Source organism: Planococcus dechangensis, assembly GCF_042654465.1.
In the GTDB taxonomy this organism is placed as follows: Bacteria; Bacillota; Bacilli; order Bacillales_A; family Planococcaceae; genus Planococcus; species Planococcus dechangensis.
Genome location: NZ_JBHSGL010000014.1, coordinates 39,969 through 155,311 on the forward strand (window position 1 = coordinate 39,969; position 115,343 = coordinate 155,311).

The following is a 115,343-nucleotide window of genomic DNA, read 5'->3' on the forward strand; positions in this document are numbered from 1 at the left end:
GACAAACCGTCAAACTGCAAATTATTCATTTGCTGAAATTGCTTGGCATCGCCCGCTGCGTGGCCACCGGAATTATTATTGAAGATGACATATACATCTTCTGCTTGTTTTTTGAGCGACTCGACGGCTTTGCTGATGTCAGTGAGTTCCTGGTGATTGTAATCATACAAATAACGCACTTCCCGCCATTTTTCAGCATTACCTGGATTGAGCCAGCCGTAGACATTGCGGCCATGCAGCCGCACCAACACTTTATCTTTGCGGCTTGACTCCGGAACAAGGGGAATCGAGCCGTCACCTGCTTGCGGTTCATCGCATACCGAATGGATCAAACCATGCTCGCGGAGAAATGCCAAAGTCTTGTCTTTCATGTCTGTGGCATACCAAGATTGATGGCGGAATTCAATGGCCAAGTCAAACTCCTTTAACTCGTCGATTATACTGCGAATTTCATCCACATGCTCTTTTTGGCAATCAAACCAGGGCGGAAACTGCAACAGTACCATCGCAAGCTTTCCTGCCTCTTTTAACGGCCTGACGGACAACCGGTATGCTTCAAACAACTCCTCACGGCTTTCGAACGGGTTTTCACCACGCTGATGGCCTGTCATGCCTTGGTATGCTTTGACGACAAACTGAAAGTTGTCCGGTGTCTCATGAATCCATTTGCTGATGTTGCGCTCAGGCTGAACTGCATAAAAGGAGGAATCCAGCTCTACAATCGGAAAATGAGCACTGTAATCGGCCAATTTATCTTTTTGTTTTGAACCTGGGCTATAGACATCCGGATGATCGCCCCAGCCCGTCAATCCCACATAAATCATCGCGCTGCCTCCCCTTTTGTTATTATTTTATGATAGCATAGAAAAAATCGAACGTCCTTTTTTTGGATTCCACAGATCAAGCCTTAAAAACAGCTTATGATTCAGTTCCCTGCTTTTTTCTTTACTACACTTATTAATGAATATTCAAGGGGTGGGCTGATATGAAACAACAATGGGATACACAAGGATTCATCAAACTATTCGAAGCAAACCGCAACCAAGAACAGGCTATACCTATGGCGGCTTATATGAAAAATCAATTCCCGTTTTTGGGAATTAAAACTCCCCTTCGGAAACAGCTGTTGACGCAATACTTGGCGGAGTATCATCTTCCACAGCGACAACACTTTTCAACAGTAGTAATGGAACTCTACCACTTGCCGGAACGCGAGTACCAATATGCCGCCATTGCCGTATTGGAACGGCTGAAAGCACAATTGTCCATTGAAGACCTACCCTTTTTGCGCCGATTAATCGAGTCCAAATCCTGGTGGGATAGCGTCGATGCAATCGCCTCGAGGATCGTTGGACCCATCGTGATGAACAACCGCAGGGTCGGCACACAAATTATGCTCGACTGGTCCCAAGCCGGCAATATGTGGACTAACAGGGCAGCCATCCTACATCAGCTGAAGTTCAAAGGCCAGACCGACACGGCCGCACTCAGCTCCATCATTTCGAAACATGCCCAGTCTTCCGATTTTTTTATACAGAAATCTATCGGCTGGGCGTTGCGCGAGTATGCTAAAACCGATGGTGAATGGGTACGGCAATTTGTTGCTGCTGAGCCCTTGCAAGCACTCAGCAAACGCGAAGCCTTAAAAAACATCAAATAATAAAAGCCCAACGCAATGATGCGTTGGGCTTTTCCGAATATTAATTAACCGATTGAACCTTCCATCTCGAACTTGATGAGACGGTTCATTTCTACTGCGTATTCCATCGGCAACTCTTTTGTAAATGGCTCGATGAAGCCCATAACGATCATTTCCGTCGCTTCCTGTTCGGAAACGCCGCGGCTCATCAAGTAGAACAATTGCTCTTCGGATACTTTTGAAACTTTCGCTTCATGCTCCAAAGAAACATTATCATTCAAGATTTCGTTGTATGGGATCGTATCTGAAGTGGACTGGTTGTCCATGATCAGCGTATCGCACTCAATGTTTGAACGCGCCCCATCGGCTTTGCGGCCGAAGCGGACGATACCGCGGTAAGAAACTTTACCGCCTTGTTTCGAAATGGATTTCGAAACAATGGAAGACGATGTATTCGGCGCCAAGTGAATCATTTTCGCGCCTGCATCCTGATGCTGGCCTTTGCCGGCAATCGCGATCGACAAAGTCATGCCGCGAGCGCCTTCTCCGCGAAGGTAAACCGCCGGATATTTCATTGTCACTTTCGAACCGATATTGCCGTCAATCCATTCCATTGTCCCGTTAGCATCAACGAATGCACGCTTAGTAACAAGGTTGAAGACGTTGTTTGCCCAGTTTTGGATCGTCGTGTAACGGCAATACGCATTTTCTTTGACGATAATTTCAACTACCGCTGAGTGAAGTGAGTTGGTCGTATATACCGGCGCTGTACAGCCTTCTACGTAATGAACGCTTGCGCCTTCATCCACGATGATCAATGTACGCTCGAACTGCCCCATGTTTTCCGAGTTGATGCGGAAATAGGCTTGCAGCGGCGATTCAACTTTAATGCCTGGCGGTACATAGATGAACGATCCGCCGGACCATACAGCTGTGTTGAGTGCTGCAAATTTATTGTCAGCCGCTGGGATAACAGACTGCCAATGCTCTTTGAACAAATCTTCGTTTTCACGAAGCGCAGCGCCTGTATCTTTAAAGACGATGCCCATGTCTTCAAGTTCTTGCTTCATGTTATGGTAAACAACTTCGGACTCATATTGAGCCGAAACGCCGGCCAAGTATTTTTGTTCAGCTTCAGGAATTCCGAGTTTATCAAACGTGCGCTTGATTTCTTCCGGCACTTCATCCCATGAAGTTTGGCTTGCCTCTGATGGTTTTACGTAATACGTAATTTCATCAAAATTAAGTGAACTTAAATCTCCGCCCCATTGTGGCATTGGCATGGAGTAAAACAATTTAAGAGCTTTCAGGCGGGAATCGAGCATCCACTCCGGCTCTTCTTTGATTTTCGAGATTTCTCTGACAATGTCTTCTGTCAGACCGCGTTTGGATCTGAAGATGGAAACGTCCTTGTCGTGGAACCCATATTTATAATCACCGATTTCTGGCATTTGTTTTGCCATCGTCGTTCCTCCGTTCTGTGTTACGATTTTTCTTCGTTGTGCACACCTTTTTCCATGGCTTTCCATGCAAGCGTCGCACATTTGATGCGCGCTGGGAATTTAGATACGCCTTGCAGCGCTTCTATATCCCCAAGGTCGATGGAATCGTCGTATTCTTTACCGAGCATCATGTCTGAAAAGATTCCAGACATTTTCAGTGCCGTATCTACATCTTTGCCTTTGACGGCTTGGGTCATCATGGAAGCAGATGCCATGGAAATCGAGCAGCCTTCCCCGTCGAATTTGGCATCTTTGACGATGCCGTCTTCCACTTGCAGCGTCAATTGGATGCGGTCGCCGCAAGTCGGGTTGTTCATTTCGATATTGACGCTATCTTCTTCAAGCGTCCCTTTATTGCGTGGCGTTTTGTAATGGTCCATAATCACTTGCCGATACAATTGATCTAAATTATTAAAAGACATCGCTAAAATACTCCTTTGCAGAACGCAAGCCTTCCACCAGACGATCGATATCTGATTCATCATTGTATAAATAGAAGCTTGCGCGTGCTGTCGCTGTCACGTCGAGCCATTTCATCAATGGCTGTGCGCAATGATGGCCTGCACGGACAGCGATGCCGCTCATATCGAGCACGGTCGCCACATCATGGGGATGGACTTCCTTCATATTGAAGGTAACGATGCCTGCTCGTTTGCCAGGATCTGTCGGGCCGTAAATATCCAGCCCTTCAATCGCGCCCATCTTGTCCATGGCAATGGCAGCCATATGGTGTTCATGTTTCTCGATTTCGTCCAAACCGATTTCCTGCAGGAAGTCGATCGCTGCTGCGAGTCCGACTGCACCGGCGATAATCGGCGTGCCGCCTTCAAATTTCCAGGGAAGCTCTTTCCACGTCGAATCATACAAGCCGACAAAGTCGATCATCTCTCCGCCAAACTCGACCGGTTCCATCGCTTCAAGCAAATGCTTTTTGCCATATAGGACACCGATTCCGGTTGGGCCGACCATTTTATGGCCGGAAAATGCGAAGAAATCACAATCCAAATCTTGGACATCGATCTTCAAATGAGGCGCAGCTTGTGCTCCGTCTACCATCATGACCGCTCCGTGTTCGTGTGCGATTTTTGCAACTTCCTTTACCGGGTTCATCGTGCCAAGTACATTTGACACGTAGACCATCGACACGATTTTCGTCCGGTCAGTAATTGCCGCACGGACATTTTCAAGTGAGATGGTGCCGTCTTCTTCAAGCTCAATGTATTTCAGTACAGCGCCGCGCTCTTTGGCCAATTGCTGCCACGGAATGATGTTGGAGTGATGCTCCATGTAAGTGATGACGATTTCATCGCCTTCTTCAACATTCGCACGGCCATAGCTCTGGGCAACGAGGTTGATCGCTGTCGTTGTACCGCGAAGGAAGATAATTTCTTCCGTCGCCTTCGCATTGATGAATTTCTGCACTTTCTCGCGAGCGCCTTCGTATTTTTCCGTCGCACGGTTGCCGAGCGTATGAACGCCGCGGTGGACATTGGAATTATCGAACTCGTAATACGACTTGAGTGCTTCGAGAACCTGCACAGGCTTTTGGGAAGTAGCCGCACTGTCCAGATAGACGAGTGGATGGCCGTTGACTTCTTGGTTGAGTATCGGGAAATAGCTCTTAATCTCTGGATTCATTAGCGGACTTTCCTTTCGATAACCTCCGTCAATTGCTTTTTAACGCCTTCGATTGGCAACACGTTTACTACCGGTGCCAGGAAGCCGTGAATAACAAGACGTTCAGCTTCTTGTTTTGTAATGCCTCGGCTCATCAAATAATATAATTGAAGCGGATCGACACGTCCAACAGACGCTGCATGTCCTGCCGTTACATCGTCTTCATCGATCAACAGGATAGGGTTTGCGTCGCCGCGTGCGTTCGGGCTCAACATAAGAACACGTGATTCTTGTTCTGCGTTGGATTTCGTCGCGCCGTGTTCGATTTTCCCGATGCCGTTAAAGATCGATGACGCCGAATCTTTCATGACGCCGTGCTTCAAGATCTGGCCATCGGTATTTTTGCCCCAATGGATGACTTGTGTCGTGAAGTTCTGTTTTTGGGACCCTCGTCCAACCACAACTGTTTTCGTATCACCGACAGAATTGTCGCCGATCAGGAATGTCGTATTGTCGGAAATGGTGTCGCTGTCGCTCATCAGGCCTAATGCCCATTCGATGCGTGCATCGCGCTGGGCGACGCCGCGGCGGTTCACGTAAGCCGTGAAGCCTTCAGCAAGAACATCGACTGCACCGTAAGTTACTTTTGCATTATCTTCTGCAAACACTTCTGAAACAATGTTCGCTTGGCCTTTTGCTTTCGCCACTGTGGAAACGTAGTTTTCGACATAAGTGACTTCAGCGCCTTTATCGGCCACGATCAAGGCATGGTTAAACAGTGAAGCTTCTTCGTTATCGTGGATGAATACGGCTTGAACTGGGTTTTTGATGACTACATTTTTCGGTACGTAAAGGAAAATACCACCGTTTAACAGCGCAGCATGCAAAGCTGTTAGTTTATGCTCTTCCGCTTTTACTGCTTGTGTCATAAAGTATTTAGCTACCAAATCACCGTGTTCGCGAATCGCCGTTTGGATATCCGTCAAGATGACACCTTGCAACTCTAAGTTTTTATCCAAAGCAATGTAAGCCGGTGTATTATTGTGCTGAACGTACAGATTCTTTTGGTCAGCATCAACAATGGATTTCACTTGTTCCGGAAGCTCTTCTAGCGTTGCGTAAGTTGAGCTTTCGACTGTATGAGCCGGGAAATCAGTGAAGTTCCAGTTGGTGATCTTTGTTTTATCCGGTTTCGGTAAAGGCAGTGCTTCAGCAGCAGCCAATGCCTGTACGCGCAAATTCGTAAACTCTGCTGGTTCTGAGTGGGAAGCCGAGAAGGAGCGTACATCCTGCTCGGTCATTGATAGTTTTGTTTCAACCGTCACGTTAGTCTCTCCTTCCAATTATGCTTCTTGTCCGACAGTCTCGTCTTCGATGCCGAGTTCTGCCTTGATCCAGTCGTAGCCTTCCGCTTCGAGTTTGTGCGCAAGTTCCGGACCTCCGGATTTCACGACGCGTCCTTGCATCATGACATGCACGTGATCAGGCGTGATGTAGTTCAGCAGGCGCTGATAGTGAGTGATGATTAAGCAGCCGAAGTTCTCGCCTTTCATCTGGTTGATTCCGTCTGAAACAACTTTCAACGCATCGATGTCGAGTCCGGAGTCGATTTCATCCAATACAGCGATCGTCGGTTTAATCATCATCATCTGAAGAATTTCGTTGCGTTTCTTTTCACCGCCGGAGAATCCTTCGTTCAAATAACGCTGTGCCATATCCTGGTCCATTGCAAGAGTTTCCATTTTGCTGTCAAGTTCACGGATGAATTTCATCAATGACACTTCGTTGCCTTCTTCGCGGCGTGCATTCATTGCAGAGCGCATGAAGTCAGCATTGGTAACGCCTGAAATTTCGCTCGGGTATTGCATAGCCAAGAACAGTCCAGCGCGTGCGCGCTCGTCCACTTCCATGGAAAGAACGTCCTCCCCGTCCAATTCAATGCTGCCTTGTGTTACTTCATATTTAGGATGCCCCATGATAGCGGACGCCAAGGTAGATTTCCCTGTACCGTTCGGCCCCATAATGGCATGGATTTCGCTCGTGTTAATTGTTAAGTTTACACCTTTTAAAATCTCTTTACCTTCGATTTCAACGTGTAGATCTTTAATGACCAAAGTTGACATGTAAATACCTCCATAATGTTATTCAAGAATGTCTAGCACTCTTAATTAGTATCATTCTAATCTTAACTTATATTCACTTCAGTAGCAAATGTTAAAATCGGCCGCAGACTTAGAGCAAAAACCATTTTGAAATCCGGATTTTCTGCTATTGACGGGGGATTTTTTTTAGCTTATTGCTTTTAGTGCATTTTCAATGAAGTTGAGCTAAATGAGAATCCCTTTCAATGCCATTGGCCCCTTCTGCACTGAAAACTTAAATAAACCATCAAAAAACCGGATAGAGAATGAATTCTCCAACCGGCCGCTTCCAAAAACATATTTTTCTGGACTATCTCCGACTACTCGCGGTGCGCTTGGCGCTCGATTTGTGCCGCTACCGTTTGGCCTTGGCGATAATCTTGCTCCCGACGCTTTTCAACTTCAAGGATTTTTTGCGGGTCATTTTGGTATTCGTTCAGTCCGTACCCATGTACGTCCCTGAATGCCTGTTCCATTTTTTCCGTCTTTTCCATACCTTGAGAATCGATAATAAACCATTCCTTTCGAGTTTTCGTATTTACTTTTATCAGTATACCCGAACTCGATCATTTTAAACAACAAAAATAATCTAATTTATCAGAAAATGGACCTATCGTCATAGTTAATGGGTAAATGTGGATAAAAAGAAAAGACTGTCCACTTCAGACAGCCTTAAAATTGCTTGTTGTTTATATTTTATGCTTTTTCGGTTGGTGTAAAACGGTCGACGATATTCGTTAACGCACCATCACCCGTGACGTTGGCTGCTGTTCCGAAGCTGTCTTGCGCCATATACAAAGCGATCATCAATGCAACCATCGTTGCATCAAAGCCAAGCATGACTTCTAACAAACCGATTGCGGCCATGACCGCACCGCCCGGAACGCCTGGGGCAGCAATCATTGTGACGCCGAGCATCAAAATGAATGGGAAGAAACTGCCGAATTCAGGCGATTGGCCTGTCAGCAACATGACACCGATGGCACAAGTGACAAGTGTGATCGTGCTCCCTGACAAATGAATCGTTGCAAAAAGCGGAACAGTAAAGTCTGCCACCCGTTCTTTGACGCCCGTTTTTTTCGCTTGGCGCAATGTGACCGGAATCGTTGCAGCAGAAGACTGTGTGCCGAGTGCAGTGAAATATGCAGGCAACATGATGCGGATCAAGCTTAATGGATTTTTCTTTCTCAAAATTCCAGCTGCTGAATATTGCCCGGTCAACATCGTCCAGTGCAATGCAATGATAAGGATGAAGACGACGGCAAAGAGCGACAATATCTCCATGACGGCACCGCCATAGGCCATATTCGCAAAAATACCGAAGATATGAAATGGCAATAGCGGAATAATGATTACGGAAATCACTTTTTCGATAATGGCTTGAAATTCTTCAAAGAATGAAGCCATTGTCCGGCTTCCTGTGGCTGCCATGCCGATGCCGAGCAAGAACGCCAAGATCAATGCGCTCATGACGCCAAATAATTGCGGAATTTCCAACTCGATGAAACTTGTTGCTAAAGCATTGGCCGGGTCGTCCAAATTATTCAAAGAACCCCCGGTCATTAAATTCGGCAAGATGGTAGACGCAACAGCAAAAGCTAGAACCCCTGCTGTAATAGTGGAAATATACGCTACAGCTGTCGCCAGCCCCAATAATTTACCCGAACCTTTACCAAGCTTAGCAATCCCTGGTGCGATAAAGCCGAGAATGATCAATGGCACGATGAAATTCAAGAACCCGCCAAATATTCCTGTAAACGTGGCAAATACCCGAACGAGCGCTTCTGGTGCTACGGAACCGATTAATACGCCGAGCACGATGGCCAGCACAATTCTTGGTAGCAAGCCGAATTTAAACTTCATGATGTTGTCCTCCCTGTAGAAACAGTTGTTTGTTGGTTATTATGTGAAATTACCATAGTTTTCGAAAAGCTAATAGCTATTTTCAAATACACGTAATATTTTTATTATTCCGAAACAATAATCACCTTGAAAAGTTGTCGAAAAAATATGGTTCTCTATACACAAACTTCGCAATCTCGCCTTTTGTTACATAAAAAAAGGACACCCTATAAAAGGATGTCCTTTTTTCGTAATGATATTTATTGCTCAACTGGAACGACAGCGCCGTCCCATTCTTCTAGGATAAAGTCTTGGATCTCTTGTGAAGTTAATACTTCGACAAGCGCCTGGATATTGGCGTTGTTTTCATTTCCAGCTTGTACAGCGATGATGTTGGCGTAAGGGGAATCCGAGTTCTCAAGAGCGATGGAATCGTCCATCGGGCTCAACCCTGCATCGATAGCATAGTTGGAGTTGATCAATACTGCATCGCCTTCGCCTGCTTCATACATTTGGACAAGCAATGCCGCTTCATATTGTGTATCAAACTGGAGGTTTTTCTCGTTTTCAACAATATCGCTCGTTTCTGCAGCTGTTTTTTCAATGCCTTCTTCAAGAGTGATCAAGCCTTCCGCTTCTAGCATAGACAAGATACGGCCATGGTCAGCGATCGAATTGCTCATGAGGATTGTCGCATCGTTCGGCAATTCTTCTAGAGATGCATAGTCTTGAGAATAAACACCGATCGGCTCGATGTGGATGCTTCCTGCGTTGACAAAGTCGTAACCATGATCAGCAATCTGAGAGTCCAAGTATGGCACGTGCTGGAAATAGTTCGCGTCCAAATCCCCTGACTCGAGATCTTGGTTCGGCAAAATGTAATCTTGGTAAGTTTCCACTACCAGTTCAATGCCTTGTTCTTCAAGAATCGGCTTGGCTTGCTCCAAGATAATCGCGTGAGGAACATTCGATGCCCCAACCGTCAATGTGCTCGGCTCGCCTTCTGTTGCGCTGTTTTCACTCGTTTCTTCTTCTGCGCCACACGCGGATAAAGCCAATACTGCTGCAAATGAACCAAATACTAATTTTTTCATTACAAAATTCCCCTTTTCTTCTATATAATGTAGTTTTTATAAAAACACCGGGCGGTTGAGCGCCCTATTTTTAACAGAGAATCAGATGATCTTGAACCGTTTAGCGTTTGTCGGATCTTCCAGTGAGGAAATCTCCAAGAAACTGAATGGCAAACACGATGACCAAAATGAGAATCGTCGCCATCAAGGTGACATCTTCACGGCTTCGTTGGAAACCGTCCAAGAATGCGAGTGTCCCGAGGCCGCCTGCCCCGATGATGCCCGCCATTGCGGTATAGCCTACTAAAGCGATAGCGGTCACAGTAATGCCGGAAATCAATGCCGGTTTGGACTCAGGCAGCAGCACCTTGCGGATGATGGTCCATGTAGTTGCCCCCATCGAGCGTGCAGCTTCGATGACGCCTTTATCAATTTCTTTTAATGCAATGAGCACCATGCGCGCATAAAATGGCGCTGCCCCGATGATCAAAGCCGGAAGCGCGGCATTCGGCCCGCGGATTGTTCCGATTAGGAACTTAGTGAACGGAATGAGCAGAATGATCAGAATGATAAACGGAATGGAACGGAAAATATTGACGAATGCACCTGTCAGCCAGTTGACGATTTTATTGGCCCATAATTGATTGGGCGCTGTCAGGAACAGGACAATTCCGAGTACGAGGCCGATGATGAACGTGAAGAGTGTCGACATCCCGGTCATATAGATCGTCTCTAATGTCGCGTCCCACATATTCGTCCAGTCAACGTTTGGGAACAAAGTATCAATCATGGCTCATCACCTCCGTCTGCACGTCATGTGCACTGAGGTAGGCCAGTGCTTTTTCGATTTCCGCTGGATCCCCTTTTAACTGGAGGATGAGCATGCCGTATGCACCGCGTTGGGTGTGGGAGATATTGCCGTGGACGATATTGACTTCCACTGCGTGTCCACGGATCAACTGCGTCAATATCGGCTGTTCCGTCTGGTCGCCGACAAAAACCAATTTGACCAATCGGCCTTCCGGATATTGTTCACGCAAATTGCGAACGGTTTCTGCTGAATCTTCTGTTTCGGTCACTTGCGCCACAAAGCGTTTGGTGATGTCTTCTTTCGGATGCTGGAACACATGCAACACTTCGCCAAGTTCGACGACACGCCCTCCTTCCATTACGGCAACGCGGTGGCAAATCTTGCGGATGACATGCATCTCATGCGTAATCAGCACAATCGTCAAACCGAGCCGTTTGTTGATGTCCACCAATAGATCCAGTATGGCATCGGTCGTCTGCGGATCGAGTGCTGAAGTCGCTTCATCGCACAACAGCACTTCCGGATCATTGGCTAATGCGCGCGCAATGCCGACACGCTGCTTTTGACCACCTGAAAGCTGTGATGGATAAGCATTTTCGCGCCCTTCCAATCCAACCAGCTCGATCAGCTCTTTCGAACGCTTGCGTCTTTGTTCTTTCCCCACTCCCGCAATCTCGAGCGGAAACTCGATATTTTCACGGACAGTGCGAGACCATAGCAAGTTGAAATGCTGGAAGATCATGCTGACTTTTTGGCGCGCCGAGCGCAATTTAGCGCCTGAAATGGCTGTGATGTTTTGGCCGTTGATCTCAACGGAACCGCTGCTCGGCTGCTCCAGGCCGTTCAACAGCCGGATCAAGGTACTTTTTCCTGCTCCACTGTATCCGATAATACCGAAAATCTCTCCTGACGGCACTGACAAATCGACTTTGTCAACCGCCGTCAAACGCGCTTTTCCGGTATCGAATATTTTGGTCAAACCTTTTAACTCAATCATGGTTGGGCACTCTCCTAAATCATTGAAGTAACAAAAAAACCTTCCTGCATAGATAAGCAGAAAGGCACATGTGGAAACACAGTAAACCGTTCTCTCATCTGTCAAAGTTTACACTTTGAGTGACTTGGCACCATTTCATTTTCATGACGGTTGCCGGGCTTCATCGGGCACTTCCCTCCACCTCTCTTAATAAGAGTTACGCTATTAAATTAATTTCAGAAATTAAATTTATCACGGTCGGCTGTATTCGTCAACCGTTTTCAATTTGCCATATAAATATGGCACTGAATGAAAAGCATAGATCTTGTCTGTGACCTTTCCACCTTGTGAAATGAGCAGGCACGGCACGCTTTCGACTTGATACAACTCTGCCACTTCCTGGACATAGTTCAAGTTGGCTTTGCCGATCGGAAGGTCCGGCAAAAGCTCTGTTACGACATCGAGCATTTTGCTGGCCACTTGGCATGTGCCGCACATCGGCGCGAACAGATAATAAGCGGTCACTTGTTGCGTATTTTTGGCTTTAAGCCATTCTTTATGTGTCCATTCGTTCATAAAAGTCATTCCTTATCGCGTGATTAAAGACTCGCACGTCCGCAGCATTGAGCACGTCGATCAGCTTGCCGATCGGTGTGGCCGCGACTTCCTTATAGCTTTTGTCGATGTAAAAATGGCGCGCTTCCGGAAATTCACGCTTGATGAGCTTTCGCAGTTTATCGCCGGAAGAATCCGCATCGACTAGGATGATGATGTCCTGCCCTTCAAATGGCAACAACATTTCTTCGAGTCTTGTAGCACTTACTGTACCATTTGTGCAGAGAATCGTCACGGGTTCTGCAATCAATGGCGCAATCCGGGTTTTGTCGCTGATCCCTTCAACCACTATCACTTTCTCCATACGCCTCTCCCCCAAACTTCGCTGGATGAAAAAAAGCGCCGAAAAACAGGCGCTTCCACACTTACTCGTTTGTCATTTCTTTGTATTCATCGGCAGACATCAAAGCACTCATGTCTTCTTCTGAAGGGGCTTCCACTACGACCATCCACGCTTTTTCATAAGGGGACTCGTTGACGAATTCCGGGCTGTCTTCAAGCTCAGAATTGACTTCGACAACTTTTCCGCTTACTGGCGCATATAATTCCGATACCGTTTTAACGGATTCGACACTGCCGAACGGCTGGTCTTTTTTCAGTTCATCTCCAACTTGCGGAAGCTCGACAAAAACGATGTCACCGAGTTCGTCTTGCGCGAAATGGGTGATGCCGATACGTGCCTTGCCATCTTCAATTTTAACCCATTCGTGTTCTTTTGAATAACGAAGATCTTGTGGTGTGCTCATCCAAACCCCTCCAAATATGTAATAGTCTCAATTTCAGTTTGCCATACTCAAGGATGAAAAACAAGATGACAAACTTGTCAGCTCCATGTCGTTTCGTAGGTTTCTTCTTTAAAGCCCAGCGTCGCTCTCTTGCCGTCCCAGGCGAGCGGTCGTTTGATCAACATGCCGTCCGATGCGAGCAATTTATATTGCTCTTCATCAGTCATGTTCGGCAGCTTTTCTTTCAATTCGAGCTCCCGGTATTTTTTGCCGCTCGTATTAAAGAATTTCTTCAGCTCAATGCCGGAAGTTTCATGGATGGTTTTCAATTGCTCCGCAGTAGGCGGGTTTATTGATATATCGATATAGTCGAACTCAGCCTCGTTTGCCTCAAGCCATTTTTTGCCATTGCGGCAAGTCGAGCATTTCGGGTAAGCGTAATAATGAATCATCAAGTCTCCTCCTATCGTTGTTTTCAGCATATCAAAAACAGCTGGACCCGTCGACTGGCGAAACTGCAGACAGCAAGAAAAGCGGAAAGGAGTTTCCCTTCCCGCTTGATGATTCTCTATTACACGACATATTTCTCTGAAGCGATGAGTTTTTCCGATGCTTCACGCTTTTTAACAATCAAGTTGTAAGGAGTCGAGCGCGTCAATTTACGCAATGCCGATAGCATCATGCGCTGGTTGTCGCCTTCGATCGCCGCGATCAATGTTTCTTTCGCATCTTTTTCGATTGCTTCGAAAGCTTCCTGGCAGAAGATCTGTGTATAAAGAAGCTTCTGCTTAGCTTTGTCTTCTCCGCTCGCTGCGATTGCTTTTTCCGTACGCAAGACCACAGACTCCATGGCGAAGACATTGCTGACGATGTCTGCAATATTGACAAGGATTTCCTGCTCCGCTTCCAGTTTTTTGCCGTAAGTTTGTGCGGCAAGCCCTGCAGCTAGAATCGCAATTTTCTTAGCATTTTTCACCAATGCTTTTTCCTGCGCCAATGCTTCCGTACCGACTTCTTCCGGCATCATCATCAACAGCTCTTCTTGCAAAGCTTGTGCATGCTGCAAAAGCGGCAACTCTCCTTTCATTGCTTTACGCAGCAATGTACCAGGTACGAGCAGGCGGTTGATTTCATTGGTTCCTTCAAAAATCCGGTTGATGCGGGAATCGCGGTAGATGCGCTCAATTTCGTATTCCTGCATAAAACCGTAGCCGCCGTGCAGCTGAACGCCTTCATCAACGATATAATCCAATGTTTCCGTTCCGAAGAATTTGTTCAGCGAGCATTCTACTGCAAATTCCGCGATCGAATCGGCCACCAATTTGCCGTCTGCTTGCTGCTCATCGGTAAATCCGCTCATGCGGTCTTCGAACAAGCCGACCGTGCGGTAAACCGAACTTTCAACTGCATACAATTTAGATGCCATTGTCGACAGCTTTTCTTTCGTCAAATTGAACGAAGAAATCGGTGTCTTGAATTGCTGGCGCTGGTTTGTGTAAGGAATCGTCAATTCCATCGCACGCTTGGATGCGCCGATTGTGCCCACTCCGAGTTTGTAACGCCCGATGTTCAAGATATTGAATGCGATGATGTGTCCGCGCCCTGCTTCACCGAGCAAGTTCTCAACCGGCACTTCTGCATCTTCTAGCACGAGTGTACGTGTGGATGACGATTTGATGCCCATTTTCTTTTCTTCCGGACCGACCGATACGCCGCTATAGTCGCGCTCGACGATAAAGGCGGAGAAATGCTCGCCATCGATTTTTGCGTAGACGATAAAGACGTCTGCGAACCCGGCATTGGTGATCCATTGTTTCTCGCCGTTTAACACGTAATGCGTGCCTGCTGCGTTCAGTTTCGCTACCGTCTTGGCACCGAGTGCATCCGAACCGGAGCTTGGCTCTGTCAAAGCGTAAGCAGCAATTTTTTCACCTGCCGCGAGAACCGGTAAATACTGTTTCTTTTGAGCTTCGTTGCCGAACAAGACGATTGGAAGCGATCCGATGCCGACATGTGCGCCGTGAGTAATCGAGAAGCCGCCCGCTTTGGACATTTTCTCTGCAATCAAAGCTGATGCGATTTTATCGAGCCCAAGCCCATCGTATTGTTCTGGAACGTCTGCGCCTAGCAGCCCGAGTTCGCCCGCTTTTTTCAACAGCTTAACGGAATGCTCGAATTCGTGGTTCTCCAAGTTTTCAACCAATGGCATGACTTCGGTATTGACGTAGTCTTCCGTCGTCTTGGCGATCATTTTATGCTCTTCCGTGAAATCTTCCGGCGTGAATACGCGCGATAAGTCTGCATCTTCGATCAAAAAGCTTCCGCCTTTGATCAATGTTTTTTGTTGTTCCATTTTCCATTCCTCCTAATTTATCTTTTTGTTCGTTTGCTCTTTTTTATAGAATCTCGAAGACGCCTGCAGCTCCCATGCCGCCGCCGATGCACATCGTCACGACGCCGAACTGTTTGTTTTGGCGCTTGAGTTCACTCAGCATGCGCAATGTCAAAATGGATCCTGTTGCACCAAGCGGGTGGCCAAGTGCTATGGCACCGCCGTTCAAATTGATTTTATCAATATCGAGACCGAGTTCGCGGATAACGCCAAGCGACTGGGAAGCGAACGCTTCATTCAGTTCCCATACGTCGATATCGTCTTTCGTTAGGCCTGCAAGTTTCAACGCTTTTGGAATCGCCACGACAGGTCCGATGCCCATCACTTCCGGCGGTACGCCGCCAGTCGCGAATGAACGGAATTTTGCGATTGGCTTCAGCCCAAGCGCTTCCGCTTTTTCTCTGTCCATGACGAGCAATGCGCCTGCACCGTCGGATGTTTGGGAAGAGTTTCCGGCAGTAACCGTGCCGCGCGCAGAGAACGCCGAGCGCAATTTATTGAGTCCTTCGATGGATGTTCCGTGGCGCACACCTTCATCCATTTCGAACATGAATGATTTTTCCTGGTATTTATTGTTGCTGTCGACAAAGCGCTGCGTCACTTCGACCGGCACGATTTCTTCGACAAAATGGCCTTTTTCGATCGCCATTGCTGCGCGTTCGTGTGAACGAACCGCAAAAGCGTCCTGGTCCGCACGGCTTACGCCGTATTGTGTCGCGACTTGTTCCGCTGTATGGCCCATGCTCATATAATATTGCGGAGCGGTTTCGGCGATTTTAGCATTCGGCCGCAAGACATTGCCCATCATCGGCACCATGCTCATCGACTCGACGCCGCCTGCGATGATCGCTTCAGCGTGTCCGACCATAATTCGTTCCGCCGCATAGGCGATTGATTGCAAGCCCGATGAACAAAAGCGGTTCACTGTAACGGCCGGCGTCGTGTCCGGAAGGCCTGCGAGTGCACCGATGTTGCGGGCAATGTTCATGCCTTGTTCTGCTTCCGGCATCGCACAGCCCATAATCAAATCATCAATCGGTCCATCATAGCCCGCACGCTGCAATGTTTCCCGGACAACGAGTGCCCCGAAATCATCGGGCCGCACCGAGGCGAGAGAACCTTTTTTCGCTTTACCGACCGGAGTTCTCGCTCCGGCCACAATTACTGCTTCACGCATATCTTTTCCTCCTCTATCTAATCGGCGATCAATTGCGTAATGGTTTACCTTTGACGAGCATATGTTGCATGCGCTGTTGGGATTTCGGTTCCGCAACGAGGCTCAAGAATGCTTCGCGCTCTAAGTCGAGCAAATACTGCTCATCGACTTTTGTGCCATATGGCAATTTTCCTCCGGACAATACATAAGCCAATTTTTTGGCAATTTTCATATCATGTTCGCTAATATAGCCGGATAACAGCATGCCTTCTGCACCGAGCAGCATTGCTGCGTAGCCTGGTTCACCTGCAACAGGCACTTTTTCTCTTCTAGGCGCTTGATAGCCTGACTCATAAAGCGACAATGCCAGTTGCTTCGCATCATGGATCAAGTGGTCGCTGTTGACGCTGATACCGTCGACAAAGTTCAGGAAATTGTTTTCGCGCGCTTCATCTGCGGATGTCGAGACTTTCGCAGTCGCGATCGATTCGAAGACGCCTGCAGCCAAGTTGACGTAGTCAGCCGTTACGTGATTCGGCAAGCCTTTTAATTGCTTCATATACAATTCCTTGTTTCCGCCGCCGCCTGGGATTAACCCGACTCCTGCTTCAACTAGGCCCATATAGGTTTCCATGGAAGCCTGTACGCGTGCAGCAGGGAGAATCACTTCCGCCCCGCCGCCGAGCGTCATGCCAAATGGTGCCGCAACGACCGGTTTAGAGCTGTATTTCAGCTTCAGCATGGCATTCTGGAAAGTTTTGATCGTAAAGTCCAACTCAAAAATATTATCATCCTGCGCTTCCATTAAAATCATGCCGAGGTTGGCGCCGACACAGAAGTTTTTCCCTTGGTTGCCGATGACGAGCCCTTTATAGTTTTTCTCGACTTCGTCGACCGAGAAATTGATCATTTGCATGATATCCAAGCCGATCGCATTTGACCGGGAATGGAATTCGAGTAATGCGATGCCATCGCCTAGATCGATCAGGCTTGCACCGGAATTCGATTTGATGACGCCGTGCTTTTTCTTATAGCGCTTCAAGTCGATCACTTTTTCATTGACCGGTACAAGCTGGTAATCCGAGCCGTCAAAATAATACAGATCGCCGTTTTCTTCTTTATAGAAAGATTCAAAGCCTTTGTCGAGCAAGCTTTGCGCAAACGGCGGGATGGCGAGTCCTTGTTCGGTCATTTTTTCGATAGATTGTTTGACGCCGATTGCATCCCATACTTCAAACGGCCCTTGTTCCCAGCCGAAGCCCCACTTCATGGCGTTGTCTATGGCGACGATGTCGTCGGCGATCTCGCCGTGAAGCTGCGCCGAGTAGACGAGTGTCGGGGACAGGATGCTCCATAACAATTCCCCTGTGCGGTCGTCAGCATAGACAAGCGTCTTCATTTTTGCGTACAGGCCTTTTTGCTGCTTCGCCATTTCCTGTGAAGGCGTTTTCAATTTCTGGGACGGGCGATATTCCATCGTTTCCGGGTCAAGCTCCAGAATTTCTTTGTCTTTTTTCTGGAAAAAACCTTGTTTCGCTTTCGCGCCGATCCAGCCATTTTCGACCATGGTCTTCATAAAGTCAGGCGTCGCGAACACTTGCTGTTCTTCGCCTTCGGTCTGATCATAGACGTTCTTCGCCACATGCATGAAGGTGTCGAGTCCGACAACATCGAGCGTACGGAAAGTTGCGGATTTCGGGCGGCCGATCAGCGGTCCGGTAACGGAGTCCACTTCACCTACTGAATAGCCGCGATTTTGCATCTCGCGTACTGTGACGAGCAAACCATATGTGCCGATGCGATTGGCGATGAAGTTCGGCGTATCTTTAGCCAAGACCACGCCTTTTCCAAGCCGGTCTTCGCCGAATTGCTGCATAAACTCGATCACTTCAGGAGCTGTCGTTTCAGCTGGAATGATTTCAAGCAGTTTGAGATAGCGCGGCGGGTTGAAAAAATGGGTTCCAAGGAAATGTTTTTGGAAATCTTCTGAGCGCCCTTCTGCCATAGCGTTGATGCTGATGCCGGATGTATTGGATGAAATGATGGTGCCAGGTTTTCTGACCGCATCGATTTTTTCATAAAGTGATTTTTTAATGTCCAAATTTTCAACGATGACTTCGATAATCCAATCCACTTCAGCTAGTTTTTCCAGGTCATCTTCCAAATTGCCCGGTGTGATGAGCTGCAAATTCTTCTTCGCTGTCAGCGGGGCCGGTTTTTGCTTTAATAGTTTCTGAGTGGCTGTAGCAGCGATGCGGTTGCGCACTGCTTTGTCTTCTAGTGTCAGCCCTTTTGCCTGTTCCTCTTTCGAAACTTCTCTCGGGACAATGTCGAGCAGCATGACTGGGATTCCGATATTGGCTAGATGAGCTGCGATTCCTGAACCCATGACGCCTGATCCGAGTACGGCCGCTTTTTGAATTTTGTATGACACGAGCAAACCCTCCTATTTTTGAATGAACACTCATTCATTTTCTGGGTAAAAAAAAGAAATGCTGTCCTTCTCTTCCTTAGTGTAAATTATTTTGCCTATTTTCGCAATATTTAATCTGAAGATTTTCCAGCTCTTCTATTCAAGCACTTGGAGATAAAGGAAATAAAGGGTAAACTAGTGAAGACTATTAAAGGAGGCAATTTCATGAAATCCCTAACAACTACTGAACAATTCAATCATACAATCCAAGACGACAAACCCGTCATTGTAAAATTCCAAGCTGGCTGGTGCCCTGATTGCACACGCATGGATATGTTCATCGACCCAATCATCGAGCAATACAATGATTACGAATGGTTTGATGTCAACCGCGACGTACTGCCGGATATCGCCGAGCAATATGAAGTAATGGGCATTCCGAGCTTGCTGATTTTTAAAAATGGCGAAAAGCTGGCCCATTTGCATAGCGCAAATGCAAAAACACCTGCTTCCGTTATCGAGTTTTTGGAAGAGCAAAAAGCGTAATTGCCCATTTGCAAAAATCGGCAGCGAATTAAATAAAGTAGAGGTGCACAAATGGAACCACAACAAGAAATCAAGGAATTGCAAGAACTCGTGGCCTATTATCAAGACGTCATTTACAATATGTCAGTACCGATTATCCCTTCTATTGTTCCGAATACCATTCTTGTCCCGATTGCCGGATACATCTTCCGCGATCGGTTCGAGACCATCCGCTCAAAAGTGCTCGACTATGCGGATGCCAATCGCGATACTGAGCAAGTTGTCTTCGACTTCACCGGAGTGACAATGCAAGACGTCCAATCATTTGATTTCAACGAACTTGCTCTTGAGCTTACCCAGTTGAACAGTGCACTGAAGTTGATGGGCTTGCGCGGCATTTACGTTGGGTTTAATCCACGTTTTGTCCGTGAAATCGTTCATGCCGGCATACAAGTCGATTTGGAAGTGTATACGACGTTCCGCAGCGCCTTGCAGACCTTGCTCGACGAGCGGGAAGCTAAATTGCGCTGACAGGTTTAAAAGGAGGATGCAACATGAAAGTGCTGCTGCCTTTTCAAGCGATGAGCCAATACGCAAAAGAAATTCCTGAAGCTATGCGCCCTTCTGCTTGCGGTCCAGTCACTGCCGCTTCGATTCTCCGCTACCACGAAGGCATTGCCCCGGGAATCGGCGAGCTCTACAAACAACTTGGCGCGACAAAGATCGGCTTGAGCGCATTTTGCCTGACACGCCGTTTGCAAAAGCTGGCAGGCCCGAGATACACCATCAAACGCGTGCAGTCGATCGAGCGAGTAAAGCAAGAACTGATGGCGGGACATCCGCTCGCCCTAAAGTTCGACCGCTATTTTTCTTTTCGCTGGCGCCATAAAACAAGTTTCGCTTACCATTGGGTTGTCCTAGCCGGCTTTGAAGAAACCGAAGACGATATCTTATTGTGGATCCACGACAACGGACAAAAAAACCGCCCGAGCAAATTGCGGGCGGTGTCGTACCGTGATAACCGGGACGTCCTTAGTTTTATCCAAATTACTCCCGTGCCAAAGATTACGTAAATGATTTTTCCAAAAGTCGTGCGAGCAGGCGGAATTCGCGCTCGTCGAACAATTGAACCAACTCAGCAGAATAGTTCGGCACCGCAATTTCCGTGAGTGCCACATCCAACTGGAGGTCATCTTTGATGACTGCCAGTTTTTTTGATAAAGCGAGCATATCGCCATTTTCTTCAATCTTCTTTTTTTGCGCCGGTTTCAACTCATCGATATTATCAAGCACCCCTTCCACGGATCCATAGCGCTGGATCAATTGCAGCGCCGTTTTCGGACCAATGCCTTTCACTCCAGGATAGCCATCGCTTGCATCTCCCATAAATGCTTTAACATCGGCAAATTGTTCAGGCAAAATGCCATACTCTTCCCCGAAGCGCACATCCGTGTAGACGTCATAAATATGGAATCCTTTTTTCATAAATGCAATCTTCACCGCTGGATTCAATAATTGCAGCATGTCCTTATCCCCTGTAATAATCGTGAAATCTGCCTCACCGGGCCATTGTTTTGTAAACGATCCGATAAAGTCATCCGCTTCAATGCCTCTTTCACCGTAGTTTTTCCATCCAAGCAAAGCCGACACTTCGCGTGCTTGGTCAAACTGATGCAACATATCCGCTGGTGGCTCCGGACGGTTCGCTTTATAGCCATCGAACATATCGGTCCGGAACGTATGCGCCCCCATGTCCCAGCACACCGCGATATGAGTCGGCTTCATCATGGACTTCGCAGTCAATACGTGGCGCGCAAATCCTTGGACGCCGTTTGTCGCAAGTCCGTCTTGCGTGCGGAAAAATTGGCCGACCGCAGCTGTAGCAAAGTACGAGCGAAACAATAACGCCATGCCGTCAACGAGCATAATATGTGGTTTTTCCATCAAAACTCCTCCATTCAATAACTCTTTCATTATACGCGATTTTACATAACAAAAGGGCGCCGGAAATCCGGCGCCCTTTTCATTACAATCGGCTTCTATTTTTCAAAAGGTAAGCCCTAACCGATCGGAATTGCTTTTTAACGCTTGCGTTTAATGGACTTGTACTCCAGATTCACCGCTTTATAGAACGATGCCATCATCAAGATCATGATGAACGAGAACGGGAATGCCGCAATGATCAATGCGGTTTGCAACGATCCGAGCCCACCTGCAAAGAGCAAGATGACCGCGATGGTCGATTGTGCAATCCCCCATGTGAACTTCACGGCATTCGCTGGATTCAACGAACCGTTAGAAGTTTGCATGCCGAGTACGAATGTCGCCGAATCGGCCGATGTGATGAAGAATGTTGAGATCAACAGCACGGCGATAATAGACAAGATCATACCGAGCGGCAGTTCATTAAACACCGCGAACAAAGTCTCTTCAGTCAACAAGCCTGTCAAATCAACACCGCTGTTTTGAACATCTATCGCTGTCGAACCGAACGCTGAAAACCAGACGAAGCTGATAAACGTCGGAATGAGCAAGACGCCGAACAGGAATTCGCGGATGGTCCGGCCTTTGGAAACGCGTGCAATGAAAATCCCGACAAATGGTGACCATGAAATCCACCATGCCCAATAAAAGATGGTCCAACCGTCAATCCATGCACGATTATCCCCATCAACCGGCGCAGCACGGAAACTCATGTTCACTAAGTTTTGGAAATAGCTGCCGAGTGAATCTGTAAACATATTAAAAATCAGCAAGGTCGGCCCTAAAATAACGACCATCACCAACAATGTGATGGCAAGCACCATATTGGTATTCGATAAATACTTGATCCCTTTGCTGATTCCTGACCAAGATGAAACCATGAACAATACAGTCACCACTGCAATAATCATGATTTGCGTAAACAAGCTGTCTGCTGGGACTCCATCAAACAGATAAGCCAGACCGCCGTTAATTTGAATCGCACCAAAACCGAGTGTTGTGGCTACGCCGACTGCCGTGGCAAACACGGCGATGACATCAACTAAAACGCCCCATGGCCCTTTCATCCGGTCGCCGAACAATGGGCGAAGTGTAGATGAAATGAGCCCAGGCTCGCCTTTGCGGAATTGGAAATACGCGAGCGACAAAGCGACTACCGCGTAAATTGCCCATGCGTGGATGCCCCAGTGGAAAAATGTAAAACGCATAGATTCCCGGAACGCTTCCTGAGATCCCGGCTCTGCTGTCGCCGGATCAATCGCGAAATGCGATAGCGGTTCTGCCGCCCCCCAGAATACGAGCCCGATCCCCATGCCCGCTGAAAACAACATGGCAATCCATGTAGCGAACGAATACTCCGGCTTGTCTGTATCTTTCCCTAAACGGATCTGCCCCATCGGACTGACGAGGAAGTACAGGCAAAACAGAACCATGACCGAGACGATCAATAAATAATACCATCCAAACGAAGTAGTTAAGAATGATTCCATATTGCCGGTAACTTGCGCGAAATGTTCCGGTGCAAGTGCGCCATAAGCGACAGCTAACGCAATCAATGTGATTGCAATCCAAAACACGTTTGTTACTTTCTTCATATAGTCTCCTCCTTTTATTTTCTTCACAAGATACTACGCTACGGAACATTTGCGGCCTTGTCAACTGTCTGAATAATGTATCAACTAAAGCGCTTAGGTTCAATATCAAGTACCCATCACCCTGCGGAATGAAACAATGGAAAATAAGACCAATTGCCCACGAAAATCGTTTGACTCAACTTGGATGTCTTTAGGCTCCATTTCATCATTTCTTTCCTTTTAAAACAATTCGAACCTATCCAATCAACTGGAACGCTTCTTGGTATAGGATTCAATAGTATGCAAACATCGATTGTTTCGAAACGCCGTTGTTGCGGGTAAGGAAATAAGATGTCTTTATTTCAGGACATTTTCGCCATCACTTACAAACAGAACTGGAGCTGAATAGATATGACACAGAAAAATACCGCAATCATTACAGGGGCAAGCAGTGGTATCGGTCAAGCTACTGCAAAGGAACTGGCAGCAAGAGGCTACCACGTCATGCTCGCTGCACGGCGCGAAGAGCGACTAGTGGACCTGAAAAAGGAAATTGAAGCTGAAGGAGGAAGCGCGGATTATCAAGTAACCGACGTCACCTCAGCCGACGAAATGAAATCACTGGCACAAGCGGCATTAGAAAAAAACGGAAAAATTGACATACTGGTCAACAATGCCGGGCTCATGCCTTTGTCATATATGAATAAGCTGAAACTCGATGAGTGGGACAAGATGGTAGATGTGAATATTAAAGGCGTTCTCTACGGCATCGCGGCTGTTCTTCCGATCATGGAACAACAGAAATTCGGCCATATCCTGAATGTTTCCTCTGTTGCAGGCCATCAAGTTATGAAAGGCAGCGCCGTATACAGCGGCACGAAATACGCTGTGCGCGCCATTTCAGACGGGTTGCGCCAGGAGATCGATCCATCGCATGAAATTCGCGTGACCATCGTATCGCCCGGTGCGGTCGCAACCGAATTGACAAATACCATCACCGATGATGATGTACTCGACAGCTTCAAGAGCATGTCCGAGTCCATGGAACCGTTGCAGGCGGAAGATATCGCGAATGCTATCGGCTATGCAGTGGAACAGCCACCGCACGTCGATGTTAACGAAATCTTGATACGCCCGAGACAACAGCCTTAAAAATAGAATGGAGACGATTCGAATGAAAACCGATTTTTCCAAGATTTATATAAATGGCGAATGGATTTCAGGATCCAGCGACAGCCAAATGAAAAACATTAACCCATTTACCGGTGAAGAACTTGTCACCGCACAAGCCGCTGATAAAAGCGACTTGGATGCCGCTTACAAAGCGGCAGAAACCGCACAACTCGAGTGGGCGAAGGAATTGCCGCAAGCGAAACAAGCGGTGATGGAAAAAGCCATCGAAGTCATGAAGGAAAACAAAGAATTGATTATCGAATGGCTCATCAAAGAAGCCGGCAGCACGAAGATCAAAGCAACGGTCGAATTTGGCGCCTCGATGAATATCCTAAAAGAAGCGGCGACCTTCCCGTTCCGCATGGAAGGAAAAATCATGCCTTCCCAGCAACCCGGCAAAGAAAACCGCGTCTACCGCAACCCACTTGGCGTCATCGGCATTATCAGCCCGTGGAACTTCCCGTTTCATTTGGCGATCCGCTCGATCGCACCGGCACTTGCCACTGGCAATGCCGTTGTCATCAAACCGGCAACCGATACGCCTGTCACCGGCGGGCTGTTGTTCGCGAGCTTGTTCGAAGCAGCTGGGCTTCCTAAGGGATTGCTCAACGTTGTGGTCGGCCGTGGGTCTGAAATTGGCGATGACATCGTCACCCACCCGACGCCGCGCCTTATTTCATTTACCGGCTCGACGCCTGTCGGCAAACATATCGGCGAACTTGCCGGCGGCGCATTGAAGAAAACCGCCTTGGAACTTGGCGGCAATAATAATTTCATCGTGCTCGGAGATGCCGATATCGATCAGGCAGTAGACTCTGCCCTGTTCGGCAAATTCTATCATCAAGGACAGATTTGCATGTCGATCAACCGCCTATTCGTTCATAAAGACATCTACGACAAATTTGCTGAGCAGTTCATTGAACGCGCCGGCAACTTGAAATACGGCAACCCTGCAGAAGAGGATACGCAAGTCGGCCCGCTCATTAACCGCGACCAAGTCGACCGCATCTTGAAAGACATCGATGCCACGGTCGAACAAGGCGCAAAAATCCGCCTTGGCGGCAAAGCAGACGGCAATGTCCTCGAGCCGACCGTCTTGACCGGCGTCACCAACGACATGCCGCTTGCGGAAAACGAAATCTTCGGCCCTGTCGCGATCCTTATTCCGTTCGATAGCGACGAGGAAGTCATCGAACAAGCCAATAAATACCCGTTCGGACTAAGCGGCGCCGTACATTCGACGAACATCGAACACGGAACGAACATCGCCCACCAGATCCACACGGGCATGATCCACGTCAACGACCAGCCGGTCAACGACGAAGCGCATATGCCATTCGGTGGCGAGAAAGACTCTGGCCTCGGCCGCTTTAACGGCGAATGGGTGCTCGAGGAGTTCACTACCCTGAAATGGTTGTCTGTGCAACATCAGCGCAGACAGTACGGAGCATTTGTAGATAATACGAAGAAATAAAATGTGAAACCGGCAGCTCCTGTAATGGGGCTGCCGGTTTTTTGACTTGAAGAAAATGACTTCTATAATACTCAAGCTATTTCACTCAAATGATATTCGGTCGAGCGAAGTGAAGGCGGCGACTCCTGTGAAAACAACACGAGCCGAAGACCCTTCAAGAGCGTTAGCGACGAAGCAGCTGAGGCCGTGCCTTGGCAGCTAGCATCGCGAAGTCCTATCGCGCCAGCTGCATGACCCACATCCTGTAGCGCCGAAACGGAAATCAGCGTTTTATTGAAATCCAGACAAAAAAACGCCAAAACCCTTCTAAAAGGATTTTGGCGTTTCTTTAACTCCATAAAACACTATGGAGACGGCGGGAGTCGAACCCGCGTCCAGAGACTCCGTTACTTGAGCATCTACGCGTGTAGCTTATCTATTGGAGTTTCGCCGCTCAGTCTGCCGACAAGCAGGCGTCATGAGGGCTAGTTCGAGAATCTCTTACAGTCAGCTCAAACGGCACTGACTGCCGTATCCCACTAAAAGTGAGCTCTATGCAGCCACATGGGCGATGGTTACATAAAGCAGATCCGAGCTTACGCTGCGAATGCTAGGTTGTTGTTAGTTTTGCCAGTTGTTATAAGTTACGTTGATGACGGAGCCGATCCTCCGACGCGCAACCCAAGCTCGAACCATCCCTGTCGAATCCGTAACGTCCCCTCATTTACAAGAGAACACGGAAGTGGTTTAGCTTCGGTGTACTATAAACAATTATAGGACAATATTGGTCAGAGTTCAAGCTTAACGGCTGCGTTCTTTCATGGCACGGTCAATATCCCGCTTGGCATCTTTTTTCTTCAGGTCTTCACGCTTGTCGTATTTCTTTTTCCCTTTACCGACACCGAGCAGCACTTTTGCATAGCCGTCTTTCAAATACATCTTGAGCGGGACGATTGCCGCACCTTCGACTTTCGATTTGCCGACAAGTTCGTTGATCTGTTTCTTATGGAGCAATAGTTTCCGCGAACGCAGCGGATCGTGGTTAAACTGATTGCCTTGCTCATACGGTGCGATGTGCATATTCGAAATCCATGCCTCGCCGCCTCTGATGCGGACGAATGCATCCTTGATCTGGACCTTGCCTTTTCTGGCGGACTTGATTTCCGTGCCGAGCAAGACGATGCCTGCTTCGATTGTTTCTTCAATCGCGAAATCAAAGCCTGCTTTTTTATTTTGAGCAATTACTTTGCCTTCTCCTTTGGCCATTTCTGTTCACCTCAAACTGTTGGAAAAAAGCGGCTCGCGGCCGCTTTTTTTATTTCTTCTTTTTTCGGGGCTGCTGTTTGGCAGCTCCTTCATAAAACTTTTTCTTTTGGCTTTTCCCTTTGTGGGTCGGGCCGCCTTCGCCGCGTTTTTTGCCGTCTTTCGGCTTATCGCCGCCGCGGCCGCTGCGAATCACTTTCGGGCTGTCTTTACGTGAACTGCGACGCGTGTTCTGGGTCATGCCGACGATTTCAAAATCGATGGACGATTCTTCCGGTTTGACTCCGATGACACGGACTTCAACCTCATCGCCGATGCGGAATTGGCGCTTTGTGCGTTCGCCGATCATCATCATCTGACGGTCATCAAACTGGTAATAATCATCGGTCAAATTGGATACGTGAACCAAGCCTTCGATTGTGTTCGGCAATTCGACAAACATACCGAAGTTTGTGACAGATGACACGATGCCAGTGAACTGCTCGCCGATTTTATCTGCCATGTATTGCGTTTTCTTCAATGCATCCGTATCGCGTTCCGCTTCGACTGCACGTCTCTCGCGCGCAGATGTATGCGTTGCGATATCGTCCATCTCCGCTTCCCAATGGCGAAGCGTCTTGTTCGACAAGTCCTTGTCGATCAAATACGTCCGGATCAGGCGGTGGATGATCAAATCAGGATAGCGGCGGATCGGCGAGGTGAAATGCGTATAGAATTCCGTCGACAAGCCGAAATGCCCAAGGCTTTGCGCAGAATATTTCGCCTGCTGCATCGAACGGAGCATCATCGTGGAAACAACCGGCTCTTCCGGTGTTCCTGCGATGGATTCGACGATTTCCTGTAAAGCTTTCGGGTGAATTTCGTTGCCCGATCCTTTCACGACAATCCCGAAATTCGTGATGAACTCGAAAAAGCGCTGCAATTTCTCAGGCTTCGGTTCTTCGTGAATCCGATAAAGCGATGGCACGTCCATGCGGTGGAAATGTTCAGCGACAGTTTCGTTCGCTGCCAGCATGAATTCTTCGATCAAACGCTCAGCGACCGTACGCTCACGGACGACGATATCGATCGGATAGCCTTCCTCGTCGACGATCACTTTAGACTCTTTAAAGTCAAAATCGATTGCCCCGCGGTTCATCCGGCGCTGATGCAGCACGGATGATAGTTCTTTCATCAGTTCAAACATCGGAACCAACTCAGCATACTGCTGTTTTAATTCCTTATTGTCTTTTTCAAGGATTTCATATACATCGGTATAAGTCATGCGTGCTGTCGTGTTGATGACACTTTGGAAAATATCGTGTGACAGCACTTCGCCTTTATCGTTGAAAATCATTTCACAAGACAAAGTCAAACGGTCGACGTTCGGGTTGAGCGAGCAGATCCCATTCGACAAACGATGCGGAATCATCGGGATGACGCGGTCGGTCAAATAGATGCTTGTCGCGCGGTCATATGCTTCACGGTCGATTGCCGATCCTTCTGTTACATAATGGCTGACGTCTGCGATATGCACGCCCAGTTTGTATGTGCCGTCTTCAAACTTTTTCACTTGAATGGCATCATCCAAATCTTTGGCGTCCGCTCCGTCAATCGTTACGATTTGTTCGGCGCGCAGATCACGGCGGTCATTCAAATCGTTCGGATCGATTTGATCCGGTACGGCATTCGCCTGGTCCAACACATCTTGCGGGAATTCGACTTCGATGCCGTATTTATGGATGATCGACAAAATGTCGACGCCCGGGTCGTTTTTATGGCCCAATACTTGTGTCACCATGCCTGTTGCAGACAAACGCCCTTCCGGCCAGCCGGTGATTTCCACGACGACCTTATGGCCATCGACAGCACCGAGCGTGTCGTCTTTGGCGATAAAAATATCCATATTCATTTTCTTATCATCCGTAATGACAAAGCCGAAGCCTTTGTTTGCCTGGAATGTGCCGACGACTTTAGTCGTACCGCGTTCCAATATGCGGATGACGGTGCCTTCACGGCGGTCTCCGGAAGACCCTTCAGAAACACGGATCATGACCGTATCGCCATTGACCGCTCCGTTCACTTCATTCGGCGGGATGAAAACATCATCCAGTCCCGCTTCTTCCGGCGCAAAAAAGCCGAAGCCTTTTGCGTGTCCGATAAACTTGCCGCGCATTAAGTTCATGCGATCCGGCACACCATAGCGGTTGGAGCGTGAACGCACCAATTCGCCTTTTTCTTCAAGCTTGACGAGTGTTTTCACCAATTCCGTAAATTCATCGGCGTCTTCAAAGCCAAACTGTCCTTCTATTTCAGTTACCGTTAATGGCTTGTATGCTTCTTCCCGCATAAACGCCAGTAAGCGTTGATCCAATGACTGTTCATTCTTACCCAATCCTAACTCCTCCTTTTGAGACCGTCTCACACGCTCCAATCGAGCGCTTCGAGAAACTCGTATATGTCCTCATGCAATTGCTTTTTTTCCTGGTCCAGCGTAATGACATGGCCGGATTTTTCGTACCATTTGATGCGCTTATCAGTCGATTCCGCTTCATCATGGATAATGTTTGCAGAATCAGTATTGATAACTGTATCGAGTGTGCCTTGCACCACAAACAACGGCGCATAGACGTGATCGACATTGTTCCGGACTTCACCGATCAACTCACGCAGCTCTGCGAGCGTTTCCATCGGTTTTTCCTCGAACTTCTTCATCTCTTCTTCGATAAGCTTATCATCTTTTCCTTCATAATTCTTGTATTCGCGGGCATACTTCAAAACCCCTTCATACATAAGTTCGGTCGATTTCATATGCATCGGTGCGCACATCGTCACAATGCCCTTTATAGGCTTTGTATACCCTAGTTTCAGGCTGAATACGCCGCCAAGCGACAATCCAGCTACCGCGATTTCTTGATAGCCTTTATCGATCAAGGTTTGATACGCTTCCTCTACATCTTGCCACCAATCGGCGGGTCCCGTCTCCACAAGCTTTTCCGGTGCGACGCCATGTCCTGCATAATGAGGTGCAATGCTCGTATAGCCTTTCGTCTCCAAAAACCGGCCAAGCATCCGCACGTCTGCAGAATTCCCTGTAAAGCCGTGCAATAGCAAGACGGCTCTCGGCCCATTCTCAAAGAAAAACGGTTTTGGTTGTGAAATGCGCATAAAAATTCCCTCCAACTAATTCTTGTGACTGCAATATCTGCATGGGCAAGCGCCCATTTTCCACTAAAAGAAAACGCCCAACCACTAAATGGTCAGGCGATTTGTTCTACATTATACTTTCGTTACGGCGATAGCCAGAATAAAGAATAAGGCAGCAAGAACGATCGTGACCCGGTGAAGGACCAGATCCAACCCACGGGCTTTTTGCTTGCCAAAAAGTTGCTCTGCTCCACCGGAGATGGCTCCTGAAAGTCCTGCACTTTTCCCTGATTGCAATAGAACGACAACAATTAACGCTATCGAGACGATAAGAAGTAATGTCATTAACAATGTATGCATAAATACCACCTCCTGAATAGAACGTTCACAACAAACTCTAGTTTACCAAAAATTGAAACCTGTAGCAATAGAGCCCCTAAAAAATACAAATAGTTAAGACCATTTCAATATTTTCTGTTCACTCTTTTTGGAATCTGTTGATGAGTAGCATTTGCTTTTTTAGTAAAGAGTAGAACAAGATTTCATTTAGACTTCACTCCACAAAATCGCTACGCTTTCCTGCGGGCGAGCGCTAAGCCTCCTCAGTCGCTTCGCTCCTTGTGGGGTCTTAGCTGTCTCGCTTTCCCGCGGGAGTCTTCGCAATTTTGCTCCGTTTCCATATTTAATACAGATATTTATTAGGAAATGAATGAAGGAAGCATAGTTTTTTATAAAAGCTTTCTTATAGCTGAAGCGCAAGGGTCTGACGTCGGAGGGACTGCGCGGGACAGCGAGATCTATATGGCGCAGCCATAAGGGCTCGACGCCCGCCCCTATTATCGGGCAGCTGAAAACGCGACGTCCTGTCGCATCAGCTGCATGACCCGCTTCCTGCGGGCCCAAAGCGTCTCCTGGAACGCAGCCTCTATCTTCCTCGCACATTCTAACAGAAAAGCTGCCGGAAAAAATCCCCGGCAGCTTTTCCTCACTTATTCGCTATTATTTCTTCAAGTTATAGAAAGTTTTAACGCCTAAGTATTTTGCTGTATCGTGCAACTGGTCTTCGATGCGGAGCAATTGGTTGTATTTCGCAACGCGGTCCGTACGCGACGGAGCTCCCGTCTTGATTTGACCAGCATTTGTCGCAACTGCGATGTCTGCAATCGTCACATCTTCCGACTCGCCTGAACGGTGGGAGATGACCGCTGTATAGCCTGCACGCTTCGCCATTTCGATCGCATCGAATGTTTCAGTCAATGTACCGATTTGGTTTACTTTGATGAGGATCGAGTTGCCGATACCTTGCTCGATGCCTTGCGCCAATTTCTTCGTGTTCGTGACGAACAAATCATCACCGACAAGCTGCACTTTATCACCAATGCGGTCGGTCAACAATTTAAAGCCGTCCCAGTCGTTTTCGTCCAATCCGTCTTCGATTGAAACGATCGGGTATTTATTCGCCAACTCTTCATACCAGTCGACCATCTCAGCAGAAGTTTTCACTGTGTTGTCGCCTGCCAATGTGTAGACGCCTTTTTCTTTATCGTAAATTTCAGATGCTGCGACGTCCATTGCGAGCAAGACGTCTTCACCTGGCTTGAAGCCGGCTTTCTCGATCGCCGTCATGATCGTTTCAAGCGCTTCTTCGTTCGAACCGAGGTTCGGAGCGAATCCGCCTTCGTCTCCGACAGAAGTGTTATAGCCTTTGTCTTTCAAGACCGATTTCAAGTTATGGAAAATTTCTGCACCCATGCGCAGTGCGTGGCGGAATGATTCCGCACCGACTGGCATAACCATGAACTCCTGGATGTCGACGTTGTTATCCGCATGCTCACCGCCGTTTAAGATGTTCATCATCGGTACAGGCAATTGCTTAGCGTTGAATCCACCAAGGTATTGGTAAAGTGGGATGTCCAAGTAATCAGCTGCTGCGTGCGCCGCTGCCATCGATACTCCGAGAATCGCGTTTGCGCCGAGACGGCTTTTGTTTTCTGTTCCATCAAGTTCGATCAATGCTTGGTCGATGGAGACTTGGTCAAGAACCGAGTAGTTTTCTTCCAATTCTTCAGCGATTTCATTGTTTACGTGTTCGATCGCTTTAAGAACGCCTTTTCCAAGGTAGCGGCTCTTATCGCCATCACGCAGTTCAACGGCTTCGTGCTCTCCTGTAGACGCGCCTGAAGGCACGATTGCGCGGCCGAATGCGCCGCTTTCTGTGAATACTTCTACTTCAACTGTCGGGTTCCCTCTGGAATCGAGTACTTCACGTGCTTGGATTTGAGTAATAATTGGCAAAATCAACAACTCCCTTTTCATTGGTTTGATCAGTTTTTTTGCTTACTAGTTCGTTCGATTAATAAAGCGGTCTGCCGGTCATGTCCAACGGCTGTTCCACGTTTAGCATTTTCAAGATGGTCGGTGCCAGGTCGGCGAGAATTCCACCGCTTCTGAGCACTTCACCGTGCTTTGTCAAAATGACCGGCACTTTGTTGGTCGTATGCGCAGTCATAGGCAAGCCGTCTTCTGTCAGTACTTCGTCCGCATTGCCATGATCGGCTGTGATTAGCGCCGAGCCGCCTTGGCGATGCAAAGCTTCAACAATACGCCCGAGGCATTCATCGACGACTTCGACTGCCTTGATCGTCGGCTCTAGCATGCCGCTATGGCCGACCATGTCCGGATTGGCAAAGTTCAAAATGATGGCATCATGCGCCCCGGCATCGATTTGTTCGACAAGCCGGTCGGTCACTTCGAAAGCGCTCATTTCCGGCTGAAGGTCATAGGTCGCCACTTTCGGTGACGACACAAGGATTCGTTGCTCTCCTGGAAACACTTCTTCACGGCCGCCGCTCATGAAAAACGTGACGTGCGGATATTTTTCCGTTTCGGCAATGCGCAATTGCGTCATGCCGTTTGCAGACAAGACTTCCCCGAGTGTATTCACCAAATTGACGTTACCGTAAGCAATGCGGGTCTTCAACTCTTCACTGTACGTAGTGAAGCTGACGAACACCAAGCCTTTCGGATGGTGGATGCTCAATGGGAAATGGGCAAAATCAGGACGCGTCAACACACTAGTTAACTGAATTGCACGGTCTGGGCGGAAATTGAAGAAAATGACGGAATCGCCGGATTGAATCACAGCAGGCGCTTCCCCTTCCTTCGTTATCGTAAACGGCAAGACAAATTCATCAACGATGCCTTGTGCATAAGAAGCTTCCACACCGGCTGTTGCAGAACTGGCACTAGGACCCGTCCCGTCGACCATTGCCCGATAGGCAAGTTCGACACGCTCCCAGCGCTTGTCGCGGTCCATCGCATAATAACGTCCGCTGATCGAAGCGAATCGACCGATGCCGATTTCTTTCATCTGCATTTCAGTTTCTTCTATATAACGGAGTGCGGTTCTGGGCCCAACATCTCGGCCATCCAGGAATCCATGCACAAATACTTCGCTCAAGTCTTGCTGCTTGGCAAGACGCAAGAGCGCAAATAAATGCTCGTAATGGCTATGGACGCCCCCGTCGCTCAACAAGCCCATAACATGCAAGGCTTTGCCGTTTTCTTTGGCGTTCAGTACAGCATCCAAAAATGCGCCATTTTCAAAGAAATCACCATCTTTGATCGATTTATGGATACGTGTCAAATTTTGGTAAACGATACGCCCAGCGCCGATGTTCAAATGGCCGACTTCGGAATTGCCCATTTGCCCGTCCGGCAAACCGACCGCTTCACCTGAAGCAGTCAGCAATTCGTGAGGATATTCATTCCACAGCCTGTCGAAATTCGGTTTATGCGCTTGTGCAACTGCATTTCCAGCGGTTTCTTCGCGGCAGCCGAAGCCATCCAAGATGATTAACGCTGCCGGATGTGCCGTTTTACGCATTTGAACCCGCCTCCAACAATTTGACGAACGATTCTGTTTCCAAGCTCGCCCCGCCGACTAATGCACCGTCGATATGCTCCATTGAGAGCAATTCCTGGATATTGGCAGGTTTTACGCTTCCGCCGTACTGGATGCGGACTTTTTCAGCCGTTTCATCGCTGTAAAGAGCAGCGATTTTTTTGCGGACGATGCCGCAAGCTTCATTGGCATCTTCAGCTGTCGCAGTTTTACCGGTTCCGATTGCCCAAATTGGCTCGTAAGCGATGACCAGCTCAGCGATTTGTGCGTCTGTTAAGCCTTCTACAGCTTTCTCGACTTGCGTTTCTACGATGTTTTCCATTTGGCCCGCTTCACGCTGTTCGTCGGTTTCACCTACACAAAGGATTGGCTTTAGTTTATGCGAAAATGCCGATTTTACTTTGGCATTAACTGTTTCATCCGTTTCGTTGAAATACTGGCGGCGCTCTGAATGGCCAATGATGACATAATCAACGCCAAGGTCGGCCAATTGAACCGGGCTGACTTCTCCTGTGAATGCCCCTTCGCCTTTGTCGTGCATCGTTTGCGCACCGATTTTCAATGCGCTGCTCTCTGCAGAATTGACTAATTGGGATAAGAACAGAGACGGTGCACAAATGACAGAATCAAGCTTATCTGCATCTGGAACTAAACCATTGACCTGTTCGACAAACTCTTTTGCCTGTGATGCTGTTTTATACATTTTCCAGTTTCCTGCAATGATCGGTTTTCTCACAAAAACACTCCCTTTACTTATCGCTTAATGCGGTGACGCCCGGCAAATCCTTGCCTTCCATGAACTCCAGAGAAGCTCCGCCGCCTGTTGAAATATGATCCATTTTATCTGCAACATGGAATTTCTCGACAGCTGCTGCGGAATCACCGCCGCCGATGACTGTATAGCCTTCTGTTTCCGCCATCGCTTGAGCGACGGATTTCGTGCCGTTTGCAAAAGCTTCCATTTCGAACACGCCCATCGGCCCGTTCCAGATAATAAGTTTCGACTGGTTGATGACATCGGCATACAATTTAGCTGTTTCCGGCCCGATATCCAGCCCCATCCAATCGGACGGAATTTCTTCGATTTTCACTGTTTTGGTCTCTGCGTCTTTTGAGAACTCGTTTGCGACTGTTGCGTCGACTGGCAAATAAAACTTCACGCCTTTTTCTTTTGCTTTGTCGATGAATGATTTAGCAAGATCCAATTTGTCTTCTTCGACAAGTGAATTGCCAATTTCATGTCCGAGTGCCTTGATGAAGGTATACGATAGCCCACCGCCGATAATCAAGTTATCGACTTTATCGAGCAAGTGGTCGATGACGCCAATTTTGTCTTTTACTTTCGCGCCGCCGATGATTGCGGTAAACGGGCGGTCTGGTTCTGATAAAGCTTTGCCGAGAACGTCCAGCTCTTTTTCGAGTAGCAGTCCCGATACTGACGGCAAATGCTCGGCGATACCAGCAGTGGAAGCATGCGCTCTGTGCGCAGCGCCGAATGCATCATTAACGAAGACGTCCGCTAGAGCCGCAAATTGTCTTGCGAGTTCCGGATCGTTCTTTTCTTCGCCTGCATGAAAACGGACGTTTTCAAGCAACAGAATTCTGCCTGGTTCAAGAGCATCAATTTCCTGCTCCACTGCTTCTCCCACGGATTCCTCTAGGCATTTCACGTCGCTGCCGAGCAATTCAGCCAATCGTGCGCCTGCCGCAGCTAGTCTCATGTCTTCGTTGACTTGTCCTTTCGGGCGCCCGAGATGGCTTGCCAAGATGACTTTTGCGCCTTGTTCAACCAAGTACTTAATTGTCGGCATCGCCGCACGGATACGCGTGTCGTCGGTCACTTGCCCATCTTGCATCGGTACGTTGAAATCTACACGGCAAAATACGCGTTTCCCTTTCAAATCCAAGTCTTTCATGGTCATTTTCTGCAGCATGAAAATACCTCCTAATTATATTCAAAAAAATAAGGAGTGGGGTAAATTCCCCACCCCTTTTACCCTCTTTATTATAGAGGTTCATTGGTAATTAAGCTATGATTTTCAGCTTACAGCCCTTTTTTGTACATGTGTACAGCCAAGTCTACACAGCGTGCAGAGTAGCCGGATTCGTTGTCGTACCAAGCAAGAACTTTGACCATATTTCCGCCTAGAGCCATTGTAGATTGAGCATCTACTGTAGCAGAAGCAGTGTTGCCGTTATAGTCACGTGATACAAGCGGAAGATCGCTGTATTCCAAATAGCCTTTCAGCTCATTTTCAGTTGCTTCTTTAAGCGCTTGGTTTACTTCTTCAACAGACGCATCTGTTTCAAGTTCAGCAACAAGGTCGATCAATGAAACGTTTGGTGTTGGAACGCGGATAGCCATACCATCGATTTTGCCTTCAAGTTCAGGCAATACTTTTGCAACGGATTTCGCTGCGCCAGTTGTAGTCGGGATCATCGACTCAGCTGCTGCACGCGCACGGCGGTAGTCAGAGTGAGGCGCATCAAGCAATGCTTGGTCGTTTGTGTAAGAGTGGATCGTTGTCATCATGGCTTTCTTGATGCCGAATTTTTCGTTCAACACTTTAGAGATGCCGGACAAGCCGTTAGTTGTGCAAGATGCATTCGAAACGACGTGATGCTCTTCAGGGTTGTAAGTTTCTTCGTTAACGCCCATAACCAACATCTTCATGCCGTTTTTGCCAGGAGCTGAAAGGATGACTTTTTTAGCGCCAGCTTCGATGTGCTTAGAAGCTTTTTCTTCTGTTGTGAAGATTCCTGTAGATTCCAAAACGATGTCGATTTGGTGCTCTTTCCATGGTAATTGCGCTGGATCTTTTTCCGCGAATACTTTGATTTCCTTGCCGTCTACGAAGATTGAATTGCCTTCTGCTGTAACTTCAGCGTCCAATGTTCCGTGTACTGAATCGTATTTCAATAGATGTGCCAGCATAGCTGCATCTGTTAGGTCATTGACTGCTACTACTTCCACTTCACTGTTTTGCATTGCTTCGCGGAACACTACGCGGCCGATGCGGCCAAAACCATTGATTGCCATTTTTAAAGTCATTTATAATTCCTCCAGTTTTGTTTTTGGATTAAGTATCATTCTTGCTGCGCCTTCATCAGTAATTAGAATCGTCCGCTCCGGGGCCGTTTGAAAATACGATTCAATGGCACGGGCTTTAGTCCGGCCACCAGCCACCGCTAAAATGCTCGGCGCTTTTTGGACCTGCTCTAGTTGAATCCCCGCTGTTGGTATGCGATAAACTATTTTTCCTGTTTTATCGAAATAATAACCGAACGCTTCACTGACAGCTCCGCCAGTTTTGATCTTTTCGACTTCTTGTGCAGAAGAGCGTCGCCTAATGGCCATTTCTTCTGCGTCGCCGATGCCATGTATAACCAAATCAGTTTGATCATACAACGCCATCATCTCTTTGATGACCGGCTCTTTCACCATCATCTCTAGCGCTTCTGCACTTAAATGTTCCGGCAAGTAAAGCGTTCGGACTGCACCGCCGGCTTTTTCAGCAAAAGATGAAGCGATCGTATTCGCCTGGTGCAGCATTTCTTCACCGAGGCCGCCTCTTGCAGCGACAAACTGCAAATCGGAATTTTTTCTTGCGGGCCGGATCTGCGCAGCAACACCAGCCATCGTACTGCCGCCAGTTACTGAGATCACGTGGCATTTCTCCAGCATTTCTTCTACAAAATGAGCCGCCTTGCGTCCGATTGCCGATTTGACCGATGACAGCTGATCGCTGTCTCCCGGCAACACGACTGCCTTTTTGATGCCAAGTTTTTCTTCAAGCTCGGCTTCTAAGACAGCAGTCCCCGACAATTCCTTGACGAGTTCTTGAAGCTGCTCCAATACAGTTGCTCCAAGGTCTGTCAATGTCATGCCGCTTTTGTTCATCTCAATCAATGCATGATCGCGCAACAAGTCGGTCTCTTTGCGAATTTCTCTTTCAGCTGAGCCTGTTAATTCACTAAGTGTGCGTCTTCCTACAGGTTGTTGTGCTTGAATCAGCTCGAGAATGCTATAGCGCTTTTTCAGCAAGCTTGGCAGTTCTGGCAATAAATGCACTTGTGCTTGTAGAACTGAATCCATTGCCCCACCCCTTCGTTGGACGTTTTTTGTCCCACTTAGTTTCATTTCGTCCCACTACCCACATTGTAGCCGAGCTATCGGATTTATGCAAATAAAAAGAAACGTTAAAGAATTAACGTTTCTAAAAGTTCCCCGTAGCCGAAATTACCGTAAAGCAGCACGCGCTCCTCTTTGACGAGCACCGGAATCATGAGCATGTATTTTTCATGCAGCTCGGAATCTTCTTCTATATTGATTTCTTTATATTCCAACGGGTAGTCTTCCTGCAACAGGCGGATCGCTAGCTTCGCTTCCTCACAAAGCCTGCAGTTTGGACGCGTATATAATACGAACATATCGCAACTCTCCCTTTTCATCTTCACAGCTAGTAAAACATATTTCCATACCATACAGTATACAACTTGTGGCGCTTTTCTTTTACTATAATAATTTCACCCGTTAAGACATTGTTTTTACAAGATTTCTGATTAATTATCGGAATATTTTCCCTAAAAGCAAAAAAGCCATACAACCTGAGACAGGCTGTGTGGCTTAATGATTAATGCCCTCGGAGGGAATCGAACCCCCATCTCAAGAACCGGAATCTTACGTGTGATCCATTACACTACGAGGGCAAATGTCTTTAGCGACTTTTCTATTATACGAAAGCTTTTTGCATAATTCAAGGCAATTTTTTGCAATACGTTAGATTTGACCTTCATTGACCAAGATGTGTATGATGAATATACAGCTGAACGGCGTTTCAGCAGCACTCATACTTACCCAAAGGAGGAAATTTACATGAATTTGATCCCTACAGTAATCGAACAAACAAGCAGAGGCGAACGAGCTTACGATATCTACTCCCGTTTGCTGAAAGACCGCGTCATCATGCTCGGCAGCGGAATTGACGATAATGTCGCCAACTCGATCGTAGCGCAGCTATTGTTCCTTGAAGCGGAAGATCCAGAGAAAGACATCTCGATTTACATCAACAGCCCTGGCGGCAGCATCACAGCAGGCATGGCGATTTATGATACGATGCAGTTCATCCGCCCGGATGTCCAAACAATATGCATCGGCATGGCAGCATCTATGGGCGCTTTCCTATTGGCGGCTGGAACAAAAGGCAAACGCTTTGCGCTTCCAAACTCCGAAGTGATGATCCACCAACCACTCGGCGGTGCCCAAGGCCAAGCAACTGAAATCGAAATCGCGGCAAAACGCATCTTGTTCTTGCGCGAAAAACTCAATACCATCCTTTCCGAGCGTACTGGACAATCGCTTGAAGTGATTTCACGCGATACGGACCGCGACAACTTCATGACAGCAGAACGCGCGCTGGAGTATGGTTTGATCGATCAAATCATCACACGCAGTAAATTGCCTGAAAACCACAAAAAAGAAGATTGATCCAAATAGAAAAGAGCCATTTCCCAGCGCTTAAGCGCTGCGGAAATGGCTCTTTTTTTAAAAGGAATGGAATTTCTTCTGTCCTAAGCCTCTTTTTCGATTAATTGCGCCAGTGCATCAACCGCCGCTTCTTCATCTGCCCCGTCTGCAGAAATCGTTACGTTTGTACCTTTGCTTACGGCTAGGCTCATGATGCCCATAATGCTTTTGGCGTTGACTTTCTTCTCGCCTTTTTCCAAGTATACATCCGAACTATAGCGATTGGCTTCTTGTACGAACAATGCCGCTTGCCTAGCTTGTAACCCTGTTTTTAATTGCACTTCAACTTGTTTTTCCACCATGCATATCCTCCTCCGGAAACTTGACTCTCTCGCAATCTATAGAAAAGAACAACCGATTAACGGCTGATCGTTTCGCCTTTTCTCAACGACTCGGCAATCTCATCGATTTTCCGAAGTCTATGGTTGACGCCTGATTTGCTCACTTTTCCGGCCGATACCATCTCACCCAATTCTTTCAGCGTGACATCTTGATGTTCGACACGCAAGCGCGCGATTTCTTTCAAGCGATCCGGCAATTGATCGATGCCGATCACTTGGTCAATAAAGCGGATGTTTTCGATTTGGCGCAGTGCCGCATCAATTGTCTTGTTCAAATTCGCGGTTTCGCAATTGACCAGGCGGTTTACGCTATTGCGCATGTCACGCAGTATGCGAACATCCTCAAACTTCAACAATGCCGAGTGGGCACCGGTCAAGCTCAAGAAATCCGATATTTTTTCTGCTTCTTTTAAATAAGTGACAAAACCTTTTTTACGTTCGATCATCTTGGCATTCAATTGAAAATGGTTCATCAATTTGACTAACGACTCGGCGTGGTCTTTATAGGAAGAATACACTTCCAGATGGTAAGAGGATGTTTCCGGATTGTTGACAGATCCTCCAGCCAGAAAAGCACCGCGGAGATACGCCCGTTTGCAGCAAGTCGTTTCGATGAGATCAGGTGAAATATCCTGCTGGAACTGAAACCCTTCCGATAAAATCAATAAATCTTCGAGCACAAGTTTCGATCCTTCACGTAAACGGCAAATATATACATTGTTCTTTTTCAAACGCATCTTTTTGCGGACCAGCAATTCAACCGGATAAGCTTTATAGAAACGTTTCAGCAATGTATAGATTCTTCGTGCAATCGCGGCATTCTCTGTCTGTATATCGAGGCTCAATTGGCGGTTGGAAAATGACAATGTGCCGTTCATGCGGATCATTGCCGATAGCTCTGCCTTCCCGCAGCAATCATCCACTTCAACTTGAGTCATTTCTTTTTTTGTTTCTGATGCAAAAGACAAACTGTGCCCCCCTTTCAAGCCCTATGAATAACGGCTCTGCGGCTCTTTTTGCGGTTGGCCGTTTGCGTATTCAAAGAGCCACTTCGCCACTTTCATCGGTTCATGCCGAACGGCTTCTCCAAAAATATTGGTGATATCGTGGCGGTATACTTCCAGCCCGAGATTTTTCAGCCGTTCTTCATCGTATTCCACTGGCCAAGCTTGTTCTTTTTTGTATTTGTCAGCTATATTTTGCGGCATCCGGACTTTGTCGAGGAGTATAGCATCGAGAAAACCAGGAGTCACATGATCGTATAAAGCGGTGACATGATCTGACGCGCTATAGCCATAAGTTTCGCCCGCTTGTGTCATGAGGTTGCATATATAGATTTTCCGCGCCTTTGCATTCAACAGCGCTTTCTTAATGTCCTTCACGAGCAAATTCGGCAAAATGCTCGTATACAGCGAACCCGGCCCGACGACGATGACATCGGCTGCCTCAATCGCTTGGATGGTATCCGGCAAGGTTTTCACGTTCGCAGGCTCCAAAAATACGCGCTTGATCGGCTGTAAATAAGCTGGAATTTTCGACTCACCTTTAATGATCGTGCCGTCTTCAAGCTCGGCATTTAATGTCACCAATTGATTGGCAGCAGGCAACACGGTCCCATTGACGTTCATGACACGGCTCATCTCACGCACTGCATGGGAAAAGTCTCCCGTCATGTCCGTCAAAGCGGCAAGCATTAAATTGCCGAGTGAATGCCCTTCCAAATCATGCGAATGCGTGAAACGGTATTGGAACATTTCTGCCAGAAACGGCTCAGCGTCCGATAATGCAGCCATGACGTTGCGGATATCGCCAGGCGGCGGAATATCCAAATCGTCGCGTAGACGTCCAGAACTGCCTCCGTCATCGGCAACGGTGACGATTGCAGTCAAGTCGAGCGGGAAAGTTTTTAAGCCGCGCAGCAAAGTGGACAGACCTGTGCCGCCCCCGATAATGACGATTCGTTTTTGCTGCTGACTTTTCTCCATGCGCTCATCCCTTTCTGATTTTCACATCTCTATGCGTTATGCTGACTTTGTGGCTTTTGGATAAGGTTTTCCCGAAGTGTTCGGCTAGCGTTACTGAACGATGCTGGCCGCCCGTGCAGCCGAAAGCGATGACCAGCTGCGCTTTGCCTTCTTGTTTGTACTGGGGAATCATGAAATCGAACAGGTCTTGCAACTTGTCGACCAAAGTCTGTGTTTCCTGCCATTTCAAGACATAATCCGAAACCGGCTTATCCAGTCCGGAAAGCGGGTTCAATGTCTCGATATAATAAGGGTTCGGCAAGAAGCGTACATCAAAAACCAAATCTGCATCGATCGGCATGCCATGCTTAAACCCGAAAGACATCACATTGACAGTAAAGACATTGCTCGACTTTGTTGAAAAGTCCGTTCTGATTTTTTCTTTCAATTCACGCGGGCTCATTTCAGAGGTGTTGTACATATAATGGGCGCGCCCTTGCAGATCCTTCAACATATCCCGCTCTTTTTTGATGCCGCCAAGAACGAGTCCGCCCGGAGACAATGGATGGGAGCGCCGTGTTTCTTTGTAACGGCTGACCAGCGTCTGGTTTTCCGCATCAAGAAACAGGATGGTGATCGACACTTCCGGCTCTTTAGACAAATCGTCGATGGCATCGACTAAGCTATCGAAGAAATCACCGCCACGCAAATCCATTACTGCCGCGACACGCTTCATCGACTTGCCGGAATCCCTCATCAATTTGATAAATGTCGGAAGCAACGCAGGCGGTAAATTATCGATAGTGAAAAAACCGAGGTCTTCAAAACTTTGAATCGCTACTGTTTTCCCTGCACCGGACATGCCGGTGATGACGATTAATTCGGTTTCTTCGTTGTGATTATCCATGTTGGCGGTTCACCTCTTCAGTCGATGTTTGGATGGTTTCTTCAAGGAGTTCGAAATCCGGCGTGTAATAAAACGTTCCATACTGAACGCCTTCCTGGTAAGCCGCAAATAATAGGTTCGTGCGGTCCCCTTCCGCCATCGGAAGGGTCTGGAGGCTTTCAATCGGGTGCCATTCAAGCACGCCTTCGCGCGTTTCTTCGAACGGGATTCCGCGAAGATCGGTTGCGCGGAATGTAAAGAGCATCCATTCGTCGACGGTTTTGCCGTCTTCTTGGATCATCATCGTATAGACGCCTTTCAAGTGCACGCCTGAAGGTTGTGTATTGGTTTCTTCCTGAAACTCCCGGACGGCAGCTTCATAAATGGATTCACCGCTGTCCATTTTGCCGCCCGGCGCTACATACCAATCCCTGCGCGGCTTTTTCATTAGCAGTACTTGATTATTCTTAATCAGCAATAAATTAGCGATTCGTTGCACATTTGCCACTCCGCATCTTATATAAACTATTTTCATTATACATCTATCCTGGCGTGTCATGCAAAAAAATACAAAAAAAGAGGCCACTCTCCGGGTAACCCGAAAAGCAGCCTGTCAAATAAACTTTATAAAAAGGGGGTTGATTTACTATTCATATACTACCTGATTAGCATGACAAAGCTGTTACAAAGCGATTAAGAAACCGTTAAGCTTCCGCTTTTGCCCCAATTTTCTCTGTCAGCGTTTCTACGTAATGCTGAACACTTTGTGCGGCGATGCTGCCGTCGCCTGTAGCTGTGACGACTTGGCGCAAAGTTTTATCGCGCACATCACCCGCTGCAAAAATCCCCGGTACAGACGTTTCCATTTCTTCATTGGTTTCGATATAGCCCAGCTCATTCAAGATGCCCAAAGACTCGAACGGTTTTGTCAAAGGCAGCATGCCGATATAAATAAATACGCCGCCTGCTTCGAATTCACGTTCGGAACCATCTTCTGTCGACACCAAAGTGACGCTGCCGACTTTGCCATCTTTGTCGTTGATTTCTTTTACGGTATGGTTCCAAATAAAGTCGATTTTGTCATTGGCAAATGCACGGTCTTGCAAGATTTTCTGTGCGCGCAATTTGTCTCTGCGGTGAACGATTGTCACTTTATCTGCAAAGCGCGTCAAATAGACGCCTTCTTCGACTGCGGAATCTCCTCCGCCGACAACGACTAGCTCTTTGCCTTTAAAGAAAGCGCCATCGCATACTGCGCAATAGCTGACGCCGCGGCCGCCAAGTTCGTTCTCGCCAGGGATGCCCATTTTTTTATACTCGGCGCCGGTCGTCAAAATGATGGCACGGGCCTTGTATTCTTTTGAACCGGCTTTGACTGTCTTGAACTCATCGCCATCGATGATTTCAGTCACGTCGCCATATGCGTACTCGGCTCCAAATTTTTTCGCATGATCGAACATTTTAGTCGATAGGTCTGGCCCGAGAATGTGTTCGAAGCCTGGATAGTTTTCAATTTCTTCGGTATTGGCCATCTGGCCGCCTGGAATTCCGCGCTCTAGCATAAGCGTCGATAAATTCGCACGGGATGTATACACAGCTGCTGTCATCCCCGCTGGTCCTGCACCGATAATTAGCACGTCATAAATATTTGTGGTTTCTGTCATCATAGGCCCTCCTCGTTATCACTAGCTAAATCGTAAAGCAATCAACTGCCGTCATCAACTTTTATGCCTAGTTGCCGGAATCCGGCATGAAACGGCTCAGTTCATCGACATATTTGCTCACCGTCGAAACGGAAACGCCGAATTTGGCCGCGATGCCTTTTTTCGTTGTTTCCCGTTTTTTCGCAGCTTCAACCATATAACTCGTCGCTGCTGCTAAAGCTGCAGGATTGCGGAAGCTGTATTGCTCGCCAAACGCCCTCTCAAGGAAGATGAACCATAACTGGAAGACGGCGTCATTATGCTGATCGACCATTCCGTCTTGTGCATACAAACGTTCCGCGGTTTCCATCGCGCGCATAAATGCCTTTTCTTCCTTGACCGATTCGCGGAACTGATGGCCGAGCGCATAGCCAAGCACAAAAGTTTCCAACACCGATGGCTGATCTGTTTTTAACCAATTCGGGTGAGAAATGATTTCTTGTTTATGGGAAGACTTGCCAACTAAAAACAAGCCGTATAAGCGCTCGCTCAAATGGGGGTGGTCAAGCTTATGGATCAAAAAGTCGCGATCATGCTCGAGTGCATCCGCATGCGGCATGACTGCCTGCTCGCCCCATGGCTCAAAGCCTTCTTTGGCCGGGTCCATCCGTTTCAACTGATCCCACGCTTGCTTGGCAGTTTCCTCATGCCCGGAATGATACGCCGCATGGGACAGCCAGAAATAAAATGCCGGGTCTCCATCAAATCCTCGTTTTTGCAAGCTTTTCAGCCAGCGGTATGCTTCTTTGTACTTTCCGACCAAAGCAAACGTGGCACCCAATTTATAACGATGTTCGAACACATACGGCTGGATCTTTTTCAGCAAGCCGAGAATGTCTTCCAGTTCATCGTTTTTTTCATAGTAATGAAACACGGCCAAATTGCACAAGGCATGCAAATTACCGGTGTTCTTTCTCAGGACCGTATGCAGCAGTGCTTTCGCCATTTCCGTTTCGCCGATATAGAAATATGCCAGCGCCAAGTTATTATAGGCACCCCAAAAATCCGCTTTTTCCTCAATCACTTTTTCAAGCAGTTCAATCGCTTCGGGAAATTTGCCCTGTTCCATTAAACGGCGCGCTTTTTCTTGCTGATAATAATGCTCGCTGTCTTGAGGCTCCCCTTGGTCGTCGAATAGCTGCCAGTCTTCCTGCTCCGCAAAATCGATTATTTCCATCGCTTCTGCTGCATAGCTGCCGTGGGTGTCCTTCTCCAAATAATCTTTAGCGTATTTCCGGGCATCAAAAAACAAGCCTAGATGCGCATGGACTTCGGCCAAAAAGAACATGATGTTCGGCTCTTCTGGGTCGAGATCGTGCGCAGTCTTAAGCTCATCCATCGCCAACTCGAACTCTTCACGCTCCATCAGAACTACGCCGTAATGCATGAGTATAAGCGGATCGTCCGGGCTCAGCCCCTTGGCGCGCTGCAAATATTTATATGCTTTATTATATTGTTCGCGCTGCAATTCCTTAAGCGCTTTTTGATAGTAAAATTCACCTGTCGGAATGAAAGACACGACATTGCCGTGATTTATCCTTTTGTTTTTCTCCAAAATATGCCTCCGTAACAGGAAAAGGAACGATCGAAATCGCTCCTAACCGTAAATGTGCTGTTATTATAGCATATTTCCCTATTATTTACTTGTCCTTTTTCACAGCATGGCGTTCTTCGAGCACGCCCGTCACTTCTTTGAAATCGACTTTTTGCTCTTGAAGCAATACGAGCAAGTGGTAAAGAAGATCCGCACTTTCAGTTGCCAGCTCGCGTGCATCGCGGTTTTTTGCTGCGATGATGACTTCCGCTGCTTCTTCGCCGACTTTCTTGCAAATTTTATCGACTCCTTCTTCGAATAAATAGGTCGTATATGCGCCTTCAGGCATGTCGGTTTCGCGCTGTTTGATCAACGCGCTCAGCTGGCCGATCATGTCGGACGCTGTCTTCGAACGTTCTCCTGACAAGGTCTCGTGAAAACAGCTGGTCTCCCCTGTATGGCAGGCAGGGCCGTTCGGAATCACTTCATAAATCAAAGCATCCCCGTCACAATCGATCTGCACCGATTGAACGCGCTGAGTATTGCCGCTGGTCGCACCTTTATTCCATAACTCGTTGCGGCTTCTTGAGAATAGCCAGGTTTCTTTTGTGTCGATCGTCCGCGCTAGCGCTTCTTCGTTAGCGTAAGCCAAAGTCAACACCTGTTTTGTCCCTGCATCTTGCAATATGACGGGCACTAACCCATTTTCATCAAATTTTACGCTGGTCACCGGACATTCACTCCTTTTTCCTGCAAATACTGTTTCACTTCTCTAACGCTCGTTTCTTTATAATGGAAAATCGATGCTGCGAGTGCTGCATCGGCATCCACTTTCTCGAACACTTCATCAAAATGCTCACGGCTTCCCGCTCCGCCGCTTGCAATGACCGGCACTTCGACCGCATCGCGCACAGCCTTGGTCAGCGCCAAATCAAAACCGTCTTTTTGGCCATCGCAATCCATGCTGGTCAGTAAAATTTCTCCTGCACCTAATGCAACCGCGTGCTTTGCCCATTCAACGGCATCCCATTCAGTCCGGTTGCGGCCGCCATGCGTATAGACATCCCAGCTGTCGCCATTTCGTTTCGCGTCAATGGCGACGACGATGCATTGCGAACCGAAAAAATCTGCACCTTCCTTGATCAATTCCGGACGATCAAGCGCAGCTGTGTTTAAAGACACCTTGTCCGCCCCTGCCCGCAGCATGCGTTTCATATCATCGGTCGTCCGAATGCCCCCGCCTACCGTAAAAGGAATCGACAGTTCGGTAGCGACGATGCGCACGACTTCGACCATCGTTTCTTTGCCTTCATGGGATGCTGAAATATCCAGGAACACCAATTCGTCAGCACCTTGCGCATCGTAGAACTTGGCGAGTTCCACTGGATCTCCGGCATCGCGCAGCTCAACAAAAGAGACCCCTTTAACGACGCGGCCATCTTTCACATCGAGGCACGGAATGATGCGTTTCGTCAGCATGACAAAGCCTCCTCGAGCGTAAAGCGTTTTTCGTACAGCGCTTTGCCGATAATGAGTCCGGCGATCGGGCTGTCCTGTGCCGCTTCTTTGACCCGTTTCACATCTTCAAGTGTCCCGATTCCGCCAGAGACGATCACTTGCGCAGCGCCTTGTGCGACCAATTTGCGGTTGGCTTCGATATTCGGGCCGGCAAGCGTGCCATCCGTTGAAATATCCGTGTAGATGAAATGCTTTGCCCCTTTATCGGCAAAATATGCAGCCAGCTCAGCAGCCGGTTTGTGGGACGTTTCGATCCATCCCTCGGTTGCCGCCATGCCATCTTTTGCATCGATGCCGATGACAATCTGCTCGGCACCGAACTCTTCGATAAACGACGCCACCAATTCCGGCTCGCGTACAGCTAAACTGCCGATAATGACGCGTGCGACACCATTCGATAAATAATGCTCGATATCTTCACGGCTACGGATTCCCCCGCCGACTTGGATGTTCGCCGGAAGCTTTGCTGCCTCGATAACCACTTGATCATTGATGCGGCTTCCATCTTTCGCTCCGTCAAGGTCCACCATATGTATCCATCTTGCTCCTGCCTCCACGAAACTTTTGGCCATATCGACCGGCGAATCCGCGTAGATGGTCTCCTGGCCGTAGTCACCTTGGAACAGACGGACGCATTTGCCGTCCCTTAGATCGATGGCTGGGTATAGTTGAAATTCACTCATGAACATTCCTCCTGACATTTGCGATCCATTGCTCTAATAAATAATGGCCGAACTCACCTGATTTTTCGGGATGAAACTGCATCCCAGTGATCAAACCATCTCCGACCACGCCTGGCACGTCAAACTCGCCATACTCAGCCGATGCCCACACTTGCGAGGGATCGGTCTCGACCGCAAGAAACGAATGGACAAAATACACGTGTGTATCAGTTAACACATCTTCCAGCCAGTAAGGCTTATCTGCAAAGTGCAGGCGGTTCCAGCCCATATGCGGAATGCGGTACGTGCCTTTTGGAAAGCGCCGGATATGCCCTTTTAATAAGCCAAGCCCTTGTGTCGGGCGTACTTCTTCGCTGTCTTCATATAATAATTGCATACCAAGACAGATGCCGAGCAGCGGGATGCCCTGTTCCGGCAAAGAACGGATAAACTGTGCCAGCCCTTTTTCCTCCAGCCGCTTCATCGCGTCCGGAAAAGCGCCGACACCCGGCAGCAATATGGCATCCGCTTCGCCGAGCAACCTCACATCGTCTGAGGTGATGACGGTGCATTCCAGTTTCTTCAATGCCTGTTCGACGCTGAATAAATTGCCCATTCCGTAATCAATGATGCCGACAATCATGTTAAGAGCCCCTTTGTCGACGGCACGCCTTCTACGCGCGGGTCAATCATCGTGGCATCATCCAGTGCGCGTGCCAGGGCTTTGAAAATCGCTTCAATGATGTGGTGGGTATTTTTTCCGTAATGAACGATGACGTGGACGTTCATGCGCGACTCCAATGCAAACTTCCACAAAAACTCATGGACCAATTCGGTGTCGAAAGTTCCGACTTTGGCATTTGGGATATCTCCGCGGAACTCCAGATGAGGCCGGTTCGAGCAATCGATGACCACTTGTGCGAGCGCATCGTCCATCGGCACGAATGCATTGCCGTAACGGCGTAAGCCTTTTTTATCGCCTAATGCCTCTAACACCGCTTGGCCAAGTACGATCCCGATATCTTCTGTTGTGTGGTGGTCGTCGATGTGTGTATCGCCGTTTGCTTGGATACGGCCGTCAAACTGGCCATGCTTGATGAAAAGATCGAGCATGTGATCCATGAATGGCACGCCCGTATCAATATCCGCCTGTCCTTTTCCATCAAGCGAGAAGCTGATGGCGACTTCGGTTTCGGTAGTGGTCCTGGTGATTTGTGATTTTCTCATGATTGATTCTCCTTTTTCCAAGCGCGGGATTCGACAGCGCGGGCATGGGCTTCAAGCCCTTCTAACCTGGCGAGCCGCGCGATTTTTTCCTGGTTGTTGCGCCACGCTTGTTCGCTGTAATGGACGATGCTCGTGCGTTTGACAAAATCATAGACCGACAAGGCACTCGAAAAGCGAGCAGTGCTATTGGTCGGCAATACGTGATTCGTTCCGGCGAAATAATCACCGACCGGTTCTGATGAATAGCGTCCGATAAAAATAGCGCCGGCATGGCGGATTTCTTCGGACAGTCGTTCAGCATCACTCGTCATGATCTCCAGATGCTCCGGGGCTAATTGATTTGCGGCACGGATCAGTTCTGCACGTGTGTCGGCTACATAAATCATACCGTGGTCACGGATCGACGCAGTAGCGATGTCAGCGCGTGGCAAAGTTTTCAATTGTTTTGCGACTTGCGCTTGGACTTGTTCAGCCATTTCGAGGCTCTCTGTCAATAGCACGGCGCTAGCGAGCGGATCATGTTCAGCTTGCGACAGTAAATCAGCGGCGATTTCGTCCGCATAGGCCGACTCATCCGCAATGATGGCGATTTCGCTTGGCCCTGCAATCATGTCAATCGCCACGTCTCCGTTCACTTCGCGTTTCGCGAGTGCCACAAAGATATTGCCTGGTCCGGTGATTTTATCGACCGGTTCAATCGATTCAGTACCGTAAGCGAGTGCAGCGATCGCTTGTGCTCCTCCTGATTTATAGAGCTCTTCTATCCCGAGAATATGGGCTGCCACAAGCACGCCGTCCGATAACTTGCCTTCGCTATCCGGCGGCGAGATGACTACAATGCGCTCGACTCCTGCCACTTGTGCCGGAATGACGTTCATTAACACTGACGATGGGTACGCCGCCGTGCCGCCCGGAACATATAGCCCCGCCGATTCGATCGCTGTTACGCGCTGTGCCACGTACGAGCCGTCTTCGCGGTCGTGCCGGTATCCTTGCTGCTTTTGCCCTTCGTGATAGCTGCGGATATTGTTCGCCGCTTCCGTTAAATCCCCTAAAAGCCGCGGATCGAAACGGCCCGCCGCTTCCTCGATTTCTTCTTTCGTGACACGTAGCGAAGACAGTTCCGCACGGTCCCATTTTTTCGCGAAATGCATTAAAGCAGCATCGCCTTCTATTTTCACTTGCTGGATGATTTGCTTCACAGCTTCTAATTGAGTCGCCGTCCCGTCAGCCAATTGGCGGCGAATCGACAGCTCGCCAGTCAGACGCTCGATGTTCATCGTGTCACCTGCTCCCTCAGTTTATCGACGAGTTCAGTGATGCGCTGCTGCTTCAAGCGGTAGCTGACCGGATTTGCGATAAGGCGCGAAGTGATATCAATAATTTTCTCGTATTCCACTAAACCGTTCTCTTTCAATGTGCGGCCGGTCGAGACGATGTCAACAATCCGGTCGGACAAGCCGATCAAAGGAGCCAGTTCGATCGAACCGTTCAATTCGATGATTTCCACTTGTTCGCCTTTGCTTCGGTAATAACGGGATGCCACTGCTGGATATTTCGTCGCAATGCGCGGGGTCACTTCATTCATTTCGGTATTCGGCAATCCCGCTGTGGCGATATAGCAAGCGCTGATGCCGAGATCAAGCAGCTCGTGAACGTCGCGGTCATGCTCGAGCAGAACATCTTTGCCGGCAATGCCGATATCTGCAACACCGTGTTCGACATAGGTCGGGACATCCATCGGCTTCGCCAGAATAAAGCGGAACCGCTCATTCGGTGCCTCGACGATCAACTTGCGCGAGTCATCAAGTTCTTTCGGCAAGTCATAGCCCGCTCCGACTAATAGCTCGTAAGCTTCTTCAAAAATTCTGCCTTTGGGCATTGCAATCGTCAATTCATCCATTTCGCAGCTCCTCCCCTCTAATAACTTCCGTGAACAGCGCAGTGAATTGTTCATATGCTTTCACCGCAGGCGCATATTGCAAAGTTACACGCTTGCCTTGTGTTCTCAATTGTTGCGCTTTATCAAACGCGGTTTGCTCGCTTTGTTCTTCAAATAAAATCAATGTATGCGGTTCTTGAGTTTCTTCAATTGGCAAGGTTTCAATCAACCGGTCCACTCGCAAACCAAAGCCGGTCGCGCCGACTTGCAGCCCGAACTGCTCCAGCAAACCGTCATAACGGCCTCCGCTGCCAAGCGGGAATCCGCTGCCGGCTGCGTAGAATTCGAATACCAAGCCAGTGTAATACGTCATATGGCTGCTGAATGACAAATCGAAGGTCATGGCATCACCGAGGCCGTTTTTCCCGAGCAATTTCTCTAAACGTTCCATATCCTTGTAGAGCTTTTGCTGCTCTTTGTTGTTCTCATTGATCCATGGCTTCCAGTCGGCTACTGTCGTTGCCTGCATCAATTTTCGGAACGACGCTTGCTTGTGCTCGGGAACCGGCAGCTGTTGTGCCAGCTGTTCAAACCCGACACCGTTTTTCGCTACAAATAATTCCTGGACATTCTCGCTTTGTGCGGCATTCAAACCGAAGTCAGCAAGCACCAGCTCGAGAAGGCGCGCATGGCCGATGACGATGCGCCCTGAACGGATGCCCAATTCCTGCAGGATGTCCCACGCCAAGCTAATCACTTCGGCATCCGCATACAAAGAGCTGTCGCCGATCAATTCAACGCCCATCTGTTCAAATTCCGCTGGACGTCCGCCTTCGCGCTTTTGCGCGCGGAAGACATTGGAATAATAGCCGAGGCGGATCGGCATTTTCTCACGCAGCAATTTGGATGCCGCAACCCGCGCAATCGGCGAAGTCATATCCGGGCGCAGCACCAATGTTTTTCCTTGGCTATCGAGCAATTTGAATAAAGCATCGTCTGAAATCGCTGAGATTTTACCGATGGTCTCGTAATATTCCAAAGTCGGCGTCTGCAGCAATTCATAACCTGCCCGCTCGATCAATTCAGTACCTCGTTTTCTTAGTCGTGCTTTTTGTTTGGCTATTGAAGGAAAATCGTCACGCATGCCTAATGGTTTTTCAAACATTTCAATGGTCATCGTTAAACACTTCCTATTTCGGCTTATTTCACTTTAGTTCGCTAGAGTGATGAATCAGTAAAGTGATTCTTATTTTAGCGTATGCCACTTTCTGCCGTCAAGCAAGACTCACGAAAATGAGGCAAAAAAATCCTGAAAGCATAGAGCTTTCAGGATTTTGCTTGTCGGTCGCCCATTTCTTCAGCTGTATAGATGATCTTCATCGGATTGCCTCCGACAAAAGCTCCAGCCGGTACATCTTTATGGACAAGCGTGGCAGCGGAGACGATCGCGCCGTCCCCAATCTTGATGCCGGGCAAAATTGTACTGTTTGCTCCGATCATGACGCGGTCGCCAATGGAAACGTCGCCGAGCCGATATTCCTCAATCAAGTATTCATGTGCAAGTATGGTGGTGTTATAGCCGATGACGGTATTGTCTCCGACTTGTATGCGTTCCGGAAACATGACATCGGGCATGACCATCAATGCAAATGATGAATGCTTGCCAACCTTCATGCCTAGAAAATTGCGGAACAGCCAGTTTTTCATCGGCAAAAACGGTGTATAGCGAGCTGTCTGGATAACGAGAAAATTTTTAGCGACTTTCCAGAATGGTACGGTTTTGTAGATATGCCAAAGCGAATTCGCCCCTTCTACAGGATATCGCTCCGTGCGTCTCATTTGAGGCCAGCTTTCGTCAAATCTAACAAGTCGCTAATATGGTTGAGCATGAAATCCGGCTCATATGCAGCCAAAAAGGCTTCGCCTTTCGCCGCCCATGCCACGCCAGCTGTCCGGACGCCGGCATTTTTTCCGCCCTCGATATCATGGGAGTTATCCCCAATCATCAACGCGCCTTCCTGGTCAGCATCCAACAAACGCAAAGCCAGCTCCAGCGGCTCTGGATGAGGCTTGGGATTTTGTACGTGATCCAAAGCGACCAAGGCATCGAAAATATCGTGAGCACCCATCAACTGCAAGCCGTGGAGGATCGTTTCTTCCCGTTTCGTGGAGACGATCGCCATTTTCAGTCCTCTCGATTTCAAGATCCGCAAAGTTTCTGTCACGCCGTCATACTCTGATACGAGTTCGTCGTGGAGTGTCCGGTTCAAGCGCCGGTATTGATCGCTCAGTTCATCGACACGTCCAGGTGCGATTTTTGTGAAAGTTTGCTCGAGCGACGGCCCGATAAAGTGCAGCACATCCTCACGGCCGTATTGTCCCGGGAAATGTTCGCCGAGCACCGATAAGAAGGTTTGGACGATCAATTCATTCGTATCGAGCAATGTTCCATCAAAATCAAACAATAAAGTCGTTATATCTTTGTTCATGTTGACACCACTTCCTTCTGATTGTCTTCAGCCCGCCGCCATAGATATGAAATGAATATCGTCAGGACGAGCGCAGTAATGACACGGATCAACAACAACGGCCAAATCGGGATGCCTAGCGGAATGAAGATCAGCGTATCCTCCACGATGGCATGACACGCCACGAGAAAAATAAAAGCGAGCGTGGCATCTTTCTTGCTGACCCCATCTTCTTGCACCGCCTGGATCATGACCCCTGCCCCCATCGCCAATCCGAAAATCAATCCCGATGCGAGCGTCAGCGATGTATTTTTCTCCACGCCGATCAAGCGCGTCAGGGGCCCCATCATACCTGCGATTTTCTGCAGGTAATGACGATCTTTTAATACTTGGATCATGAGCATCAACGGAATGACGATCATCGCCAGCTGCAGCACGCCGAAACTCGCTTTCTCCAAGCCGAGCAAAAAGATGCCGAGCCACGTTTCCGGAGCTGCCGCGACTTCCGGTGCAAAACCGTATTGTGCGATCTCACCGCCGCCGGACCAGAGCAAATTGATTAAGATGCCCGACATAGCGGCTAGACCAAAACGGACGACCAAGACGACCCATAAACGGACGCCGACTTTCAATGCCACCGCCGTTTCAATAAAGATATTATGAGAAAACGATAACATGACCGCCAGGATAAAAACTTCTTTCACTGTCAGTTCGAGGGATAAAATCCCTGCTATTCCGGCATACAAGTTCAGCGCATTGCCAAGAACAAGCGGTACAGCCGCTTCTCCACTCAAACCGAATATCCCCATAACCGGTGCCACCAAATCGATGATAAACGGCAGCACCGGCGTAAATTGCAGCATCGTGATGAGCAAGGTAATCGGGAAAATGATTTTCCCGAGCGACCACGTAGTTTTTAATCCGGCCTTCAAGCCATTTTTCAAAGTCGACATTCGATCTCTTCTTTCCTTGTTATTTGTCTAAGTAGCGCGGAGGGTTTTTCAATGTCACGCGCCGGTAAATGATGAAAGCAAGCCCGATGACGATTGCAATCACCGATACGAGTTGTGCAGCGCGCAACTCGCCGATGACATACAAACTGTCGGTGCGCATGTCTTCAATGAAGAAACGGCCTACCGAATACCAGATCATGTAGAAGAAGAACATTTCGCCGCGCACCAAATTGACTTTTCTAAGCAAAATCAAAATGATAATGCCAGCCAGGCTCCACATCGATTCGTAGAGGAATGTCGGATGGTAGTATGCACCATCTATGTACATATGGTTGATGATCCAGTCGGGGATGAACAAACTCTCTAGGAATGCCCGCGACACTTCACCGCCGTGTGCTTCCTGATTGATGAAATTGCCCCAGCGGCCGATCGCCTGGCCGATTAAAATACTTGGCGCGAGGATATCCGCAACTTTTAAGAACGAGGTATTGCGGCGTTTCGTGAAGATATAGGCCACGATGACCGATGCGATTAACGCCCCATGTATCGCGATGCCGCCATTCCAGATGGCAATGATTTGTGCAGGCTGGTCTTTGTAATTCTCCCATTCAAACATGACATAATAGATGCGCGCGCCAACAATGGCGAGCGGAACGGCCCATATCAATAAATCGGTAAGGTAATCCGGGTGAAGGCCGCGTTTGACCATTTCCTTTTGCCCCACTAAAAATGCAATGACGATTCCGGTGGCAATGATGACGCCGTACCAGCGGACATCAATCGGCCCGAGTGAAAATGCTATCGGGTCGATTGAGGCTAAAATTGAATACATAAAGTGCACCTTCCCATTCGCTTAATTTGTATCTTGTGCGATGACGTCATCGAGCCGCTTGGAAAACTCTTCCGCAGCATTGACTCCCATCCGCTTCAGGCGGTAGTTCATCGCAGCCACTTCGATAATGACGGAAAGGTTGCGCCCCGGACGAACCGGGATGGTCAGTTTGGTCAATTCCGTATCAATGATTTTCATTTTGTCTTCCTCGAGCCCAAGACGGTCGTAAGTTTTGTCGGGATCCCATAACTCGAGATCGATAACCAACGAAATGCGCTTGAAATTGCGCACCGCACTGGCGCCGAACAAGGTCATGATGTCGATGATGCCGACACCCCGGATTTCGAGTAAATACTCAATGAGCTTCGGTGGATGGCCGACAAGTGTATTTTCCCCTTCTTGGCGAATCTCAACACAATCATCCGCCACGAGACGATGGCCTTTTTTGACCAGCTCAAGTGCTGTTTCACTTTTCCCTACGCCGCTTTTCCCAGTCAACAATACGCCAATGCCATAAATATCAACTAACACGCCGTGAACAGCTGTCGTCGGTGCCAGCTGGCTTTCCAAAAAGTTTGTCAGCAAGCTCGAGAAGCGCGTCGTCGTCATTTTTGTGCCGAGCACAGGTACGTGTTTTTCAGAAGAAGCGATCACCAATTCTTTCGGCACATCGACGTCATGTGAGACGATGATTGCGGGCGTATCATCTGTACATAGTTTCATCATCCGGTCGAGCCGTTCTTCCGGTTTCAACATGGCGAAAAAGGAAAGCTCCGTTTTGCCCAGCAATTGGATCCGGTTAGCCGGATAATGAGTGAAGTATCCGGCCATTTCGAGTCCCGGCCTTGAAATATCACTGATGGGAATTCGTCGGCCGATGCCTTCCTGGCCGCTGATCAGCTTTAAGCCGAACATATCCATCACTTGCTTTACTGTAACTTGTCCCATAGATTCCCCTCATTCCCTAGCTGCGCAATAAAAGACCAAAAAGCCTTGCCCCTGCGAGCGGTTTGTTTTTATTTTAACATGGAAAAAAGGAAATTGAAGGATTTCGTCCCCTTTCTGCCCCTTTCCTTCTATATAACAATTGAAAGGGGGAGTTTAGATGAAGATAATGATTGATGCCGGGCATGGCCCCGGAACGATTGGCAAACGGACGCCCGATGGCAGGATGCGGGAATTCCACTTTAACGCGGCGGTTGCGGAAGAGGTGAGAAAAAGGCTAGTGGCAGAAGGCTTTACGGTGACGTTCAGCCACCAGCCGGACCGTGATGTTTCCTTAGTGGAACGCACCCGCTTCGCCAACCGCAGCGGCGTGGATTTATTGGTGTCGATTCACGCCAATGCGGCGGGAAATGGCGGCTATCATGCAGCAGAAGGAATCGAATGTTTTGTCTACCCGACCGCATCCGCTCGTACGCGCAAACTCGGCGAGCTGCTGCAAAACTCGCTTGTTGCCTCGACCGGCCGAAAAAACCGCGGCTTGAAAACAGCGGATTTCGCCATGCTGCGCGATACATTCATGCCTGCTGTGCTAGTTGAATGCGGCTTTATGACCCATAAGCAGGAAGCTGCCTTGTTGCAAACTGCTGCGTATCGGAAACGGTGTGCACGAGCCATCAGCTTTGCGATCAGCTGCTTAGAAAACCAGTAAAAAAACCCCATTGGAGAATTTCTCCAATGGGGTTTTTTTGTTATGCATCATTAATCGATTGTCAAATAACGAACGAGGATCGATCCGGTTTTGGTTTCACCGTGAACGAGCAATGGCCCACCGATGGACTCTGTATCGCCGCTCTTTGTGAAATGCATTTTCTTTTGCATAAACTGTCCTTGTTCATGGCTGCTGTCGATATCCGACAACATGACGTCCATGCGGCCAAGGTTAGAAGAAACTTCACCGCGCAGCGCCAAATGTTGTGGAATGTAAATCTCCACGTTGCCAGCTAATGTCTTCGCTTCGATTTTCTTCGCTTGCTTGCTGCGTGTCGTCGCTACAACATTGCCGTTCAGCGATTTGGCATCGAGGTCTTCGATATCGCCGTCTACGTAAATGCGGCCATTTAAGGTTTCCGCTTCAAGCTCGCGGCCTTTCACTTCCATGATTTGAATCGGGCCATTGGCCGTCTCAAGTTCCGCTTCCTCAAACTGAACCGTTTTCAAATCAATTTTGCCGTTTGCCGTTTTCGCTTTGATCAAAGCTGAATCAATGCGCTTCATCGTAAAGCCGCCGTTGAACAAGCGGACGACGATTTGCTCATAAGCTGCTGCCGGAACATACAAAACGACATTCACTTGGGTTGTTTTCATATCGCTGATGATGCGCAATTTCCGTTCATCCGCTATAAACACAAACTTCTCCAGGAAATCATGCTTAGCTTGTTCCGGTGACTCGGCACGGAATGCTTTGACGCTGCATTCTGCACGGATCGAGCCGTCTTGGGAAGGGAAAACTTCCAGTTGGCCATTGGCGATGTCGGCAATGATTGTGTGCAATTCTGCACCTTCCTCGGTGAATGTATGATCAAAACGAATCGCTTCCCCGAATGGTGAATCAAATTCCATCGTTTTCAACTTATCAGCAGACGTTTGCATGAAATGCATCATCCGATCGCCTAGGTCATTAAAGTCTCTTGACATGTTTTTCGAGAAGTCTTTCGAAAAGTCCTTGGACACTTTCTTGAATACATCTTCCGGGCGGAAAAATCCTCGCTTGTTCCGTGAACTGCGCTGCGTATTACGGCCGTAGTCTCTCGATCCGCCCGCCTCTCCGCCATCGATCGCCTTTAATAATTCGACCGCTTCACGTGCTGAAATGGTTCCATTTTCAACCATGTCCAAAATGCGTTCTTTTTCAGTTTGCATATCGTTTGGCCTCCTCTTCGGCTTTTCCACCTTCGCGAAAAAGCCTGTTCTATTTTATTCATACGTTTTGGCGCGCTGAAAGTTTCACTTTGCTTTCTTTTTCTTTGTCGAGGCTTTGCTGACACGTTCTTCCATCCGACCGCGGTCGCGCTCTAGAATCGGCTTTAAATACTTGCCTGTATAGGAGCCTTTGACGTTCGCAATATCTTCCGGCGTTCCTGTTGCGAGTATGGTACCGCCTTTATCTCCGCCTTCAGGTCCCAGGTCGATCAAATAATCTGCCGTCTTGATGACATCAAGATTGTGCTCGATCGTCAAGACAGTATCACCGTTTTCAACGAGACGCTGCAGCACTTTCAATAAGCGGGAAATATCATCGGCGTGAAGGCCAGTCGTCGGTTCATCCAAAATGTAGAATGATTTTCCGTTTGACCTTTTATGCAATTCCGAAGCAAGCTTGACGCGCTGCGCTTCACCGCCGGACAGCGTAGTCGCCGGCTGTCCGAGTGTTACATAGCCTAAGCCAACATCCACAATGGTTTTTAATTTGCGGTTGATTTTCGGGATGTTCTCGAAAAAGCCATAAGCATCTTCCACGGTCATTTCCAGTACGTCTGCGATGTTTTTGTCTTTGTATTTTACTTCCAGCGTTTCGCGGTTGTAGCGTTTGCCGTGGCAAATTTCACAAGGCACATAGACATCCGGCAGAAAATGCATTTCGATTTTGATGATGCCGTCTCCCCGGCAGGCTTCGCAGCGCCCGCCTTTGACGTTAAAGCTGAAGCGGCCTTTTTTATATCCGCGTACTTTCGCCTCATTGGTCGTGGCATAGACGTCTCGGATGTCGTCGAACACACCGGTATAGGTTGCTGGGTTGGAACGCGGCGTCCGCCCGATCGGCGATTGGTCGATCTCGATGACCTTTTCCAATGCTTCGATACCTTCTACGGATTTGTGCAAGCCAGGCTTGGCACGGGCACGGTTCAGTTTATGGGCAAGTGATTTATAAAGGATTTCATTGATCAATGTACTTTTTCCTGAGCCCGACACTCCTGTAACAGCAGTGAACAAGCCGATCGGAATGTCGACATCGACATTTTTTAAATTATTCGCCGAAGCACCGCGAATCGATATTTTCCGCTCGCTTGGCTGGCGGCGCTCGGCTGGCAGCGGGATGAATTTTTTACCACTTAAATATTGACCAGTCAATGATTTCTTGTTTTTCATCACTTTTTCCGGTGTACCTGCAGCAATGATTTCCCCGCCGTGCACGCCCGCTCCAGGGCCCACATCTATCAAATAATCGGCTGCCATCATCGTATCTTCATCATGTTCGACGACGATGAGCGTATTTCCGATATCTCGCATATTTTTCAATGTGCTGATGAGGCGGTCATTATCCCGTTGGTGAAGGCCGATCGAGGGTTCATCAAGGATGTACAATACACCGGTCAAGCGTGAGCCAATCTGTGTCGCCAGGCGGATGCGCTGGGCTTCGCCTCCGGACAATGTCCCCGATGCTCGGTTCAGCGTTAAGTAATCCAATCCGACATTGATTAAAAAGCCAACACGTTCCTGGATTTCCCGGAGAATCATATTGGCGATTTGGCGATCTTTTTCAGACAGTGTCAAGCCATCGAAAAATTGCTGTGCTTCCGTAATCGAACGTTCCACCACTTGGCCGATATGAAGGTCATTTACTTTGACGGCAAGTGATTCGGGTTTCAAGCGGTATCCAGCACATGTCGGGCACGCTTGCTCGCCCATGAATTTCTCCATCATGTCGCGGATATAGTCGGAACTGGTTTCCCGGTAGCGCCGATCGACGTTTGACAGTACCCCTTCAAAATAAATATGGCTGTCACGGATTTTTCCGTAATCATTTTCATAGCGGAAACGGATTTTCTCATTATCCGAGCCGTGGAGGATAATATGCACTTGATCTTCCGGCAATTCACTCATCGGCACGTCCATCGCGATTCCGAAATGGCGGCATACCGCTTGCAGCAATTGCGGATAATATTGTGAACTGGTCGGCCGCCACGGGGCAATCGCATGATCGGCGAGCGTCACTGTCCAATCGGGAATGACAAGTTCGGGATCGACTTCGAGCTTGACGCCGAGGCCGTCGCATTCCGGACAAGCACCGAAAGGCGAGTTGAACGAAAACATTCTTGGTTCAAGTTCGCCGATGGAAAATCCGCAGATCGGGCAGGCATGATGTTCACTGAACAATAATTCTTCCTGATCCATGACATCTACAAGGACGCGCCCTTCCCCTAGCCGCAAGGCTGATTCTAGTGAGTCGCTCAAACGCGGGGCAATGCCGTCTTTCATGATGACGCGGTCAATGACAACTTCAATCGAATGCTTTTTGTTTTTGTCGAGTGAAATATCATCATCCAAATCAATGAGTTCGCCGTTGACGCGGACCCGCACATATCCTTGCTTTTTCACATCTTCCAGCAGCTTGACATGCGTTCCTTTGCGTCCGGACACGAGCGGCGCCAAAATTTGCATGCGCGTCCGTTCCGGATACTCAACCAAGCGGTCAACCATTTGTTCAATTGTCTGTGAAGAAATTTCAATGCCATGGTTCGGGCAGATCGGCTTGCCGATCCGCGCATACATCAGGCGAATATAATCATAGATTTCTGTCACGGTCGCCACTGTGGACCGCGGGTTTTTGCTCGTCGTTTTCTGGTCGATCGAAATCGCCGGCGATAAGCCTTCGATCAAGTCGACATCCGGCTTGTCCATCTGCCCCAGAAACTGGCGGGCATATGAAGACAATGACTCTACGTAGCGGCGCTGTCCTTCGGCATAGATCGTATCAAATGCCAAAGACGATTTCCCCGACCCGGATAAACCGGTCATGACGACCAGCTTGTCGCGCGGAATGACGACATCAATATTTTTTAAATTATGAGCACGCGCACCTTGTATGCGTATTTCTTGATTTTTCAAAACTAATCATCCTTCCGCTTTCAATTCCAGCACAGTATCACGCAGTTCAGCCGCACGTTCGAAATCGAGCGCTTTCGCTGCTTCTTTCATTTCCTTTTCGAGCAAAGTGATCAGCTTCAAGCGATCTGCTTTGTTGAGCTTTTTCCCTTGCACTGCCTTGCTGACGTATTCTTCCGTTTCTTCCGCCGCTTCAGTGGCACGGATCACATCGCGAATTTTTTTCTTTATCGTAATTGGCGTAATGCCATGTTGTTCATTATAAGCCGCTTGGATCGTGCGGCGGCGTGTCGTTTCATCAATCGCTTTTTGCATCGAATCCGTTATCCGGTCCGCGTACATGATGACATGGCCGTTCTCGTTACGGGCTGCACGCCCCATCGTCTGGATCAAAGAGCGCTCTGAACGGAGGAAGCCTTCCTTGTCGGCATCGAGAATGGTCACCAGCGACACTTCCGGAATGTCGAGGCCTTCACGCAGCAAGTTGATGCCGACGAGTACATCGTATACACCCATCCGCAATTCACGGATGATTTCGATGCGCTCAAGCGTCTTGATTTCGGAATGCAGGTAATTGACCTTGACGCCTGCTTCTTTCAAGTAATTCGTTAAGTCTTCGGACATCTTTTTCGTCAAGGTGGTTACCAAGACCCGTTCACCGCGCTCTTTGCGCTGTTGGATTTGATCCATAAGATCATCGATTTGCCCTTCGATCGGCTTGATCTCGATCTCGGGATCGAGCAAGCCGGTCGGACGGATGATCTGCTCCACCATTTCCGGGGTATGTTCAAGTTCGTATGGACCCGGTGTTGCTGAAACGAATACGGCTTGTTTAATATGTTCCTCGAATTCCGTAAATGTCAGCGGTCGATTATCCATTGCGGAAGGCAGACGGAAGCCATGGTCGACAAGCACTTTTTTGCGCGCCTGGTCACCGTTGAACATGCCGCGCACTTGGGGCAAGGTCACGTGGCTTTCATCTACAACCAACAGGAAATCTTCCGGGAAATAATCGATTAAGGTGTAAGGCTGTGCTCCAGCTGGACGCAATGTCAGATGACGCGAATAGTTTTCGATACCTGAGCAGAAGCCCATTTCCCGCATCATTTCCAAGTCATAACGGGTACGTTGCTCCAGACGCTGCGCTTCCAGCAATTTATCTTCGGCGCGCATTTCTTTTAGGCGTTCTTCCAACTCTGCTTCGATGTTCTCGATCGCTTTGATCATTTTATCTTCACGCGTAACAAAGTGGGAAGCTGGGAAAATGGCCACATGCTCGCGTTCCCCGATGATTTCACCAGTCAGTGCATCGACTTCTCGGATACGGTCGATTTCGTCGCCGAAAAATTCGATGCGTAAGCAGCGTTCATCACGCGAAGCCGGGAAAATTTCCACGACGTCGCCTCGTACGCGGAATGTACCGCGGATAAAGTTGATGTCGTTGCGTTCATATTGCACGTCGACCAATTTGCGGAGCAATTGGTTGCGCTCGATTTCCATACCTTTGCGCAGCGACACGACAAGTTCACGGTATTCTTTCGGCGAACCGAGGCCGTAGATGCATGAAACGGATGCGATGACAATAACATCGTCCCGCTCGAACAAAGAACTTGTCGCCGAGTGGCGCAGTTTATCGATTTCATCGTTGATGCTGGCATCTTTTTCTATAAATGTGTCAGATTGGGGCACGTACGCCTCAGGCTGATAATAATCATAGTAGCTGACAAAATACTCTACGGCATTGTCAGGAAAAAACTCCTTAAATTCACTATAGAGCTGGCCGGCCAATGTTTTGTTATGGGCCATGACCAATGTCGGTTTTTTTACTTGTTGAATTACATTGGACATCGTATATGTTTTTCCTGTACCGGTTGCGCCGAGCAAAGTTTGCATCCGCTTGCCCCCGATCACTCCTTCGGTCAATTTGGCGATAGCCTCCGGTTGATCGCCGGCCGGTTCATAAGGAGCTTGTAAGTTGAATTCCTTTTTCATGGATGTGTCCTCCCGTAATTTTCACTACTTCTACTTTAACATATGCCCTAAAAATCCTCTAACAAAAAGCGAACGTATGTTTTTTCTTGTTGTTTCATTATTCTATTTTGTTTGCTTTGTTATATAGAAGCAACTTATATGTCTTCTCAGGCTTTTTTAAGGGACAGACTGTTTGCATATGCGTCATTGCGTATTTATCTTCGCGCATAAAAAAAGCCGCCCCAGCCAGGGCGGCTTTTTCTGCTACTCTTCTTCCCGCTTGAGCTCTTGAAGCTGTGCGGTATATGTGTCGAAAGATTTGCGGTCGTTATGATCCAGGGCTTCGTCGATAAGTGCAAGCAATTGCGTCTCTTGCTGTTCGCGGTGAACATGCTTCAAGAAAAGATCTAGATAAATATCATTCAGCAGTTTTTCCGCTTCCGTGATTTTTTTCGTTTGAGCCATCGCTTTCATGAAGTCAGCATAAGAATAATAGTTTTCCATTCTTCTTCACCCCGAATGCTTTTCATTAGTATACACGACAACACAAGTAAGAAGCAAGAGTTTTTTGAAAATTACAACGAGATTGAAAAAATATTATTTTCAAAAATTAGTTATTGTGTATTTCCCATTTTTTATTATAATAATGTATGTAAAGTAAATTTAGGGGGTAAATATACATGGGCAAAAAGAATCAATACCCCGCTTCCTATACAATTTGCAGCAGTACCTACGCGCTGTTGCCGTATATGGACGGGCATCGGCTCCTGACACGGGTCATTGAAGACCGCAGTGAATTTCTCGTGGAGGAATCGGTTTATAAAATTGTGGCGAAATCCTGCTCTTTTTATCGCGGCTCTCTTGCCAGCGCCACCCTCTACGCACAAAAAGCGATCGGCGTAAAACATAAACCGCCAATCATCGTCGGTGAATATTATGGAAATCCACTGATTTTCTTTCCCACACATTCTCCGAAAAACCGCGACTCTATCTGGTTCAATTTTGATGCCATCGATTTGATTGCTGCAGATGAGACTGGACGCAGCAGTCTGGTATCGCTCAGCAACGGCGTTGTCGTCCCTGCAGACATCTCGCCGATTGCGCTTCGGAACCAGCATTCTTTCACTGGCTCCTTGCGCCGTTATTTCAAAAAAGCACAGCGCGTCCATAACCACCGGATGAATTATGTGACAAAACGGGCCTTTCCCCCGCGCAGCCATCAGCCATTGGATTAAAGCGCCTTGGCTGCTGTAGCCAAATAAAACCGCAATAAATCCTCTACGGCATTTTTCAGACGGATATTCAAATAGCGTCGGTGATCTTCATAGCCGCCGTGGCAAAAAATGTATTCCGAGAAATTGCCGTCTTTTACACCTCGCCTCAACTTCATTCCGTTTGCCCTCATCTGCTCAATCGTGTCAGTCAAATCGCTCTTTACGTGTTCGATCGCTTTATCCAGCAATTCCACATAAGGGGCTTTTAACTTCAACGCACTGTTTTGGATCCACTCACGATCCCGCTCTAAGATGAGGAGAACCATCGGCAGTTCCACCCGTTTCTCAAACACGGCCATTTCCGCCCTAGAAATCAGAGGCATCTCCTCACCCCCTAACAAATAGGAACAAGTGTTCTTGTTTTCATTTTAACGGGTAATTCACAAATTGCAAGAGGCCGTAGTAAAATAAATCCATTGTAATCACTCTAGTTGATGCAGCTGTTTCATTATGTGGTGATCTATCTAAACAAAAAAGCGCCGTTATGAGATGCAAATGTGGGAATTTGCATTTCACAATGGCGCTTTTTTTATGGGATATGATCGGATATAAATGGCTTAAACTACCGGATGGCGCGGAACGCCCATAGAGAGCCGACAAAAAAGACGGACGATACCCATAGAAATGCTTCATGCCAAAACCAGACCGATAAGGAGATGCCGGTAAACGACACCAGCGCGAAAATCCCAGCGAACATCCGGCTTTGCATATCGCGCTGATGCTCACGTTCCCTGCCTTCTTTGTTCTCTAGATAATTGCGCATTTTTTCCGGCTCTTCGAGGAAATTGATAAGTTTTTTCGGGAAAACTCTTGCCGGCCCGGTCGAGTTCAGCACCCAGCGCAGCACATCTTCTTTCCCGAAAATCCCTTTTCCTTCGCGTTTAGTCGAAGCCCATTCCAGAACACGTGGGCGCGCAAGTGCAAATAAATCGACGTTCGGGTCCAATACATGCAAGACACCGACAAAAATCGAAGCCGCCCGCCCGAAGAAGGCAAATTCTGCCGGCAGCTGAACCGGCTGTGTCCGGACAATGTCCTGCATATCTTTCAACAGCCGCTCGACGACAAAACTATCCATCTGCATCAATTCATTCGATTCATATGCAGCAACTAGACGCTCCACCGCATCTTCCAACAGATTGCGGTCTGCGTGAGGCAATAGGAACCGCAGATCTTCCAAGCCGTCCAGCACTTGCTCATAGTTTTTGAACAGGATGCCTTCCGCAATCAATAGAATCGCCTGTGAATCGCGCTCGGAAATCGTACCGATCATGCCGAAATCGATCAGCACGATTGTGCCGTCCGGCCTTAACAAGATGTTTCCGCCATGCGGGTCAGCATGGAACTGTCCCCCATACAATACTTGCTCCAAAAACAAAATGAACAACCGCTCGGAAATCTCGTGGCGGTCGAGGCCATGTTCTTCGATAAAGCTGATATCGGTAATGCGCGCCCCTTCGATCCACTCCATGACGAGCACGCGGCGCGTCGTATACTCATCGTAATAAAGCGGGATATGGACGCCGTTCATTTCTGCAAAACGGTCTGAAAATGCCCGTCCGTTCTGCAATTCACGGACAAAGTTCAATTCAGCACCGATCGTTTCGGTCATTTCGACATACAATTGATCAAAATCGACTTGTTTCGTAAACGGAGTGAATTTCTTCGCGAGCCAAATGACGATGCGCATCGCTTGGAAATCCGCACGGATGATGCGGTCGGTCCCAGGACGCTGGACTTTAACAGCGACTTCGGTGCCGTTTTTCAAGCGGCCTTTATAAACCTCGCCGATTGACGCAGAGGCGATCGCTGCCTCCGACAGCTCGCTCAAATAATTGCTATGTTCCACGTTCCACTCCTGCTCAAGCACTTCGATGATGTCTTTTCGCGGAACGGAGGGCACACGGTCGGTCAAGCCTTCCAGTTCAGCCAAAAAGCTGGGCGGCATGATATCCGCACGAGTCGACAGAAATTGGCCCAATTTGATCATCAGACCTCCAAGCTTAAGCGCCAACTCTTTGTATTCTTTCGCTTGTCGAGTGACAAGTTCGTTCCAACGCTGCTCCACGACAGGAGTCCACTTGCCCCGGTTGCGCCTTTGGAAAATCGATACTTGCAAATAAAAACGAATCGCCATGGAAACGATGCGGTAAATTCGGAGATATGTAAACTGGTTCATGTATGCGCTCCTCTCTATTGACTTCATTATAGAGTTTGGTGACAGATTAGTCCAAAAAGTGGTATGTTTTTAAGGGATGGATTCTCAAGAGGGGGATGGAAATGGAAACAATTCATTATGAACAAAAAGGCAATTTGGCATTTGTCACATTAAACCGCCCGGATGCGATGAACGCATTCAATTATGATATGCTCACCGAACTCGGACAAGTAGCGGAAGCGATCCGCATCAATCCCGATATCCGCATCGTCGTCTTCACCGGATCCGGCGACAAAGCGTTCAGTGTAGGCGCAGACTTAAAAGAGCGCAAAACATTGACGCCTGAGCAAGTAAAACGCAATATTTATAAAATCGGCGAAGTGTTCACGACGATCGAAAACTTGCCGCAGCCGACGATTGCGATGATCAACGGCTATGCATTCGGAGGCGGCATGGAACTTGCACTTGCTTGCGATTTCCGTATCGCTGCAGACGATACATTGCTCGGTCTCACCGAGACGAGCCTTGCGATCATCCCAGGTGCTGGAGGGACGCAGCGCCTGCCGAGACTCATCGGCGAAGCAAAAGCGCTGGAATTGATTTTGACTGCACGCCGCCTGAAATCAGCGGAAGCACTCGATTACGGCCTCGTGACCCGCATCGCCTCAAGTGAAGAATTGCCCGCTATTACAGGAGCATTTGCCGATTCCATTTTGGCTAACGGACCGATTGCACTGCAGCAAGCGAAGTTCGCCATCAAGAATGGAATGAATGCCGATTTACAGACAGGCTTGCAAATCGAACGAAAAGCATACGAAATCACCATTCCAACAGAAGACCGCGTTGAAGCACTGGTAGCTTTTGGTGAAAAACGTAAACCTGAATTCAAAGGACGTTAAAAAAACCGGACGGGAAATCCCGTCCGGTTTTTTTATTTATCACAGGCGTTTCATCCACCCGATAATTTCTTCTAGTCTGGCAAAGCGCAAATTCGGCTTTCCGGTGCGCGATAGATTATGGTCGGCTTCCGGGAAACGGACGAATTCCGCTTCTTTTTGCATGCTTTTCAGCGTGATGAACAATTGCTCCCCTTGTTCGATCGGGCAACGATGGTCATTTTCCGAATGCAAAATGAGCAATGGCGTATGGATGTCTTTTGCGTATTTCAGCGGAGAATGTTCCCATAACTTCTCGACATTTTCCATTCCGACTCCGTGCTGCCAATCGCTGAAATAATAGCCGATATCCGATACCCCGAAAAAGGAAATCCAGTTGGAAATCGAACGCTGCGTGACGGCTGCTTTAAAGCGGTCGGTATGGGAGACAATCCAATTCGTCATGAATCCCCCGTAGCTGCCGCCTGTTACGCCGAGCCGTGTTGTATCGACCCACGGGTTTGTTTCGATGACTTGATCGAGTGCCGCGAGAATATCCCGGTAGTCCCCGCCGCCGTAATCGCCACGCACTGCGTCGACAAAAGCTTGGCCATAGCCATGGCTGCCGCGTGGATTAATATAGAGGACCCCGTAGCCGTTTGCTGCGAGCAATTGCATTTCATGGACGAATGTATTGGCATACATGGCATGTGGACCACCGTGGATGTTGACGACAAGCGGATAATTTTCACCGTCTTCAAAACCGCGGGGCTTCATCAGCCAGCCGTGGACATGAAACCCATCTTCGCTCGTAAAGGACACCTTCTCCGGTGCAATCAATTCCGATTCTTCCATGTAGCTGTCGTTGCATGTGGTTACCGCTTTACGTTGTCCTGCAGAAATATCGAGTTTGTACAACTCGCCGGGAGATACAGGGTTGCTGATGGCAGCAAGCGCAAAACTGCCATCGCGCGCGATATCATAGCCATAGACATGCTCGTCTTCCGGCGTTGCCGGATATACTGCCCCGTCGAGCGATGCAAAATACAAGCGCACATCGCCTTCAGTGGAAACTTGGAAATACAAATGATCATCTTTTGTCCATATGACACCCGGCGCATCCGAGCCTTGTTGGTGATCGGCAACGACATAATCGCCGACCGGCGCATCGATGCCTTCCGTCAGGCATTGGCTCGTTTTTTCCGCTGTGTTGTATACGTATACTTCCGCATGAGTGGCATTTTGGTATGTGCGCGACTGTCCGACAAATGCGATGTGGGCATCATCAAACGAAAAAACGGCATTGCCGTAATAACCATCTTCCTCGATGATGGCAGTTTCCTCTCCAGATTCCAAATCGCGCAAAAATAGCGATTGGCGGAACACGAAATCCAGGTTCTCCTCTTTCACAGCTCCATAAACTAGTTTTTTGCCGTCGTGGGAAATCGCTTCCAGCCCGTAATGATAAGGCCCTTCTGTCAATTGTTTCGCATGGCCCGACTCTAGCTCCACAAAGCCGATTTGGCGGTGGACTTCCTGCTTTACCAGTCCATTTCCATCCATCTTGTATTTCATTTTACTTGTACGGTAAGGCTCCGGTTTTTTGTCTTCTTTTTCCTTTTCTTCTTTATCCGTAAAAGTTTTGCCATCTTCCGCCATTGCATTGATCCAGATTTTCGTACCGCATGGCGACCAGCGGAAAGCACTTATGCCTTTTTCAAAATCCGTGATTGCACGCGCTTCTCCCCCATCAGCAGACAGCACATATAGTTGATTTTTGTCGTTGCGGTCTGATAAAAACGCCAGTTGACGGCCATCAGCCGACCATGCAGGCTGGCTATTACGCCCTTTGCCATGGGTCCAAGTTGTGGATTTCCCGGTTTCCAACGAAAGATGGTGGATGTGCGCATGATATGTATTGTCTTCCTCGTCCATTTTGGTTTGGACGTATACGGCCCGTTTGCCGTCTGGTGAAATTTTCGGATTGGTGACGGAAACTAATTGGAGCAAATCTTTGATTTCAACAGCCTTTTTCGTCATATATTCATCTCCTAAATAAGTATTTCGATTTTCGTAATAGTTACTCTTTTACTATATAGAAAGTAGTCTGTCTTTTCAATCAAATTCCCTTTAGCGGCTAAAGATGCGTCCTCAATTCCCGCCACAAAACAAGCCATGAAAAAATCCGCCTGCCGGTCATGCCGGCAGGCGGAAGTTTCCCTTATTTTTTCACTGCTTGATCTTTCAACGAGCGGCGCAGGATTTTGCCTGTCGTGTTTTTCGGCAGCTCGTCGAGGATTTCGACGTTGCGCGGCACTTTGTATTTAGCCAAATGCTCCGCACAATATTCTTTCAGCTCATCGATAGTCACCGATGTGTCTTTCAAGACGACGTATGCGTTGACCGCTTCACCAAAGTCAGCGTCCGGCAAGCCGACAACCGCCGCTTCGACAATTGCCGGGTGGGCGAATAGCACTTCTTCCACTTCACGGGGATAGACATTATAGCCGCCGACGATGATCATGTCTTTTTTGCGGTCGACGATAAAGAAATAGCCTTCTTCATCGATTTTCGCCAGGTCCCCTGTGTAAAGCCAGCCGTCTTTGATGGCAGCTTGCGTTTCCTCAGGCATTTTGTAATAGCCTTTCATGACGTTCGGTCCGCGGACGATCAATTCGCCCACTTCCCCGACTGGCACTTCCTCGCCGAGTTCATTGACGACTTTGTTCTCGACATTGATGATCGACGTGCCGATCGATCCGGCTTTACGTTCGCGGTCGATCGGGTTAAAGCACGTGACAGGTGAAGCTTCGGACAAGCCGTAGCCTTCGGAGATGCGCACATTGAATTTATCTTCAAAATTATGCAGCAACGCAACCGGCATCGCGGATCCGCCGGAAATCGCCAAGCGCACGGAGGCGAAATCAGCTGGATCCACTTCCGGCAGCTGGTACATAAAATTGAACATCGTCGGTACACCCGCGAAGACGGTCGCTTTTGATGCTTTGACGCTTGCGAATACTTCCTGAGGCGTGAAGCGCGGCACAAGAACGATCGTTGCGCCTTGCATAAGCGGAGCATTGACGACGACCGTCAAAGCAAAGACGTGGAAGACAGGCAATGTTGCAATAACCCGGTCATCCGGCGTGATCTGGAGATACTCAGCAACGTCTCGTGCATTGGAATAGAGATTGCCATGCGTCAACATGGCGCCTTTCGGTTTGCCGGTCGTGCCGGATGTGTACAGGATGACCGCATTGTCGTTTTCCACAATATCCACTGTGCCGGTAAATGCCTCGGCTTTTTCCAGTATGGCAGTGAATGACCGTATTTTGCCTTTGACCGCATCCGGCAATTGCGCCATTTTTTCTCCAGTCGATGGGTCGGTTTCGCAAATGATGTAAGTCTCTACTGCCGGCAATGCTTGATGCGCCTTTTCTACAAGCGGCAGCAGCGCATCAAGCGCAACGACTACTTTGGCATCACTATTATTGACGATGTAAGCGATTTCATCAGGGCTATAGATCGGGTTGATCGGCACCGCTGTCGCGCCGAGGCGCATCGTAGCATAAAGCGAAATAAGAAAATGCGGGGTATTGCTCAGTAGAAATGCAACGTGATCCCCTTTTTCCACGCCCAGTTCTTGCAATGCACCTGCGAATTTCGAAACGGATTGGTCAAATTCTCCGTAAGATGTTTCTTTGCCCATGAACGTATAGGCAACTCGGCCTGCTTCTTGCTGTGCGATTTCGTGAACACGTTCTCCCAAGTTCATTAAGATCCCTCTTTCTATTGAATGAATACTCATTCATATTTACTTTATTCATTATAAAATAAATCTTCAGACAATACAACATGCACCTAAAATAGCCCAGTCAAAAAGCTGCCGGTGATACTCCGGCAGCTTCGTCAATATGCTTTTAAATGGGCGATATAGCGCCAACGGATCAAAAAGAAATACAAAATCTGCATCAACGTGAATCCACCGAGTACAATTGCCATTTCCGACAGGATCGACAATTCCGCGAACTCGTCCCAGACGACTTGCAGGGAGATGAAAGCAAACGCACTATGGAGCAGTGCCAGTGCCCAAGGGAGGAAAAACAGCGGCACCAACTGCCTGTTGACAACTTTTCCGAGCTCCCGTTCGGTCATCCCGAGGCGCACCATCAATTGATACTGCCTGCGGTCGCGCTCGAGCCCCGTATACAATCTGAAGTATATAAAGCTGCCTGCAGCTAATAAAAATACTGCGGCCACCATCAACCCGATAAACAATAGCAATGCGAAAGAAGATTTAAACCAGCGGTATTCGTAACCTGGATTTTCGAAATAATAATTGAGGTTGGCAAAATTGCCACTGACCATCGCTTCGCTGATCGGGTAACGGATCGTCTCGCCGATGGCTACCGTTTCGGTCCAGTCAGGAACATGGAATGCGTAATAGCGGAAATCCGATGCACCCGATGGAAAGCCCATCAGCGGCTCATCTACCGTGCTGAAATCTTCATTGTTTATGATGATCGTATTGGCGTTTAAGGTATGCGCCGGAAACAACACTTGTGGATAAGTGCGGTCGATTGTCAGCTCTACGCCGCTTTCCATGAGTTCTGTTTCTGCATAGCTATTTTGCAGCTCCCGCAGCGACTCTTGCGAAAAGGGCACAAACATCCCTTCCCCGGCTTCTAAATCAGCCGGTTCATGTCCAAGCGCTGCCGCAAGCCGGTTAAATTCGGACAATGCCATGATGTCGACATCATTGCCGCTCGCGCTGGATGTTTGCCGCTTCACTTCGAGCGGGACGAGCGTGAACGCAAGTTGTTCTTGTTGGAGTTCACGCTTCAGCTGGGCTAATTGCTGTTGCTCTTGTTCATTGCCGTCAAAAGATACATAAATGAGCCCGAGTGGATTGCTTTGACGGAATTCCGCGGTGTACGACGTGAATGAAGCAAGCGTGCCGACCGTCAAGAACGCCACCGTTGAAACGATGGTGACGATAAAGAACATTTGCGCACTGTCTTTTAATTTAACGGCCGTTTCGGCGAGCGACACGAGTCGTGTTTTGTGCCAATATATACTGCGCCGTTTTTTATACAAATGCAAAAACGTATGAATCGAATGCGTGAAAAACAAATACGTGCCGATGGTGGCAAGTGGCGGCACGATAAATACCATGACATAAACCGTCCGGTCGGATACCGTCGCAGCCAAAAAATAAGCCACTCCGAGCAGCACTACGCCGAACGCTGACAAGACCGGTGAATATGCCGCTTCATCTTCCGTTTTCCAGAACCCTTCAAGCAAATCGACGACGCGCTTCGTGCGGATAAAGGACACGCTGATGATGGAGATGATAATGAATAAACTGGCAAATGCGCCGATAGTGAGCAGAAACGGCTTCCAGGAATAATACAGCGGCAATTCTTCCAACTGCATGATTTCGCGCCCGATCATAAAAAAGAATTTCGTAAACGCAAAACCGAATACAATGCCCGCCGCTGTCGACAAGCCGCCGAGGATCATCGTTTCGAAAAACACCAATTTATTGAGCTGCTTTTTGCTCATGCCAAGATGCATCAAAACGCCGAATTCTTTCGACCGCGCCTGCAAAAAGGCACTTAAGGAATAAAACAAAAAGAACAAGGTGAAAATGTACAGCACAATCTCTGCAATAAACATCCCCTGCACCGCCAGCACCTGGAAACCTTCTTCTTCAAATAACGGATGGAAGATAAACATCGAATAAATAAAAAATACCATGACTGAAAACACACTGGCCAAAAGAAATGCCGCATAGCTCCGCAAATTCCGGAAAACGTTACGGAAGGCGAGTTGGCGAAAGGTCATTGACGGAGCCCCCCAATAGAGATAGCACGTTGAGGATCTTTTGATAGAAGGTTTGGCGGCGTTCATCCCCGTAGATTTCGTTGAAAAATTCGCCGTCTTTAATAAACAGCACACGGTCGCAATAGCTGGCGGCGATCGGGTCATGCGTCACCATGATGATCGTCGTCCCTTCTTCACGGCTCAAGCCGCTCAATAGCTCGAGCACGTCCCTTGACGCTTTCGAATCAAGGTTGCCAGTCGGCTCGTCGGCTAATATGAGCGCCGGTCGGTGGATGAGCGCGCGACCGATCGCTGTGCGCTGTGCTTCCCCGCCGGAAATTTCGTTCGGTTTTTTGTGAAGAAATGACTGCAAGTTCAGGCGTTCGGCCAGTTGCTGCACGCGGCTTTCCATCTCTTTGATCGGCATACCGTCAAGCGTCAGCGGCAGTACCAAGTTTTCTTCCACTGTCAACATTTGCAGCAAGTTGAAATCCTGGAACACGAAACCGAGCTGGCGCCTGCGGAAAAGCGGCAGCTCATCCTTGTCCAGTAGATGGGGATTCGTGCCATTGATGAAGATGGAACCGGACGTCAAGGAATCGATCGTCGATATCAAATTCAATAATGTGGTCTTGCCACTGCCGGATGGGCCCATGACTGCCAGGAATTCACCCTTTTCCACTTCAAAACTCAATTGGTTGAGGGCACGGTGCGTCACTTTTCCTTCATAGACTTTTGTCACTTCATCGATTTTCACTACTGTCATGTTGTTCCTCCTACGCTCCGTTCCTGATAAGGAAAGACGATCGATACTGTCGTGCCTTGGCCTTTCACTGATTCGATTTTCAGTTCATGGCCGAGCCGGTTGCACACTTCCTGAGCCAAATACAGCCCCATGCCGGTCGACTCTTCGCTCAGGCGCCCATTTTCCCCGGTAAAGAATGCTTTCGTCACACGCGGCAAGTCTGAAGGCGGAATCCCGATGCCTTCGTCCTGAATGGACAGCGTAATCGTGCCCTCTAAACAACTTGCGCGGATATAGAGTTTTTTGTTTTGCTCAAAGGTGTATTTGACCGCATTGGTCAGCAATTGGCCGATGATGAATTTCATCCACTTGCGGTCTGTCGCCACTTGAAAGCGTTCTTCAATGTCGATTTCGGGATAGACACGGCGTGAAATGAATAAACGTTTGTTTTCCGTCACTATTTCCGTGACCATGCCGCGCAATGATGCCTGCTCGATATGCATGTCTTGCTCGAACGTATCGAGGCGGGCATTCATTAATACCGTATCGAGTCCGGCGCGCAAGCGGTCCACTTCCTCTCGGATGCTTGCTTTGTCGAGTTCGCCTGGCTCCTGAAGCAATAAATGCATAACCGATAGCGGCGTCTTCATCTGGTGCACCCATTGGTTGATAAACTGCAGATGACGGGTTTGTCCTGCGTATAGCGACTGCACTTCATATTGGTAGAGCTGGTAAAGTTTTTGCATATACAATTCGGTCTGCACCGTCTCGGGTGACCGCCCTTCTCGCTGCAAAGCATGCTCCATATTCGGCGGGTCGCTCAGCAGCCGCTCATAATAACGGTAGCGCATCGCGAAGCGGACCCCGAGAAAGCTCACCAACAGTAAAATGCTGATGATGAACGAATAGACAGCGGTTTCCAAGTTGCGGAAGCCATCCAACCAGTAAAGCAATAATATAAAGCCTACCAGCAGCAGTTGAAAAACGACAAATACGGCATGTTCGCGCAGAAATAACCGCAACATCATTGTTCCTCCCTGCCGAGCACAAGCCGGTATCCAGCCCCGCGCACTGTTTCGATAAAGCTTTGAATTCCATAATCCGAAAGTTTCTTGCGCACACGCGCCATATTGACATTCAATGTGTTCTCGTCCACAAAGGCCTGATCATCCCATAATTCTTCGAGCAATTGTTCACGCGTCACCACTTTTGGATAGGCCGTCATCAGCAATTCCAGAATGGTGCTTTCCTTTTTCTGAAGTGGGATCTCCATTTCGCGGCAATGCAGTTCAAGCCGCTCCATATACAAGGCGAGTCGCCCCGCACGCACAGTGCGCTCTTCTTGTTTCGGTGCATACTCTCCGTAAGCCCTTCTTAAATGGCTTCTTATTTTTGCAAGGACGATTTCATAATGGAAAGGTTTCGTAATAAAGTCATCGCCACCGTTTTCAAGTGCGAAAACTTGGTCCATCTCCCCAGACCGAGCGGAAATGAACAAAATAGGACATGTGGTCTGTTGCCTCAACTGCCGACACCAATAATAGCCGTCATAAGAAGGCAAGTTAATATCCAGCAAGATCAAATGGGGGTCGAACGCAAGAAATTCTTCTACGATGCGGTCAAAATCCGTTACAGTTTCCACTCGGTAATGATATTTTCGCAATGTATCCGATAAAAGTGCTGCGATTTTCGCATCGTCCTCTACAATGAATATCCGCTGTTGATCCATCTTTCTTCCCCCCTTTCGTTTCTTTCTATTCTAACAAAAGAGCCTGCTCGAAAGCAGGCTCTACAAAAAATCTTAATAAATCAACTTGAGGAAATCTTCCGTCGTAATGCCACCGAGCAGTTTCGGGATATCGATTTCTTCAATGGCTTCAGCTAAAGCAGCTCGTTCATACTTCACACCGGAAATCGCCTGTTCGATCTCCGATACGTCGCCGACTCCGAAAAAGTCGCCGTAAATATGCGCTTCTTGAACAATGCCTTTTTCAACTTGCAAGCGGACATCGATGCCGCCTACCGGGAATCTGTGAGAATGCTTGATATTGAATTTCGGTGATTTTCCGTAATTCCAATCCCAATTTGCATAACGTTCTTTCGATAGCTCATGAATATTTCCCCAGTCTTCATCAGTCAATTCCCAGTAACGGACATTTTCCTCACCATCAAAAATCGAATGCAGCACAGCTTCACGGAATTGTTCGACTGACATTTGCTGGTCGAGGAATTCCGAAATATTCGCCACGCGGCTACGGATCGACTTGATGCCTTTCGATTCAATTTTTTCTTTATTGACTTTTAAAGCCGACACTACTTCGTCCATTTTCGTATCGAATAAAAGCGTGCCATGGCTAAACATACGGCCGCGTGTCGCGAACTGGGCATTGCCGGAAATTTTACGCCCTTCGGCAAGCAGGTCATTACGCCCCGACAATTCGGCATTGACGCCCATGTCTTGAAGCGCTTTGACGACCGGCTCCGTGAATTTGCGGAAATCACGGAAACTGTTGCCGTCGTCTTTTGTAATAAAACTGAAATTCAAATTGCCGTGGTCATGGTAGACTGCACCGCCGCCGGAAAGCCGTCTCACGACGTGGATGCCGTTAGCGTCCACATAATCTGTATTGATTTCTTCAGACGTGTTCTGATTTTTGCCGATAATGATAGACGGCTCATTGATATAGAACAGCAAAAATGGATTTTGGTCGATATCCATCGTTTTCAGCAAATATTCTTCTATTGCCAAGTTGATGCGGGGATCTGTAATGCCTTTATTGTCTACGAAATACATGATCTCTCTCCTTTTTCCTACTGACTATCTCCATTTTAACGGAATTTTTGAAATTAATCACGGTTTAGGGTTGACGAATCGAAACTGTTATAATACACTGTGTTTATCCCATACAGTACTATAACAAAAAGGAGCTGGAGAAAATGATTGAAAACGTAGTCGAATTTTTCAAAAACCTGCCACCGAAACAATGTGCCACTTGCGGAGATAAAATTGAAGAGCAGCACGAATGCTACGGCAATCATTGCCAGACCTGCAACGAAATTTAAAAAAGCAAAACGGCCGGAGATTTTCTCCGGCCGTTTTTTTATGGGTTTTTCGTTTTAGTGCTGTACTAGTTGAACCGAATACGGCGTTGCATCAATGTCCCATTTCATGCATGGCATCGGCATCGTCGCTGTCATCCGGCACGATGGACTCCGGATCCGGGTCGCCGACCGTCAATTCCATTTTGGGCATAACATGCATGCGGCGTGCCGTCGTATGGGCTTGGATGAAGTAAACCCCTTCTTCATCAAATGTCCACGTATGTTCATAAACGCCGCTTTCAGTATGGACAGCTTCTAGCATTTCGCTATGTCCACGATCTCCGGACTCCCACACTTCGAACACCACTTCATCTGCATCTTCAATTGCTTCTCCGCCTTGTGAAACAGCAGCAGATAACACGAGCTCGTCGCCCGGATCGGCGGTCTCTGCGATATTGAACTCGACTTCCACTTGCTCCAGTGTATCGCCGGCTCCCGCTGAGGCATCTTCATCTGCACAGGCAGCCAATAGCAGCAACGACAACATCAAGACAATCCATTTTTTCATGCAATCTTCTCTCCTGACGCTTAGCCCCGTTCAGCCGCATGCGCTGTAACAGCAGTTAAGCATTGCTTACTTTCTGGATCCAGCTTGCTATCCAGATCAGTTTTCGTTCAATTTTTTCAAGACGACATTGGCCATTCCATCGATAAACAACGGATCCACATTTGGCATTTCCGGACGGCGGTAAGTTGCGCCGATTTCATCGCACACCACTTTGCATTCATAGTCGTTATCATACAACACTTCCAAATGATCCGTAATAAAGCCGACTGGCGTGTAGACAAATGAATTATAGCCTTTTTCTTCATGCAAATCGCGCGTCAAATCCTGGACATCCGGCCCGATCCACGGCTCCGGTGTCTGCCCGGCGCTTTGCCAGCCGATTTCGTAATTTTCAACCCCCGCCGCTTCTGCGATCAAGTCCGCTGTTTCTTTCAATTGATCCGGGTAAGGGTCGCCGTTTGCAATGATTTTCTCCGGCAATGAATGTGCAGAAACGATCAAGCAGGCTTTCGCGCGCTCTTGTTCTGACATTTCAGCGAACGCAGCGCTCACTTTCTCGCTCCAGAATTGAATGAATTTCGGCTCTGTGTACCAGCTTTCAACTGAAGTCAGCTTGATGCCGAGTTTATCGGCTGTTTCTTTTGCACGGCCGTTGTAGGACTTGACGGAGAATGTCGAGAAATGCGGCGCAAGAACGATTGAAATCGCTTCTTCGATGCCGTCTTTTTTCATTTCTTCCACGCCGTCTTCCACAAATGGCTCGATATGCTTCAAACCAAGGTACATTTTGAACTCAATATCGTCCTGCAGTTCGTTCAAACGGTCACACAAGCCATTCGCCTGGTCTTCCGTGATTCTAGCCAGCGGTGAAATGCCGCCGATCGCTTTGTAGCGGTCTTTCAAATCCTGCAACGCTTCCTCGCTCGGTTTGCGGCCACGTCGAATATGCGTATAATAGCGCTCGATATCATCTTCCGTATACGGCGTACCATACGCCATTACCAATAATCCCATTGTCTTTTTCATCACGTTCACCTCATCAAAGTTTTGTTAGTTTTGGTTTGCCTTATGTGCTGAACTGTACTCATGAATGAATGCAGTCAAACGCTTCAATGTAGCCGGATTCACTTCCGGGAAGACGCCATGGCCAAGGTTGAATACATAGCCGTCATTTTGCATTCCCATATCCAAAATCTTTTTTGTACGCTCTTCGATAACGGACCAATCTGCCAGCAAATAAGACGGGTCAAAATTCCCCATTAACGCTTTCGTCAAGCCTTTTTCGCGTGCTTCTGAAATCGGCAAGCGCCAGTCGAGCCCGACAACGTCTACAGGCAGGTCATGCCATTCTTTCGCCAGATGGCTTGCCCCCACACCGAATATCGTCATCGGCACGCCTTCTTTGCCGATTTCAGTGAAGATACGGTCCATGACCGGCTTGATGAAAATGCGGTAATCTTCCACGTTCAATGCTCCGACCCACGAGTCGAAGATTTGGATCGCTTTTGCTCCGGCACGGATTTGTGCTTTGACATATGGAATGATCGTATCCGCCAATTTGTCCATTAACGCAAACCACATTTCCGGTTCGGACACCATCATTGCTTTTGTTTTGTTATAGCTCTTGGATGGGCCGCCTTCGATCATATAGCTTGCAAGTGTAAACGGTGCTCCGGCAAAACCGATAAGCGGTACGTTCAATTGCTCTTCAGTGAGGATCTTGATGGTCTTCAATACATAATCAACGTCCTGCTCAGGGTTAATTTCACCGAGGCGATCGATATCCGCTTTTGTACGGATCGGATTGCTGATAACCGGGCCAATGCCTGCTTTGATTTTGACATCCACACCGATTGCTGGAAGCGGTGTCACGATATCTTTGTAGAGGATCGCTGCATCCACATTGTATTGATCGACTGGAAGCTTAGTGACATAAGCACAAAGTTCCGGCTGGTGCGTGATTTCCTCAAGAGAGTATTTTTCTTTGATCTTCATGTATTCCGGCTGGGAACGGCCAGCCTGGCGCATATACCAAACTGGTACATGGTCGGTTTTTTCTCCGCGCGCTGCGCGCAAATACGTATCATTAAAAGTCATGAGTCGTTTCATCCCTTCATTCTTTGCATCTTTGGTATATTCGTCATTATCCGTCTATACTATAGACGCTCCGCACCCTATTGTATAGAATCCGGAGACAATTGTCATAAATTAGACCCGAATCCCTTCACTGTTTAGACACCTTCCGTTTCAAGATTCTGCGTTTCGGGAAATATGGAGTATAATTCGATTTTCATTTCCAATATTAGGAGGCTATCCAATGAATATTTATATGACCACTGGCACATACGAGTTTATGAAAAAGATGCGCGACAAACATCCTGAAGAAACGATGGTGCTGATGCAAGGCGAAAATACGACCTTGCTGCTGCATGAAACCGAAGGAAAAACCATTTTCCAGACACCCCGCCGCTACGAAGTGGTTGACGGCACAGGTGAATTCAGCGAAAAAGGCTTTTTCGTCATGAACAATATTCCTGTTGCAGACGAGGGCAGGCCTGTCTTCGAGCACCGCTTCAAAAATCGCGCAGGTACTATCGAAAACGAACCAGGATATGTCGCGTTCCGTGTTTTGCGGCCGCTCCATTCCGATACGTATGTTGTTTTGACCGAATGGGAATCCCCTGGTTTCTACGAGCAATGGAAGGAATCACAAGCATTCGCCAAGGCGCATTCTGAAAAACCGGCACAGGAAACGGCACCGCGTGCAAATATTTTTGCAGGTTCTTCTTATGTGACGACCTATAAGGCCAAACCGGAAGAGGATCAGTAAAACCGACATTGCCAGCTGTTTTGTTATATTATTATAGAAGAAATTTGTTTTAGGAGGAACTTATAGTGGTATTCATTTATTTCTTGCTGGCCGCGGCAGTCACCGTATTTGCCGCAATCAAGCTGTCGCAGTATGCGGATGTCATCAGTGAAAAATCCGCAATGGGCGGCATGATGGTCGGCACATTGCTGCTGGCGGGCGCGACTTCGCTGCCGGAAATCTCGACCAGTTTTTCTGCTGCTGCGATCGGAAATGCAGATATTGCAGTCGGTAATATGGTCGGGTCCAATCTATTCAATTTATTCATTCTGGCAGGGTTCGACTTAATGTTGAATAAACGCCGCCTTCTCGACCGCGTATCAAAAGACCATACCTACTCTTCCATGCTTGGGATTTTCCTGACGGTGCTGTTGATTTTGGCATTGTGGTTGCGTACAGATGTTACGGTCTTGGGCATCGGCCTTGATGCGCTAGCGATTGGCCTGGCATATGTCATCGGCATGTATGTTATCAATAAGCTGCCGAACTTAGACACTATCGAGCTGGATGAAGAGCCGCCTGATGCCAAGGCGCCCAAAAACCCTAGCGCCCATTTATCCCCGAAGCACGCAGGAATCCGTTTTGTGATTTTCGCCTTGGTTATCATGGCAGCGGGGACCGCATTGTCGATTACAGGTGATGAGATTGCTGTTGTGACAGGCATTGGTTCTAGTTTTGTCGGCAGTTTCCTTGTTGCTGCAGCTACTTCATTGCCTGAAGCGATTTCGGTATTTGTCGCATTGCGCCTATCCAACGTCAATATGGCGGTCGGCGCGATTCTCGGCAGCAATATTTTCAACATGGTCATCTTGGCATTGTCCGACCCGGTTTACACTGAAGGATCTATTCTTGCAGAAGTATCTGGAGCCAATATGATTATGGCGGTCGCAGTGCTCATTATGAGTGTCTTGACGCTATTTTCACTTTTCAGAACCAATACCAAATCTACTCTTACTTACAGCATACCCTCGATACTGGTGTTAGCATTATACTTTATCGCATCGTACCTGAATTTCACCTATTGACAGAACGGGCCTTGCCCGTTCTGTTTTTTACTATGTTAAACTATAGGCAATGCAGAAAATTAGGAAGGATTTGATCTGATGCTTGAGAAAATATTCGCTGAACTTGATAATGCCTACCCCGAAATGGTGGAAATCCGCCGTTATCTCCATATGCATCCCGAACCGTCATTCCATGAAACAGAAACCGCTAAATTTATTCGCAATTTTTATGAACAACTCGGTGTAGACATTCGCTACAATGTCGGCGGCAATGGCGTCATCGCCACCATCCGCGGCGGAAAGCCCGGAAAAACCATTGCCTTGCGCGCTGACTTCGATGCCTTGCCGATTCAGGACCAAAAAGAGACCAGCTATAAATCTACCGTGCCGAATGTCGTCCACGCATGCGGCCATGATGGCCATACCGCGACGTTGCTCGTTCTAGGCAAAGTGCTTCACAGGCTTCGCGAAGAATTGCCAGGCACCTACGTACTCATCCATCAACATGCAGAAGAACTAGCTCCCGGCGGTGCCAAACCGATGATCGAAGACGGTGCACTGGACGGCGTCGATGTAATTTTCGGAACACATCTATGGTCGACAACGCCATTCGGCCGCATCGACTACCGGACCGGTCCGATCATGGCGGCAGCAGACCGTTTTGAAATCACCGTCCAAGGACGCGGCGGCCACGGTGCGATGCCGCACGAAACCGTCGATGCCGTTGTAGCTGGCGCTCAATTGGTCAATAATTTGCAACAACTCGTCTCACGCCGCGTCGACCCGTTGGAGTCTGCCGTATTGACGATTGCCTCATTCATGGCCGAGAATCCGTTCAATATCATTGCCGACCAATCCAAGCTAAACGGTACGGTACGGTCGTTTACCGAACAGACGCGCAGCTTAGTGGAGCATGAAATGCAGCGCATTGTCGACGGCACCGCGACCGCAACAGGCAGCCAGATCGACTTCAAGTTCCATCGCGGCTATCCCCCTGTCGTCAATCACGCAAAAGAAACCGAGTTTTTGAAAGATTTGGCTGCAGACGTTCCGGGTGTCACGCAAGTCAATAATTGCCCGCCTCAAATGGGCGGTGAAGATTTCGCTTATTATTTGGAAGAAATCCCAGGCACCTTCTTCTTCACCGGCGCAATGCCGGACGGTGAAGTGTACCCTCACCACCACCCGAAATTCGATTTCAAAGAAGAAGCGATGCTGATCGCTGCCAAAACGCTTGGCAAAGCTGCAGTCACTTCGCACGAATAAGCTGTTGAATAGAATAGAAAATATTTAACGTAAAAAAGCCGGAAAAACGAATGTTTTCTCCGGCTTTGAGACTGTCGAAAAAGTCTAACTAAAATGAATAATTGTGCATAAGCCAACCGATCTATCCACTTCGCTTTCCGTGGGCTCAGCTTCAGCCTTCGCTGTCCCACAGCAGTCTTCGTGGCCAGACCGGTTGTCAGCAGGTGGATCAAGTCAGGGAGAGTCACGAACTACCACGCTTTTCGCAAACAGTCTCTCAAGGATTCGGAGCGCAATGCGGCGACTCCAGCGGAAGAACGGAGTGATGAGACCCCGCAGGAGCTTGCGACGAGGAGGCTCAGCGCTTCGTCCGCGGAAAGCGTCCGCATGTAGCGCAGATTCCTGTATACCGAAGCTGACCTGTCTTTTTATTCTTTTAAAACAATGAAAATTCAGTTGTCCACTACCTGAAAGCCGGAGAAAGCGAATGTTTCCTCCGGCTTCTTCTTGTTCATTTATAATCGCTGTTTAGCTGATTTTCTTCTCGCGCCTGCAAGCGTCGCAAAAGATACTACGACAATCACCAATAGGGTGATGGCTGATGTGGCAAACTGGCCGGCAATCGCCAATACGGAAAACGCCGCTGCCGCTTGGATCATCTGGACGCTGACAACCCATCCCCACACCGCTTTTTCCCGGCTATGTTTGCTGAGCGGAAACAATTGATCCATTCGGAAATGCTGCGATTGGTTGAGCCCTTGCCAAAGCTGGATGCTTGAAGCGAATGCCAAGGCACCCGCAAACAAGGCAATCGCCAGCGGAAACGGGATTAGCCAAGCTCCCGCTAGGATGATGAGCGTCAAACGGACCCATAAAAAGAATAATTCATCCGAGCGGATAAATGTCCGGCTCACTAAATACAAATGTGCATTGGCCGGTTTGCTGTTGATCAACCGATAAACTCCATTAAGCCATCTGCGCTCTCTGACTTTCCCCTTTAGATGCGGAACATCGGTGAAATAATTGGCGAATTGGTAAAAGCGCAGCATGCGGTTTTCTTCCAACTCGATAAAATGGCCGTACGGAAACGCTTTGCCTGCCGCGCTGCGCTCAATCCATCTGCCATAGAAAATCATGGCAAATAAAAATAGTGCTGCGATGAGGATATGTGCTTCTATATACGACCAAACAAATCCGCCGATGAACAAAAACCGCATGGACCGCTCGAGCCATACCTTGTGGCCGCCAGCGGATTTTCGCCAGTGGAATTCGCTCTTGACGTTCCACCATTTTACGAGCAGCAGCAAAACCGGAAAGCCGATCAAATAAGATGATGGCAACCCGTATAATGCATTGATGAGCGGCAATGAAACAACAAACGCCACAATCGGCAAGTACAGCTGCGACACAAACGTCCTGCGCAGCGCCGGTTTTAAATACTCATCGAGCCTGCTCTCCAGCGGCAGCAAGTAAACGCTGTCCGCTTCCTTCAATAATGTTACAGGCGGGCTGTAAGCGAGGAGCGAGCCGAAAATCAAGGCCATCAGCCAAGCTGCCGGAAAGTCAGGCGGCACATCCTGGACCCACTCGCTATAAGCATAGCCTGCGGCCCCGATGGCAAATAACATGACGACCGCAATATGGCCAGTGACGATAAACTTTAAATAGTTCTGAACTTCAGCGCTGTAGCGGCGAAGCCGCTTTTCCCATACTTCATGCAAGTTCTTCATTGTCGTCATCCTCAGTCATCGCAATATACAAATCATCGAGCGATGCATCCGGCATGCCAAACGCCTGGCGCAGCTCAGGCATTGTGCCCATCGCACGCACACGGCCGTTATGGAGCAGGATGATGCGATCGCAATAGCGCTCAGCTGTCGACAAAATATGGGTCGACATGAGGACCGATGCGCCTTTTCGCTTTTGCTCTTCCATTTGGTCGAGCAATGACTTGATGCCAAGCGGGTCAAGTCCGACAAACGGCTCGTCGATGATATACAAATCCGGATCGACCAAAAAGGCTCCCATGATCATCACTTTTTGGCGCATCCCTTTCGAGAAATGTGCCGGGAACCATTTCAAGCGCTTTTCCATACGGAATTCCTTTAATAACTCTGCAGACCTTTTTTCAAATGTCTCCTGGTCCAACCCGTATGCCATCGCCGTCAATTCCAGATGCTCGCGCAATGTCAGTTCTTCATAAAGCACCGGCGTCTCTGGAATATACGAAAAAGATGACCGGTAGGCATCGATATCTTCACCAAACGTCCGGCCATTCAAGCGGATCGTACCTGATTTCGGCTGCATGATGCCGATGATGTGCTTGATCGTCGTACTCTTTCCGGCACCGTTCAAACCGATCAGCCCGACCAATTCACCTTTTCCAATCGAAAAACTGACGTCTTTTAAAACAGGCTTGCGTGTATAGCCGCCTGTAAGATTCTCAACTTCCAATATCGCCACTTACAACACCTCTTTCTTCTATATACCATTGTATCAAAACTGAGGTGTGAATTCTTTTTGCAAAACGGTGGTTTTTACAAATGTTCATGCCTTTTTCCATGTGCATATCGCTAGCTTTATGCTTTCGCCCAGCCACGCTTTGCTAAATGTGGCCATGACCTTGAATATGGTAAACTGGAAAAAGCACGGCCAATCCATTACAGGAAGGATGAGATCATGAGCAATTGTATTTTTTGCAAAATCATTGCAGGGGAAATTCCAAGCGTCAAAGTGTACGAGGATGAACACGTCTACGCTTTCATGGACATTATGCCTTTATCGAAAGGGCATACTTTGCTTATTCCGAAAAGCCACCGCGAGTTTGTCTACGACATGACTTCAGAAGAAGCAGGCCGACTGTTTAGCGTCGCGCCGAAAATCGCCAGCGCCATTAAAGAAACTTTTGAACCGGAAGGCATGAACCTGTTGAATAATAATGGGGCAAAAGCCGGCCAAAGCGTTTTCCATTTCCATTTGCATTTCATCCCGCGCTACGGTGCAAGCGATGGATTTGGAGCCAAGTGGATGACCAAGGAAAAAGAATACACGACCGAGAAAATTCAGGAGCTTGCCGAACAGGTCAAGACAAAGTTAGCCTCTGAGGCTTGATTTTTCGGAGCACACGAGATAAGATCAGAATACGTTTTTTCGCCGGCGGCCATGAGGGCACGACCGGGAAAAGAAACTAGTTTGAGCTGAGGAGAGATGAGAAATGAATACGAAAAATCTTGTGTTAATGGCGCTGCTTGTCAGCGTGGGTGCTACATTGTACGTCATGATTCCAGGCATCAACGGCGGTATGAAACCCGACTTTATGCTGACGATGATGTTTATCGGAATTCTTTTATTCCGCGATGTGAAAAGTGTCTTTTTGCTTGCTGTGACAACCGGCATCATTTCCGGCTTGTTTTCAAGCTTTCCGGGAGGTTTTTTCCCGAACATCATCGATAAATTCATCACAGCATTTGTCTTTTTCGGGGCCGTGTCGCTGTTGAGTAAATATGCAGCCAAACTGCCGGTCGGCATCGCCTTGACGGCTATGGGAACAGTGTTGTCGGGAGTTATTTTCCTGTCGGCAGCCATTTTCATCATCGGCGCCGATGTTCCCTTTACCGTGCTGCTCGCGACAGTTGTCGTGCCTGCTACTGTTTTGAATGGCGCTGCATTTGCAGTTATGTTCCCAATCATCACCAAACTTATGAAGCGTTCGAATTTCGAAAATTCAGCTGTAGCAAACGCACGCTGATGCGCAAAAGCCATTCTCCTTTAATTGGAGAATGGCTTTTTTATTGAATCACTATTCATTCCATGTTTTAATTAAGTGAAATAAAGGAAAAGACTAAATAGAGATGAAAGGAGCGTTCAAACTTATGAAAGTATCGAATTTTTTTGCAGGACTTGCTGCCGGTTTGGCTGCAGGCACCATCACGGCAATATTAACTGCACCAAAATCAGGTGAGGAATTGCGCGGTTCCATTAAGTCAAGTGGCACCGAATGGAAACAATCGATGAATGAACTAAAAGCGCGGATCACCGAATTGAAAGAATCAATCAATCACCTCACCGAAGAGTCTAAAGCACAAGTTCCGGAGGCAATGGACGGATTGAAAGCTTCCCTTCAGTCGTGGCAAGAAGGAACAGCCCCGGCAAAAGAACATTTGCAGTTGGAAATCCAAGCTATCCAAAACTCCATTGAACAATTGCAGGCTACCATCAGCAAAGACAAAGATGATGAAGAGAAAAAGCCTGAGCGGCCGACAGCGATTGACCCGAAAAAAGCCGACAATAACAAGAATTCTGAAACAGCCTGACCAATTATGGTCGGGTTGTTTTTTTTACCGAAATTATTTTACTATTCTCACTTTAATTCAGTTTGCTTTATTGCTATAATAAAGAAAATATTCTCGGGGAAAGTTGGTGCTTGTGTGAATGATAAAGAATATACGATGAAAGAAGCTATGCTATACAGCCAAAGAATAGGCCAATTATCAAAAGCGTTGTGGAAAGCAGTAGAAAAGGATTGGCAAATGTGGATAAAACCTTATGACCTGAATATTAATGAACATCACATTTTGTGGATTTCTTACCATTTGAAAGGTGCTTCCATATCGGATGTAGCGAAATTCGGGGTCATGCACGTTTCCACGGCCTTTAACTTTTCAAAGAAACTGGAAGAGCGCGAACTGCTGTCATTCTCGAAACGCGATACAGACAAGCGCAATACATACGTCGAGTTGACACAAAAAGGCGAAGAATTGATGCAGGAAATGATCGAACGCTACCACGACACGCCCCACTCTGTCGTTGAGGGCTCTCTCCCTTTACGCCAATTATACGGAAAATTCCCCGAGTTCATGGACGTCATGGCGATTATACGCAATATTTATGGCGATGATTTCATGGAGATTTTCGAAGCTTCTTTCAAAAATATCGAGAACCGTTTCAGCGAAGAAAACCACGTTATATCCGACAAAGAAAAAGCATAAAAAAGCTCGTCTAGAAATTCCCGATAGAAGGTTGCATTCCGTATCAAAACGTTGTATGGTATGTATCGACTCATCAACATTACACATCAATGGGAGATACGCATATGCATTGCTGGAAAACCATCAACGTAAAAAAACAATACGGAGCCGACCGTCTTTTCTTCATCTCTGCACTTATCGGGGCAGCCGTTTTCACGAGTTATTATATGCTGCTTGCCATTGCATACGCAGAGCCATTGTCTGATCAGAACTTTATGCTGTTTATGATTGGCATGCTGGCAATTTATCCTGTCCATAAATTACTGCATCTTGTGCCTTTGTTCGGAAGCCGCAAATGTTTGAAAATCAGCATCCGCAAACAACTGAAGCTATGTCCGACGATTTCTTTGTACATTAAAGAACCTGTGAGAAAATCACGCTTTATGCTGTCGCTCGTTCTGCCGTTTAGTGCCATCAACACGACCATTGTCGTTTTGAGCATCTTCTGGCCCGCTTACAGCCATTATTTCGCCATTTTATTGGCCTACCATAGCGCTCTATGCGTTACCGATCTAATTTATATGCGCAATTTGGCGCGTTCACCACGCCATGCGCTCATTGAAGAAAGCGATACAGGATTTGAGATCTTAGTGCCGCAACCGATGGCCTGACCTGCATTTTCCTTTTCGATTTGCTATAATGGAAGTTAAGGTCAGAGGGGAGGAAACTCATGATAGTCGCGTTAGTCGTAATTTTTTCCGTGTTTTATGTGTTCCAAATCAATCGGATGACATATGCACTTGTCACATCCCGGGAAATTCCCGAAGAAAACCACGAAAAGATTTTTCGAACCATTAATATATTGATACTCATTCTACTTCTTACATTATACGTCGGGGTGGAATTCAACCCGTAAGCACTTGCCAAAACAAGTGCTTTTTTTTTATGGAATCTGGAGCTGCCCCCTACTCTTTTACGTATTCGCAATTTTTTGGAACTTTTTATTTTTTCTTTCGTTTATGATATAGTAACTACTGAATCTATAAGAGTTGAGCTTGAATTTTAAGAGTCGATATCGCGCAAATCAGCCATGCTTTTCTATAGAAGTCTTTGCAGTTTTGCTCCATGTCTTATCAAATGGCTTTCATTCAGCTCACACCCACAAATTCAACTTAGATCGAAAGAAAGTTAGGAGCGAATTAGATGAAAAAGTCAGCCTTTACCTTATCCATCGCAGCAGCGGTTCTTGCGTTGTCGGCTTGTAGCGACAACGGTGCCGAAAGCGAAGTGCTTGTCACTTCCGAGGCCGGAGATATTACGAAAGAAGAGCTTTACCAGGAAATGAAGACATCCGTCGGCAACCAAGCGGTTCAAATCCTCATGATTGAAAAAGTGTTGGGCGCGAACTACGAAGTATCCGACGAAGAAGTCGACGCAGAACTCGAAAGCAACAAAGAAGAAATGGGCGAGAACTTCGATCAATTCCTGGCTCAAAACAACCATACCGAAGAAAGCTATAAAAAAGTCATACGCTTGAACCTGCTTCAGGAAAAAGCATTGACTGAAGGCGTCGAAGTGACAGATGAAGAAATTGAAGAGCAATACGAGCGCCAAGGAACTGAATTGAATGCACGTCATATTTTGGTGGCGGACGAAGAAACGGCGAACGAACTGAAAGAGGAACTTGACGGCGGAGCAGATTTTGCTGAAGTCGCTGAAGACAATTCAACCGACCCAGGCTCTGCAGCGAACGGCGGATCGTTGGATTGGTTCGGCACAGGAGCGATGGTTCCTGAGTTCGAAGATGCTGCTTATGCACTCGAAGTGGATGAAATCAGCGAACCTGTCCAGTCCCAACACGGCTTCCATATCATCCAAGTAACAGATACACGTGAAGTAGAAGGCCAACAACCGCTTGAAGACCAACGTGAGGCATTGCGCTCTGAAATCGCTATGGCGAAAGCAGACCAATCTTCGCTATTGCCGAAAGTTGCCGCTTTGATGGAAGAAGCGAACATCGACATTAAAGACGAAGAATTAGAAGGCGCATTGGATGAAATCCTGAATTCCGAACCAGCAGAAGACGCTCCAGCAGAATAAACAAAAAGCGCCCGACAGAACAGCTGTCGGGCGCTTTTTTTATAGCTTCGGTTTGTAGAATGAACGGTTGTCGAGTGCGAAGACGCGCTCTGAGAATTCGCCTTCTTTAGTTTTTCCAAGCACACGGTCGAGCATCATCATTTTGGCATCAATGTTGTCGATATAATGAAGGATTTCCGCTTCTTTTACCATCGGTTTTTTCGGGCTTCCCCACTCTTCCTTGCCATGATGCGACAATACGATGTGCTGAAGAAGCATGACTTCTTCACCTTCGATGCCCAGTTCCTCTGCCGCTTTCGCGATTTCGGTCACCATGATTGAAATATGTCCGAGCAGATTGCCTTCTACTGTATAGGTCGTTGCGATCGGGCCGGACAGCTCAAAGACTTTACCGATATCGTGAAGAATAATTCCGGAATACAATAAATCCTTGTTCAGGCTCGGGTAAACTTCGCAAATCGCTTTGCCAAGCTTGAGCATCGATACTACGTGATCTGCAAGCCCGGACACATAGTCGTGGTGGTTGCGTGTAGCCGCCGGGAACGTAAGGAATTGCTGCTGATATTTCCTCAAAATATGACGCGTAATGCGCTGGATTTGCGGATTTTCCATTTCGAATAAATACTTGGTCACTTCTTCGTGCAATTCATCCGCACTTTGCTCGGCAGATGGCAAAAACTCAGCAATCGTCAAGTTTTCTTCCGGTTTTGCCGGACGGATGCTTTTGATGCGCAGCTGGTTTTTCCCTCGGTAATTATGGATTTCTCCGCCGACTTTAACAATCGTCTCTGCAGGGTATAAACGTTCATGCTCTTCTTTTGTATCCCACAGCTTTGCCTCGATATCCCCGCTTTTATCTTGCAAAACGAGTGAAATAAAGGGATTGCCGGTAGTCGTTACGCCTTTTTGCGATTGCTTGATCAATAGAAACTCATCAACGGTTTCGCCGACAGCGCGGTGTGTAATGCCTTTTGTCATGCTTGGATGCTCCTTTCAGGATTCGCCACGTCGATTTGCTGCGCTTCTGGCCAAGCGTCTAGCATCGCTTCGTGACAGGTGAAATAAATGAACTGATGGTCTGTCTGCAGCTCTTCCACCAATTTTATCACTTGCGTCCCTCTACGGCGATCAAAATGGACAAAAGGATCGTCCATCAAGATTGGAAACGGGTGCGAATCTTTCAAAGTCGATGCTAACGCAAAACGCAGCGCCAAATATGCCTGTTCTTTGGTTGCTTGGCTCAGCTCGATCACACGAAAGCGCAGGCCATCTCGCCGTTGAGCTTCAAAGTCCCCCTCTGGTGTCAACGCCAAACGGACATACGCACCGTCAGTCAAGCGTTCAAAATAACTTTCCGACAGCGCAAGGACAGCCGGCAGCTTGGTTTCCTTGAGTTCTTCCATCGTCTGGCGGAACGCTTCGACGATCGCCTTGTTGATGGCCCACTCTTTTGCCGCTTCCTGGAACTCTGTTTTTTTCTCTTCCACTTGCTGCAGCTTTATCGCGTGGCTGTCATCCGATAGTAGATGTTTTGTCTGCTGTTGTTTAGCTGCCTGCTCTTCCAGCAAATTTTTGCGCTCGTCCGCCAAATGATCTAGCGCTTGCTGCAAGTTTTCAAGAAATTGCGTAATGCTTCCTGTTTGTTCATCCAATCCATCCGGCCTCGCGACTTCACCGATTGCTGCCAGCTGCGACTGAACCATCTTCAATTCTTCTTGTGCAGCAGCCGCTTGTTGCGCCTGTGTGGCTGCTCGGTAAAAATCATCTTCATCTCCGACAGCTGCACGCTTGAATAAATCACGTGCGGAATGTGCCAGGCTGTCAAGCCGTTCTTGGCATTTCCTCGACTGTTGTTCCAACTGCTGCCGCTTCTCCCTGGCCTTCTCTAATCGCTGCACCCGCTGTTGGCGCATTTGCCACTCTGTTCGGAGTGCCGTCATCACGCCGTCGGCTGACACTGGCTTGCCGCATGCAGCTTGCGCATCCACGAGCCACCCTTGCTGCTCGCACTCCAACTCCTGCAGCTCTTTGTTGATCCGGCCCAAGCGCAACTTCACTGCGTGTGCATCGCGCAATTTATCGAACAAAGTCAAAATTGTAGAGCGCGGCGTCTCTTCGGAAAATCCGAGCGAGCCAATAAATCGGCGGTATTCCACCATTGCCGAATCGCTCTCATCGCTTGGCCATGAAGCGAGCTTGCGCTTGCTGGTTTCAAGTGCATCAAGCCGCTCATCCAATCCTTTATCATACTGAGAAAGCCTCGCTAGCAAAGCTTCGTATTCCGCCTCCTGCCCCGCGTAACGCAAGATGAGTTCATGGTCATCCGAAGGGCTTGATTTCCGGTCGCGAAGCCACAGCCATAGCGCCGCCCCTGTTGCCATCAATGCTAACGCGCCTGCAAATAAATCCGCTGTCGAAAGTGCTATGATCAGCCCGACTGTTCCGATAGCAACCAATAAATACAAGGCGACCCGGTTGTTTGCTGCTGTTCCTGAACGTTTGCTGCGCTCTGCCTTTGCCAGCTGGAGCTGCGGAGCGATTTCACCCCATTGTTCTGCGCGTTGCCGCTGCTCTTCAGGCGGTTCGGCTTCCAAATAACGCTTTAGCTCCTGTTCTGCCGCCTTCATCTGTTGTCGTTCTTCTTCCAAGCGGCGCCTTTGAAAAGCTTGTTCTTCTTCAGCTGCTTGGACAGTTGCCAATACTTTTTTCAATTGCTCTTCCTGTCCAAGTGAAACATCCGCCGACAGCGCCTGCTCATGGTTCATGCCGCATAATTTCAACAGCCGGTCGAGTTCATCATCGAGCCGGTTGCGTTCTTCGCGTTTCAACTTCAGTGAAGACGTCAATTGATGCCATTCGGCTTCACGGCCAAGCAGCAGCGACAAGGCTTGGGTGTCCGGCATCTCTTCTACTTGCCCATAGTGGGCTAATTCGCTTTGAAGGAACGCCGCCTCTGCCAGCACTTCATTTTTCTGGTCAAGCAGCCGCTCATACTGGCGCACGCCGCCTTCTGGAAAGTCTTGTGTACCTGCTGCCGCAAGCGGCTCTAATTGTTTCTGGCGCTCTAGGAGTGGTGCTCCTTGCTGCCATTTTTCCGCTTGTTTCATTGTCTGCGACAAACCACGTTCCTGTTGTTCTAGTTCATTGAGGCGGAGTTTGATTTGCTGCAGCCGCTGTGTAGCCGGAAGAAAGCTTTCTGCACGGCTTTTTGAATCGCGCAATTCCTTTTCCAATTGGCGCAGCTCTTCGGATAAACGATTGATCAAGGGCAGTTTTCCAGCCTTCTTGAACAATTCGCTCATCTCCCGTTCCAACTGGCTTTCCATTTTACCAGCATGGTCGACACCTGAAGTTCCTGAAGATAATAAAGTACGCGTCAGTTCTTGTTCGGTCATCGCATCGAGATCTTGCAATTCATGGACGGAAAAAGAAAAAATCGCTTCATAGGAAGACCGGTCATAGCCTCTCAGCAATTCGCCCAATTCCGCCTCTCCCCCGCGGCGCCCGTCTTCGAACCATACATTGACATCTCCAGCTGACTTGCCGGCTGTTCTCTCCACCACAACACAGCCATGTTCTGGGTCGATTACATGCAGCTGTCCGCCATATTTTCCGCCTGCTTTCGGTTCGTAACGCTTATGGGCGTGGCTGCGTGCAGAAAATCCGAACAACATTTGCAAAATAAATTGTTGAATGGTTGTCTTCCCCGCTTCATTCTTTCCGAAAAATACCGTGATGGGCGCATTCAACTCAATTGTCCGGTTTTCATGGCGGCCGAAGCCGTAGATAATCAGTTTTTCCAACTTCATGTTTGGTCCTCCAATGCCATCAGTTGGCGGATTTTCCGTTCAGCGCCTGCGCGCAATTCTTCCCGTAATTCATCGCTGAGAGGAGGCAGAAAACGGCCGCTTTTAGGATGGTTGTAAAGTTCAGTTAATGCTTGTTTCCATTGCCGGTCCTCCCAGCCTTCCAGCCGGTCGGCGATTTGTTTGCCGAACGGGGAAATCTCTGACATCGATTGATTGCTGTCAAACGAAAGCTTGGCAATATGAATAAACCGCTCTCCTTCACTGAGCGCCTCGCGTAATGTTTCCAACAGTTCAGTGGGCACGACACTTTCTAGCATATGCAGCGCAGCTTCGCCTAAATTGTAGAGCTCGAGCTCTGCAACAAGAGCGGTTTCATAATCTGCTAGTTGCTCTTCACAGGCAGTGAACACTTCATTCATATGCTGCACCCCACTGCAATCGATTGCAATCCGCTCAAAGCGGACCGCTTCGACAGCCACAAACTGCAAGCTTGCTTGGCCTTTGTCCAATGAAACATCATAAAACCCTTTGGCTCCGCTTTCTTTCCGGTGCCGACCTTGCAGGTTTCCGGGATAGATAATGGGCGGTTCTTCGGACAGATGCTGGCGTTTGTGGATATGGCCCAGCGCCCAATAATCGTAATTTTTCGCCAGCAATTGCTCTTTTCGAAACGGCGCATAGACAGCATGTTCGGTGTCGCTTTCCTCTGAGCCGTGAAGCATTCCGATCTGGATCACGCCCGATTCCGCTTGCGGATAAGAATCGACCATCGATTCAGCAATATGGCGTTTTCCATAGCTGAATCCGGCGATTTTAATGCTGGCACCGTTCACTGTCAATTCGACATTTTCCACATGTTCTTTGAATACATAAACATTGTCCGGCAGCGCGAAAGCTGCTCCATTGCCAGACAAATGGTCGTGGTTTCCATGGCTTAAAAATACCGGGATCTCAGCTTCAGCCAATTGCTCCATGCCTTGCTGGAATCGGTGCTGTGCTCGCAAATTGCGGTCTTCCTCATCGTAGATGTCGCCGGCGATCAGTACGAAATCGGGACGCGTCTCGAGCGCATATGAAATCAAGCGCCCGAAAGCGCTGAGCGTACTGTCCTGCAAAGTTTTCCATTGTTCGGCACCTAGCCCTCTCATCCCGGTGAACGGGCTCCCGAGATGCAAATCGGCGCTGTGGATAAATCGAATCGCTGTCATCTTAATCCCCTTTTCAAAAGCGAATATTTGTTCTTATCGTACCATTTCCGCAAACGAAAAAAAACTGCTTGCGGAAACTTCCCGCAAACAGCTTGTTGCTTATTTTTCGTTGCCGAGCCGAATCGCCTTGCGGATGTCTTTTAATGACTGGGAAGATCCATACATGAGCACCCCGCCGCGGTAAACGCGTGCCCCAAACCATCCCAAAATGCCGATCGTCAACAGCATGATCGCAATGGACAATAACGGCTCCCATAGCGGAATATCGAGCAGCCCGACACGCAAGAACATGACCAACGGTGCAAAAAACGGGATATAGGAAGCGACAGTCACATAGGTGGCTTCCGGCATGGAGATGCCGGAAAAGGCAATAAACGATGCGATGATGACCAAAATCATCATCGGCAACATCAATTGCTGCACGTCTTCAGTCCGGCTGACGAGCGACCCGAGTAAGGCGGCCAGCACTGCATAGAGAAAATAGCCGAGCAAAAAGAACAGAATGGCATAGAAAAATGTGCTGAACTTCACTTCGGAAAAGCCCATGACGCTGAATACACCTTCTGTGAGTTCTGAACCTGCGCTTTGGATCGCTAAATACCCTGCAAAGGCAAAAACGACCATCTGTAAGATGCCCAGCGAACCGATGCCGGCGATTTTTGCAAACATATGCTTAACCGGCGAGACACTGGAAATCAAAATTTCCATGACACGCGACGATTTTTCGTTAGCCACTTCCATCGCTATCATATTCGGATAATAAATAACCGCAATATAAATGACCATAATCAAAATATAGACCAGCCCACGAGCTTGGCTCAACTCTTCTTGGGATTTGGAAGATTCGCTGACCGCCTCGCGCTGCATTTCGACAGGCGCGAACAATTGGGCAAGCTCCGCCTCTTCAAGTTCCAACTGCTGGGCAACCATCGCTGTCTGCAAGTTTTGCAGCGCATTTTCGATTCCCATCGCCTGGCCCAGTTCATTGGCCGATTCTGCTACATAGCGCGCGGCAATCCTGTCTTCCCCTTCTAATACGAGAAACGCATCTATACTGCCTTCTTCAACGCTTGTTCTTAATTCCGCTTCCGTCAGTTTAGTCGTTTCAAGCTGCAGCGCACTGTCGAGCTGTGCGAGCTGCAATTGCAACGGCTCCGTATAATTTCCGCTTGTGTCGAGAACTGGAAGGATTTGCTGTGCATTGTCGTCGCCATCGAACCCATCGATGATTTTCGGCAAATTCGCCAGCAGGAAGAAAAAGGCGACGACCACCAGGGTGGTGATCAGAAACGATTTCGTCATCGCTTTTGTTTTGAACGCCTGCTTAAAGATAATCCAGAAACTATGCATCGGTGCGCCCCACCTTTTCAATAAAGATTTCTTCCAATGTCGGTTCTTCAAGCGCGAATTGGCGCACCGGCCCCAACTTCAAGGCTTCTGTCAGCAATAATTGCCCTACCGATTCATCGGCAATGCGGAACACCGCCCCCGAACGCTGCGGCGTAAACTTCTCGATGCCCGGCAGCCCGGCGAGCAGAGTGATATCGGCATCGCTATAAAGACGGACATTTTGCTTGCCGAACGAACGCTTGACGTCACGGATCGAACCGTGGACGATGAGTTTTCCTTTATCCAAAATGCTCATATTGTCACATAATTCCTCTACGTGGTCCATGCGGTGGCTGGAAAAAACGATCGTCGCTCCTTGCTGCTGGAAATCCAGGATCGCCCGTTTCAGCATTTCGACATTGACGGGATCCAGCCCAGAAAACGGTTCGTCCAAAATGAGCAGTTCCGGTTTATGTAAGAGTGAGGCAATCAATTGGATTTTCTGCTGATTGCCTTTTGACAATTCTTCCACTTTCTTGTTGGCGTAATGCGGCACTTCAAAACGTTCCAGCCATTCCTGTGCACCCAGCTCCGCCTGTTTCTTGTCCATCCTCCGCAAACGCGCCAAATAGACGAGCTGCTCCTGTACTTTCATTTTCGGGTATAAGCCGCGTTCTTCTGGCAAATAACCGATATACGGACTGTCCGCATAGCTGATGCTGCGCCCTTTCCACAGCACTTCGCCTGCAGTCGGCGCTAGCAGCCCGAGCGCCATCCGGAACGTCGTCGTCTTGCCAGCTCCGTTGGCTCCGAGAAAACCATGCATCTGCCCTTCTGACACATCGAGTGAAATATCATCCACTGCTGTAAAATCGCCGAACTTTTTTGTTGCTTTACTGATGGATAAGCTCATTGAATAAATCCCCCTTCGCCTTTCTTATACGCACATGCCTGTAAAATGTTTCACAATTGCAGGACATTTCGGGCTAAACCCGATATACTTAAAATGAATTACCGTTCAGAAAGGGGTGCCGCGCATGAGAACTTACAAATTGACTGCTTTTGAAAAAACCGGCGAGTTGATTGAAGAAACAACATTCACCGCTGAAACCGATGAAGAGGCCAAACAACAAGGGCTTGCTTTGCTTGAAGAAAAAGCGCTTACTGAAAAAACACACCGGCTTGCATCTCCCGCTGGTAAATTATTATTGTTCCATTCCTAAAAGCATGGCAACCGCCATGCTTTTTATGTTATGCCCTTCACTGACTCCAGACTGTCGATTGCCCATAAAAAAAGAATGGCGAAAAATCGCCATTCCTATTATTTCCCTGTAAAAGACGGTTTGCGTTTTCCGACAAATGCCTGAATGCCTTCCAAGTGATCGGCGGTTCTGCGCATGGCTGACTGTCCAGCCGCTTCGCCAGCGAGCACTTGTTCCAATTCGCCGAGCTTCAGGTTATGTAGAATTTCTTTCGATTTGCGCATCGCCGCTACAGGAGACGCAAGCACTTCATGCGCATACTTCTCGGCATGCTCCAGCGCTCTGCCTTCAGCCGTGACATCTTCGATCAAGCCCTTCGACAAGGCATCATGCGCTTTTAATACTTGCCCTGCCCAAATCATTTGCTTCGCTTTCGGCACACCGACGCGTTCTTTCATGAAGAAATGGCCGCCGCCATCCGGAATGAGCCCGATGCCGATAAAGTTCATCGCCAATTTGCTGCTTTCTTCCGCAACGACACGGTCGCAAGCGAGCGCCATGCTAAAGGCAAGTCCTGCTGATGCCCCGTGTATTGCGGCAATGCTCACTTGAGGCAAAGTGTAGAGTGCTGTCGCCAAACGGCTGACGTCTTCCATGACAGAGTCGATATCCATCGGGTTGTCCGGATCGACCATTTCCTTGATGTCGCCGCCGGCAGAAAATGCACGTCCCACTCCGTGGATAATCAACACATCGACCGTATGATCGTTTTTCATCGTTTCAAAGCAATCCGCCAACTCTCTCATCATTTTGGCGTTCATCGCATTCATTGAATCCGGCCGATTCAGCACAAGATAAGCCAGTCGCCCATCTTTTTTCAACATGATTGTTTCATACATAAGAAAAAGACACCCCTTCGTAAAAATGAATTAGCATTCATCTTTACGTATTCGGTGTCTTTTCCTAAAATCCTTTTTTTGTATTTAATTACATGCTTTCGTAAAGTGATTGAACCGGCTTGATCAATACGCGGTTCACTTCTTCGATCATTTGGCTAAGGCCCATTTCAGCCTCAAGCATCGTCAAGATCTTTTGGTTTTCCTGAGCTGCTTGTGCAGTTGCCTGTGCGCCCATCATTTCTTCTTCTGTGATTTCTTCGCCTTGCTGTTGCTTTTGCTGCAAAGTGATTTGAAGATCGCGGAATTTCTTGAACAATTCATTTGCTTCGCTGTCAGCTGTTACATCTGCAACCGCCTGCTCGAGCTTTTGGAATTCCTCTGTTGAACGGAATGTTGATTCCAATTTGTTAATGTCGTCATAAATGTTTACTGCCATGTAAATCTCTCCTCTACCCTAAATTCAGCACTGTGACGAGCAAACCCTGGAGTATGCCGATAAAGCCCCCCAGAAAAGCGCCCAATACTGTGATCATTTTGAATTCTCTCCGTGAAATCCCAAGCACCAATTCTTCCAAACGGCTGAGCGGCAGAGAATCGACTTGCTGTCTGACCATATTTTCCATGTCGATTTTCAATATGGTCTCTTCTAACTTCTGCTCTCCCATTTCAAACGCGAAGTCTGTAATGAGAGGCGTAATATTGACACTTGTCCATTCTAACCCTCCAGGCCATGTCTCTGCAAGTGTTGCGTCCAGCCTGTCCGAAATCCCCGCCTGATCGCGGACGTATTGCTTGATGGCCGCAATCGCGGGTTCTGCATCGAATTCCTTCAGAATGTCTTCAGCTTGCTTGTCCTGGAGCTTTTCCCATTCCCTGAATGCCAAAGTTCCAAGCAATTCAAAAGTTTTCGGGGAGTTGAGGAATTTGATAATCTCCGATTGAGTTTTGTCGACAATCGAACGGGAATCCCCGAACAGATTATGCAGCATGTTCCCAAAACGGCCGCGGGATACTAAAAACTCATCCAATAAGCTTTTGACGGTTTGGCGCCCTGCAGGTGAAGTGAAATAATCCGATCCCCGCGCAATGGCGTAATTAACCCCATCAAAAATCTTTTGTTCTGTTCCTGCCCGCCATGTATCCGGAAGCAGCTCGCGCACCGTCTTCCCTGCGATATAAGCTTCGACAGCCTGCCTGTTGCGGTCTACAAGTCCGTCGAGCTTGGCCTCCAGCTTTTCATCGACATTGCGCTGCTTGGCAATTTCTAGCCAATCATTGAATGTTCTGGTTGATGAAAACAAATGCTCGTCCAACTGGCGGTTCAGCCAATTCGCTGTTTTTTGATGCATCGTTTCATTGAAAAATCGTTTTTTGAATGTTTCGGGTGTCAGCAAATGCTCCACGACAGTGCGCCCGAGTTGGCGCGACAATTCATCGCGCCGTTTAGGAATCAATCCCGGCGTGAATGGCATACGGAATTTCCCGATGTATTTCGCTTCATATGGCCAGAACAGCATTTTGATCGCCAAATGATTGGTCATGCCGCCGATCAAAGCACCGATGAACGCCATCAGCGTTAACGTGATTAGTAAATTCAACTGGGGTCACTCATTTCTTCTTTGTCTATTGCGCCTCTTCCCCTATAATGGAAGGAGACGATCAAAGGGGGATTCCGATGCTGCAGCATTTTAAATTTAAGCCGATGTTCGAAGACAGCCGGCTGCCTGGCTGGAACATCTCATTTTTTTACCGCAATGAACGGGTACGCGGCGAGTATCATCCGGACGGATCGATCGTTTGGCAATCCGCTCCGCCGCAAGACGAGGAAGCCATCAAGAAAATGGTCCATGAGCTGATGCTCTACCATGTATACGATTAGAGCGCCGGAAAAGTTCCGGCGCTTTTTTTCGTCTTTCTTTCTGCGAGCCATAGCTACATTATAAGGACACAAGCGCTGCTTTCACAACAATTGCGAATTGCTTCACGTAAAAAGACAAAAAAAGGGGGTGGCCCCTTACCCAACATTATGGGTAGAAGCCATCCCTGATTGAATGCGATACATTTGGCGGTAGATGCCATCGTGATCCATCAATTCATCGTGCGTGCCGGATTCTGCAATTTCACCGCGGTCAAGTACCAAAATGCGGTCTGCATTTTTGATGGTCGACAAACGGTGGGCGATGATGAACGTCGTCCGGCCTTTTTTCAGCACATCCATTGCATGCTGGATGATTTCTTCTGTTTCCGTATCGATGTTCGACGTCGCTTCGTCCAGTATGAGGATCGCCGGGTCGAATGCCAGTGCCCTTGCAAACGACACAAGCTGACGCTGCCCGGAAGACAGCGTGCTGCCTTTTTCCACAACCGGCTCGTCGATGCCTTTCGGCAAATGTTTCGTCACACGTTCACCGCCGACAGCCACAAGCGCCGCTTCAGCTTTTTCACGGCTGACGCGTTCGTCACCGAGCGAGATATTGGATTCGATCGTACCGGTAAACAAATATGGATCCTGCAAGACAATGCCCATGTGCTCGCGCACCGCTTGTCTTGGCAAGTCGTTGACGTTGACACCGTCGATCAAGATCTGCCCTTTCGTCGCGTCGTAAAAGCGGAACAATAAGTTCATGATCGAACTTTTTCCGGATCCTGTGTGGCCGACAAGCGCCACCGTCTCTCCTTGCTGCGCTTCAAACGACAAATCCTTCAAGACATATTCCTCATCTTTATACGCAAACCACACTTCCTCAAAGCGCACGTTGCCGCGGTAACGCTCGACCCGCTCGTCGCTGACCGGCTCACTCGGGCGATCCAATAAGCGGAAAACGCGCTCTGCTGCGACAAGTGCCTGCTCTAAGCGGCTAAACTGGTTGACGATACCGCTGATCGGATTGAACAAGCGGATGATGTAATCAACGAATGCGTAAAGAACACCGACCGTCACGACCGTGTTGCCGGTCATTGAAGCACCGCCAAAATACCAGATGAACAATACGAAAATCATCGAGCGCAAAACACCGACCAAATTATACGAGGCCGCTGCTTCGAGCACTAATAATTTCTTCTGAAATTTGAAATGCTCTTGGTTGAGTTCTTCAAATTCGCCTTTCATCTGCTTTTCACGCTGGAATGCTTGGATAATGCTCATCCCTTGGATCGATTCATTGATCATGGCGTTCATCTCACTGACTTTTTCCCGGACGATATGATTGAATTTGGAAGCATATTTCCGGTAAATGAGCATCCAGCCATACAGCAAGGGCACGAGCACAAAGGCAATCGCTGCCATGCGCCAATCCAGATAAAACAACGCGACGTAAATTCCTGCCATATACATGAAGCTCGTCGCAAATTGAGATAGTACGGTAACGAACAATTCGCGGATCGCTTCTGTATCGTTGGTGATGCGTGCGACCACTTTTCCTGCCGGCAAATTATCGAAATAACTGATCGGCAAGCGCTGGACTTGTTCGAACACATCCGTTCTCATTTTACGGATGATGCGGTTAGCTCCTTTTTGCAGCAAAATATATTGCAAATAGCGAAACACGGCCGTCACGACCGACAGTCCGAGAAACAGCGCCAGAAGCTGTGCGATCGGCCCGAATTCAATTCCGCCGGTAGCCGTCGCGATGTGCTCATCGATGATTTCCATCGCAATGAGCGGTGCCGCGAGATCGGCTGCAACTGCGACCGCAAGGAAAATCAAGCCCCAAATAATGACACTTTTAAACTGCATTGCATATTGAGTTAAACGTTTACCTGTTCCCATTATTGCACCTCCCCGATTTGCTGGCGGAGGAATTGTTCATGATACCAACCTTGTTTTTCCACCAAGCCGTCATGCGTTCCTTCTTCGATGATGCGGCCATCGTCCAGCACGACAATCCAATCGGCGTGTTTGACTGCAGACAACCGGTGCGTCGTGATGATTGTCGTTTTTCCTGCCCGTTCCCGTTGGATATTCTCGATAATTTTCGCTTCCGTTTTGGCATCGACTGCCGATAAGGAATCATCTAAAATCAAAATTTCCGGATTTTTAATGATTGCCCGCGCAATCGAAATGCGCTGTTTCTGCCCGCCGGATAGCGCCACGCCCTTTTCGCCGACCAAAGTTTCCAAACCGTTCGGCAGCATGGCCAAATCTTTTTCGAAATACGATAGTTTGATGGCTTGAAGAATTTCTTCTTCTGTTGCCTCTGGTTTACCGAACAGAATGTTTTCCAGAATTGTCCGTGAAAACAACACGTGGTCCTGCGGTACATAACCGACCCAATCGCGCAATTGGGCTTTACTCAGTTCGTCGATTTCGATGCCGTTCACTGTCATCGAACCTGCCCCAGCCGGGTATTCTTTTAGCAGCTGCTTGACGAAAGTCGTCTTGCCGCTGCCAGTTTTTCCGACGATGCCGAGCGTTTGGCCACTGTTCATCGATAAATTGATGCCTTGTAAATTGATCGATGTCGACAATGGATACGTAAAGCCGAAATCCCTAAAATCGATTTTTTCCGGAAGACCGGCTTTTTGGACTTTCTTGGGATCGGCGACATCTTCCTCGTAATCTAAAGTTTCGTTGACGCGGTCGATTGAAGCATTGCCGCGCTGCAAGATATTGATCAATTCGCCGATCGCAAACATCGGCCAGACGATCATGCCGAGGTAGACGTTGAACGCCACCAAATCCCCGAGCGTCATTACGCCTTCAGAAACCAGGAATGCACCATAGCCTAGGCCGATGACATAACTGACTCCAGTCAGCACTTTTGTCACCGGAGCGAACAAGGCATCGATGCGCTCGACTGCCATGTTCTTTTCATAAACGTCTTGGGTCATCTTATTGAATTCCCGTTCGGATGAACGCTCCTGCACGTAAGCACGCACGACACGGACGCCGCCAATCGACTCAAGTACGCTATCGTTCATGTCCCCGAATGCATCTTGCGCCAAGGTATAGCGCTCATGGATTTTTTTGCCGAGCAATTGCACGACAATCGCCAAAATCGGCAATGGCAAGATTGCTAAAAACGTCAATTCCCAGGATACCAATACGCCCATGGCGACCACAATGGTTGCCATATACAATGTCGAGTCGACAAGTGTTAAAATACCGAACCCTGCCGTCTCGGAAATCGCTTTTAAATCATTCGTGGAGCGGGCCATCAAATCTCCCGTCCGGTTTTTTTCATAGAAAGTCGGCGTCATTTTAAGAAAATGCCCCATGAGGCTCGAACGCAATTGGCGTTCGATTACATAAGCGCCTCCGAATAATTGATATTGCCAGACAAAATTGATCAAATAAGCCAAAATCATCGCCGCCAGCAACACTGCGACATACTGCCACAACAAACCGCTCGTCAATTCCTGTTGGGCGATGGCATCAATAGCCACCCCGATCAACCACGGGGGTACGATTTCGAGAATGTTCGCGATGAATAGCAAGCTCACGGCTGTCGTATAACGCAGCCAGTTTTCTTTAAAAAACCATCTTAATTTCCATAATACATCAAACATAATTACGCCTTCTTTCCGTTTTCGGTTTGCTAATCGCCTTCAAGCGATTCCTTGATAAGTGCTTTTTTCATGCAACGTTTTTCCATAATGCTTCTCTCCCTTTTCTTTTTTATTTATTTAAGCAGTTAAAACTGTTTAAACCACAAAAAAGCGCATACCTGTTTTCAGGCATGCGCTCATGAAAATAGGACTGGATGCACAGACCCCGCCCGAAATTTTCTAGTCACGAAATAAATATTAATGAAAAAAAGTCGGAGTGTCTGGCAATGCTATGCAATTAGTTAAAAAGTGCTTGCGAATTTTTTTCATTGTCCAAACCTCCTTTTCCATTTATTTGATAATTCAAGAGTAGCATTCGCTTTTTTGAATTGTCAAGCTATTTCGAAGTGAATGACAAAATTAACCGAAAGTCCAACTTTCCAGAACGTGGAGCCTCTTCGCCTGTGCAAAAGGTTTGCCGGCCAGCCAGTTTGGGGAACAGAATAGTAACAGTAAATATCAAAGGCGGTGACAAGAAATGTTTAAAAATATCGCAATCGCTTACGACGGATCGGAAGGCAGCCGGGAAGCACTCGATAAAGGCATCGACTTGGCTGCTCTTCTCCCTGACGCGAAACTGACAGTCATCTATGTGAATGATGAAACACCCGAACGCGCTGGCTACATGAACGTCGGCAATGCATCGGCACCTGTCATGTCAGCAAATGTCGACAGCACTTACGCACAGTACACACCGCATGGCCTTGGCGACGACGGCTACCGTCCCCCTCATGACCTCGACAGCGGACGCACGGCAGAATACTCGAAGCATATGCACAATTCCATCCAGCAACAACTTGATGCAAAGAATGCCAAAGCATCGGTGTTGGCACTTGAAGGCTCTGTCATTAGAACCATTATTGGTTTTATCGAAGAGCAGAACGTTGATTTATTGATTGTCGGCAACAGCGGCAAATCAGGATTGCAAAAGTTTTTTGTCGGCTCTGTCAGCAGCAAACTCATCAAAGACTCGGGCTGCACGGTTCTCGTAGTGAAATAATCCCCCTGCAGGATGCAAAATCTACATCCTGAGGGGGATGTTTATTTTAATGACATATTTTTGACATAATTAAATGAATATCATATATTTATCTGTTTGTTATCAAGGCTACATGGGTAAAGAATACTAATTAACTCAAGCTGGAAAATTTAGAAAGGAAGAAGGGGTCAGCCATGCCGAGACATACTGTATATTTTTTATCATCACACCAACATCGCGGGCTAATGGCTGAGATATGGGCGAGCCGCTTAATGCTGCCGGACTGGGAAATCAGAAGTGCGGCATGGAAACAGCCATCTTTCAACGAAATTCCTTTTGAAGTTTTGAAAGAAATCATTCTGGAAATCCCGCCGGTTGAACAAAGGCTTTACGATCCTAATGAAGTTAAGGAAGCCGATTTGATCATCGCCTTGCATGACGGGGAGTTTGAACAAAATGACATTCCTGTCGATTTGCCGATGCAGAAATTAGTGCGCTGGAATATCCCAAACCCTGAAATCCGCAGTACAGATAGGGATGAAAAATGGGCGCTATACCAAGAAGTATGTGATGTCATCGCGATGAACATAAAAGAAATGGAACCATTGCTCCGGTCACAATATGCACAGTGAATAAATTTAAAGAAAAAGCCGACAAGTCAAAATTGACTTGTCGGCTTTTTCTTTATTCTTTATACAACACTGCACGCACGGGGCTTCCTTCTCCTCCGCGGATTTTCAAAGGCAATGCAGCCAATTGATAGACACCCGCCGCGACATCATCCAATACGATACCTTCCAAGATGAAGCGCTGATTGCGGTTCATCGCGTGATGCATGGGCAGTTCCTTGCTCGTCTCGGGATCGACTGATGGCACATCGACCCCTAGCAGCCGGACGCTCTGGTCTTTCATCCATTCGGCAATCGCCGGGTCGAATACCGGCCAAGCGCCAGGAAACGCGCTGCGGTCTTGCCACGCGGCCGTCTTCAACAGTACGGCATTGACCCCTTGCACTAGCTCATCCAGATCATCCAGCATCACTCGTTGCTGACCTGACACGTCCATCACTTGGGCAGTCGTCAAATATACATCCAGCGGCAATTCGTCGGTCTTCAAGCCATTTTCATCGTAATGGAACGGCGCATCGATATGGGTGCCGATATGCGTACTCGATTTGAGTTCGCCGATATTCACCGATCCACTCTGCTCTTTCGTCACCGATAAGCGATAGGAAAACGGCGTATCCCCCGGCCATTCCGGAGTTAAACTATCCAGAGCCATCGAAATGTCTATGATGGATTTTGCCATTTACGCCACCACATTTCGTTCGTTGCTGAATTCTTTATAGCGTTCGTGTTCGATAATATCCTGCAAGGTAAGCGCCACTTTCTCCACATCTGCAAAACTTGTGTAGAAGGCGATCGGCGCAAGGCGGATAATATCAGGCGCGCGGAAGTCCGGGACGATGCCCGCTTTTTTCAATGCTTTGCAGATGCGCGCCGCTTCCTTGTGGGCAAGCGCGATATGGCCACCGCGCTGCTCATCCGCTTTTGGCGTGACGTCTATTAAAGATGGCACCAGAGCCGCAAGCCTTTCGCGCAGCAGAGCCGTCAACTCTAGCGATTTCTTGCGGATCTCACCGATCCCTGCTTCTTCAAACAACTCCAGGCTGCCGATCAGCGGCGCCATGCTGAAAATATTCGGCGTGCCGACCTGATAGGCGCCTGCCCCTTCCGCTTTCGTGAAGCTATGGTCCATGTCGAATTGCTTCGCCTTGTCCGAACCGAACCATCCGGCGATCCCTGGATTCAAATCGTGATGGCGCTCATGTAAATACAAGCCGCCTGTACCGCCGGGGCCTGAATTCATGTATTTGTAATGGCACCAGACAGCGAAATCCACGCCATCTGCATGCAAATTATGCGGCATGGCTCCAGCCGAGTGTGCCAAGTCGAACCCGGCGATGATGTCTTTTTTATGTGCGGCTTGGGTAATCTCGCGCAAAGGCAGCAATTGCCCGCTTCGATAAAGGACCGACGGCAGCAACAGAACCGCTACATCGTCTTTCATTTCCGCTAAAATATCTTCCAGCTCGAGCGTGTAGCCGTCACGGCTTGATACTTTGCGCATCGCAACTGCCGGATCTTGCCCGCGCAGACGCAGATGGCTCTCTACTGCATAAATATCAGATGGAAAATTCAGCTCATCTACCAAGATCACAAAACGCTCATCTGTCGGCGCATAGACTGTCGACAGCATCTGATGGATATTCGATGTGATCGAGCCGGTGACCATCACTTCATGCGCTTTCGCCCCGAACAATGGCGCCGCTTTCTCGCTCAGCGTCTCTGCCAGCGTAAACCACGGATGTTCACCTTCTGTCCAACCTTCGATGCCGAATTGTTTCCAGCTGTCCATCAGCGCAATAAGCTTTGCTTCAGCACGCTTTGACATGAGGCCGAGTGAATTCCCGTCCATGTAAATGGTTCCTGGTTCTACAAAAAACTGTTCTTTGAATTTAGCCAGCGGATCTTGTTGGTCTTTTTGTATAGCTGTTTCCACATCTCATCTCTCCGTTTCTATAGAGCATAAGCCAGCGCACCGAGAAGCGCCGTAATCAAGACGACTTTCCACGGAGCCAGTTTCAAATAGACTAACATTCCGAAGGCGGCAATCGCAATGGCAAAATCGACCGGTCCACGGATTGCGGAAGTGAAAACCGGGTCGTAAAGCGCCGCCAGCAAAATGCCGACCACCCCTGCATTGATGCCTTTTAAGGCTGCTTGAATGCCAGGTTTCGTGCGGATGACGCTCCAAAACGGCAATGTCCCGATGACCAATAGGAAGGACGGCAAAAACATCGCGACAACAGCAATCAATACACCGCCAGCACCGCTCATCAATTGCCCAAGATATGCGGACAAGGTAAACAATGGCCCCGGAACAGCCTGTGCCGCCCCGTACCCGGCGATAAAGGCATCCGCTGTCATCCATTCTGGCACTACTTCACGCTCGAGCATCGGCAAGACAACATGGCCACCGCCGAATACGATTGCACCGACACGGTAGAAAATATCGAAAATCGCAAAGGCGCTCGATTCGATGAATGGCCGCACAAGCGGCAGGCCGATTAGCAAGGCCGCGAAGATCCCCCACGCGGCAAGACCGGTTTTTTTGCCGAAAGTCAAAACGAGTTTCACCGCTTCCGGCGCCTGATCCTTCCCATATAATAAAAATCCGATGATTCCGGTCAACACGATAACAATAATTTGTGCCCATGCGGTCGGCACCAATAAAATGGCGATGGCTGCACCAAGGGCGATCATCAGCCGCTGGACATCCGGGGTCAACGATTTCCCCATTCCGAGCAGCGCATGCGCGACAACCGCCACGGCAACGATTTTCAAGCCTTGCAGCCAGGCAATATCGACAGAGCCGCTCGTAATCAACATGGCAAAAATCATCAATGCGATGACGGACGGCATCGTAAAGCCGAGCCATGACAAAAATCCGCCCATAATGCCTCCGCGCATCATGCCGATTGAAATGCCCACTTGCGAACTCGCTGGGCCAGGAAGGAATTGGCACAATGCCACTAAGTCCGCGTAAGCTTTATCATCTAACCATTTTCTTCTATGTACATATTCATCCCGGAAATAGCCGATATGGGCAGCGGGTCCGCCGAATGACGTCAAGCCAAGCTTGGTCGAGGCTTTTAAGATTTCAAGCCAGCGTTGTTTTCGATTCATTCTCCATTTCTCCCCCTTTTTTCTTCTTTTCTATCATAACCGTTTGCTTATATGATTCAATATTAAATGTATGTAAATTATTTTTACTGAATACTTAGTCTTTTAGATGTTATACTTTTGAATAAAGAATAGAAGCCATCGCAAGTTTGAATCTTTTCATTCAAGATTACCATTATTTCATTTCCAGGAGGTGCAGACTTTGCGCTCTTTCCACTTTGGAACCGGTGCAAAGGATTCATTTGGATATTCCCATACGTGTGGCGGCTTTTGCCGTCTTAATCGGTTCTACCGCATTTTTTTCCGCTTGCGAGTACGCGATCGTCAATATCCGCAAGTCGAGACTCACCGATGCGCTTGCCCAAAACGATAAAAAAACGACGGCTGCTTTAAAAGTGGTCGAACGCGTCGACGATTATTTGTTCGCCTGTCAAGTCGGCATCGCTTTATCGGTGCTCGGCCTCGGCTGGATGGGGCACGCTGTCGTTGAGCAATTGATCACTCCGCTCGCGGCGTACTTCGGCTTGCCCGCAGCACTTGCTGGATGGTCGGCATTTTTGATTGCTTTTTTGGCTGTAGCGCTTGTGCTTATCGTCATCGGCGAATTGTTCCCTAAAACTATCGCCATCCGCAATCCAGAACAGGTGACCTTAGCCCTCGCTTCCCCGCTGATTGTTTCGTACCGGCTGTTGTATCCGTTCATTGTGCTGTTCAGCGGCATTGCACGGATGCTTTCCTCCTTGTTCGGCATCGAAAAACTATCACGCAGCGAGATGGGCCATACTGAAGAAGAGTTGAAACTGCTATTGTCCGACAGTCTGAAAAGCGGTGAAATCAACCCTTCTGAATACGATTACGTCAATCGCATTTTCGAATTCGACGAGCGCATCGCTAAGGAAATCATGGTGCCGCGCATGGAAATGATCACCATTGACCACGATGCCTCTTTAAGTGACGTCTTTGCCATGCCTGGCATTGAACAGTTTACCCGTTATCCGATAACGGAAGGTGACAAAGACCATATCCTCGGCGTCGTCAATATGAAGCATTTACTGAGCGCCTATGTTAAAAATCCAGAAACCGCCGATTTCTTGGTCTCGGCATTTACCCAGCCGGTCATCCAAGTGATCGAGACCATCCCGGTCAGCGAATTATTACTGAAGATCCAGCGAGAGCGGATCCACATGGCCATTCTCCGAGACGAATACGGCGGCACTGCAGGATTGGTGACAATTGAAGACATTTTGGAAGAAATCGTCGGCGACATCCAGGATGAGTTCGACCTGGACGAAGCGCCGGACGTCCAGAAGCTAGGGGAAGATCATTATATTTTCAATGCTAAGCTATTGCTCTCAAGCGTCAACGAGATTCTCGGGATTGACATCGATGAAGAAGACATCGATACTATTGGAGGATGGTTTATGGACAAACATTTTGATGCGATCGAAGGACAGAAAATCATTGAGCAGGGGTTTGAATTCAGCACTAAAGAAGTTGATGGCCATCATATTGTTTATTTGGAAGTGAAAAAACATGTTCCTGCAACCACTCTATAGCCTATTAACCAACAAACGGTCCTCTTTTGGAGGGCCGTTTCCGTTTCACTATATTTTTAGCTGGAGATGAACTTCAATGGACTTATACGATAATCTCCGAAAAGGAGAAAAAGGAGCTTGGCTCAGCATCGGGGCTTATTTATTTTTGAGCGCCATCAAGCTGGGCGTCGGCTATTGGGGCGGATCCGAAGCATTGAAAGCGGATGGCCTGAACAATGTCACCGATATTGTCGCTTCTGTGGCAGTGTTGATTGGGTTACGGATCTCTCAAAAACCACCGGATGAAAACCACCATTATGGCCATTTGAAAGCAGAGACAATCGCTTCCCTCGTCGCTTCGTTCATTATGGCGGTCATCGGGCTGCAAGTCTTACTGAACGCAGCCAAAAGTGTATTCAATCCAGCACTGGAATCGCCTTCCCCATTGACTGCGGTCGTCGCTTTTTTCTCGGCGATCATCATGTATGGTGTCTACCGCTATAATTTGAAATTAAGCCAAGAAATCAAAAGCTCCGCTGTCCGCGCAGCGGCCTACGACAACCGTTCGGATGCACTTGTCAGCATCGGTGCAGGAATCGGGATTATCGGCGCCATACTCGGTGCTGCCTGGATCGATTCCATTACGGCTTTTCTAGTCGGACTCATCATTATCAAAACAGCGTTGGATATTTTCCGTGAATCGGTGATGACGTTGACCGATGCTTTTGACGAGGAATCCGTCGAGTCGCTATCCGTCTTGATCCGGCGCGTTCCCGGGGTGTTGAATTTGCGCGATTTCAAAGGCCGCATGCACGGCAATGTCATGTTCATCGATTTGACGGTAGGCGTTGCGCCTTATTTGAACGTTGTCGAAAGCCATTGGATCACCGAGGAAATTGAAAGAAAAATCCAAAAAGTGAAACCGAATTGCGTCGTCCTCGTACATATAGAGCCGGATTATTCGGTAGAGGAGGACGAAGAGGATGGTTGATTTTTACGATCAAAAAAAGATTGTCTTAGTTACATTCGGCGTTATTTTACTTATTTCCGCTATATTTATACCTGCCGCAGTTTTTTACCCGGCTAAAGTCATTTCCATCACACCGAACGCAGAAGTCGTTGGTACTTCCGGATTGTCGCTCATTCTTGGCGGTGGCGGTATCGTCTTGCTTGCTATCGCACTGTTTATACCCGCTATGATGGAACAGCCGCTGAAAGCCTGGCTCTTGTCAGGAATCGTTGCCATCATTGGCTTTGGGGCCATCGCTTTTTCACTTGGCGATTATTACTACATAACGCGGGACGGCTTTACCTATAACCCGCCGCTTGCTTTCGAATCGTCGACTTATACATGGGATGAGTTTGAGCGGGTCGAAGAAAAAGTCGGCAGTGCGAGCGGCACCAATTCCATCGAATCGGTCACCTATCATTTCCGCGACGGCGAACAAGTCGAATTTTCGAGCGGCCGAATCTTTGAAATGCACGGTTCGGTAACCAATCGTGTCGAAGCCGCCGGCGGAGAGTTCAACAGAATCCAGGAACAATGAACGAACAGTAAAAAACGCCATTACCCGACACGGTAATGGCGCTTTTTCTTATGCTCTCACTTATTCTGGCTTAAAATGACCGGACGGCGATCGGCAGCATTCGCAAGAGCATCCAGCTTACTTTGCAAAAAGCGATGGTCGTGTTGGCTCATAGTCGTATATTCTAGATGATCCAATAAATAAAGCTGGCTCGCCCATATGACTTCGTGGTGCTGTTTTTCAGATGCTTCCACAGCGATGGTCAAAGAGTCCAATATCGAAGCCATGACTGAAACATCTTCTTTCCCATAATGCGCCAATTGGTGGAATGTGCGGTAAAGAATATCTTCGTAGGAGAAAAAATGATAATTGATCCGCGGGTGGCCCTCACCGTCCGCCATGACAATCGCCCCTGTTTTTAAATGGCTCATTTTCCCGAGCAACCGCCCGATCCGGATGATGATGCCATTGGCAGTATTCGGATCATTGATGCCAGGTGAAATAGCTCTCAATGCGACTTCCACCATTTTTTGGATGGCAAAATCGATGTCTTGTGAAGAAGTCCTCTCTTGCCCAATCGAGACGAATTTCTTTGTGTCTATTTGGATATCCTCTTTTCGATAAATGCGGAACAATTCAGTTTCTTCATGGACATAAGCGCCGATTTTTTGGAGGATTTCAATTTCCAAGTTTTGTTTCTCGGCGTATTCCAACATTTTATCAAAATGAAGGAATTGAATATAACCATGCTGTTGCGCCTTGATCGTTTGCGCGATACCGTCCGGCCGCCAATTCGCTTTGATTTCCATATCATGCTTTTGCTTTTTGCTGTAGTCATCGATCACGCGCGAAGCATCCGCTTCCAGTTCATTGAGCAGTTTTCCGACTTGGACATGTGTAGCGATATGGTGAATAAAGTAAGCAAAAGTGGCTAAACAGATAAACACAATGAGAATGCCGACAAATGCCGAAAGCACATCGGTCTCATACAAGTCATCGCGCATGAACAGCAGCGACAAGGTGTTGTAGATAAATCCGCCGAGAAAAATTCCCAACACGCGCCACGTCACCGGATCATGGATGAAATTTTTGAGTGTTCGCGGAGAGAATTGAGAAGAATACATCGTCAATACCACGAGAATTGTGGAAAACGTGAACGTGGTCATCGTCAACAATGCCCCAGCCAGCTCCCCCATGATCGTTTTCGCCAGATCGACATTGGTCAGCAATATATCCGGGAAAAATTCCCGGTACCTTTCAACGAGCAGCAAATCCACATAAAACATCGCTACCGATAGCACAATTGCCAGTAAACTGAAGATCGCCGGAGTGACCCATAATTTCTCTCGCCAATTATAAAACAGCTTTTTCATAATATCCCCCTCGATTCGGGCCTCATCAGTCTATTTTCCTGTTCCCCTATTGCCGTTTTAGCAAACGCTCACGGCTGATGGGGTTGATCCATGGAGGAAATAAACTTTGCTGGTGATTTCCGATTGTCATTCATTCACAAGACTCAGCCTGTTTAATATCAAAATAGTCTTACAAAATTCTATTGACCTGATCGAGATTTCAGCTTATCATTATCTTAATTAACGGAAAGAGGTGAGGCATTATGGTGACTATTTCAGCTTGTGCAACCCGCAACGCAATAGCTATGCTTTATGTGTCTCCCTCTGTGTATCGCTGACGATACGCTTTTTCCCTATGCGCGGAGACCATGGCACTGCTATTGCAGCCATGGTTTTTTATTATGCATTTTTTAGGAGGAAGTTAAATTGTCAATCATTACACAATACGGATGGAACGAACAATTCGAACAAGCGCTGCCTGAACATACAGTGCCAGGCCGCATCATATTAGAACACAAAAGCAGCTACCGTGCCATCACCGAACAGGGTGAATGGCTCACCACTGTATCGGGGAATTTCCGCCATACACACGCTCCGGATGAATACCCGAGCGTCGGCGATTGGGTCGCGCTCGAACAAATGCCGGGAGAAGACAAAGGCATCATCCACAAGCTTCTCCCCCGCAGCTCACGCTTTACCCGAAAAGCTAGTGGCGAGACCTCGGAATTGCAGACGATTGCCGTCAACATCCACTATGTCTTTCTCGTCATGTCGCTCAATCATGACTTTAACCTGCGCCGGCTCGAGCGCTATTTAATTGCGGCTTGGGATTCCGGAGCCATGCCTGTGATCGTCTTGACGAAAAGCGATCAATGCAGCGAGCCCGCTGAGTACTTAGAGCAAGTTGCCGGTGCCGCGATCGGCGTCGACGCTTTTGCAGTGTCGGCTGTGACCGGAGACGGCATGAATGCATTTGCACGCTATTTGACGGAAGGCAAGACTGGCGCGCTGCTCGGTTCGTCAGGCGTCGGGAAGTCCTCACTGATCAACGCACTGACCAATAGCGATAGGATGGCGGTGCAGGATATCCGTGAAGACGACAGCAAAGGCCGCCATACGACGACACACCGTGAACTCGTGCTGCTACCGGGCGGTGGATTATTGATCGATACGCCGGGCATGCGCGAATTCCAGCTCGGCGATTCCGCAGATGGCCTAGAGGCCAGCTTCCAGGACGTCGCAAGCTTTGCGGCCGACTGCCGCTTCCGCGATTGCAGCCACCAAAAAGAGCCAGGCTGCCGCATCCAGTCGGCTCTCGCTTCCGGTGAACTGTCCGAATCGCGTTACGCAAGTTATTTGAAGTTGCTGCGTGAACTCGAATACATGGAACGGAAAAGCGATCTTGCCAAACAACAGGCCGAACGCATGGTTTGGAAGCAGCGCACGAAAGACTATCGCAGCAGACCCGCTAAAAAAAGATAAACGAACGGCCGGCCAAGGAAGTCCTTTGCCGGCCGTTCGTTCGTTCGTTCGTTTGATTCTGTTCAATTGGCGGTTTCTGTCAATCCGTGCTTGACAGCGTAAAGCGCTGCCTGTGTCCGGTCTTGGACTTCAAGCTTGATGAATATATTGGAAATGTGCGTTTTCACCGTTTTTTCCGTGACAAACAGCGCCGACGCCACTTCCCTATTGCTTTTGCCTTTCGTCAGTTCGGCAAGCACTTCCGCTTCTCTGGGCGTTAGTGGATGAAGCATATGGGGCAATGGATCTGCAGGAGCTTTTGCCAATTCCGACGATGCTTTCGGATGAAGCGTGTTTTCCCCGCGCATCAAGCTGCGCAGCGATTCCACCAATTCGTCCGGCTCGATGTCTTTCAATTGATACCCTGCGGCTCCCGCTTCAATCGCCGGAACGATGTGATCCCTATCCGAAAAGCTTGTCAGCATCAAGATGATGATGTGTGGATGTGCCTCTTTTATTTTCCGCGTCGCTTGGATGCCGTCCATTTCAGGCATGACCAAATCCATCAACACGATGTCCGGCTGCAGTTTCCGTGCCATTTCGACAGCTTCCGCCCCGTTTGCCGCTTCGCCGACAACTTCGATATCTTTTTGGGTTTTCAAGAAAAACAATAACCCTCTTCTAACGACGTGATGATCGTCCGCAATCAATACTTTCATCTTGCCACTCCTTTAATACGGAATCCGTACGAGAATTTCCGTTCCTTTGCCGATGCCGCTCGACCAATCGGCCGTGCCGCCTTCCGCCTGCGCGCGGTCGCGTATGCTTTGGATGCCGATGGATGGTATCATACCGTGGCCTTGCGCAAAGCCGCGTC

114 protein-coding genes, 1 tRNA gene, 1 other RNA gene and 1 riboswitch (1 of these 117 only partly in view) are annotated in these 115,343 nt (G+C 48.2%); of the genes, 29 read left to right on the forward strand and 87 right to left on the reverse strand.

The genetic code is table 11. The features are described from left to right. A partial coding sequence (locus ACFO5U_RS13670; RefSeq protein ID WP_377279656.1) for a DUF72 domain-containing protein occupies positions 1–824 on the reverse strand: 824 nt, incomplete at its 3' end. 161 nt (positions 825–985) lie between these two features. Between ACFO5U_RS13670 and ACFO5U_RS13675 the strand changes: the two genes are divergently transcribed. Continuing rightward, entirely contained in the window at positions 986–1,660 is a 675-nt protein-coding gene (locus tag ACFO5U_RS13675; RefSeq protein ID WP_377279657.1) for a DNA alkylation repair protein, read from the forward strand. Between the two features lie 44 nt (positions 1,661–1,704). Here the strand turns inward: ACFO5U_RS13675 and sufB are convergent, their stop codons facing one another. The 17 genes from sufB to ACFO5U_RS13760 form a co-directional block, all read right to left on the reverse strand. Continuing rightward, positions 1,705–3,102, reverse strand: coding sequence for a Fe-S cluster assembly protein SufB (gene sufB, locus ACFO5U_RS13680; RefSeq protein ID WP_377279658.1), 1,398 nt, complete (start codon positions 3,100–3,102; stop codon positions 1,705–1,707). 20 nt (positions 3,103–3,122) lie between these two features. After that, positions 3,123–3,563, reverse strand: a complete 441-nt coding sequence (sufU, locus tag ACFO5U_RS13685) for a Fe-S cluster assembly sulfur transfer protein SufU (protein WP_377279659.1) — start codon at positions 3,561–3,563, stop codon at positions 3,123–3,125. Continuing rightward, complete coding sequence (locus ACFO5U_RS13690; protein ID WP_377279660.1) at positions 3,553–4,779, reverse strand: cysteine desulfurase; 1,227 nt, start codon at positions 4,777–4,779, stop codon at positions 3,553–3,555. The genes sufU and ACFO5U_RS13690 overlap by 11 nt, the downstream gene beginning before the upstream one ends. Beyond that, positions 4,779–6,083 (reverse strand): Fe-S cluster assembly protein SufD, encoded by a 1,305-nt coding sequence (gene sufD / locus ACFO5U_RS13695; protein WP_377279661.1) that lies wholly within the window; start codon positions 6,081–6,083, stop codon positions 4,779–4,781. Before sufD ends, ACFO5U_RS13690 begins: the two co-directional genes overlap by 1 nt. 18 nt (positions 6,084–6,101) lie before the next feature. Further along, positions 6,102–6,887 carry a Fe-S cluster assembly ATPase SufC gene (sufC, locus tag ACFO5U_RS13700; protein ID WP_377279779.1) on the reverse strand — a complete coding sequence of 262 codons (786 nt, stop codon included), beginning with the start codon at positions 6,885–6,887 and terminating at the stop codon, positions 6,102–6,104. A gap of 332 nt (positions 6,888–7,219) precedes the next feature. Beyond that, positions 7,220–7,375, reverse strand: coding sequence for a hypothetical protein (locus ACFO5U_RS13705; protein WP_167358029.1), 156 nt, complete (start codon positions 7,373–7,375; stop codon positions 7,220–7,222). A gap of 220 nt (positions 7,376–7,595) precedes the next feature. Further along, complete coding sequence (locus ACFO5U_RS13710; RefSeq protein WP_377279662.1) at positions 7,596–8,762, reverse strand: dicarboxylate/amino acid:cation symporter; 1,167 nt, start codon at positions 8,760–8,762, stop codon at positions 7,596–7,598. A gap of 239 nt (positions 8,763–9,001) precedes the next feature. Next, positions 9,002–9,835: a MetQ/NlpA family ABC transporter substrate-binding protein gene (locus tag ACFO5U_RS13715; protein WP_377279663.1), complete on the reverse strand. Its 834-nt coding sequence runs from the start codon at positions 9,833–9,835 to the stop codon at positions 9,002–9,004. A 100-nt stretch (positions 9,836–9,935) separates the two neighbouring features. Beyond that, positions 9,936–10,604, reverse strand: coding sequence for a methionine ABC transporter permease (locus ACFO5U_RS13720; RefSeq protein ID WP_377279664.1), 669 nt, complete (start codon positions 10,602–10,604; stop codon positions 9,936–9,938). Beyond that, positions 10,597–11,622: a methionine ABC transporter ATP-binding protein gene (locus tag ACFO5U_RS13725; RefSeq protein WP_377279665.1), complete on the reverse strand. Its 1,026-nt coding sequence runs from the start codon at positions 11,620–11,622 to the stop codon at positions 10,597–10,599. The genes ACFO5U_RS13720 and ACFO5U_RS13725 overlap by 8 nt, the downstream gene beginning before the upstream one ends. A gap of 91 nt (positions 11,623–11,713) precedes the next feature. Next, a riboswitch (SAM riboswitch) is annotated at positions 11,714–11,818 on the reverse strand. Between the two features lie 35 nt (positions 11,819–11,853). Beyond that, complete coding sequence (locus ACFO5U_RS13730; RefSeq protein ID WP_377279666.1) at positions 11,854–12,177, reverse strand: thioredoxin family protein; 324 nt, start codon at positions 12,175–12,177, stop codon at positions 11,854–11,856. Next, positions 12,158–12,520 (reverse strand): hypothetical protein, encoded by a 363-nt coding sequence (locus tag ACFO5U_RS13735; protein ID WP_377279667.1) that lies wholly within the window; start codon positions 12,518–12,520, stop codon positions 12,158–12,160. The genes ACFO5U_RS13730 and ACFO5U_RS13735 overlap by 20 nt, the downstream gene beginning before the upstream one ends. A gap of 61 nt (positions 12,521–12,581) precedes the next feature. Continuing rightward, positions 12,582–12,962 (reverse strand): glycine cleavage system protein GcvH, encoded by a 381-nt coding sequence (gcvH, locus tag ACFO5U_RS13740; RefSeq protein ID WP_377279668.1) that lies wholly within the window; start codon positions 12,960–12,962, stop codon positions 12,582–12,584. Between the two features lie 77 nt (positions 12,963–13,039). Continuing rightward, on the reverse strand, positions 13,040–13,393 hold the full coding sequence (locus tag ACFO5U_RS13745; RefSeq protein WP_377279669.1) for an arsenate reductase family protein: 354 nt from the start codon (positions 13,391–13,393) through the stop codon (positions 13,040–13,042). Between the two features lie 119 nt (positions 13,394–13,512). Beyond that, positions 13,513–15,294 (reverse strand): acyl-CoA dehydrogenase family protein, encoded by a 1,782-nt coding sequence (locus ACFO5U_RS13750; protein WP_377279670.1) that lies wholly within the window; start codon positions 15,292–15,294, stop codon positions 13,513–13,515. Between the two features lie 43 nt (positions 15,295–15,337). Then, positions 15,338–16,510, reverse strand: a complete 1,173-nt coding sequence (locus ACFO5U_RS13755) for an acetyl-CoA C-acetyltransferase (protein ID WP_377279671.1) — start codon at positions 16,508–16,510, stop codon at positions 15,338–15,340. Positions 16,511–16,538: 28 nt separating this feature from the next. Further along, positions 16,539–18,923: a 3-hydroxyacyl-CoA dehydrogenase/enoyl-CoA hydratase family protein gene (locus ACFO5U_RS13760; RefSeq protein ID WP_377279672.1), complete on the reverse strand. Its 2,385-nt coding sequence runs from the start codon at positions 18,921–18,923 to the stop codon at positions 16,539–16,541. 204 nt (positions 18,924–19,127) lie between these two features. Between ACFO5U_RS13760 and ACFO5U_RS13765 the strand changes: the two genes are divergently transcribed. Genes ACFO5U_RS13765 through ACFO5U_RS13775 form a run of 3 tightly spaced genes read left to right on the forward strand, consistent with a single transcriptional unit; the run spans position 19,128 to position 20,500 of the window. Next, a complete protein-coding gene (locus tag ACFO5U_RS13765; RefSeq protein ID WP_377279673.1) occupies positions 19,128–19,448 on the forward strand; it encodes a thioredoxin family protein in 321 nt (106 codons plus the stop codon). Between the two features lie 51 nt (positions 19,449–19,499). Continuing rightward, the gene (locus tag ACFO5U_RS13770) at positions 19,500–19,958 is read left to right on the forward strand and encodes an STAS domain-containing protein (protein WP_377279674.1); all 459 of its coding nucleotides are present in this window, start codon (positions 19,500–19,502) and stop codon (positions 19,956–19,958) included. A gap of 23 nt (positions 19,959–19,981) precedes the next feature. Further along, positions 19,982–20,500: a C39 family peptidase gene (locus ACFO5U_RS13775; RefSeq protein ID WP_377279675.1), complete on the forward strand. Its 519-nt coding sequence runs from the start codon at positions 19,982–19,984 to the stop codon at positions 20,498–20,500. On the opposite strand, the gene ACFO5U_RS13780 is transcribed toward ACFO5U_RS13775, so the two are convergent. Together ACFO5U_RS13780 and ACFO5U_RS13785 are read right to left on the reverse strand one after the other, a co-directional pair. Then, positions 20,493–21,371, reverse strand: coding sequence for a 5'-3' exonuclease (locus ACFO5U_RS13780; RefSeq protein WP_377279676.1), 879 nt, complete (start codon positions 21,369–21,371; stop codon positions 20,493–20,495). The genes ACFO5U_RS13775 and ACFO5U_RS13780 overlap by 8 nt on opposite strands. Positions 21,372–21,508: 137 nt before the next feature. Then, entirely contained in the window at positions 21,509–23,005 is a 1,497-nt protein-coding gene (locus ACFO5U_RS13785) for a glycine betaine uptake BCCT transporter (RefSeq protein WP_377279677.1), read from the reverse strand. A 390-nt stretch (positions 23,006–23,395) separates the two neighbouring features. Here ACFO5U_RS13785 and ACFO5U_RS13790 point away from each other — a divergent pair, with 390 nt between their 5' ends. After that, positions 23,396–24,136: an SDR family oxidoreductase gene (locus ACFO5U_RS13790; RefSeq protein WP_377279678.1), complete on the forward strand. Its 741-nt coding sequence runs from the start codon at positions 23,396–23,398 to the stop codon at positions 24,134–24,136. A gap of 22 nt (positions 24,137–24,158) precedes the next feature. Next, complete coding sequence (locus ACFO5U_RS13795) at positions 24,159–25,631, forward strand: aldehyde dehydrogenase family protein (protein ID WP_377279679.1); 1,473 nt, start codon at positions 24,159–24,161, stop codon at positions 25,629–25,631. 344 nt (positions 25,632–25,975) lie between these two features. Here the strand turns inward: ACFO5U_RS13795 and ssrA are convergent. The 13 genes from ssrA to ACFO5U_RS13860 form a co-directional block, all read right to left on the reverse strand. Beyond that, positions 25,976–26,330, reverse strand: a transfer-messenger RNA (tmRNA) gene (ssrA, locus tag ACFO5U_RS13800). A gap of 81 nt (positions 26,331–26,411) precedes the next feature. Further along, positions 26,412–26,876, reverse strand: coding sequence for an SsrA-binding protein SmpB (gene smpB / locus ACFO5U_RS13805; RefSeq protein WP_377279680.1), 465 nt, complete (start codon positions 26,874–26,876; stop codon positions 26,412–26,414). A gap of 49 nt (positions 26,877–26,925) precedes the next feature. Further along, positions 26,926–29,247: a ribonuclease R gene (gene rnr / locus ACFO5U_RS13810; protein ID WP_377279681.1), complete on the reverse strand. Its 2,322-nt coding sequence runs from the start codon at positions 29,245–29,247 to the stop codon at positions 26,926–26,928. Positions 29,248–29,273: 26 nt separating this feature from the next. Continuing rightward, entirely contained in the window at positions 29,274–30,020 is a 747-nt protein-coding gene (locus ACFO5U_RS13815; protein WP_377279682.1) for an alpha/beta hydrolase, read from the reverse strand. 111 nt (positions 30,021–30,131) lie between these two features. Next, entirely contained in the window at positions 30,132–30,359 is a 228-nt protein-coding gene (secG, locus tag ACFO5U_RS13820) for a preprotein translocase subunit SecG (RefSeq protein WP_058381240.1), read from the reverse strand. Positions 30,360–30,998: 639 nt separating this feature from the next. Beyond that, a complete protein-coding gene (eno, locus tag ACFO5U_RS13825) occupies positions 30,999–32,294 on the reverse strand; it encodes a phosphopyruvate hydratase (protein WP_377279683.1) in 1,296 nt (431 codons plus the stop codon). A 58-nt stretch (positions 32,295–32,352) separates the two neighbouring features. Further along, positions 32,353–33,885: a 2,3-bisphosphoglycerate-independent phosphoglycerate mutase gene (gene gpmI / locus ACFO5U_RS13830; protein ID WP_377279684.1), complete on the reverse strand. Its 1,533-nt coding sequence runs from the start codon at positions 33,883–33,885 to the stop codon at positions 32,353–32,355. Continuing rightward, a complete protein-coding gene (tpiA, locus tag ACFO5U_RS13835; protein ID WP_377279685.1) occupies positions 33,878–34,639 on the reverse strand; it encodes a triose-phosphate isomerase in 762 nt (253 codons plus the stop codon). The genes gpmI and tpiA overlap by 8 nt, the downstream gene beginning before the upstream one ends. Before the next feature lie 13 nt (positions 34,640–34,652). Beyond that, positions 34,653–35,834, reverse strand: a complete 1,182-nt coding sequence (locus ACFO5U_RS13840; RefSeq protein WP_377279780.1) for a phosphoglycerate kinase — start codon at positions 35,832–35,834, stop codon at positions 34,653–34,655. 113 nt (positions 35,835–35,947) lie between these two features. Then, complete coding sequence (gene gap, locus ACFO5U_RS13845) at positions 35,948–36,955, reverse strand: type I glyceraldehyde-3-phosphate dehydrogenase (protein ID WP_377279686.1); 1,008 nt, start codon at positions 36,953–36,955, stop codon at positions 35,948–35,950. After that, positions 36,956–37,999 (reverse strand): sugar-binding transcriptional regulator, encoded by a 1,044-nt coding sequence (locus ACFO5U_RS13850; RefSeq protein WP_377279687.1) that lies wholly within the window; start codon positions 37,997–37,999, stop codon positions 36,956–36,958. A gap of 104 nt (positions 38,000–38,103) precedes the next feature. After that, complete coding sequence (locus ACFO5U_RS13855; RefSeq protein WP_377279688.1) at positions 38,104–38,334, reverse strand: glutaredoxin family protein; 231 nt, start codon at positions 38,332–38,334, stop codon at positions 38,104–38,106. 207 nt (positions 38,335–38,541) lie between these two features. Next, a tRNA-Arg gene (locus tag ACFO5U_RS13860) sits at positions 38,542–38,613 on the reverse strand. Between the two features lie 166 nt (positions 38,614–38,779). On the opposite strand from ACFO5U_RS13860, the gene clpP reads away from it, so the two are divergent. After that, on the forward strand, positions 38,780–39,391 hold the full coding sequence (clpP, locus tag ACFO5U_RS13865; protein ID WP_377279689.1) for an ATP-dependent Clp endopeptidase proteolytic subunit ClpP: 612 nt from the start codon (positions 38,780–38,782) through the stop codon (positions 39,389–39,391). Between the two features lie 83 nt (positions 39,392–39,474). On the opposite strand, the gene ACFO5U_RS13870 is transcribed toward clpP, so the two are convergent. From ACFO5U_RS13870 to hprK, 20 genes are all read right to left on the reverse strand, one after another. Beyond that, complete coding sequence (locus ACFO5U_RS13870) at positions 39,475–39,732, reverse strand: HPr family phosphocarrier protein (RefSeq protein WP_377279690.1); 258 nt, start codon at positions 39,730–39,732, stop codon at positions 39,475–39,477. A gap of 56 nt (positions 39,733–39,788) precedes the next feature. After that, positions 39,789–40,739, reverse strand: a complete 951-nt coding sequence (gene whiA, locus ACFO5U_RS13875; RefSeq protein WP_377279691.1) for a DNA-binding protein WhiA — start codon at positions 40,737–40,739, stop codon at positions 39,789–39,791. A gap of 21 nt (positions 40,740–40,760) precedes the next feature. Beyond that, positions 40,761–41,756, reverse strand: coding sequence for a gluconeogenesis factor YvcK family protein (locus ACFO5U_RS13880; RefSeq protein ID WP_377279692.1), 996 nt, complete (start codon positions 41,754–41,756; stop codon positions 40,761–40,763). 4 nt (positions 41,757–41,760) lie between these two features. Beyond that, a complete protein-coding gene (rapZ, locus tag ACFO5U_RS13885) occupies positions 41,761–42,642 on the reverse strand; it encodes an RNase adapter RapZ (protein WP_377279693.1) in 882 nt (293 codons plus the stop codon). After that, positions 42,635–43,120 carry an NUDIX domain-containing protein gene (locus ACFO5U_RS13890; RefSeq protein ID WP_377279694.1) on the reverse strand — a complete coding sequence of 162 codons (486 nt, stop codon included), beginning with the start codon at positions 43,118–43,120 and terminating at the stop codon, positions 42,635–42,637. The genes rapZ and ACFO5U_RS13890 overlap by 8 nt, the downstream gene beginning before the upstream one ends. Before the next feature lie 205 nt (positions 43,121–43,325). Then, positions 43,326–44,285, reverse strand: coding sequence for a thioredoxin-disulfide reductase (gene trxB / locus ACFO5U_RS13895; RefSeq protein ID WP_377279695.1), 960 nt, complete (start codon positions 44,283–44,285; stop codon positions 43,326–43,328). Positions 44,286–44,352: 67 nt separating this feature from the next. Further along, entirely contained in the window at positions 44,353–45,879 is a 1,527-nt protein-coding gene (locus ACFO5U_RS13900) for a tetratricopeptide repeat protein (RefSeq protein WP_377279696.1), read from the reverse strand. A gap of 85 nt (positions 45,880–45,964) precedes the next feature. Then, a complete protein-coding gene (hisIE, locus tag ACFO5U_RS13905; RefSeq protein ID WP_377279697.1) occupies positions 45,965–46,588 on the reverse strand; it encodes a bifunctional phosphoribosyl-AMP cyclohydrolase/phosphoribosyl-ATP diphosphatase HisIE in 624 nt (207 codons plus the stop codon). Further along, complete coding sequence (hisF, locus tag ACFO5U_RS13910) at positions 46,585–47,337, reverse strand: imidazole glycerol phosphate synthase subunit HisF (RefSeq protein ID WP_377279698.1); 753 nt, start codon at positions 47,335–47,337, stop codon at positions 46,585–46,587. Before hisF ends, hisIE begins: the two co-directional genes overlap by 4 nt. After that, on the reverse strand, positions 47,331–48,059 hold the full coding sequence (gene hisA, locus ACFO5U_RS13915; RefSeq protein WP_377279699.1) for a 1-(5-phosphoribosyl)-5-[(5-phosphoribosylamino)methylideneamino]imidazole-4-carboxamide isomerase: 729 nt from the start codon (positions 48,057–48,059) through the stop codon (positions 47,331–47,333). The genes hisF and hisA overlap by 7 nt, the downstream gene beginning before the upstream one ends. Beyond that, positions 48,052–48,681, reverse strand: coding sequence for an imidazole glycerol phosphate synthase subunit HisH (hisH, locus tag ACFO5U_RS13920; protein ID WP_377279700.1), 630 nt, complete (start codon positions 48,679–48,681; stop codon positions 48,052–48,054). Before hisH ends, hisA begins: the two co-directional genes overlap by 8 nt. After that, the gene (hisB, locus tag ACFO5U_RS13925) at positions 48,678–49,265 is read right to left on the reverse strand and encodes an imidazoleglycerol-phosphate dehydratase HisB (protein ID WP_377279701.1); all 588 of its coding nucleotides are present in this window, start codon (positions 49,263–49,265) and stop codon (positions 48,678–48,680) included. Before hisB ends, hisH begins: the two co-directional genes overlap by 4 nt. Continuing rightward, a complete protein-coding gene (hisD, locus tag ACFO5U_RS13930) occupies positions 49,262–50,545 on the reverse strand; it encodes a histidinol dehydrogenase (protein WP_377279702.1) in 1,284 nt (427 codons plus the stop codon). The genes hisB and hisD overlap by 4 nt, the downstream gene beginning before the upstream one ends. Beyond that, positions 50,542–51,168, reverse strand: a complete 627-nt coding sequence (gene hisG / locus ACFO5U_RS13935; RefSeq protein ID WP_377279703.1) for an ATP phosphoribosyltransferase — start codon at positions 51,166–51,168, stop codon at positions 50,542–50,544. The genes hisD and hisG overlap by 4 nt, the downstream gene beginning before the upstream one ends. Beyond that, positions 51,161–52,324 carry an ATP phosphoribosyltransferase regulatory subunit gene (gene hisZ, locus ACFO5U_RS13940; RefSeq protein ID WP_377279704.1) on the reverse strand — a complete coding sequence of 388 codons (1,164 nt, stop codon included), beginning with the start codon at positions 52,322–52,324 and terminating at the stop codon, positions 51,161–51,163. Before hisZ ends, hisG begins: the two co-directional genes overlap by 8 nt. A gap of 149 nt (positions 52,325–52,473) precedes the next feature. Then, positions 52,474–52,986 (reverse strand): acyltransferase, encoded by a 513-nt coding sequence (locus ACFO5U_RS13945; protein ID WP_377279705.1) that lies wholly within the window; start codon positions 52,984–52,986, stop codon positions 52,474–52,476. Further along, positions 52,983–53,636, reverse strand: a complete 654-nt coding sequence (gene ppaX, locus ACFO5U_RS13950) for a pyrophosphatase PpaX (protein ID WP_377279706.1) — start codon at positions 53,634–53,636, stop codon at positions 52,983–52,985. The genes ACFO5U_RS13945 and ppaX overlap by 4 nt, the downstream gene beginning before the upstream one ends. Further along, positions 53,633–54,568, reverse strand: coding sequence for a nucleoside recognition domain-containing protein (locus ACFO5U_RS13955; RefSeq protein WP_377279707.1), 936 nt, complete (start codon positions 54,566–54,568; stop codon positions 53,633–53,635). Before ACFO5U_RS13955 ends, ppaX begins: the two co-directional genes overlap by 4 nt. Positions 54,569–54,587: 19 nt before the next feature. Further along, on the reverse strand, positions 54,588–55,400 hold the full coding sequence (lgt, locus tag ACFO5U_RS13960) for a prolipoprotein diacylglyceryl transferase (protein WP_377279708.1): 813 nt from the start codon (positions 55,398–55,400) through the stop codon (positions 54,588–54,590). A 21-nt stretch (positions 55,401–55,421) separates the two neighbouring features. Continuing rightward, entirely contained in the window at positions 55,422–56,348 is a 927-nt protein-coding gene (gene hprK, locus ACFO5U_RS13965; protein ID WP_377279709.1) for an HPr(Ser) kinase/phosphatase, read from the reverse strand. Between the two features lie 157 nt (positions 56,349–56,505). On the opposite strand from hprK, the gene ACFO5U_RS13970 reads away from it, so the two are divergent. Continuing rightward, positions 56,506–57,054, forward strand: a complete 549-nt coding sequence (locus ACFO5U_RS13970; RefSeq protein ID WP_377279710.1) for an N-acetylmuramoyl-L-alanine amidase family protein — start codon at positions 56,506–56,508, stop codon at positions 57,052–57,054. A 50-nt stretch (positions 57,055–57,104) separates the two neighbouring features. Here ACFO5U_RS13970 and ACFO5U_RS13975 read toward each other — a convergent pair whose 3' ends face one another. The 4 genes from ACFO5U_RS13975 to ACFO5U_RS13990 form a co-directional block, all read right to left on the reverse strand. After that, the gene (locus ACFO5U_RS13975) at positions 57,105–58,265 is read right to left on the reverse strand and encodes a DUF4097 family beta strand repeat-containing protein (RefSeq protein WP_377279711.1); all 1,161 of its coding nucleotides are present in this window, start codon (positions 58,263–58,265) and stop codon (positions 57,105–57,107) included. A gap of 84 nt (positions 58,266–58,349) precedes the next feature. Further along, complete coding sequence (gene uvrA / locus ACFO5U_RS13980; protein ID WP_377279712.1) at positions 58,350–61,232, reverse strand: excinuclease ABC subunit UvrA; 2,883 nt, start codon at positions 61,230–61,232, stop codon at positions 58,350–58,352. Positions 61,233–61,238: 6 nt separating this feature from the next. Then, positions 61,239–63,221, reverse strand: coding sequence for an excinuclease ABC subunit UvrB (uvrB, locus tag ACFO5U_RS13985; RefSeq protein WP_377279713.1), 1,983 nt, complete (start codon positions 63,219–63,221; stop codon positions 61,239–61,241). A gap of 243 nt (positions 63,222–63,464) precedes the next feature. Further along, entirely contained in the window at positions 63,465–63,704 is a 240-nt protein-coding gene (locus tag ACFO5U_RS13990; protein WP_377279714.1) for an IDEAL domain-containing protein, read from the reverse strand. A 176-nt stretch (positions 63,705–63,880) separates the two neighbouring features. Here ACFO5U_RS13990 and ACFO5U_RS13995 point away from each other — a divergent pair, with 176 nt between their 5' ends. Beyond that, positions 63,881–64,435 carry a competence protein ComK gene (locus tag ACFO5U_RS13995; RefSeq protein ID WP_377279715.1) on the forward strand — a complete coding sequence of 185 codons (555 nt, stop codon included), beginning with the start codon at positions 63,881–63,883 and terminating at the stop codon, positions 64,433–64,435. Here ACFO5U_RS13995 and ACFO5U_RS14000 read toward each other — a convergent pair. Beyond that, the gene (locus ACFO5U_RS14000; protein ID WP_377279716.1) at positions 64,432–64,797 is read right to left on the reverse strand and encodes a YhjD family protein; all 366 of its coding nucleotides are present in this window, start codon (positions 64,795–64,797) and stop codon (positions 64,432–64,434) included. The genes ACFO5U_RS13995 and ACFO5U_RS14000 overlap by 4 nt on opposite strands. Positions 64,798–65,036: 239 nt before the next feature. After that, positions 65,037–66,653 (reverse strand): ABC1 kinase family protein, encoded by a 1,617-nt coding sequence (locus tag ACFO5U_RS14005; RefSeq protein ID WP_377279717.1) that lies wholly within the window; start codon positions 66,651–66,653, stop codon positions 65,037–65,039. Between the two features lie 101 nt (positions 66,654–66,754). On the opposite strand from ACFO5U_RS14005, the gene ACFO5U_RS14010 reads away from it, so the two are divergent. Then, a complete protein-coding gene (locus ACFO5U_RS14010) occupies positions 66,755–67,531 on the forward strand; it encodes an enoyl-CoA hydratase-related protein (protein WP_377279718.1) in 777 nt (258 codons plus the stop codon). A 39-nt stretch (positions 67,532–67,570) separates the two neighbouring features. Here the strand turns inward: ACFO5U_RS14010 and ACFO5U_RS14015 are convergent, their stop codons facing one another. The 7 genes from ACFO5U_RS14015 to ACFO5U_RS14045 all read right to left on the reverse strand — a co-directional run bounded on the left by ACFO5U_RS14015 (position 67,571) and on the right by ACFO5U_RS14045 (position 76,872). After that, a complete protein-coding gene (locus ACFO5U_RS14015) occupies positions 67,571–69,547 on the reverse strand; it encodes a S9 family peptidase (RefSeq protein WP_377279719.1) in 1,977 nt (658 codons plus the stop codon). 181 nt (positions 69,548–69,728) lie between these two features. After that, complete coding sequence (locus tag ACFO5U_RS14020; RefSeq protein WP_377279720.1) at positions 69,729–71,282, reverse strand: fatty acid--CoA ligase family protein; 1,554 nt, start codon at positions 71,280–71,282, stop codon at positions 69,729–69,731. A gap of 134 nt (positions 71,283–71,416) precedes the next feature. After that, positions 71,417–73,354, reverse strand: a complete 1,938-nt coding sequence (locus ACFO5U_RS14025) for an FtsX-like permease family protein (RefSeq protein ID WP_377279721.1) — start codon at positions 73,352–73,354, stop codon at positions 71,417–71,419. Next, positions 73,326–74,099, reverse strand: coding sequence for an ABC transporter ATP-binding protein (locus ACFO5U_RS14030; RefSeq protein ID WP_377279722.1), 774 nt, complete (start codon positions 74,097–74,099; stop codon positions 73,326–73,328). The genes ACFO5U_RS14025 and ACFO5U_RS14030 overlap by 29 nt, the downstream gene beginning before the upstream one ends. Further along, positions 74,096–75,103: a sensor histidine kinase gene (locus tag ACFO5U_RS14035; protein WP_377279723.1), complete on the reverse strand. Its 1,008-nt coding sequence runs from the start codon at positions 75,101–75,103 to the stop codon at positions 74,096–74,098. The genes ACFO5U_RS14030 and ACFO5U_RS14035 overlap by 4 nt, the downstream gene beginning before the upstream one ends. Further along, the gene (locus ACFO5U_RS14040) at positions 75,103–75,807 is read right to left on the reverse strand and encodes a winged helix-turn-helix domain-containing protein (RefSeq protein WP_377279724.1); all 705 of its coding nucleotides are present in this window, start codon (positions 75,805–75,807) and stop codon (positions 75,103–75,105) included. Before ACFO5U_RS14040 ends, ACFO5U_RS14035 begins: the two co-directional genes overlap by 1 nt. A gap of 72 nt (positions 75,808–75,879) precedes the next feature. Beyond that, positions 75,880–76,872 (reverse strand): lipoate--protein ligase, encoded by a 993-nt coding sequence (locus ACFO5U_RS14045; protein WP_377279725.1) that lies wholly within the window; start codon positions 76,870–76,872, stop codon positions 75,880–75,882. Between the two features lie 143 nt (positions 76,873–77,015). On the opposite strand from ACFO5U_RS14045, the gene yhfH reads away from it, so the two are divergent. Beyond that, positions 77,016–77,141 (forward strand): protein YhfH, encoded by a 126-nt coding sequence (gene yhfH / locus ACFO5U_RS14050; RefSeq protein ID WP_377279726.1) that lies wholly within the window; start codon positions 77,016–77,018, stop codon positions 77,139–77,141. 91 nt (positions 77,142–77,232) lie between these two features. On the opposite strand, the gene ACFO5U_RS14055 is transcribed toward yhfH, so the two are convergent. The 3 genes from ACFO5U_RS14055 to hemE form a co-directional block, all read right to left on the reverse strand. Further along, entirely contained in the window at positions 77,233–77,688 is a 456-nt protein-coding gene (locus tag ACFO5U_RS14055; protein ID WP_377279727.1) for a FixH family protein, read from the reverse strand. Positions 77,689–77,784: 96 nt separating this feature from the next. Beyond that, a complete protein-coding gene (gene hemH / locus ACFO5U_RS14060) occupies positions 77,785–78,717 on the reverse strand; it encodes a ferrochelatase (RefSeq protein ID WP_377279728.1) in 933 nt (310 codons plus the stop codon). A gap of 21 nt (positions 78,718–78,738) precedes the next feature. Continuing rightward, a complete protein-coding gene (gene hemE, locus ACFO5U_RS14065; RefSeq protein WP_377279729.1) occupies positions 78,739–79,785 on the reverse strand; it encodes a uroporphyrinogen decarboxylase in 1,047 nt (348 codons plus the stop codon). A 220-nt stretch (positions 79,786–80,005) separates the two neighbouring features. On the opposite strand from hemE, the gene ACFO5U_RS14070 reads away from it, so the two are divergent. From ACFO5U_RS14070 to ACFO5U_RS14080, 3 genes are all read left to right on the forward strand, one after another. Further along, positions 80,006–80,518, forward strand: coding sequence for an antibiotic biosynthesis monooxygenase family protein (locus ACFO5U_RS14070; protein WP_377279730.1), 513 nt, complete (start codon positions 80,006–80,008; stop codon positions 80,516–80,518). Between the two features lie 65 nt (positions 80,519–80,583). Further along, positions 80,584–81,582, forward strand: coding sequence for a sodium:calcium antiporter (locus ACFO5U_RS14075; protein ID WP_377279731.1), 999 nt, complete (start codon positions 80,584–80,586; stop codon positions 81,580–81,582). 78 nt (positions 81,583–81,660) lie between these two features. Continuing rightward, on the forward strand, positions 81,661–82,827 hold the full coding sequence (locus ACFO5U_RS14080) for a M20 metallopeptidase family protein (protein ID WP_377279732.1): 1,167 nt from the start codon (positions 81,661–81,663) through the stop codon (positions 82,825–82,827). A 494-nt stretch (positions 82,828–83,321) separates the two neighbouring features. On the opposite strand, the gene ACFO5U_RS14085 is transcribed toward ACFO5U_RS14080, so the two are convergent. Together ACFO5U_RS14085 and ACFO5U_RS14090 are read right to left on the reverse strand one after the other, a co-directional pair. Then, on the reverse strand, positions 83,322–84,536 hold the full coding sequence (locus ACFO5U_RS14085; protein WP_377279733.1) for an ABC transporter permease: 1,215 nt from the start codon (positions 84,534–84,536) through the stop codon (positions 83,322–83,324). Then, the gene (locus tag ACFO5U_RS14090) at positions 84,520–85,269 is read right to left on the reverse strand and encodes an ABC transporter ATP-binding protein (protein ID WP_377279734.1); all 750 of its coding nucleotides are present in this window, start codon (positions 85,267–85,269) and stop codon (positions 84,520–84,522) included. Before ACFO5U_RS14090 ends, ACFO5U_RS14085 begins: the two co-directional genes overlap by 17 nt. 216 nt (positions 85,270–85,485) lie before the next feature. Between ACFO5U_RS14090 and ACFO5U_RS14095 the strand changes: the two genes are divergently transcribed. From ACFO5U_RS14095 to ACFO5U_RS14125, 7 genes are all read left to right on the forward strand, one after another. Continuing rightward, positions 85,486–85,917, forward strand: a complete 432-nt coding sequence (locus tag ACFO5U_RS14095; protein ID WP_377279735.1) for an HIT family protein — start codon at positions 85,486–85,488, stop codon at positions 85,915–85,917. Positions 85,918–86,020: 103 nt separating this feature from the next. After that, positions 86,021–86,554 (forward strand): tryptophan transporter, encoded by a 534-nt coding sequence (locus ACFO5U_RS14100; RefSeq protein ID WP_377279736.1) that lies wholly within the window; start codon positions 86,021–86,023, stop codon positions 86,552–86,554. 124 nt (positions 86,555–86,678) lie between these two features. After that, positions 86,679–87,119 carry a YtxH domain-containing protein gene (locus tag ACFO5U_RS14105; protein WP_377279737.1) on the forward strand — a complete coding sequence of 147 codons (441 nt, stop codon included), beginning with the start codon at positions 86,679–86,681 and terminating at the stop codon, positions 87,117–87,119. Positions 87,120–87,233: 114 nt separating this feature from the next. Further along, positions 87,234–87,794: an HTH-type transcriptional regulator Hpr gene (locus ACFO5U_RS14110; RefSeq protein WP_377279738.1), complete on the forward strand. Its 561-nt coding sequence runs from the start codon at positions 87,234–87,236 to the stop codon at positions 87,792–87,794. 104 nt (positions 87,795–87,898) lie between these two features. Beyond that, positions 87,899–88,444 carry a DUF3267 domain-containing protein gene (locus ACFO5U_RS14115; RefSeq protein WP_377279739.1) on the forward strand — a complete coding sequence of 182 codons (546 nt, stop codon included), beginning with the start codon at positions 87,899–87,901 and terminating at the stop codon, positions 88,442–88,444. A gap of 59 nt (positions 88,445–88,503) precedes the next feature. Beyond that, positions 88,504–88,689 (forward strand): hypothetical protein, encoded by a 186-nt coding sequence (locus ACFO5U_RS14120; protein ID WP_377279740.1) that lies wholly within the window; start codon positions 88,504–88,506, stop codon positions 88,687–88,689. 287 nt (positions 88,690–88,976) lie between these two features. Then, a complete protein-coding gene (locus ACFO5U_RS14125) occupies positions 88,977–89,873 on the forward strand; it encodes a peptidylprolyl isomerase (RefSeq protein WP_377279741.1) in 897 nt (298 codons plus the stop codon). Between the two features lie 39 nt (positions 89,874–89,912). Here the strand turns inward: ACFO5U_RS14125 and yhaM are convergent, their stop codons facing one another. The 5 genes from yhaM to ACFO5U_RS14150 form a co-directional block, all read right to left on the reverse strand. After that, positions 89,913–90,851 carry a 3'-5' exoribonuclease YhaM gene (gene yhaM, locus ACFO5U_RS14130; RefSeq protein WP_377279742.1) on the reverse strand — a complete coding sequence of 313 codons (939 nt, stop codon included), beginning with the start codon at positions 90,849–90,851 and terminating at the stop codon, positions 89,913–89,915. Next, on the reverse strand, positions 90,848–93,682 hold the full coding sequence (locus tag ACFO5U_RS14135) for an ATP-binding protein (protein ID WP_377279743.1): 2,835 nt from the start codon (positions 93,680–93,682) through the stop codon (positions 90,848–90,850). Before ACFO5U_RS14135 ends, yhaM begins: the two co-directional genes overlap by 4 nt. Continuing rightward, positions 93,679–94,890 carry a metallophosphoesterase family protein gene (locus ACFO5U_RS14140; RefSeq protein ID WP_377279744.1) on the reverse strand — a complete coding sequence of 404 codons (1,212 nt, stop codon included), beginning with the start codon at positions 94,888–94,890 and terminating at the stop codon, positions 93,679–93,681. Before ACFO5U_RS14140 ends, ACFO5U_RS14135 begins: the two co-directional genes overlap by 4 nt. Before the next feature lie 99 nt (positions 94,891–94,989). After that, a complete protein-coding gene (locus ACFO5U_RS14145) occupies positions 94,990–96,240 on the reverse strand; it encodes an ABC transporter permease (protein WP_377279745.1) in 1,251 nt (416 codons plus the stop codon). Beyond that, a complete protein-coding gene (locus tag ACFO5U_RS14150) occupies positions 96,233–97,132 on the reverse strand; it encodes an ABC transporter ATP-binding protein (protein WP_377279746.1) in 900 nt (299 codons plus the stop codon). Before ACFO5U_RS14150 ends, ACFO5U_RS14145 begins: the two co-directional genes overlap by 8 nt. Before the next feature lie 124 nt (positions 97,133–97,256). On the opposite strand from ACFO5U_RS14150, the gene ACFO5U_RS14155 reads away from it, so the two are divergent. Continuing rightward, positions 97,257–97,442, forward strand: coding sequence for a YhzD family protein (locus tag ACFO5U_RS14155; protein ID WP_377279747.1), 186 nt, complete (start codon positions 97,257–97,259; stop codon positions 97,440–97,442). A gap of 98 nt (positions 97,443–97,540) precedes the next feature. Here the strand turns inward: ACFO5U_RS14155 and ACFO5U_RS14160 are convergent, their stop codons facing one another. The 3 genes from ACFO5U_RS14160 to ACFO5U_RS14170 form a co-directional block, all read right to left on the reverse strand. Next, a complete protein-coding gene (locus tag ACFO5U_RS14160) occupies positions 97,541–98,320 on the reverse strand; it encodes an enoyl-CoA hydratase (protein ID WP_377279748.1) in 780 nt (259 codons plus the stop codon). A gap of 88 nt (positions 98,321–98,408) precedes the next feature. Next, positions 98,409–98,756, reverse strand: a complete 348-nt coding sequence (locus ACFO5U_RS14165) for a YlbF family regulator (RefSeq protein ID WP_377279749.1) — start codon at positions 98,754–98,756, stop codon at positions 98,409–98,411. A gap of 13 nt (positions 98,757–98,769) precedes the next feature. Then, a complete protein-coding gene (locus tag ACFO5U_RS14170; RefSeq protein WP_377279750.1) occupies positions 98,770–99,918 on the reverse strand; it encodes a DUF445 domain-containing protein in 1,149 nt (382 codons plus the stop codon). Between the two features lie 77 nt (positions 99,919–99,995). Between ACFO5U_RS14170 and ACFO5U_RS14175 the strand changes: the two genes are divergently transcribed. Continuing rightward, positions 99,996–100,199 (forward strand): YheE family protein, encoded by a 204-nt coding sequence (locus ACFO5U_RS14175; RefSeq protein ID WP_377279751.1) that lies wholly within the window; start codon positions 99,996–99,998, stop codon positions 100,197–100,199. Between the two features lie 135 nt (positions 100,200–100,334). Here ACFO5U_RS14175 and ACFO5U_RS14180 read toward each other — a convergent pair whose 3' ends face one another. Next, positions 100,335–102,089, reverse strand: a complete 1,755-nt coding sequence (locus ACFO5U_RS14180) for an ABC transporter ATP-binding protein (RefSeq protein ID WP_377279752.1) — start codon at positions 102,087–102,089, stop codon at positions 100,335–100,337. Further along, positions 102,089–103,828, reverse strand: coding sequence for an ABC transporter ATP-binding protein (locus ACFO5U_RS14185; RefSeq protein ID WP_377279753.1), 1,740 nt, complete (start codon positions 103,826–103,828; stop codon positions 102,089–102,091). Before ACFO5U_RS14185 ends, ACFO5U_RS14180 begins: the two co-directional genes overlap by 1 nt. Before the next feature lie 517 nt (positions 103,829–104,345). Here ACFO5U_RS14185 and ACFO5U_RS14190 point away from each other — a divergent pair. Further along, positions 104,346–104,867, forward strand: a complete 522-nt coding sequence (locus tag ACFO5U_RS14190) for a universal stress protein (RefSeq protein WP_377279754.1) — start codon at positions 104,346–104,348, stop codon at positions 104,865–104,867. A gap of 173 nt (positions 104,868–105,040) precedes the next feature. Next, entirely contained in the window at positions 105,041–105,478 is a 438-nt protein-coding gene (locus ACFO5U_RS14195) for a low molecular weight phosphatase family protein (protein WP_377279755.1), read from the forward strand. A 52-nt stretch (positions 105,479–105,530) separates the two neighbouring features. Here the strand turns inward: ACFO5U_RS14195 and ACFO5U_RS14200 are convergent, their stop codons facing one another. The 3 genes from ACFO5U_RS14200 to chrA are packed head-to-tail and all read right to left on the reverse strand — an operon-like array spanning position 105,531 to position 108,595. After that, positions 105,531–106,154, reverse strand: a complete 624-nt coding sequence (locus ACFO5U_RS14200; protein WP_377279756.1) for a cyclase family protein — start codon at positions 106,152–106,154, stop codon at positions 105,531–105,533. Then, positions 106,155–107,408 carry a kynureninase gene (kynU, locus tag ACFO5U_RS14205; RefSeq protein WP_377279757.1) on the reverse strand — a complete coding sequence of 418 codons (1,254 nt, stop codon included), beginning with the start codon at positions 107,406–107,408 and terminating at the stop codon, positions 106,155–106,157. Between the two features lie 17 nt (positions 107,409–107,425). Further along, positions 107,426–108,595 (reverse strand): chromate efflux transporter, encoded by a 1,170-nt coding sequence (gene chrA, locus ACFO5U_RS14210; RefSeq protein WP_377279758.1) that lies wholly within the window; start codon positions 108,593–108,595, stop codon positions 107,426–107,428. Positions 108,596–108,834: 239 nt separating this feature from the next. Between chrA and ACFO5U_RS14215 the strand changes: the two genes are divergently transcribed. The 3 genes from ACFO5U_RS14215 to ACFO5U_RS14225 all read left to right on the forward strand — a co-directional run bounded on the left by ACFO5U_RS14215 (position 108,835) and on the right by ACFO5U_RS14225 (position 111,674). Beyond that, positions 108,835–110,148 carry a hemolysin family protein gene (locus ACFO5U_RS14215; protein WP_377279759.1) on the forward strand — a complete coding sequence of 438 codons (1,314 nt, stop codon included), beginning with the start codon at positions 108,835–108,837 and terminating at the stop codon, positions 110,146–110,148. 76 nt (positions 110,149–110,224) lie between these two features. Then, positions 110,225–111,118 carry a cation diffusion facilitator family transporter gene (locus ACFO5U_RS14220; protein WP_377279760.1) on the forward strand — a complete coding sequence of 298 codons (894 nt, stop codon included), beginning with the start codon at positions 110,225–110,227 and terminating at the stop codon, positions 111,116–111,118. Beyond that, positions 111,111–111,674, forward strand: coding sequence for a hypothetical protein (locus tag ACFO5U_RS14225; RefSeq protein WP_377279761.1), 564 nt, complete (start codon positions 111,111–111,113; stop codon positions 111,672–111,674). Before ACFO5U_RS14220 ends, ACFO5U_RS14225 begins: the two co-directional genes overlap by 8 nt. A 56-nt stretch (positions 111,675–111,730) precedes the next feature. On the opposite strand, the gene ACFO5U_RS14230 is transcribed toward ACFO5U_RS14225, so the two are convergent. Then, positions 111,731–113,026: a DUF2254 domain-containing protein gene (locus tag ACFO5U_RS14230; protein WP_377279762.1), complete on the reverse strand. Its 1,296-nt coding sequence runs from the start codon at positions 113,024–113,026 to the stop codon at positions 111,731–111,733. A 405-nt stretch (positions 113,027–113,431) separates the two neighbouring features. Here ACFO5U_RS14230 and rsgA point away from each other — a divergent pair, with 405 nt between their 5' ends. Then, a complete protein-coding gene (gene rsgA, locus ACFO5U_RS14235; RefSeq protein ID WP_377279763.1) occupies positions 113,432–114,487 on the forward strand; it encodes a ribosome small subunit-dependent GTPase A in 1,056 nt (351 codons plus the stop codon). Between the two features lie 62 nt (positions 114,488–114,549). Here the strand turns inward: rsgA and ACFO5U_RS14240 are convergent, their stop codons facing one another. Then, on the reverse strand, positions 114,550–115,185 hold the full coding sequence (locus tag ACFO5U_RS14240; protein ID WP_377279764.1) for a response regulator transcription factor: 636 nt from the start codon (positions 115,183–115,185) through the stop codon (positions 114,550–114,552). A gap of 12 nt (positions 115,186–115,197) precedes the next feature. Further along, positions 115,198–115,343, reverse strand: the end of a protein-coding gene (locus ACFO5U_RS14245; RefSeq protein ID WP_377279765.1) for a GAF domain-containing sensor histidine kinase. The gene runs 964 nt beyond the window's last position; the window shows 146 of its 1,110 coding nt (coding positions 965–1,110); its start codon lies beyond the right edge, outside the window; the stop codon is at positions 115,198–115,200.

Coding starts and splice junctions, on each gene's coding strand:
- smpB (WP_377279680.1), bottom strand. CDS start 26,876: ATGGCCAAAGGAGAAGGCAAAGTAATTGCTCAAAATAAAAAAGCAGGC.
- ACFO5U_RS14155 (WP_377279747.1), top strand. CDS start 97,257: ATGAGAACTTACAAATTGACTGCTTTTGAAAAAACCGGCGAGTTGATT.
- ACFO5U_RS13730 (WP_377279666.1), bottom strand. CDS start 12,177: ATGAACGAATGGACACATAAAGAATGGCTTAAAGCCAAAAATACGCAA.
- ACFO5U_RS14175 (WP_377279751.1), top strand. CDS start 99,996: ATGCTGCAGCATTTTAAATTTAAGCCGATGTTCGAAGACAGCCGGCTG.
- hisD (WP_377279702.1), bottom strand. CDS start 50,545: ATGAACATCGAGCGTCTGACTGGCGAGCTGTCGATTCGCCGCCAATTG.
- ACFO5U_RS14055 (WP_377279727.1), bottom strand. CDS start 77,688: ATGAAAAAATGGATTGTCTTGATGTTGTCGTTGCTGCTATTGGCTGCC.
- ACFO5U_RS14190 (WP_377279754.1), top strand. CDS start 104,346: ATGTTTAAAAATATCGCAATCGCTTACGACGGATCGGAAGGCAGCCGG.
- ACFO5U_RS14220 (WP_377279760.1), top strand. CDS start 110,225: ATGGACTTATACGATAATCTCCGAAAAGGAGAAAAAGGAGCTTGGCTC.
- ACFO5U_RS14115 (WP_377279739.1), top strand. CDS start 87,899: ATGCATTGCTGGAAAACCATCAACGTAAAAAAACAATACGGAGCCGAC.
- ACFO5U_RS14015 (WP_377279719.1), bottom strand. CDS start 69,547: ATGACGAAAAAGGCTGTTGAAATCAAAGATTTGCTCCAATTAGTTTCC.
- ACFO5U_RS13755 (WP_377279671.1), bottom strand. CDS start 16,510: ATGCGTGAAGCAGTAATTGTGGCCGGAGCGAGAACTCCGGTCGGTAAA.
- hisZ (WP_377279704.1), bottom strand. CDS start 52,324: ATGACCATTGAAATGTTTGAAAAACCATTAGGCATGCGTGACGATTTT.
- trxB (WP_377279695.1), bottom strand. CDS start 44,285: ATGACAGAAACCACAAATATTTATGACGTGCTAATTATCGGTGCAGGA.
- ACFO5U_RS14095 (WP_377279735.1), top strand. CDS start 85,486: ATGAGCAATTGTATTTTTTGCAAAATCATTGCAGGGGAAATTCCAAGC.
- ACFO5U_RS13970 (WP_377279710.1), top strand. CDS start 56,506: ATGAAGATAATGATTGATGCCGGGCATGGCCCCGGAACGATTGGCAAA.
- ACFO5U_RS14040 (WP_377279724.1), bottom strand. CDS start 75,807: ATGGATCAACAGCGGATATTCATTGTAGAGGACGATGCGAAAATCGCA.
- ACFO5U_RS14000 (WP_377279716.1), bottom strand. CDS start 64,797: ATGCCTCTGATTTCTAGGGCGGAAATGGCCGTGTTTGAGAAACGGGTG.
- ACFO5U_RS13690 (WP_377279660.1), bottom strand. CDS start 4,779: ATGAATCCAGAGATTAAGAGCTATTTCCCGATACTCAACCAAGAAGTC.
- ACFO5U_RS13780 (WP_377279676.1), bottom strand. CDS start 21,371: ATGGAAAAACCACATATTATGCTCGTTGACGGCATGGCGTTATTGTTT.
- hprK (WP_377279709.1), bottom strand. CDS start 56,348: ATGGGACAAGTTACAGTAAAGCAAGTGATGGATATGTTCGGCTTAAAG.
- ACFO5U_RS13955 (WP_377279707.1), bottom strand. CDS start 54,568: ATGTCGACTTTGAAAAATGGCTTGAAGGCCGGATTAAAAACTACGTGG.
- uvrB (WP_377279713.1), bottom strand. CDS start 63,221: ATGAAAAAGGAATTCAACTTACAAGCTCCTTATGAACCGGCCGGCGAT.
- ACFO5U_RS14030 (WP_377279722.1), bottom strand. CDS start 74,099: ATGACAGTAGTGAAAATCGATGAAGTGACAAAAGTCTATGAAGGAAAA.
- ACFO5U_RS14150 (WP_377279746.1), bottom strand. CDS start 97,132: ATGAGCTTATCCATCAGTAAAGCAACAAAAAAGTTCGGCGATTTTACA.
- ACFO5U_RS14200 (WP_377279756.1), bottom strand. CDS start 106,154: ATGGCAAAATCCATCATAGACATTTCGATGGCTCTGGATAGTTTAACT.
- ppaX (WP_377279706.1), bottom strand. CDS start 53,636: ATGAACAAAGATATAACGACTTTATTGTTTGATTTTGATGGAACATTG.
- ACFO5U_RS14195 (WP_377279755.1), top strand. CDS start 105,041: ATGCCGAGACATACTGTATATTTTTTATCATCACACCAACATCGCGGG.
- ACFO5U_RS14020 (WP_377279720.1), bottom strand. CDS start 71,282: ATGAACTTGGGAGAACGTGTTCACGAAATCGCACAGCAAGAAGCAGGC.
- ACFO5U_RS13705 (WP_167358029.1), bottom strand. CDS start 7,375: ATGGAACAGGCATTCAGGGACGTACATGGGTACGGACTGAACGAATAC.
- ACFO5U_RS13870 (WP_377279690.1), bottom strand. CDS start 39,732: ATGGTGGAAAAACAAGTTGAAGTGCAATTAAAAACAGGGTTACAAGCT.
- ACFO5U_RS13815 (WP_377279682.1), bottom strand. CDS start 30,020: ATGCGCATTTCACAACCAAAACCGTTTTTCTTTGAGAATGGGCCGAGA.
- ACFO5U_RS14080 (WP_377279732.1), top strand. CDS start 81,661: ATGCTTGAGAAAATATTCGCTGAACTTGATAATGCCTACCCCGAAATG.
- ACFO5U_RS13675 (WP_377279657.1), top strand. CDS start 986: ATGAAACAACAATGGGATACACAAGGATTCATCAAACTATTCGAAGCA.
- ACFO5U_RS14225 (WP_377279761.1), top strand. CDS start 111,111: ATGGTTGATTTTTACGATCAAAAAAAGATTGTCTTAGTTACATTCGGC.
- ACFO5U_RS14085 (WP_377279733.1), bottom strand. CDS start 84,536: ATGAAGAACTTGCATGAAGTATGGGAAAAGCGGCTTCGCCGCTACAGC.
- ACFO5U_RS13710 (WP_377279662.1), bottom strand. CDS start 8,762: ATGAAGTTTAAATTCGGCTTGCTACCAAGAATTGTGCTGGCCATCGTG.
- ACFO5U_RS13720 (WP_377279664.1), bottom strand. CDS start 10,604: ATGATTGATACTTTGTTCCCAAACGTTGACTGGACGAATATGTGGGAC.
- hisA (WP_377279699.1), bottom strand. CDS start 48,059: ATGAGTGAATTTCAACTATACCCAGCCATCGATCTAAGGGACGGCAAA.
- ACFO5U_RS14230 (WP_377279762.1), bottom strand. CDS start 113,026: ATGAAAAAGCTGTTTTATAATTGGCGAGAGAAATTATGGGTCACTCCG.
- lgt (WP_377279708.1), bottom strand. CDS start 55,400: ATGTATTCAATTTTAGCCTCAATCGACCCGATAGCATTTTCACTCGGG.
- ACFO5U_RS13990 (WP_377279714.1), bottom strand. CDS start 63,704: ATGGAAAACTATTATTCTTATGCTGACTTCATGAAAGCGATGGCTCAA.
- ACFO5U_RS14045 (WP_377279725.1), bottom strand. CDS start 76,872: ATGTATTTCGTAGACAATAAAGGCATTACAGATCCCCGCATCAACTTG.
- gap (WP_377279686.1), bottom strand. CDS start 36,955: ATGACTTTAAAAATGGCAATCAATGGTTTTGGCCGCATCGGCCGCGTA.
- ACFO5U_RS14240 (WP_377279764.1), bottom strand. CDS start 115,185: ATGAAAGTATTGATTGCGGACGATCATCACGTCGTTAGAAGAGGGTTA.
- ACFO5U_RS13880 (WP_377279692.1), bottom strand. CDS start 41,756: ATGGAGAAAAGTCAGCAGCAAAAACGAATCGTCATTATCGGGGGCGGC.
- clpP (WP_377279689.1), top strand. CDS start 38,780: ATGAATTTGATCCCTACAGTAATCGAACAAACAAGCAGAGGCGAACGA.
- ACFO5U_RS14005 (WP_377279717.1), bottom strand. CDS start 66,653: ATGAACCAGTTTACATATCTCCGAATTTACCGCATCGTTTCCATGGCG.
- ACFO5U_RS14165 (WP_377279749.1), bottom strand. CDS start 98,756: ATGGCAGTAAACATTTATGACGACATTAACAAATTGGAATCAACATTC.
- ACFO5U_RS13855 (WP_377279688.1), bottom strand. CDS start 38,334: ATGTTCGTATTATATACGCGTCCAAACTGCAGGCTTTGTGAGGAAGCG.
- ACFO5U_RS13770 (WP_377279674.1), top strand. CDS start 19,500: ATGGAACCACAACAAGAAATCAAGGAATTGCAAGAACTCGTGGCCTAT.
- gpmI (WP_377279684.1), bottom strand. CDS start 33,885: ATGCGTAAAACGGCACATCCGGCAGCGTTAATCATCTTGGATGGCTTC.
- yhfH (WP_377279726.1), top strand. CDS start 77,016: ATGATTGAAAACGTAGTCGAATTTTTCAAAAACCTGCCACCGAAACAA.
- ACFO5U_RS13995 (WP_377279715.1), top strand. CDS start 63,881: ATGGGCAAAAAGAATCAATACCCCGCTTCCTATACAATTTGCAGCAGT.
- chrA (WP_377279758.1), bottom strand. CDS start 108,595: ATGAATCGAAAACAACGCTGGCTTGAAATCTTAAAAGCCTCGACCAAG.
- yhaM (WP_377279742.1), bottom strand. CDS start 90,851: ATGACAAAAGGCATTACACACCGCGCTGTCGGCGAAACCGTTGATGAG.
- ACFO5U_RS14140 (WP_377279744.1), bottom strand. CDS start 94,890: ATGACAGCGATTCGATTTATCCACAGCGCCGATTTGCATCTCGGGAGC.
- ACFO5U_RS14010 (WP_377279718.1), top strand. CDS start 66,755: ATGGAAACAATTCATTATGAACAAAAAGGCAATTTGGCATTTGTCACA.
- ACFO5U_RS14100 (WP_377279736.1), top strand. CDS start 86,021: ATGAATACGAAAAATCTTGTGTTAATGGCGCTGCTTGTCAGCGTGGGT.
- ACFO5U_RS13765 (WP_377279673.1), top strand. CDS start 19,128: ATGAAATCCCTAACAACTACTGAACAATTCAATCATACAATCCAAGAC.
- ACFO5U_RS13785 (WP_377279677.1), bottom strand. CDS start 23,005: ATGAAGAAAGTAACAAACGTGTTTTGGATTGCAATCACATTGATTGCG.
- ACFO5U_RS13790 (WP_377279678.1), top strand. CDS start 23,396: ATGACACAGAAAAATACCGCAATCATTACAGGGGCAAGCAGTGGTATC.
- hisG (WP_377279703.1), bottom strand. CDS start 51,168: ATGGATGAATTGACGATTGCAATGCCCAAAGGCAGAATTTTTGAAGAA.
- ACFO5U_RS13945 (WP_377279705.1), bottom strand. CDS start 52,986: ATGAGACGCACGGAGCGATATCCTGTAGAAGGGGCGAATTCGCTTTGG.
- ACFO5U_RS14025 (WP_377279721.1), bottom strand. CDS start 73,354: ATGACCTTTCGCCAACTCGCCTTCCGTAACGTTTTCCGGAATTTGCGG.
- ACFO5U_RS13850 (WP_377279687.1), bottom strand. CDS start 37,999: ATGGATTCAGTTCTACAAGCACAAGTGCATTTATTGCCAGAACTGCCA.
- gcvH (WP_377279668.1), bottom strand. CDS start 12,962: ATGAGCACACCACAAGATCTTCGTTATTCAAAAGAACACGAATGGGTT.
- ACFO5U_RS13725 (WP_377279665.1), bottom strand. CDS start 11,622: ATGATTGAGTTAAAAGGTTTGACCAAAATATTCGATACCGGAAAAGCG.
- ACFO5U_RS14135 (WP_377279743.1), bottom strand. CDS start 93,682: ATGAAGTTGGAAAAACTGATTATCTACGGCTTCGGCCGCCATGAAAAC.
- ACFO5U_RS14105 (WP_377279737.1), top strand. CDS start 86,679: ATGAAAGTATCGAATTTTTTTGCAGGACTTGCTGCCGGTTTGGCTGCA.
- ACFO5U_RS14070 (WP_377279730.1), top strand. CDS start 80,006: ATGAATATTTATATGACCACTGGCACATACGAGTTTATGAAAAAGATG.
- hisB (WP_377279701.1), bottom strand. CDS start 49,265: ATGAGAAAATCACAAATCACCAGGACCACTACCGAAACCGAAGTCGCC.
- rapZ (WP_377279693.1), bottom strand. CDS start 42,642: ATGGATAATCACAACGAAGAAACCGAATTAATCGTCATCACCGGCATG.
- ACFO5U_RS14125 (WP_377279741.1), top strand. CDS start 88,977: ATGAAAAAGTCAGCCTTTACCTTATCCATCGCAGCAGCGGTTCTTGCG.
- ACFO5U_RS13745 (WP_377279669.1), bottom strand. CDS start 13,393: ATGATTCATTATTACGCTTACCCGAAATGCTCGACTTGCCGCAATGGC.
- ACFO5U_RS13735 (WP_377279667.1), bottom strand. CDS start 12,520: ATGGAGAAAGTGATAGTGGTTGAAGGGATCAGCGACAAAACCCGGATT.
- ACFO5U_RS13750 (WP_377279670.1), bottom strand. CDS start 15,294: ATGGAACAACAAAAAACATTGATCAAAGGCGGAAGCTTTTTGATCGAA.
- ACFO5U_RS13795 (WP_377279679.1), top strand. CDS start 24,159: ATGAAAACCGATTTTTCCAAGATTTATATAAATGGCGAATGGATTTCA.
- secG (WP_058381240.1), bottom strand. CDS start 30,359: ATGCATACATTGTTAATGACATTACTTCTTATCGTCTCGATAGCGTTA.
- ACFO5U_RS14035 (WP_377279723.1), bottom strand. CDS start 75,103: ATGTTGCGGTTATTTCTGCGCGAACATGCCGTATTTGTCGTTTTTCAA.
- ACFO5U_RS13975 (WP_377279711.1), bottom strand. CDS start 58,265: ATGCAAACTGAAAAAGAACGCATTTTGGACATGGTTGAAAATGGAACC.
- ACFO5U_RS13715 (WP_377279663.1), bottom strand. CDS start 9,835: ATGAAAAAATTAGTATTTGGTTCATTTGCAGCAGTATTGGCTTTATCC.
- ACFO5U_RS14160 (WP_377279748.1), bottom strand. CDS start 98,320: ATGTATGAAACAATCATGTTGAAAAAAGATGGGCGACTGGCTTATCTT.
- ACFO5U_RS13775 (WP_377279675.1), top strand. CDS start 19,982: ATGAAAGTGCTGCTGCCTTTTCAAGCGATGAGCCAATACGCAAAAGAA.
- hisF (WP_377279698.1), bottom strand. CDS start 47,337: ATGCTGACGAAACGCATCATTCCGTGCCTCGATGTGAAAGATGGCCGC.
- ACFO5U_RS14145 (WP_377279745.1), bottom strand. CDS start 96,240: ATGCATAGTTTCTGGATTATCTTTAAGCAGGCGTTCAAAACAAAAGCG.
- hisH (WP_377279700.1), bottom strand. CDS start 48,681: ATGATTGTCGGCATCATTGATTACGGAATGGGCAATTTATTCAGCGTC.
- ACFO5U_RS14185 (WP_377279753.1), bottom strand. CDS start 103,828: ATGTTTGATGTATTATGGAAATTAAGATGGTTTTTTAAAGAAAACTGG.
- sufB (WP_377279658.1), bottom strand. CDS start 3,102: ATGGCAAAACAAATGCCAGAAATCGGTGATTATAAATATGGGTTCCAC.
- hemE (WP_377279729.1), bottom strand. CDS start 79,785: ATGACTTTTAATGATACGTATTTGCGCGCAGCGCGCGGAGAAAAAACC.
- ACFO5U_RS14180 (WP_377279752.1), bottom strand. CDS start 102,089: ATGGGAACAGGTAAACGTTTAACTCAATATGCAATGCAGTTTAAAAGT.
- ACFO5U_RS14120 (WP_377279740.1), top strand. CDS start 88,504: ATGATAGTCGCGTTAGTCGTAATTTTTTCCGTGTTTTATGTGTTCCAA.
- sufU (WP_377279659.1), bottom strand. CDS start 3,563: ATGTCTTTTAATAATTTAGATCAATTGTATCGGCAAGTGATTATGGAC.